The 95,888-nt window shown below is 66.3% G+C and carries 85 protein-coding genes and 2 pseudogenes (1 of these 87 running past the window's edge); 33 read left to right on the forward strand and 54 right to left on the reverse strand.

The genetic code is table 11. The features are described from left to right. A protein-coding gene (locus tag ACQR0U_RS28875) for an FMN-dependent NADH-azoreductase (RefSeq protein ID WP_434844111.1) crosses the window boundary here: on the forward strand, positions 1-186 show its end. The gene continues 426 nt to the left of window position 1, outside the view; the window shows 186 of its 612 coding nt (coding positions 427-612); the start codon falls outside the window, past its left edge; its stop codon occupies positions 184-186. Between the two features lie 126 nt (positions 187-312). After that, positions 313-585 (forward strand): annotated as a pseudogene (locus ACQR0U_RS28880) (hypothetical protein); the annotation flags it as partial. On the opposite strand, the gene ACQR0U_RS28885 reads toward ACQR0U_RS28880, so the two are convergent. Beyond that, entirely contained in the window at positions 520-729 is a 210-nt protein-coding gene (locus ACQR0U_RS28885) for a hypothetical protein (RefSeq protein ID WP_315712655.1), read from the reverse strand. The pseudogene ACQR0U_RS28880 and the gene ACQR0U_RS28885 overlap by 66 nt on opposite strands. Positions 730-954: 225 nt before the next feature. On the opposite strand from ACQR0U_RS28885, the gene topA reads away from it, so the two are divergent. From topA to ACQR0U_RS28905, 4 genes are read left to right on the forward strand one after another with little or no spacing between them, the layout of a single operon-like run. Continuing rightward, on the forward strand, positions 955-3,726 hold the full coding sequence (topA, locus tag ACQR0U_RS28890; RefSeq protein ID WP_434844112.1) for a type I DNA topoisomerase: 2,772 nt from the start codon (positions 955-957) through the stop codon (positions 3,724-3,726). Between the two features lie 4 nt (positions 3,727-3,730). Further along, a complete protein-coding gene (rnr, locus tag ACQR0U_RS28895; protein WP_434844113.1) occupies positions 3,731-6,112 on the forward strand; it encodes a ribonuclease R in 2,382 nt (793 codons plus the stop codon). Then, positions 6,109-6,555 (forward strand): DUF983 domain-containing protein, encoded by a 447-nt coding sequence (locus ACQR0U_RS28900; protein ID WP_315711344.1) that lies wholly within the window; start codon positions 6,109-6,111, stop codon positions 6,553-6,555. The genes rnr and ACQR0U_RS28900 overlap by 4 nt, the downstream gene beginning before the upstream one ends. Before the next feature lie 40 nt (positions 6,556-6,595). Continuing rightward, entirely contained in the window at positions 6,596-7,354 is a 759-nt protein-coding gene (locus ACQR0U_RS28905; protein WP_315711343.1) for an NUDIX hydrolase, read from the forward strand. Positions 7,355-7,388: 34 nt separating this feature from the next. Here the strand turns inward: ACQR0U_RS28905 and ACQR0U_RS28910 are convergent, their stop codons facing one another. Then, a complete protein-coding gene (locus ACQR0U_RS28910) occupies positions 7,389-7,769 on the reverse strand; it encodes a RidA family protein (protein ID WP_316188505.1) in 381 nt (126 codons plus the stop codon). A gap of 98 nt (positions 7,770-7,867) precedes the next feature. Between ACQR0U_RS28910 and ACQR0U_RS28915 the strand changes: the two genes are divergently transcribed. The 4 genes from ACQR0U_RS28915 to ACQR0U_RS28930 all read left to right on the forward strand — a co-directional run bounded on the left by ACQR0U_RS28915 (position 7,868) and on the right by ACQR0U_RS28930 (position 12,713). Further along, positions 7,868-9,199, forward strand: a complete 1,332-nt coding sequence (locus ACQR0U_RS28915; protein WP_316194858.1) for an amidohydrolase — start codon at positions 7,868-7,870, stop codon at positions 9,197-9,199. A gap of 324 nt (positions 9,200-9,523) precedes the next feature. Beyond that, positions 9,524-10,879 carry an LLM class flavin-dependent oxidoreductase gene (locus ACQR0U_RS28920; RefSeq protein WP_434844114.1) on the forward strand — a complete coding sequence of 452 codons (1,356 nt, stop codon included), beginning with the start codon at positions 9,524-9,526 and terminating at the stop codon, positions 10,877-10,879. 90 nt (positions 10,880-10,969) lie between these two features. Further along, positions 10,970-11,137, forward strand: a complete 168-nt coding sequence (rpmG, locus tag ACQR0U_RS28925; protein WP_015666342.1) for a 50S ribosomal protein L33 — start codon at positions 10,970-10,972, stop codon at positions 11,135-11,137. 223 nt (positions 11,138-11,360) lie between these two features. Beyond that, positions 11,361-12,713, forward strand: a complete 1,353-nt coding sequence (locus ACQR0U_RS28930) for a globin-coupled sensor protein (RefSeq protein WP_316171430.1) — start codon at positions 11,361-11,363, stop codon at positions 12,711-12,713. Positions 12,714-12,777: 64 nt separating this feature from the next. On the opposite strand, the gene ACQR0U_RS28935 is transcribed toward ACQR0U_RS28930, so the two are convergent. The 7 genes from ACQR0U_RS28935 to ACQR0U_RS28965 form a co-directional block, all read right to left on the reverse strand. Further along, entirely contained in the window at positions 12,778-13,008 is a 231-nt protein-coding gene (locus ACQR0U_RS28935) for a hypothetical protein (RefSeq protein WP_315752976.1), read from the reverse strand. 145 nt (positions 13,009-13,153) lie between these two features. Further along, positions 13,154-13,852, reverse strand: a complete 699-nt coding sequence (locus ACQR0U_RS28940) for an aspartate/glutamate racemase family protein (protein WP_434844115.1) — start codon at positions 13,850-13,852, stop codon at positions 13,154-13,156. A 255-nt stretch (positions 13,853-14,107) separates the two neighbouring features. Further along, entirely contained in the window at positions 14,108-14,551 is a 444-nt protein-coding gene (locus ACQR0U_RS28945; RefSeq protein ID WP_434872349.1) for a DUF1127 domain-containing protein, read from the reverse strand. Positions 14,552-14,977: 426 nt separating this feature from the next. Beyond that, complete coding sequence (locus tag ACQR0U_RS28950; protein WP_315752977.1) at positions 14,978-15,385, reverse strand: DUF1127 domain-containing protein; 408 nt, start codon at positions 15,383-15,385, stop codon at positions 14,978-14,980. Positions 15,386-15,850: 465 nt separating this feature from the next. Beyond that, positions 15,851-16,021, reverse strand: a complete 171-nt coding sequence (locus ACQR0U_RS28955; RefSeq protein ID WP_315740306.1) for a hypothetical protein — start codon at positions 16,019-16,021, stop codon at positions 15,851-15,853. Positions 16,022-16,899: 878 nt separating this feature from the next. Next, positions 16,900-18,321: a PleD family two-component system response regulator gene (locus tag ACQR0U_RS28960; protein WP_315718396.1), complete on the reverse strand. Its 1,422-nt coding sequence runs from the start codon at positions 18,319-18,321 to the stop codon at positions 16,900-16,902. 12 nt (positions 18,322-18,333) lie between these two features. Continuing rightward, entirely contained in the window at positions 18,334-18,699 is a 366-nt protein-coding gene (locus ACQR0U_RS28965; protein ID WP_008964019.1) for a response regulator, read from the reverse strand. A 217-nt stretch (positions 18,700-18,916) separates the two neighbouring features. Between ACQR0U_RS28965 and ACQR0U_RS28970 the strand changes: the two genes are divergently transcribed. Both ACQR0U_RS28970 and ACQR0U_RS28975 read left to right on the forward strand, forming a co-directional pair. Continuing rightward, entirely contained in the window at positions 18,917-19,216 is a 300-nt protein-coding gene (locus ACQR0U_RS28970) for a DUF3572 domain-containing protein (RefSeq protein WP_315718395.1), read from the forward strand. Further along, positions 19,213-20,520, forward strand: a complete 1,308-nt coding sequence (locus ACQR0U_RS28975; RefSeq protein WP_434844117.1) for a DNA polymerase IV — start codon at positions 19,213-19,215, stop codon at positions 20,518-20,520. The genes ACQR0U_RS28970 and ACQR0U_RS28975 overlap by 4 nt, the downstream gene beginning before the upstream one ends. Before the next feature lie 8 nt (positions 20,521-20,528). On the opposite strand, the gene ACQR0U_RS28980 is transcribed toward ACQR0U_RS28975, so the two are convergent. Continuing rightward, positions 20,529-21,386 (reverse strand): cell envelope integrity EipB family protein, encoded by an 858-nt coding sequence (locus ACQR0U_RS28980; protein ID WP_315718393.1) that lies wholly within the window; start codon positions 21,384-21,386, stop codon positions 20,529-20,531. 205 nt (positions 21,387-21,591) lie between these two features. Here ACQR0U_RS28980 and ACQR0U_RS28985 point away from each other — a divergent pair, with 205 nt between their 5' ends. From ACQR0U_RS28985 to ACQR0U_RS29000, 4 genes are all read left to right on the forward strand, one after another. Then, the gene (locus ACQR0U_RS28985) at positions 21,592-22,059 is read left to right on the forward strand and encodes a RidA family protein (protein WP_315752981.1); all 468 of its coding nucleotides are present in this window, start codon (positions 21,592-21,594) and stop codon (positions 22,057-22,059) included. Positions 22,060-22,134: 75 nt separating this feature from the next. Then, a complete protein-coding gene (locus ACQR0U_RS28990) occupies positions 22,135-22,887 on the forward strand; it encodes a glycerophosphodiester phosphodiesterase (RefSeq protein ID WP_316165117.1) in 753 nt (250 codons plus the stop codon). Positions 22,888-22,989: 102 nt separating this feature from the next. Then, entirely contained in the window at positions 22,990-24,198 is a 1,209-nt protein-coding gene (locus ACQR0U_RS28995) for a GNAT family N-acetyltransferase (protein WP_316165115.1), read from the forward strand. A gap of 60 nt (positions 24,199-24,258) precedes the next feature. Continuing rightward, positions 24,259-24,684, forward strand: coding sequence for an HIT family protein (locus tag ACQR0U_RS29000; protein WP_315752984.1), 426 nt, complete (start codon positions 24,259-24,261; stop codon positions 24,682-24,684). On the opposite strand, the gene nadC is transcribed toward ACQR0U_RS29000, so the two are convergent. The 8 genes from nadC to ACQR0U_RS29040 form a co-directional block, all read right to left on the reverse strand. Continuing rightward, the gene (nadC, locus tag ACQR0U_RS29005; RefSeq protein ID WP_315752985.1) at positions 24,685-25,533 is read right to left on the reverse strand and encodes a carboxylating nicotinate-nucleotide diphosphorylase; all 849 of its coding nucleotides are present in this window, start codon (positions 25,531-25,533) and stop codon (positions 24,685-24,687) included. Beyond that, entirely contained in the window at positions 25,530-27,083 is a 1,554-nt protein-coding gene (locus ACQR0U_RS29010; RefSeq protein WP_434844118.1) for an L-aspartate oxidase, read from the reverse strand. Before ACQR0U_RS29010 ends, nadC begins: the two co-directional genes overlap by 4 nt. Next, positions 27,080-28,066 (reverse strand): quinolinate synthase NadA, encoded by a 987-nt coding sequence (gene nadA / locus ACQR0U_RS29015; protein WP_315827266.1) that lies wholly within the window; start codon positions 28,064-28,066, stop codon positions 27,080-27,082. Before nadA ends, ACQR0U_RS29010 begins: the two co-directional genes overlap by 4 nt. A 68-nt stretch (positions 28,067-28,134) precedes the next feature. Then, the gene (locus ACQR0U_RS29020; protein ID WP_315718385.1) at positions 28,135-29,094 is read right to left on the reverse strand and encodes an NUDIX hydrolase; all 960 of its coding nucleotides are present in this window, start codon (positions 29,092-29,094) and stop codon (positions 28,135-28,137) included. A gap of 15 nt (positions 29,095-29,109) precedes the next feature. Then, positions 29,110-29,592 carry a tRNA (N6-threonylcarbamoyladenosine(37)-N6)-methyltransferase TrmO gene (gene tsaA / locus ACQR0U_RS29025; RefSeq protein ID WP_434844119.1) on the reverse strand — a complete coding sequence of 161 codons (483 nt, stop codon included), beginning with the start codon at positions 29,590-29,592 and terminating at the stop codon, positions 29,110-29,112. 78 nt (positions 29,593-29,670) lie between these two features. After that, positions 29,671-30,015 carry an AzlD domain-containing protein gene (locus tag ACQR0U_RS29030; protein ID WP_315718383.1) on the reverse strand — a complete coding sequence of 115 codons (345 nt, stop codon included), beginning with the start codon at positions 30,013-30,015 and terminating at the stop codon, positions 29,671-29,673. Next, complete coding sequence (locus ACQR0U_RS29035) at positions 30,012-30,758, reverse strand: AzlC family ABC transporter permease (RefSeq protein WP_434845190.1); 747 nt, start codon at positions 30,756-30,758, stop codon at positions 30,012-30,014. The genes ACQR0U_RS29030 and ACQR0U_RS29035 overlap by 4 nt, the downstream gene beginning before the upstream one ends. Before the next feature lie 121 nt (positions 30,759-30,879). Further along, the gene (locus ACQR0U_RS29040) at positions 30,880-31,854 is read right to left on the reverse strand and encodes a transglycosylase SLT domain-containing protein (protein WP_409998672.1); all 975 of its coding nucleotides are present in this window, start codon (positions 31,852-31,854) and stop codon (positions 30,880-30,882) included. Between the two features lie 183 nt (positions 31,855-32,037). Between ACQR0U_RS29040 and ACQR0U_RS29045 the strand changes: the two genes are divergently transcribed. Both ACQR0U_RS29045 and ACQR0U_RS29050 read left to right on the forward strand, forming a co-directional pair. Further along, on the forward strand, positions 32,038-32,973 hold the full coding sequence (locus ACQR0U_RS29045) for a glycine reductase (RefSeq protein ID WP_434872350.1): 936 nt from the start codon (positions 32,038-32,040) through the stop codon (positions 32,971-32,973). Positions 32,974-33,087: 114 nt separating this feature from the next. After that, the gene (locus ACQR0U_RS29050) at positions 33,088-33,549 is read left to right on the forward strand and encodes a PEGA domain-containing protein (RefSeq protein WP_315718380.1); all 462 of its coding nucleotides are present in this window, start codon (positions 33,088-33,090) and stop codon (positions 33,547-33,549) included. A 15-nt stretch (positions 33,550-33,564) separates the two neighbouring features. On the opposite strand, the gene ACQR0U_RS29055 is transcribed toward ACQR0U_RS29050, so the two are convergent. Then, the gene (locus ACQR0U_RS29055) at positions 33,565-34,581 is read right to left on the reverse strand and encodes a carbon-nitrogen hydrolase family protein (RefSeq protein WP_434872351.1); all 1,017 of its coding nucleotides are present in this window, start codon (positions 34,579-34,581) and stop codon (positions 33,565-33,567) included. A 191-nt stretch (positions 34,582-34,772) separates the two neighbouring features. On the opposite strand from ACQR0U_RS29055, the gene ACQR0U_RS29060 reads away from it, so the two are divergent. After that, positions 34,773-35,729, forward strand: a complete 957-nt coding sequence (locus ACQR0U_RS29060; protein ID WP_434872352.1) for a helix-turn-helix domain-containing protein — start codon at positions 34,773-34,775, stop codon at positions 35,727-35,729. 78 nt (positions 35,730-35,807) lie between these two features. On the opposite strand, the gene ACQR0U_RS29065 is transcribed toward ACQR0U_RS29060, so the two are convergent. Beyond that, on the reverse strand, positions 35,808-36,692 hold the full coding sequence (locus ACQR0U_RS29065; protein ID WP_315718404.1) for a LysR family transcriptional regulator: 885 nt from the start codon (positions 36,690-36,692) through the stop codon (positions 35,808-35,810). A gap of 94 nt (positions 36,693-36,786) precedes the next feature. Between ACQR0U_RS29065 and bla the strand changes: the two genes are divergently transcribed. From bla to ACQR0U_RS29090, 5 genes are all read left to right on the forward strand, one after another. Further along, the gene (gene bla / locus ACQR0U_RS29070; RefSeq protein ID WP_316165107.1) at positions 36,787-37,686 is read left to right on the forward strand and encodes a class A beta-lactamase; all 900 of its coding nucleotides are present in this window, start codon (positions 36,787-36,789) and stop codon (positions 37,684-37,686) included. 141 nt (positions 37,687-37,827) lie between these two features. Next, complete coding sequence (locus tag ACQR0U_RS29075) at positions 37,828-37,989, forward strand: hypothetical protein (RefSeq protein WP_315718376.1); 162 nt, start codon at positions 37,828-37,830, stop codon at positions 37,987-37,989. Between the two features lie 41 nt (positions 37,990-38,030). After that, the gene (locus ACQR0U_RS29080) at positions 38,031-38,357 is read left to right on the forward strand and encodes a c-type cytochrome (RefSeq protein ID WP_315718375.1); all 327 of its coding nucleotides are present in this window, start codon (positions 38,031-38,033) and stop codon (positions 38,355-38,357) included. 99 nt (positions 38,358-38,456) lie between these two features. Next, positions 38,457-39,884: an MFS transporter gene (locus ACQR0U_RS29085; RefSeq protein WP_315753020.1), complete on the forward strand. Its 1,428-nt coding sequence runs from the start codon at positions 38,457-38,459 to the stop codon at positions 39,882-39,884. Positions 39,885-39,889: 5 nt separating this feature from the next. Beyond that, positions 39,890-40,651 carry a sulfite exporter TauE/SafE family protein gene (locus tag ACQR0U_RS29090; protein ID WP_315753022.1) on the forward strand — a complete coding sequence of 254 codons (762 nt, stop codon included), beginning with the start codon at positions 39,890-39,892 and terminating at the stop codon, positions 40,649-40,651. Positions 40,652-40,738: 87 nt separating this feature from the next. Here the strand turns inward: ACQR0U_RS29090 and clpA are convergent, their stop codons facing one another. Both clpA and clpS read right to left on the reverse strand, forming a co-directional pair. After that, complete coding sequence (gene clpA, locus ACQR0U_RS29095; RefSeq protein WP_315718374.1) at positions 40,739-43,126, reverse strand: ATP-dependent Clp protease ATP-binding subunit ClpA; 2,388 nt, start codon at positions 43,124-43,126, stop codon at positions 40,739-40,741. 410 nt (positions 43,127-43,536) lie between these two features. Further along, positions 43,537-43,869: an ATP-dependent Clp protease adapter ClpS gene (clpS, locus tag ACQR0U_RS29100; protein WP_008960690.1), complete on the reverse strand. Its 333-nt coding sequence runs from the start codon at positions 43,867-43,869 to the stop codon at positions 43,537-43,539. A 490-nt stretch (positions 43,870-44,359) separates the two neighbouring features. Here clpS and ACQR0U_RS29105 point away from each other — a divergent pair, with 490 nt between their 5' ends. Then, positions 44,360-46,135: a TadE/TadG family type IV pilus assembly protein gene (locus ACQR0U_RS29105; RefSeq protein ID WP_315718373.1), complete on the forward strand. Its 1,776-nt coding sequence runs from the start codon at positions 44,360-44,362 to the stop codon at positions 46,133-46,135. A 91-nt stretch (positions 46,136-46,226) separates the two neighbouring features. Here ACQR0U_RS29105 and ACQR0U_RS29110 read toward each other — a convergent pair whose 3' ends face one another. Further along, positions 46,227-46,568: a phasin family protein gene (locus tag ACQR0U_RS29110; RefSeq protein WP_315718372.1), complete on the reverse strand. Its 342-nt coding sequence runs from the start codon at positions 46,566-46,568 to the stop codon at positions 46,227-46,229. A 429-nt stretch (positions 46,569-46,997) separates the two neighbouring features. On the opposite strand from ACQR0U_RS29110, the gene ACQR0U_RS29115 reads away from it, so the two are divergent. Next, a complete protein-coding gene (locus ACQR0U_RS29115; protein ID WP_315827276.1) occupies positions 46,998-48,746 on the forward strand; it encodes a D-alanyl-D-alanine carboxypeptidase in 1,749 nt (582 codons plus the stop codon). Between the two features lie 235 nt (positions 48,747-48,981). On the opposite strand, the gene ACQR0U_RS29120 is transcribed toward ACQR0U_RS29115, so the two are convergent. The 4 genes from ACQR0U_RS29120 to ACQR0U_RS29135 form a co-directional block, all read right to left on the reverse strand. Next, entirely contained in the window at positions 48,982-49,698 is a 717-nt protein-coding gene (locus ACQR0U_RS29120) for a DnaJ domain-containing protein (protein ID WP_315827300.1), read from the reverse strand. A 110-nt stretch (positions 49,699-49,808) separates the two neighbouring features. Next, entirely contained in the window at positions 49,809-50,567 is a 759-nt protein-coding gene (locus ACQR0U_RS29125) for a VWA domain-containing protein (protein ID WP_315718370.1), read from the reverse strand. Positions 50,568-50,699: 132 nt separating this feature from the next. Beyond that, positions 50,700-51,587 (reverse strand): alpha/beta fold hydrolase, encoded by an 888-nt coding sequence (locus tag ACQR0U_RS29130; protein ID WP_315718369.1) that lies wholly within the window; start codon positions 51,585-51,587, stop codon positions 50,700-50,702. 413 nt (positions 51,588-52,000) lie between these two features. Continuing rightward, on the reverse strand, positions 52,001-52,924 hold the full coding sequence (locus ACQR0U_RS29135; RefSeq protein WP_315718368.1) for a division plane positioning ATPase MipZ: 924 nt from the start codon (positions 52,922-52,924) through the stop codon (positions 52,001-52,003). A 262-nt stretch (positions 52,925-53,186) separates the two neighbouring features. Between ACQR0U_RS29135 and panC the strand changes: the two genes are divergently transcribed. Continuing rightward, a complete protein-coding gene (panC, locus tag ACQR0U_RS29140) occupies positions 53,187-54,038 on the forward strand; it encodes a pantoate--beta-alanine ligase (protein ID WP_434842103.1) in 852 nt (283 codons plus the stop codon). A gap of 146 nt (positions 54,039-54,184) precedes the next feature. Here panC and ACQR0U_RS29145 read toward each other — a convergent pair whose 3' ends face one another. From ACQR0U_RS29145 to mgtE, 8 genes are all read right to left on the reverse strand, one after another. Beyond that, on the reverse strand, positions 54,185-54,625 hold the full coding sequence (locus tag ACQR0U_RS29145; protein WP_316171451.1) for a DUF1489 family protein: 441 nt from the start codon (positions 54,623-54,625) through the stop codon (positions 54,185-54,187). Between the two features lie 23 nt (positions 54,626-54,648). Then, positions 54,649-55,641 (reverse strand): hypothetical protein, encoded by a 993-nt coding sequence (locus ACQR0U_RS29150; RefSeq protein WP_315827277.1) that lies wholly within the window; start codon positions 55,639-55,641, stop codon positions 54,649-54,651. Between the two features lie 298 nt (positions 55,642-55,939). Beyond that, on the reverse strand, positions 55,940-56,131 hold the full coding sequence (locus ACQR0U_RS29155; protein WP_315718364.1) for a hypothetical protein: 192 nt from the start codon (positions 56,129-56,131) through the stop codon (positions 55,940-55,942). A gap of 239 nt (positions 56,132-56,370) precedes the next feature. After that, positions 56,371-57,030 (reverse strand): glutathione S-transferase family protein, encoded by a 660-nt coding sequence (locus tag ACQR0U_RS29160; protein WP_316171452.1) that lies wholly within the window; start codon positions 57,028-57,030, stop codon positions 56,371-56,373. A gap of 162 nt (positions 57,031-57,192) precedes the next feature. Next, the gene (locus ACQR0U_RS29165) at positions 57,193-58,053 is read right to left on the reverse strand and encodes a hypothetical protein (RefSeq protein WP_434844124.1); all 861 of its coding nucleotides are present in this window, start codon (positions 58,051-58,053) and stop codon (positions 57,193-57,195) included. Between the two features lie 147 nt (positions 58,054-58,200). Beyond that, positions 58,201-59,019: an aldo/keto reductase gene (locus ACQR0U_RS29170; RefSeq protein WP_434844125.1), complete on the reverse strand. Its 819-nt coding sequence runs from the start codon at positions 59,017-59,019 to the stop codon at positions 58,201-58,203. Positions 59,020-59,095: 76 nt separating this feature from the next. Next, the gene (locus tag ACQR0U_RS29175; protein ID WP_434872353.1) at positions 59,096-59,371 is read right to left on the reverse strand and encodes a helix-turn-helix domain-containing protein; all 276 of its coding nucleotides are present in this window, start codon (positions 59,369-59,371) and stop codon (positions 59,096-59,098) included. Positions 59,372-59,452: 81 nt separating this feature from the next. After that, entirely contained in the window at positions 59,453-60,871 is a 1,419-nt protein-coding gene (mgtE, locus tag ACQR0U_RS29180; protein WP_316187315.1) for a magnesium transporter, read from the reverse strand. Between the two features lie 110 nt (positions 60,872-60,981). On the opposite strand from mgtE, the gene ACQR0U_RS29185 reads away from it, so the two are divergent. Further along, on the forward strand, positions 60,982-61,818 hold the full coding sequence (locus tag ACQR0U_RS29185) for a polysaccharide deacetylase family protein (RefSeq protein WP_315753006.1): 837 nt from the start codon (positions 60,982-60,984) through the stop codon (positions 61,816-61,818). Between the two features lie 240 nt (positions 61,819-62,058). Beyond that, positions 62,059-63,252: a polysaccharide deacetylase family protein gene (locus ACQR0U_RS29190; RefSeq protein WP_315753007.1), complete on the forward strand. Its 1,194-nt coding sequence runs from the start codon at positions 62,059-62,061 to the stop codon at positions 63,250-63,252. Between the two features lie 56 nt (positions 63,253-63,308). On the opposite strand, the gene ACQR0U_RS29195 is transcribed toward ACQR0U_RS29190, so the two are convergent. The 4 genes from ACQR0U_RS29195 to ACQR0U_RS29210 form a co-directional block, all read right to left on the reverse strand. Beyond that, positions 63,309-63,683, reverse strand: a complete 375-nt coding sequence (locus ACQR0U_RS29195) for a hypothetical protein (protein WP_315718356.1) — start codon at positions 63,681-63,683, stop codon at positions 63,309-63,311. 233 nt (positions 63,684-63,916) lie between these two features. Then, entirely contained in the window at positions 63,917-65,155 is a 1,239-nt protein-coding gene (locus ACQR0U_RS29200; protein ID WP_316171456.1) for an NAD(P)/FAD-dependent oxidoreductase, read from the reverse strand. Between the two features lie 15 nt (positions 65,156-65,170). Next, positions 65,171-65,521, reverse strand: coding sequence for a RidA family protein (locus ACQR0U_RS29205; RefSeq protein ID WP_316202710.1), 351 nt, complete (start codon positions 65,519-65,521; stop codon positions 65,171-65,173). A 39-nt stretch (positions 65,522-65,560) separates the two neighbouring features. After that, positions 65,561-67,057 carry an amidase gene (locus tag ACQR0U_RS29210; protein WP_434844127.1) on the reverse strand — a complete coding sequence of 499 codons (1,497 nt, stop codon included), beginning with the start codon at positions 67,055-67,057 and terminating at the stop codon, positions 65,561-65,563. Positions 67,058-67,263: 206 nt separating this feature from the next. Between ACQR0U_RS29210 and ACQR0U_RS29215 the strand changes: the two genes are divergently transcribed. Continuing rightward, positions 67,264-67,929 carry a helix-turn-helix domain-containing protein gene (locus tag ACQR0U_RS29215; protein WP_434844128.1) on the forward strand — a complete coding sequence of 222 codons (666 nt, stop codon included), beginning with the start codon at positions 67,264-67,266 and terminating at the stop codon, positions 67,927-67,929. Between the two features lie 1,088 nt (positions 67,930-69,017). Here the strand turns inward: ACQR0U_RS29215 and ACQR0U_RS29220 are convergent. The 11 genes from ACQR0U_RS29220 to ACQR0U_RS29270 all read right to left on the reverse strand — a co-directional run bounded on the left by ACQR0U_RS29220 (position 69,018) and on the right by ACQR0U_RS29270 (position 83,307). Beyond that, positions 69,018-71,606, reverse strand: coding sequence for an ATP-binding protein (locus ACQR0U_RS29220; protein WP_315753011.1), 2,589 nt, complete (start codon positions 71,604-71,606; stop codon positions 69,018-69,020). Between the two features lie 213 nt (positions 71,607-71,819). Continuing rightward, positions 71,820-73,328: a glycerol-3-phosphate dehydrogenase gene (locus ACQR0U_RS29225; protein ID WP_316187323.1), complete on the reverse strand. Its 1,509-nt coding sequence runs from the start codon at positions 73,326-73,328 to the stop codon at positions 71,820-71,822. Then, positions 73,325-74,071 (reverse strand): class II aldolase/adducin family protein, encoded by a 747-nt coding sequence (locus tag ACQR0U_RS29230; RefSeq protein ID WP_315827284.1) that lies wholly within the window; start codon positions 74,069-74,071, stop codon positions 73,325-73,327. The genes ACQR0U_RS29225 and ACQR0U_RS29230 overlap by 4 nt, the downstream gene beginning before the upstream one ends. Before the next feature lie 18 nt (positions 74,072-74,089). Further along, a complete protein-coding gene (locus tag ACQR0U_RS29235) occupies positions 74,090-75,130 on the reverse strand; it encodes a 2-hydroxyacid dehydrogenase (RefSeq protein ID WP_315718348.1) in 1,041 nt (346 codons plus the stop codon). After that, positions 75,123-76,703: an FGGY family carbohydrate kinase gene (locus tag ACQR0U_RS29240; protein WP_434872354.1), complete on the reverse strand. Its 1,581-nt coding sequence runs from the start codon at positions 76,701-76,703 to the stop codon at positions 75,123-75,125. The genes ACQR0U_RS29235 and ACQR0U_RS29240 overlap by 8 nt, the downstream gene beginning before the upstream one ends. A gap of 2 nt (positions 76,704-76,705) precedes the next feature. Further along, the gene (locus ACQR0U_RS29245; RefSeq protein ID WP_315718400.1) at positions 76,706-77,815 is read right to left on the reverse strand and encodes an ABC transporter ATP-binding protein; all 1,110 of its coding nucleotides are present in this window, start codon (positions 77,813-77,815) and stop codon (positions 76,706-76,708) included. A gap of 15 nt (positions 77,816-77,830) precedes the next feature. Further along, positions 77,831-78,934: an ABC transporter ATP-binding protein gene (locus ACQR0U_RS29250; RefSeq protein ID WP_315718346.1), complete on the reverse strand. Its 1,104-nt coding sequence runs from the start codon at positions 78,932-78,934 to the stop codon at positions 77,831-77,833. Positions 78,935-78,940: 6 nt separating this feature from the next. Then, positions 78,941-79,798, reverse strand: coding sequence for a carbohydrate ABC transporter permease (locus ACQR0U_RS29255; RefSeq protein ID WP_434872355.1), 858 nt, complete (start codon positions 79,796-79,798; stop codon positions 78,941-78,943). 12 nt (positions 79,799-79,810) lie between these two features. After that, on the reverse strand, positions 79,811-80,737 hold the full coding sequence (locus ACQR0U_RS29260; protein ID WP_315753025.1) for a carbohydrate ABC transporter permease: 927 nt from the start codon (positions 80,735-80,737) through the stop codon (positions 79,811-79,813). A 102-nt stretch (positions 80,738-80,839) separates the two neighbouring features. Next, the gene (locus ACQR0U_RS29265) at positions 80,840-82,279 is read right to left on the reverse strand and encodes an extracellular solute-binding protein (RefSeq protein ID WP_434872356.1); all 1,440 of its coding nucleotides are present in this window, start codon (positions 82,277-82,279) and stop codon (positions 80,840-80,842) included. A 38-nt stretch (positions 82,280-82,317) separates the two neighbouring features. Then, positions 82,318-83,307 carry a sugar-binding transcriptional regulator gene (locus ACQR0U_RS29270; RefSeq protein ID WP_315718398.1) on the reverse strand — a complete coding sequence of 330 codons (990 nt, stop codon included), beginning with the start codon at positions 83,305-83,307 and terminating at the stop codon, positions 82,318-82,320. 180 nt (positions 83,308-83,487) lie between these two features. Here ACQR0U_RS29270 and ACQR0U_RS29275 point away from each other — a divergent pair, with 180 nt between their 5' ends. Genes ACQR0U_RS29275 through ACQR0U_RS29285 form a run of 3 tightly spaced genes read left to right on the forward strand, consistent with a single transcriptional unit; the run spans position 83,488 to position 86,677 of the window. Further along, complete coding sequence (locus ACQR0U_RS29275; RefSeq protein ID WP_434844133.1) at positions 83,488-84,762, forward strand: FGGY-family carbohydrate kinase; 1,275 nt, start codon at positions 83,488-83,490, stop codon at positions 84,760-84,762. Next, a complete protein-coding gene (locus ACQR0U_RS29280; RefSeq protein ID WP_315718342.1) occupies positions 84,759-85,628 on the forward strand; it encodes a TIGR01459 family HAD-type hydrolase in 870 nt (289 codons plus the stop codon). Before ACQR0U_RS29275 ends, ACQR0U_RS29280 begins: the two co-directional genes overlap by 4 nt. Positions 85,629-85,642: 14 nt before the next feature. Beyond that, on the forward strand, positions 85,643-86,677 hold the full coding sequence (locus ACQR0U_RS29285; RefSeq protein WP_315827290.1) for a class II aldolase/adducin family protein: 1,035 nt from the start codon (positions 85,643-85,645) through the stop codon (positions 86,675-86,677). 12 nt (positions 86,678-86,689) lie between these two features. Here ACQR0U_RS29285 and ACQR0U_RS29290 read toward each other — a convergent pair whose 3' ends face one another. The 4 genes and pseudogenes from ACQR0U_RS29290 to ACQR0U_RS29305 form a co-directional block, all read right to left on the reverse strand. After that, a complete protein-coding gene (locus tag ACQR0U_RS29290; protein ID WP_315827291.1) occupies positions 86,690-88,546 on the reverse strand; it encodes a tetratricopeptide repeat-containing glycosyltransferase family protein in 1,857 nt (618 codons plus the stop codon). Between the two features lie 558 nt (positions 88,547-89,104). Continuing rightward, complete coding sequence (gene hemA, locus ACQR0U_RS29295; RefSeq protein ID WP_315827292.1) at positions 89,105-90,382, reverse strand: 5-aminolevulinate synthase; 1,278 nt, start codon at positions 90,380-90,382, stop codon at positions 89,105-89,107. 20 nt (positions 90,383-90,402) lie between these two features. Further along, entirely contained in the window at positions 90,403-93,669 is a 3,267-nt protein-coding gene (locus ACQR0U_RS29300) for a hypothetical protein (protein WP_434844137.1), read from the reverse strand. Beyond that, positions 93,669-95,888: pseudogene (locus ACQR0U_RS29305) on the reverse strand (hypothetical protein); the annotation flags it as partial. The gene ACQR0U_RS29300 and the pseudogene ACQR0U_RS29305, both read right to left, overlap by 1 nt.

The raw sequence follows: 95,888 nt of genomic DNA on the forward strand, positions 1-95,888 counted from the left end.
CATTACGGCGCGGACACGCCGATGGCGGCATTCGAACACCTGGAGACCTATTTGCGCAGTGTCTTCAGCTTCATCGGCGTCACGGATCTCGAATTCGTTGCGGCCGACGGTGTCCAGATCGGCCCGGAGCATCGCGAGCAGGCGCTGGCGAAGGCGATTCAGACGGCCGGCGGTCTCGCCGCTTGAGTCCCTCGGTGGCTGCCGCCGGCAGCCACCGCTTTCAATCCCGGGGGCAGGTCTCAAACCGCCACCGACCCGGCCGGTTAGCCCCGAAAGATCGGCGCTCCGGCCGGCGAGCTCGTGGCACCGCCATCGCCGAAGGGCCGCGGCCTGTTTCCCATCCTGGTCGCGCTGCGGCAGTGGAGCGAGGAATTCGACGAGCACCCCGACGAGATCGCCACCGCGCTCGTCGACCGCGCGAACCGCAGGCCGGTTCGCAAGCTGCTGCTGACTGCGGAGGACGGCCGGGTGCTGGCGCCGGAGAAACCGCCCTCGCCCCGCGGTGAGCGCGGGCGGCCGTCAGCAGAGCCTGCGGCGGCTGCGCAGCCTCAGATGCTCCTCGGCCTCAAGGTTCGCCATGCGTAGGAGGTAATCGAGCATGTCGAGACGATGGCGCTGCGCCAGATGCGACAGGCTGGCCGTCACCTCGGCGATCAGCGCCGCCGCGGCGTCGGGATCCTCCACCATCGCCTCGACGTCCGGGTCGCTTTTGTCCGCTGCCTTGGCCAACAACCGTCACCCAGCATAAGGAATTTGACGAAAAACAACCTCAAGAGCGCGCGGTTCTCATCGTGCTCCGTACAACCTGATAGGTACTTCGCCGGTCCAACGCAATCGCCTTTCAACATCCCTCGATTTGACAGGAACCCCCTCACCACCCATGTTCGGGTCAACGCAGCCGGCGCGAATCCCGCGAAGCCAGCTTCAATCCTTCCACTAAGCCATTGGAAATACATGAATATCGTCATCGTGGAGTCGCCTGCCAAGGCCAAGACGATCAATAAGTATCTGGGCTCCTCCTACGAGGTTCTGGCCTCTTTCGGTCATGTCCGCGACCTTCCGGCCAAGAACGGTTCCGTCGATCCGGACGAGAATTTCCGCATGATCTGGGAGGTCGATCCCAAGGCGGCGGGCCGACTCAACGATATCGCCAAATCGCTGAAGGGCGCTGACCGGCTGATTCTCGCCACCGACCCTGATCGCGAGGGCGAAGCGATTTCCTGGCATGTGCTGGAGGTGTTGAAGGAGAAGCGCGCGCTCAAGGATCAGAAGATCGAGCGCGTCGTCTTCAACGCCATTACCAAGCAGGCCGTCTCTGAGGCGATGAAGCACCCGCGCCAGATCGACGGTGCGCTGGTCGACGCCTACATGGCGCGCCGCGCACTCGATTACCTCGTGGGCTTCACTCTCTCTCCCGTGCTGTGGCGCAAGCTGCCGGGCGCCCGCTCGGCCGGACGCGTGCAGTCGGTCGCGCTGCGTCTCGTCTGCGATCGCGAGCTGGAGATCGAGAAGTTCGTGCCGCGCGAATACTGGTCGCTGATCGCAACCCTGGCGACGCCGCGCGGCGACACCTTCGAGGCGCGTCTCGTCGGCGCCGACGGCAAGAAGATCCAGCGGCTCGACATCGGCGCCGGCGCGGAGGCCGAGGATTTCAAGACCGCGCTCAACGCGGCGAGCTACACGGTCGCGACCGTCGACGCCAAGCCGGCGCGCCGCAACCCGCAGGCGCCCTTCACGACGTCGACCCTGCAGCAGGAAGCGAGCCGCAAGCTCGGCTTCGCGCCGGCGCACACGATGCGCATCGCGCAGCGTCTCTATGAAGGCATCGACATCGGCGGCGAGACCACCGGTCTCATCACCTATATGCGAACCGACGGCGTGCAGATCGACGGCTCGGCGATCACCCAGGCCCGCAAGGTGATCGGCGAGATCTACGGCAACAAATATGTGCCGGAGAGCCCGCGCCAGTACCAGGCCAAGGCCAAGAACGCCCAGGAAGCGCACGAAGCGATCCGCCCGACCGACCTGTCGCGCAAGCCGGCCGAGCTACGCAAGCGGCTCGATGACGACCAGGCCAAGCTCTACGAGCTGATCTGGACCCGCACGATCGCGAGCCAGATGGAATCCGCCGAGCTGGAGCGCACCACCGTCGACATCATCGCCAAGGCCGGCGCCCGTACCCTGGAGCTGCGCGCCACTGGCCAGGTCATCAAGTTCGACGGCTTCCTCGCCCTCTATCAGGAAGGCCGCGACGACGAGGAGGACGAGGACGGCCGCCGCCTGCCGCAGATGAGCCCGAACGAGCCGCTGAAGCGGCAGGATCTCGCGGTCACCCAGCATTTCACCGAGCCGCCGCCGCGCTTCTCGGAGGCCTCGCTGGTCAAGCGCATGGAGGAGCTCGGCATCGGCCGGCCCTCGACCTATGCCTCGATCCTGCAGGTGCTGAAGGACCGCGGCTATGTGAAGCTCGAAAAGAAGCGGCTGCACGGCGAGGACAAGGGCCGCGTCGTCATTGCCTTCCTGGAGAACTTCTTCCGCCGCTACGTCGAGTACGATTTCACCGCCGATCTGGAGGAGCAGCTCGACCGCATCTCCAACAACGAGATCGCCTGGCAGCAGGTGCTGAAGGATTTCTGGACCGGCTTCATCGGCGCCGTCGACGACATCAAGGATCTGCGCGTGGCGCAGGTGCTCGACGCGCTCGACGAGATGCTGGGGCCGCACATCTACCCGCCGCGCGACGATGGCGGCGATGTCCGGCAATGCCCGACCTGCGGCACCGGACGGCTCAACCTCAAGGCCGGCAAGTTCGGCGCCTTCGTCGGCTGCTCGAACTATCCGGAATGCCGCTACACCCGCCCGCTCGCCGCCGACAGCGAGGCCGCGGCCGACCGCGTGCTCGGCCAGGATCCGGACACCGGCCTCGACGTCGTCGTCAAAGCCGGCCGCTTCGGCCCCTACATCCAGCTCGGCGAGCAGAAGGATTACGCCGAGGGCGAGAAGCCGAAGCGCGCCGGCATCCCGAAAGGGACGTCGCCCGCGAGCCTCGAGCTCAACTACGCGCTGAAGCTGCTGTCGCTGCCGCGTGAGGTGGGCATCCATCCGGAGACGGGTCTGCCGATCATCGCCAATCTCGGCCGCTTCGGGCCGTTCGTGAAGCACGACAAGACGTATGCGAGCCTGGAGGCCGGCGACGAGGTGTTCGACATCGGCCTCAACCGCGCCGTCACCCTGATCGCCGAGAAGATCGCCAAGGGCCCGAGCAAGCGGTTCGGCGCCGATCCCGGCAAGGCGCTCGGCGACCATCCCTCGCTCGGCCCCGTCGCCGTCAAGGCCGGCCGCTACGGCGCCTATGTCACCGCCGGCGGCGTCAACGCCACCATTCCCGGCGACAAGGAAAAGGATACGATCACGCTCGCCGAGGCGATCGCCCTGCTCGACGAGCGCGCCGCCAAGGGCGGCGGCAAGAAGGCCAAGGGCAAGGCTGCGGCGAAACCGGCCAAGGCTGCCAGCAAAGCGGCTGCCAGCAAGGCCAAGCCGAAGACCGGCGGCGACGACGACACGCCGAAGCCGGCGAAAAAGGCCGCGGCGAAGAAGGCGGCCGCCAAACCGAAATCAGACTCCACCAGCAAGGCGCGTGCGCCGGTCGCCAAGGCCGCCAAGACCTCGGCCAAGCCTGCGACCAAGGCGACGCCGAAGAAAAGCGCCGGCAAGGCCCGCGGATGAGAAAATGACCCAAAAGCGCGACATCGGCTTCCCTTCGCGGGAGGCCATCGTCGCCTTCATCCGCGCCAATCCGGGCAAGGTTGGCACCAAGGACATCGCCCGCGCGTTCGGCCTGAAGAACGCCGATCGCGTCGCGCTCAAGCAGTTGCTGCGCGAACTCGTCGCCGACGGCACGGTGAAGAAGAGCGGCCGCAAGAAAGTCGTCGAGACCGCGTCCCTGCCGGCCACGCTGGTCGCCGACATCACCGGGCGCGACAGCGACGGCGAATTGATCGCCAAGCCGGCCGAGTGGGACGAGGCCGAGCAGTCCGAGCCGCCGCGCATCCGCATCCACACGCCGCGTCATGCGGGGCCGGGCTCGGTGGCCGGCGTCGGCGACCGCGCGCTGCTGCGGGTCGAGCCGATCAAGGATGATGGCGGCGTGTCCTATCGCGGCCGCGTCCTCAAGGTGCTGGATCAGGCGCGGCCGCGCGTGCTCGGCATTTTCCGCAGCAATCCCGGCGGCGGCGGCCGCCTGATTCCGGTCGACAAGAAGCAGGCCGGACGCGAGCTCTCCATCGCCCCCGCCGACACCAAGGACGCCAAGGACGGCGATCTCATCAGCGTCGACCTGCTGCGCGGCCGCGGCTACGGCCTGCCCTCGGGCCGGGTGAAGGAGCGTTACGGCTCGGTCGCGACCGAGAAGGCGATCAGCCTGATCGCGATCCATGCCCACGAGATCCCGATGGACTTCTCGGCCGCGGCGGTGGCGGAAGCCGAAGCCGCGCAGCCCGCGACCTTGAAGGGCCGCGAGGACTGGCGCGAGCTGCCGCTGGTCACGATCGATCCGCCCGATGCCAAGGACCACGACGACGCGGTTCATGCCGAGCCGGATCCCGATCCGAGCAATGTCGGCGGCTTCATTGTCCATGTCGCCATCGCCGACGTCGCCTACTATGTGCGGCCGGGCTCGGCGCTCGATCGCGACGCGCTGATCCGCGGCAACTCGGTCTACTTCCCCGACCGTGTCGTGCCGATGCTGCCGGAGCGCATCTCCAACAACCTGTGCTCGCTGGTGCCGGGCGAAGCGCGCGGCGCGCTCGCCGTGCGCATGGTGCTCGGGGCCGACGGCCGCAAGCGCTCGCACTCGTTCCACCGCGTGCTGATGCGCTCGGCCGCCAAACTGTCCTACGCACAGGCGCAGGCCGCCATCGATGGCAAGCCGGACGACGTCACCGGTCCCCTGCTCAAGCCGATCCTGAAGCCGCTCTATGCCGCCTATGAGGTCGCCAAGCGCGGCCGGGACGCGCGCGATCCGCTCGACCTCGACATTCCCGAACGCAAGATCCTGCTCAAGAAAGACGGCACGGTCGACCGCGTCGTCGTGCCGGAGCGCCTCGACGCCCACAGACTGATCGAGGAGTTCATGATCTCGGCCAACGTCGCCGCGGCCGAACTGCTGGAGAAGAAGGCACTGCCGCTGATCTACCGCGTGCATGACGAGCCGACGGTGGAGAAGATCCATGCGCTGCAGGAATTCCTGAAGACGCTCGACGTGCCCTTTGCGAAGAGCGGCGCGCTGAGGCCATCGCTGTTCAACCGCGTGCTGACGCTGGTGGCCGGCCAGGACTACGAGCATCTCGTCAACGAGGTCGTGCTGCGCTCGCAGGCGCAGGCGGAATATTCGACCGACAATTACGGACATTTCGGCCTGAACCTGCGCCGCTACGCGCATTTCACCTCGCCGATCCGCCGCTATGCCGACCTCGTCGTGCACCGCGGCCTGCTGCGCGCGCTGAGCCTCGGCGACGGCGCCCTGCCCGACAGCGAGACGCCGGATCATCTCGCCGAGGTCGCGGCGCAGATCTCGGTGACCGAGCGGCGCGCGATGAAGGCCGAGCGCGAGACCGCCGACCGGCTGATCGCCCATCATCTCGCCGACCGCGTCGGCGCCACCTTCCAGGGCCGCATTTCCGGCGTCACCCGCGCCGGCCTCTTCATCAAGCTCGACGAGACCGGCGCTGACGGCCTGGTTCCGATCCGGACCCTCGGCACGGAATATTTCGACTATGATGAGACGCGGCATGCGCTGATCGGCCAGCGCAGCGGTGCCATGCACCGGCTGGGTGACGTCGTCGACGTGCGTCTGGTAGAAGCTCAGCCGGTGGCCGGTGCGCTGCGCTTCGAACTCTTGACGCAGGCCGACGTGCTTGTCTCGCGCCACGGCCGCCGCGAGCGGCCGAAGGGCAAGGCCGGGATCAAGGCAAGGGCCAAGAGCAAGGCAACGAAGCGCGCCAAGGCCGAGGCGCGGCCGAAGCACAAAGAAAAAAACCGCAAGGAAAGTCAAACGGCAGGGGCAAAACGCAAGCCCGGCACATCGAAGAAAGGCAGATCGTGGACGCCATGACCTCAACGCCCAGCACATTGCCCCCGCAGACGTGGACGCGCGACACCGGCCTCGCCGAGAAGCGCGACGTCTGGACAGCGATGAAGCGCGGCCTGCGCGGCCGCTGCCCGCGCTGCGGCGAGGGCAAGCTGTTCCGCGCCTTCCTGAAGGTCGCGGACAACTGCGACCGCTGCGGCCAGGATTTCTCCGGGCATCGCGCCGACGATCTTCCAGCCTATCTCGTGATCGTCATCGTCGGCCACATCATCGTGCCGCTGGTGCTCTCGATCGAGACCAACTACGCGCCGCCGGTGGCGCTGCAACTCGCGATCTATCTGCCGGTGACCCTGGTCGCCGCGCTCGCCTTGATTCAGCCGGTCAAGGGCGCCGTCGTCGGGCTGCAATGGGCGTTCCGCATGCACGGCTTCGACGACAATCCGGTGGAAGGCATTCCGCCGGTCTGAGCGACCAGACAATCAACGAATAAGAAAAAGCGGGGAGGACATGAGCGAGACGGCACAGGCCACGGGCGCAGCGGCGGGCAAGCCGGCCGAGAAGGAAGCCGACCATCATCCCTACACCAAGCCGAAGGATGCTGCGACGTTGATCCTGGTGGATCGCAGCGGCACGGTGCCGAAGGTGCTGGTCGGCAAGCGCCACGACAAGGTCGTGTTCATGCCCGGCAAGTTCGTCTTCCCGGGCGGCCGCGTCGACAAGTCAGATCATCGCATCCCCGTCGCAGCGCCGATGCCGGCCGAGCTCGAAGCCAATCTGTTCAAGGGCAAGCCGCAGACGACGGCCTCGCGCGCGAAGTCGCTCGCCGTCGCCGCGATCCGCGAGGCCTGTGAGGAAACCGGTCTCTGTCTCGGACGCAAGGTCGGCGGCTCCGCGCCGAAACTGGACGGGCCATGGGCGCCGTTCGCTGACGCCGGCCTGCTGCCCGACCCCTCCGGCCTGTTCCTGATCGCCCGCGCCATCACCCCGCCCGGCCGCATCAAGCGCTTCGACACGCGCTTCTTCACCGCCGATGCCTCCGCCATCACCCATCGCGTCGACGGCGTGATCCACGCCGATGCGGAGCTGGTCGAGCTGGTCTGGGTCGAGCTCGGCTCCAAGCCGCTCGCCGATCTGCACCCGATGACCAAGAACGTGCTCCACGAGCTCGACCGCCGCCTCGCCACCGGCCCGCTGCGCCACGACGCCCCGGTGCCGTTCTTCCATTTCTACGGCGGCAAGATGCAGAAGGACGTGCTGGGCGGGTGATCGCACTGCTCACGGCGCCCCGCCGCGGCGATGCTCAGTCGTGAACGATGGCGGTGACCTCGATTTCGACCCGTGCCCTCTCAGGCGTGAGGCCCGCGACCTTCACCAGCGTGCTCGCGGGCCGCACTGCCCCGAAGGCCTCGCTATGCGCGCGGGCCACCGCGTCGGTGTCCGCCATGTCGGTCACGTAGACCACCGTCCGCACCACGTGCCGGAGATCCGCCCCGGCCTGCTGCAAGGCGCCGGCGATGATGGCCATCACGCTCGTTGCCTGGCCGAAGGCATCGCTGTCCAGATCGATACCGCGCGCAGTCGTTCCCGAGACGAAGACCTGGTTGCCGACCCTCACCGCCCGCGCATAGCCGTAGGTCTCCTCGAATGGATAGCCCGAGGAGATGTTGAGCCTCTCTGACAAGCCAGTGCTCCTTGCAAGCCGCGAAGATGCCGAAAGACGTGCTGGGCGGCAAAGCCGATGGGTCGTAGAGTAGGCCACACGTATCGTGGAGCCAATCCATGAAGCAGTCTCTCGGGCGTCTATTCGCGTCGGTCGCGCTGATCGCGCTGGCCTCGCCACCGGCCCATGCCGAGCTCGACGTCGCAGCCTTGACATCGACGATCGCGGCCTCGCTCGAGCGCGACGACCCGGCGCTCGACATGCTCTACAAGGACCTGCACGCCCATCCGGAGCTCGCCTTCCAGGAGGTCAAGACGGCGGCGAAGCTTGCGGAGGAGATGCGCAGCGTCGGCTTCGAGGTCACCGAGAAGGTCGGCAAGACCGGACTCGTCGCGCTCTATCGCAATGGCGAGGGCCCGACCATCATGGTGCGCACCGAGCTCGATGCGCTGCCGATGGAGGAGAAGACCGGCCTGCCCTATGCGAGCCGCGACACGGCCAATTGGAACGGGCGCGTGACCTTCGTCGCGCATAGTTGCGGCCACGACGTGCACATGGTGAGCTGGGTCGGCACGGCCAGGACGCTCATAGGCCTCAAGGACAAGTGGAAGGGCACGCTGATGTTCGTCGGCCAGCCCGCCGAGGAGGAGGTCGCGGGCGCGAAGGCGATGCTGGCCGACGGCCTGTTCACCCGCTTTCCGAAACCCGATGTCGGCTTTGCGCTGCATAGCGGCGGCTTCGCACATGGTGATGTAACGTATCGGGTCGGCGTCGGTTCATCGAGCATGGATGGCCTGTCGATCCGCTTCTATGGCCGCGGTGTCCATGACTCGGCGCCGCATACCACCATCAAGCCAATCATGATGGCGGCACGCTTCCTTGTCGATCTGCAGAGCGTGATCCGCCGCGAGAAGGACCCAACCGAGCCCGGCGTCCTCGTCGGAGTTATCCAAGGCGGCACCGCCAGCGAGATCATCCCGGACGACGCGGTCATGCCCGTGACCATCAGGAGCTTCAGGCCGGAGGCCCGCGCCAAGATGCTGGGAGAGATCGAGCGAACCGCCATGGCTGTGGCGGCCATGGCCGGCGCTCCGCGGCCCGGTATCGAGTTGGAGCAACGGACGGATGCCGTGATCAACGACGACGCGCTCGTCGCGGCGGCCGAGCCGGTGCTGAAGGCGGCGTTCGGCGACAGGTTGACGAGATCGCCGCCGAGCACCGCAAGTGACGACTATGCGGAGTACGTCAAGGCCGGCGTGCCATCGATGGTCTTCAACATCGGCGTTTATGATCCAGAGCGCGTCGCGGCTGCACGTCATGGTGGTCCGCGGCTGCCGCCGAACCGCTCGCAGCTGTTCGCGCCGGTGCCCAAGCCGACCATCGAGACCGGCGTCACCGCGATGACGCTCGCCGTGCTGTCGGCGTTCGATGCACGCGCACGGAGGCATTAGTTGTCCGGCCACGAATGACTCGCCATGAGACGGGCAGCCCTACGCCACCAAAAAGTGTCGTCCCGGCGAACGCCGGGACCCATACCGCGGAATCTGTCGTGGGCCCCGGTGGTCGAGACTGTGCTCACATGGCGTAGTTCACGGAGTATGGGTCCCGGCTCAAGGCCGGGACGACACCATTTGCTGCGTAACCTGTATTGCCTCACGACAGAATGAGCGTGCTGCGCACGACCGCAAAAACGAAATCGTGTTCTGCCGTGGGTTGCTGACGCGGATCGGGCGAGTTCCTATCTGCTCAAGAGATCAACCATCCACGGACACCCCATGGCTCCCCGTCAACTCAAGCTCGGCGCCTTCATGCGTCCGGTCTCCATCCACACCGGCGCGTGGCGCTATCCCGGCGCCTGGCCGGACGCCAATTTCAACTTCGCGCATCTCAAGCGGCTCATCCGGAAATTGGAGGCCGGCAAGTTCGACGCCTTCTTCATGGCCGATCATCTGGCCGTGCTGAACATGCCGATCAATGCGCTCAAGCGCAGCCACACCGTGACGTCGTTCGAACCGTTCACGCTGCTCTCGGCGCTGTCGGCGGTGACCGAGAATATCGGCCTGATCGCGACCGGATCGACCACCTTCGACGAGCCCTATCACCTCGCCCGCCGCTTCGCTTCCCTCGACCACATCTCCGGCGGCCGCGCCGGCTGGAACATCGTCACCACGTCGAATCCAGATGCCGCGCTGAATTTCGGGCTCGACGACCACATGGAGCATGCCGAGCGCTACAAGCGCGCCCGCGAGTTCTACGACGTCGTCACCGGATTGTGGGATTCGTTTGCCGACGATGCCTTCGTGCGCGACGTCGAGAGCGGGCTGTTCTTCGATCCCGACAAGATGCACGTGCTCGACCACAAGGGCAAATATCTGAAAGTCCGCGGCCCGCTCAACATCGCCCGCCCCGTGCAGGGCTGGCCGGTGATCGTGCAGGCCGGCGCCTCGGAGGACGGCAAGCAGCTCGCGGCGGAGACGGCGGAGGCCGTGTTCACCGGCGGCGGCAGCCTCGCCGATGGGCAGAAGCTCTATGCCGACATCAAGGGCCGCATGGACAAGATCGGCCGTGATCCTGAGCATCTGAAGATCCTGCCCGGCGCCTTCGTGGTGGTCGGCGACAGCGTCGACGAGGCGAAGGAGAAGCGCGCGCTGCTCGACAGCATGGTGCATTACGACAGCGCCATCGCCTCGCTCTCGGTCATCCTCGGCACCGACGCGTCCGGCTTCGATCCCGACGGTCCGCTGCCTGATATCCCCGAGACCAACGCCTCCAAGAGCGGCCGCCAGCGCCTGGTCGATGTCGCCGCGCGCGACAAGCTCACGGTGCGGCAACTGGCGCAGCGGGTCGGCGGCTACGGCGGTCTGTCCTTCGTCGGCACAGCCAAGACGATCGCCGACCAGATGCAGGAGTGGCTGGAAAGCCGTGGGTCGGACGGTTTCAACATCATGTTCCCGTTCCTCCCCGCAGGGCTCGACGACGTCGTCGACAAGGTGATTCCCGAGCTGCAGCGCCGCGGGATCTTCCGGACGGAGTATGAGGGGCCGACCCTGCGGGACAATCTCGGCCTGCCCCGACCGAAAAACCGCTTCTTCGCGGCCCAGGGACCCCAGAATCTGGCCCTCAAACCTTGACTTTGGGGGCTGGCTGGGTAGGTTGCCGGCCAACGGCGCCCCCTCTTTGGCCGGTGCCCACCCCCGATCCCGATTCCAGAGGTTCAAGACATGGCCAAAGCGGTCACCATCAAGGTCAAGCTCGTGTCGACCGCCGACACCGGCTTCTATTACGTTGCCAAGAAGAACTCGCGCACCATGACCGACAAGATGGTCAAGAAGAAGTATGACCCGGTCGCGCGCAAGCACGTCGAATTCCGCGAAGCCAAGATCAAGTAAGATCGCGGTCTGCTGCGACTTCAACGGGGCCGTTTCGGCCCCGTTTTTTATTGCGCCCGATGCTCCCACTGCTGCGGCACGGGCCGTCCGCTTCTGATCGGTCCATTGGCTGCGGCTGAATCTGGTTCCCGACTTAAGGAGCCATCAACCAAACCCGTGCGATTTGGGGTAGCGGCGCCCCCCCCCGCAGCGTCTCCCTCCTTATCTTACCGGCAGACCAGTGATGACCGATCTTCAGACTTTGCAGTCCCGTCTCGATTTCATCGGCATCGACAATGCGACCCGAGAGGCGCTGCGGGAGCTGCGGCCGCTGATCGGCAAGGTGCTGCCCGGCCTGCTGGAGCAGTTCTACGCCCATGTCGGCAAGGTCCCGCATCTCGCCAAGATGTTCTCCAGCCAGGCCGCGATGCGGCACGCCTCGAAGGCCCAGCTCGACCATTGGATGTCGCTGGCGACCGCGAAGTTCGACGATGCCTATGTGAAGTCCGTGACGAGGATCGGCCAGGCGCACAACCGGATGGGGCTGGAGCCGCGCTGGTACATCGCCGGCTATTCGCTGATCGTGACCGGGCTGCAGAAGGCGATCGAGACGGAGATCGCGGACGGCTGGTTCGGCGGCCAGGCGGCCCGCGAGAAGAAGGCCGCGCTGCAGGCTGCGATCACCAAGGCGGCAATGATCGACATGGATCTCGCCATCTCGGTCTATCTCGATGCGGCCAAGACCGAGCAGCACGTCGCCATGCAACGCATGGCCGACGAGTTCGAAGCCACCGTCGGCCAGATCATCAACAAGGTCCATGCGGACGCGCGCACGCTCGAGGTCTCGGCCAACACGCTGACCAAGACCGCCGAGCAGACCCAGCACCTGTCGGCCAGCGCGGCCTCGGCCTCGGGCCAAGTCTCGACCAACGTGCAGTCGGTCGCCTCGGCCGCCGAGGAGATGACCTCCTCGGTCCATGAGATCGGGCGGCAGGTCAGGGAATCGACCACCATTGCCAAGGAGGCCGTTCGCCAGATCGAGCAGACCGATGTCGGCATCAGCGAGCTGTCGCGCACCGCCGAGCGCATCGGCGACGTGCTCAAGCTGATCACCTCGATCGCCGCCCAGACCAACCTGCTGGCCCTGAACGCGACCATCGAGGCGGCGCGCGCCGGCGACGCAGGCCGCGGTTTCGCGGTGGTGGCTTCCGAGGTCAAGGCGCTGGCGTCGCAGACCGCCAAGGCCACCGAGGAGATCGGCCAGCAGATCGAAGGCATTCAGAGCGCGACGCAAACCTCGGTCGCCTCGATCAAGCAGATCGGCGGCACCATCCAGCAGATCTCGGAGATCGCCGCCGGCATCGCCGCCGCCGTCGAGCAGCAAGGCGCCGCGACGGGGCAGATCTCGCGCAACGTGCAGGAGGTCGCCGGCGGCACCGCGCGCGTCGTCGGCAACATCGGCGACGTCAGCAAGGGCGCCAGCGCCACCGGCACCGCCTCCGCGCAGGTGCTGTCATCCGCGCACTCGCTGTCGCGCGAGAGCGATCACCTCAAGGATGAGCTGGAGAAATTCTTGCGCAGGGTCCGTGCGGCCTGACTACAAAGAAGGGCGGATCGGCGTTGGCCGTCCGCCCTGCGACGTCGCGACGCTGCGCGCCGGCTTACATCCCGTGGCTCAGGAACACCGCCGAGCAGCGCTTGCTCAGCTTGGCCCGGTTCTGCGTCAGACAGTTCTGGACGCCGAAGTCGTCGCCGAGCTGAGCGCGGCAGAAGCGCTTGGCGTCGGGCGCGCAAGCCTTCTGCTCCTGCGGCGTCCCCATATGGCCCTGAGCCATGGCAAATGACGGCAGAACGGACAGCGACACGGCAACCGCAAATATCAGCTTCTTCATTGGGCGCTCCTCCTTGGGCTGAAACAAACGTTTCCCGCCCAAGGGGGTTCCGACGGAACTGTGCGTCCGAAGGCCGGATGGCGAGCGTCGCAGCCAATGCTGCCTGCACGTCCCACTCTGAACGGTCAGCGCCTTGCCGCAATTCTCAGCCGGCGCAGGACGTGGCCCGCGCCAGCGCAGCACGCGCGAGCAGACGCGTCGAATCCAACGTCGGCAGAGGCGAGTTGGCATCGTCGATGATCAGCGGAATCTCGGTGCAGCCGAGCGCGACGGCATCGCAACCTTCCTCCTTCAGTCGCGCGATGATCGCCTGAAACGCGGCGACGGAGGGCGGCTGAAACCGCCCGTAGACCAGCTCATCCATGATGATGCGGTTGGCTTCGACGCGATCGGCTTCTTCCGGACGCGCGAACGCCAGCCCGCGTGCGGTCAAGCTATCCGGATAGACATTGCTGTCGACCAGCCATTTGGTGCCGGTGATGCCGATACGCCTGTAGCCTCTCCTGACCGCCTCCTTGGCAACCTCGTCAGCGATGTGCAGCCAAGGCAGCGGTGAGCGTGGCAGCACGAGCGGCAACGCCTGGTGAATGGTGTTGTCGGGGCAGATCAGGAAATCCGCGCCGGCCGCGGCGAGCTTGCGCGCCGAGGTCAGCATCAGCTCGGCGACGCCATCGAGATCGCCGCGATCGAGGCAGGCCACGTAGTCGGCGAGCGACGGCGTGTGCATCGACACCTCGGGATGGGCATGCGGCCCGAGCAGGTCGGCCCCCTCCTTGCAGATCGTGCGATAGCAGAGCGCCGCGCCCTCGGCGGAGCAGCCGACGATGCCGATATGTTTTGCCATTCGTCGTTCCATTTCCATCAACGTTGACGACGATGATAGCGCGAAAAGCGGCCGAGGGTGAACATCACCCCACCGCGCACCATCCTCTGCCATTGCGCGCACAGCGAAGCAATCCAGAGTCCTTGCTGAGCCCTGGCTTGCTTCGCTGTGCTCGCAATGACGCGGTTGCAACAGATCGCGCGCACGACATCGCCAGGGCCGATCACACGCTGATCCGCCCTGCCGAGACATTTGTTCGCACTGGCCTGTTCGCAGCTACATCACACCGCGGGACATCATGGCGTTCGCTATGTCGAATCTCAGGCGCTCGAGCGCGCGGTGGGCTGCGATATGGTCGAGATCGCCTTGCGTCAGGCCGATATCCACCAGTTGCGCCTCGCTCAGGTCGCATAGATCGACTCTCATCCGCCTGAGCCGACGGCCTTCCTGAAACACCAGCCAATAGCGCGCGAGCAGGCCGAACAGCCCCGGAGCCGAGATGCCCGGCGGCCCGGCCGCATTCTTTTCCGACAACGCGTCACGCAGCACCGTGACGGATGCGTTGGGTCGCGGCGCGGCTGGCGCCTGGTGCGCCGCGTTCTTCACCAATGAGAGGGGGCGATCGCGCGTGGCGGAATTGCGGGCGATCTCGTCTGTGAGATGGGTCTGAGGTGGCATCGGTCGCTCCTGCTGCGTGATGCCGGCAGGGAGCGCGGCCAAACAAAAGGCCCCGTCCGATGCCGGCGGGGCCTGGTGGAATGATCGTGTCGTCGAAATCCTAGCGCACGACTCCTCCCACGGCCCAGCTGCGGCGGGCCGCATGTTTGCGGTTGGAGTTGCGCACGACGTTGATCATGGTTTGTCGGTACCACGATGATTGCGCCAGATCAAGGCATGTAGTTCCTGCGCTCGCACATGAGCACCTATGCGAGGCTTGTGTTCTGCCGAACTCCGCGCACGCGACGTCTCCGGCAGGATAGTGTCCATAGATAAGCGCGATCTCACCTCCGTCGTTGCGAGCGCAGCGAAGCAATCCAGAGTCGTGTGCGGGACCCTGGATTGCTTCGCTGACGCTCGCAACGACGTCGCGGCGACCATCTCGCGCTGTTGGTCGGTTATCCCTGCGTCGCCACTTTCAACGACCAACTACATTCCCCGACGCGAGACGCCGCCCGGATATGGATCATCCCTCAATCTGTCGAGCGTCCGCAGCGCGGCGATGTGCTCGATCTCGGCGCGCGTGATGCCGATATCTGTGAGCTCGCGTTCGCTCAGGTCATGCAGGCAGTCCCGCACGCTCTCGCGGCGTTGCCATTCTTGGATCGCGCGCCAGCACCAGCCGATCAAGCGGATGATCGGCCAGGTCGGCGTGGCCGGCGGACCGGCCGCGTCCTTTTCTGGCGACACGTCTCGCAACGCTGCGATCGACGCTTCGGACTGCATCGATGGCTGCACGCTGTCGATCGCGTCGGTGATTGACGCGATCGAGAGATCGACGTTGAGCGCCGACACGTGCGCAGCGTCGATCGTCGCGTTGGTCTGATGGGGTGGCATCCTCTGCTCCTGCTGTTATGCCGGCAGGGAGCGTGGCCAAACAAAAGGCCCCGTCCGATGCCGGCGGGGCCTGGTGAAACGATCGCAACGTCCAATTCCTAGCGCGCGACTCCTTCCACGGCCCAGCCGAAGCGGGTCATGTGATAGAAGTTGACGATGCGGACCGATTTGCTCATGTCACGTAAGGTATCATGGCACGCACGCAACATCAAGGGATATTTGGGCGCCCCACATCCTGGCGGCGAGTTGTTGTAGATCGACCGCGCGAGCACGGCGGGCGGATTGGCGTCAGCTCAATCTGCCGATTTGCGGCGAACGTGAAGCGGCGCGCTGATCCGCCCTACGGAGTGCGGACTACCAGCTGAAATGTCCACATCGGGCACACTCCACAAACATCAGACGCTCTCTCGTCCGAGATACATCGGAATGAGTCGACAACCATCCGGCCTTGCGCGCTGACCAGCGCTACGTACCGCGCCCCGCCATGAACCGATCCAAGATGTCAGCCAGCGAGCCCGAAACGCCTCCCAAGACCATGAAAACCAAAAGGTTGGTCTGCACACCGAGCGCTTCGAGGACCAAGACTCCACACAACATCAGCACGCCGGCCAAAACACCCATGCGAAGCGGCTTCATGCCTTTTCCCTAACAAGAGAGCAACGCCGCAACTAAGCTAACATGAGACGCCTGAAGTTCGTAGGGCCGATCAGCGTCGGCCTGATCATCAGGGGTCCATCCTGAAGCATTGAGATGAGGAAGCGATCTTCCCATCGAGCGCCCCCGAGACGGTCCTGCGCCGAAGACTAACTTTTCGAACGCTTTCAACGAGATCGCTCTCGCCGGCTATCCAGATCGCAATTTTTTACTTTCGCTTTTCCAGAATTCATGCTATCCCCCTGCACATCCCACCTCGCCAAGAGGGGCGCATCGCGATCGTCACGAGCGTGAGGTGGGCTGCGGTGGGCGTGTCGGGTTGCAGCGTGGCTTGTCCGCGCCGACGAACGATCCGGTGCGCACGGTCAAGCCGTGTGGTCCTGGCCTCCCGATGCTGAGGCCAAGCGGGCGCTGCGACGAAGCGCGCTCGCGACGGGGGCAAGAACGCCGGTCCCCGGGGAGAGCGCGGAGTAAGCCGTAAAGCCATCGCGCAGGGAGGGCCGGATGTCCGGCTCGTACCTGTGGTTCTGCCGCGTGCTTTCTTTCTGCACGCGGACCATGGGTGCGACCAGCACCCGGCCTTCCCTGCGCCCTCTGTTCTCGAAGAGGGTTTTCAATGGCACAGCTCGGGCGCGGAGGCGCGGCGAGGATGAAGAGTGATGTGTGGAAACAATCGGCTCCGCACTCGCCGTCATTCCGGGGCGCCCGTAGGGCGAGCCCGGAATCCATACTCCCGATCGTGGTTATGGATTCCGGGCTCGCGCTCCGCGCGCCCCGGAATGACGATGTGGAGAAAGATGACGCTATTCGCCAGCAACGGATGCTCAGCGGCGGTCACACGGCTCCACCGCCCTGCCCCTCTAGCGGCCGCGGCCGGCGGCTTGCGGCAGGAACGGCGCCGGCTGATGCACGGGGGCGATCGCCACCGCGCGGTTGCGGCCCTCGTTCTTGGCGCGGTAGAGCGCATTGTCGGCGCGCTTCATGACGTCGGCGATCGGCTCGCCCTTCTGCTCCAGGGTCGACAGCCCGATCGAGGTCGTGACCTCGATGCGCTTCTCGCCCTTGTGCACCGAGAACGGCTCGTTGGCGACCGAGCGCCGCAAGCGCTCGGCGACCATGCCGGCGACGTGCAGGTCGGTTTCGGGCATCACGATGACGAACTCCTCGCCGCCATAGCGGCAGGCGAGATCGATGCCGCGGATCGACTTGCGCACGCGCATGGCGAACTCGCGCAGCACGTCATCGCCGGCATCATGGCCGTAATTGTCGTTGATCGACTTGAAGTAGTCGATGTCGAGCATCATCAGCGCCAGCGGCTTGCCACGGCTCGCGGCCTGGTCGGCGAGCGTCGAAAGATGCGTCTCCATGTAGCGGCGATTGTGCAGGCCCGTCAGCGCGTCGGTGATCGCCATCTCGATCGAGTTCTGGACGTTGTCGCGCAGATGGTCGGTGTAGCGGCGCTTGCGGATCTGGGTGCGGGCGCGCGCCAGCAGCTCGTTCTTGTCGACGGGACGCAGCAGATAATCGTTGACGCCGATCTCCAGGCCGCGCAGCAGCCGCGAATTGTTCTCGGCTTCCGCAATCGCGAGGATCGGCACCTGCCGGGTGCGTTCCAGCGAGCGCAGCTGGCTGCACAGCCGCAGGCCGTCGTAATCGTTCAGGTCGAGCGAGACGATGACGAGGTCGTAATTGCCTTCGGCGGCGTTGAACACGGCCTCGGCGGGATTGGTCTCGACGTCGATGGCATGCTCGGTCGCCAGCATCGGCCCGAGCCGCTCGTAGGACGACGGCCGGTCGTCGACCAGCAGCACCCGCCCGCCCTTGCCGGCGTCGGCAACCGCGTTGCGCTCGGGCGCCTGCACGCCGATCTCGAGCGAGGTCAGCGCGCGCATGCGCAGCTCGTCCGTCATCATCTTCAGCCGCGTCAGCGAGCGCACGCGCGCGATCAGCACGACGTCGGAGACGGGCTTGGTCAGGAAGTCGTCGGCACCGGCCTCCAGGCCGCGCACGCGGTCGGACGGGCTGTCGAGCGCCGTCACCATGACAACCGGAATGAAATGCGTGGCCGGATTCGACTTCAGCCGGCGGCAGACCTCGAAGCCGTCCATGTCCGGCATCATGACGTCGAGCAGGATGATGTCGCATTCGGCGCGCTGGCAGATCTGCAGCGCCTCGGCGCCGTTCGCGGCGGTCAGCACGTCGAAATATTCGGCCGACAGCCGCGCCTCCAGCAGCTTGACGTTGGCCGGGACGTCGTCGACGACGAGGATACGCGCGGACACTGCAGAAACTCCTTAGCCGATAAAGCGGCGTACCGTTTCAATGAATTTTCCGACCGAGATCGGCTTGGAAAGATAGGCTTCGCAGCCACCCTCGCGGATGCGCTCCTCGTCGCCCTTCATGGCAAAGGCCGTCACTGCCACCACCGGGATGGCACGCAAATCCGGATCGTCCTTGATCCATTTCGTCACTTCCAGGCCCGAGACCTGCGGCAGCTGGATGTCCATCAGGATCAGATCGGGGCGGGTCCGGCGCACGATGTCGAGCGCCTCCACGCCGCTGGACGTACCGGACGTCTGGTACCCGTGGGCTTCCAACAGATCGCGGAAGAGCTTCATGTTGAGCTCATTGTCTTCCACGATCAGGACGGTCTTGCCCATCCGCCCCTCCGAATCACTGACACCGGCATGTCCTCTGGCGGACGCCTGTCCACCGCTACTCATCTAATTCAAACTAGCCCCAGATTCGTTCTAAGCCGTTAAGTCGGTATTCGATCTTTCCCCGAGATGGTTTCCACTTGCTTGAACCCATTCCGAAGACTCGGGCATGATGGGCGCAAAGTAGAGCCGACAAGTTAACGGAAAGGCAAATCCGCCGTTGAAAAAGCCCGTTCGAAATCCGCGCGAAGTCGCTGAAATCGTTGCAGTTCAGGCCCTCGGCTTCCTGGCCGGCGAACCGGAGCGGCTGGGCCGCTTCCTGGCCGAGACCGGGATTGGGCCGGAGACGCTGCGATCCTCGGCCGCCGACCCCAATTTCCTGGTCAGCGTGCTCGATTTCGTGCTGCGCGACGACGAGACGGTAAAGGCTTTTGCCGCCCACTCCAAGTTACATCCGACCAATATCATGGCAGCACGGCAGGTATTGGGCGACCGGCAGTGGGAGCGCGACGTGCCGTGACCGAGCGGGCGCCAGCGAGCGGGTCGCGCACGGTCGCCGGGCCGGCCTGCTTCTGCCGCGACTGCCTGACGGACCTCGATGATGGCGCGCGCCGCTGTACGGTCTGCGGCTCGCCGCGCCTCGTCCGCCATCGCGCCCTGCCCGCGCTGACGCTGGCCCATATCGACTGCGACGCGTTCTATGCGACCGTCGAGAAGCGCGACAATCCCGAGGTCGCCGACCGGCCCGTCATCATCGGCGGCGGCAAGCGCGGCGTGGTGTCGGCCGCCTGCTACATCGCCCGCACCTATGGCGTGCGCTCGGCGATGCCGATGTTCAAGGCACTGGAGCTGTGTCCCGCGGCGGTCGTGATTCCCCCGGACATGGCGAAATATGTCCGCGTCGGCCGCGAGGTCCGGCAGGCCATGCAGGCGCTGACGCCGCTGGTCGAGCCGCTGTCGATCGACGAGGCGTTCCTAGACCTGTCCGGGACCGAGCGCGTCCACGGCATGATCCCGGCAAAGGTGCTGGCGCGCTTCGCCCGCGAGATCGAGCAGCGCATCGGGATCACCGTCTCGGTCGGGCTGTCCTGCAACAAGTTCCTCGCCAAGATCGCCTCCGATCTCGACAAGCCCCGCGGCTTCGCCGCGCTCGGCCAGGACGAGGCGCCGGCGATGCTGGCCGACAAGCCCGTCGGCTTCATCTTCGGCGTCGGCCCCGCCACGCAGCAGCGGCTGGCGAACCAGGGCTTCCGCACCATCGCCGACCTGCAGCGTGCCGACGAGATCGAGCTGATGAAGCAGTTCGGCGGTGACGGCCGCAGACTGTGGCGGCTGGCGCGCGGCATCGACGACCGCAAGGTCGTCGCTGATCGCGGCGCCAAGACGATCTCCAGCGAGACCACCTTCGACACCGACATCCGCGACTACGCGACCCTGGAAAAGACCCTGTGGCGGCTGTCGGAGAAGGTGTCGGCGCGGCTGAAGGCGAGCCAGCTCGCCGGGTCGACCATAACGCTGAAGCTGAAGACCGCGGACTTCCGCCAACGAACGCGCTCGCAATCGATCGCGGCGCCGACGCAGCTCGCCGGCAAGATCTTCGCAATCTGCAAGGAGATGCTGGCGCGCGAGACCGACGGCACGGCGTTCCGGCTGATGGGCGCAGGCGTCAGCGCGCTGCGCCCGGGCTCGGAGGCCTCCGACACCGACATGCTCGACCGCCGCTCGGCCTCGGCCGAGCGCGCGATCGATGCGCTACGCAAGAAGTTCGGCCAGGCCGCGGTCATCCGCGGCATCGCCTATGACGGGCCGGAGCAGACGGAATGATGCCCCGGTCAATTGCTGCAGGGCTTGCCGTCCTTCACGTCCTTGACGTCGAACTTGCCGAGCGCGCCGGCGATGACGAAATCATTGTAGTCGAGCACGAGCGCGCGCGAGACGCCGTTCTCGTAGAGCTCGAACGACATCGCGTAGACCGGCGTCTGCTCGCCCTCGGCCCGCTTGGCGTCGCGGTCATAATAGCTGACCGTCACCGGCCAGCGCGTCATCTTCTTCATCTCGTCATTGTCGGTCGAGGCGTCGGGCTTGGCGGCCGCCTTGTCGGCCGGCACGGGCGCACCGATCACGGTCAGCGTGTTGTAGACCTTCTCGCCATTGTCCGAGCCGTCATAGACCGTCAGCTCGAGCAGCGACTTGCCCTCGCGCGCGGCGGCGATGATGCGATGAATCTGCTCGGTCGGAAACACGGTCGAGCCGTCGAGCGTGAAGGTCTTCGCCTCGGGCTGCTTGAGCTTGACGGTGATGTGATCGCCGGTGCGCTCGGCGATACCGTCGACCGGGCTGGAGGCCTGCTCGTTCATGCGCGAGTCGATCTTGAAGCGGTAGCTCTTGCCGGCGCCGTCCTCCCACGCGGTGGAGCGCAGGTCGCTCAGGGTCACCTTGCCCTCACCGAGATCGAGCTCCGAGACCTGGCGGAATTCCGAAGTGTAGCCGTTGCAGGCGTTGCCAGAGAAATTGTAGAGGATGCGACCGCGCGCGCTGTTGACGGGGCTCGAGCCGCGCGACTTGACCAGGCTCAGGTCATAGAGCGCCTGATGCGGCAGGAACGGCACAGCCGCCCCGGCCTGCGCCGGACCGAACGTGATCGCCGCGACGGCGAGCGCTCCCATCGACAGTCGGAACGAATGAGCCATGAGTTTTCCTCGGAGGACGTATCGCTGAACCGTCACATTAGAGATCGCTGCATTGCGTCGCAACTGCGGCTGTCTCACGGAAACGTGCGCTTAAAGCGCCGGAATCGCGTCGGTGCTGGCTGCTTGCATGTCACTGGCAACTGCGCCAAACAGGGCCGCGGTCCGGCACGGGACCGGCTTTCAGGCGACAGAACGGGGATTCGAGATGGCGGGTACGGTTGAACAGAATCTGGCGGCACAGGGCATCACACTGCCGGCACCAAAGGCGCCGGTGGCCAATTACGTCCCGTTCGTGCGCACCGGCAACCTGCTGTTCGTGTCGGGCCAGGTCTGCCTCGGCGCCGACGGCAAGATGATCGCCTCCGGCAAGCTCGGCGGCGGCGTGTCGATCGAGGACGGCTATGCGGCCGCGAAGGGCTGCGGGATCAACCTGCTCGCCCAGGTCAAGGCGGCGGTCGGCGATCTCGACAAGGTCGTGCGCGTGGTCCGGCTCGGCGGCTTCGTCAATTCGGCGCCCGATTTCCTCGACGGGCCCAAGGTGCTCAACGGCGCCTCCGACCTGATGGTCGCAGCGTTCGGCGACAAGGGCCGGCACGCCCGCACCACCGTCGGCGTGTCGGCGCTGCCGTCGGACGCGGCGGTGGAAGTCGAAGGTGTGTTCGAGGTTGAGTGAGAGAGAGCGCATGATCCGGAATAGTGCGCGGCGGTTTTCCGACGAGATCATGCGCCAGCAAAACGGACGGGGCGAATGCGCGCACCTGACTGGCTGACGGCCCGCCCCGTCGCCCATCGCGGCCTGCACGATGCTGATCGCGGCATCATCGAGAACATGCCGGCCGCCGCACGCGGCGCCGTGGCCGGCAACTTCGCCATCGAATGCGACATCCAGCTGTCGGCCGATGGCGAGGCCATGGTGCATCACGACTATGATCTCGGCCGCCTCACCGAGGGCACCGGCCCGCTGATCGAGAAGACCGCGGCAGAGCTGAAAGCGATCAAGTTCAAGCAGACCGACGAGCAGATGATGACGCTCGGCGACCTCTGCAACCTGATCGCCGGGCGCGTGCCGCTGGTCATCGAGGTCAAGAGCACGTTCCAGGGCGATCGCCGGCTGGTCCGGCGCATGGCCGAGGTGCTGGCGTCCTACTCCGGCCCGGTGGTCGGGATGTCGTTCGATCCGGACCAGGTCCGCGCCTTGCGCGAGACCATGCCGACGCTGACGCGCGGCATCGTCGCGCAGCGCAGCTACGAGGACGGCTACTGGGCCAAGCTGACCCAGGCGCAGCGCGACAGCATGCTGCATCTCAAGCATGGCTTCAGCAGCCAGCCGCATTTCGTCGCCTATTGGATCGAGCAGCTGCCTGCGCCTGCCCCCTGGATCGCGCGCAACGTGTTCGGCTGCCCGCTGCTGACTTGGACCGTCCGCACCCCTGAGCAGCGTGCCGCCGCAGCCCGCTATGCGGATCAGATGATCTTCGAGGGGTTTACGCCGGGGACGTGACGCCGGCCTTGAACTCGCTGCTGCGATGCACGATCTTCAGGGCGTGGCATCTGGGGCGTCCCGGCCGGGGCGTGCCGTGCCGGCCCGTTTGACAAGGATTCGATGGCATCGCCTGAGATCACGCTCGAAGCCGTTCCCGGGATCAACGAGGTCCCGGCCGCAGCATGGGACGCCTGTGCCAATCCCGAGGGCCGCGTCAGTCCCGGCTCATCTTCCGCCTGCGGCCGCGCCTACAATCCGTTCATCTCACACGCGTTTTTCTCGGCGCTCGAAGCCTCCGGCTCGGCCACCCTGCGCACCGGCTGGGCGCCGCGCCATCTGGTGGCGAAGATGGGTGACGAGGTCCTCGGCGTCGTGCCGTGCTACCTCAAGTCCCACTCGCAGGGCGAATATGTCTTCGACCGCGGCTGGGCCGATGCCTATGAGCGGGCCGGCGGGCGCTACTATCCGAAGCTGCAGGTCTCGGTGCCGTTCACGCCGGCCACAGGGCCGCGGCTGCTGATCCGCGCCGACCAGGACCGGGACATGATCGGCAATGCCCTCGCCCAGGGACTGAAGGCGCTGTGCGGGATCAGCGAGGCGTCCTCGGTCCACGTCACCTTCGCCCGGCAGGCCGAATGGGAGCGGCTCGCCGCGCAGGGCTTCCTGCAGCGCACCGATCAGCAGTTCCACTGGCACAATCAGGGTTTTTCCACCTTCGACGATTTCCTGGCGACGATGAATTCGCGCCACCGCAAGGCGATCAAGCGCGAGCGGCGCGACGCATTGGCCGCCGGCATCACCATCCATTGGCTGACCGGCAAGGACATCACCGAGGACGCCTGGGACGCATTCTTCGAATTCTACATGGAGACCGGCTCACGCAAGTGGGGCCGGCCGTATCTCAACCGCAAGTTCTTCTCGCTGATCGGCGAGAGCATGGCCGACGACGTGCTGCTGGTCATGGCCAAGCGCGAGGGCCGCTGGATCGCCGGCGCGATCAACTTCATCGGCTCGGACACACTGTTCGGGCGCAATTGGGGCGCCATCGAGCACCACCCGTTCCTGCATTTCGAGGTCTGCTACTACCAGGCGATCGACTTTGCGATCCAGCACAAGCTCCAAGTCGTCGAAGCTGGCGCTCAGGGCGAGCACAAGATCGCGCGCGGCTACCTGCCGCAGACCACCTACTCCGCGCACTACATCGCCGACCGCGGCCTGCGCCGGGCCATTGACGACTATCTCAAGCGCGAGCGCGCCTATGTCGAGGAAGCCGGCCGCGAGCTCGCCGAATCCGCCCCGTTCCGGAAAGGCATGGACGAGCCGTCTTGACCGGCGACACGCGCCGGTGAGAGTAAGGCGCACCAAGAGGAACCGCTTAAGGGACTGCCCATGACCGCCTACGATCCCAACAATCCGTTCGCGAAGATCCTGCGCGGCGAATTCCCCTGCACCAAGGTCTATGAGAACGACCACGTGCTGGCGTTCCTCGACATCATGCCGCGCGTGCCCGGCCACACCCTGGTGATCCCGAAGGCCGCCGCACGCAACATCCTCGACATCACCGAGGAGGACTATCTCCACGTCGGCCGTGCCGTGCGCACCATCGCCCGCGCCGCCAAGACCGCGTTCGCCGCCGACGGCATCACGGTGCAGCAGTTCAACGAGCATGCCGGCGGCCAGATGGTGTTCCACCTGCACGTCCACATCATGCCTCGCCGCAACGGCGATTCCCTGCTGCCGCCGGCGAGCCGCAAGGAAGATCCGAAGGTGCTGGAGGAGAACGCCGCCAAGCTGATTGCGGCGCTGAAGGGCTGATCAGGCCTCGTCGAGCCCGATGTCGAGCGCGGCCGACGAATGCGTGATCCAGCCGACCGAGATCAGGTCGACGCCGGCCGCGGCGATCGCGGGCGCGGTCTCCACGGTGATCCGGCCCGAGGCTTCGGAGATGGCCTTGCCGCTGATCATGCCGACCGCGGTTTCGAGCTCCGCCGGCGTCATGTTGTCGAGCAGCACCGCATCGACGCCCAGCGTCAGCGCCTGCTCGAGCTGAGCCAGAGTGTCGACCTCGACCTCGATCTTGACGAGATGGCCGGCATGGGCCTTTGCGCGCGTGATGGCAGCCTGGATGCCGCCGGCGATGGCGATGTGGTTGTCCTTGATCAGGACGGCGTCATCGAGCCCGAACCGGTGATTGCCGCCGCCTCCCGCGCGCACCGCATATTTCTCCAGCGCGCGCAGGCCCGGCGTGGTCTTGCGGGTGCAGACGATCTGCGCCTTCGTCCCCTTCACCGCCGATACCAGGGACGCCGTCGCGCTGGCGACCCCGCTCAAGCGGCAGAGGAAGTTGAGCGCGACGCGCTCGCCGGTCAGGAGCGCCCGTGCCGGGCCGCTGATGGTCGCGATCGCGTCTCCCGGCGTCACGACGCTGCCGTCCGGTCGCACGATCTCCATGCGCACGTCCGGCGAGACGGTCTGGAAGGCGCAGCGCGCCACATCGAGGCCTGCGATCACCCCGTGCTGGCGCGCCCGCAGCTTCAGCGAGGCGCGCTGCTCGGCGGGGACGATGGCATCGGTGGTGATGTCGCCGGCGCGGCCGAGATCCTCGAGCAGCGCCATGCGCACCAGCGGCTCGTAGAGCAAGGGCGAGAGAGGATTGAGAGTCATGGCACTGCGCTCCTGAACGGCGTCTGCTCGGCCTCGACAATGTCGCGGGCAACCGCGATCGCCTCGGGCAGAGTGAGGCTGGATGGCTGCGCGACGGGCAGCGTGCCCGGACGATCGCTGCGGAAATGCGCGCCGCGGCTCTCCTCCCGCGCATGGGCCGCGACCGCGAGCATCAGGCCGACCACCGCCGGGTCAGCCATGGACCCGGCCTGCTCTGCCAGTGGAAGCAGGCCGCTGACGGCAGCCGCGATCGTGCGATGCTCGCGCATCACGCCCAGCGCATGCGACAGCAGCGGCCGTACGGCCGACGGATCAGACGCCGGCGGAATTGCCGCCACCTCGCACAGCTTGCCCGCACGCTGCGGCGCGCCGGCCACGCTTTCGGCCACCCATTGCGCGCAGACGATCGCCTCCATCAGCGAGTTGCTGGCGAGCCTGTTGGCGCCGTGCAGGCCGGTGCGGCTGGCCTCGCCACAGGCCCACAAGCCCTCGACCGTGCTGCGTCCCATCGTGTCAACAGCGATGCCGCCCATATGATAGTGCACGGCCGGCCGCACCGGGATCGGATCGCACGCGGGATCGATGCCCGCCATGCGGCAGAACGCGCTGATCACGGGATAGCGCGCGGCGAAATCCTTGCCCGGCTTGTCGCGCGCATCGAGGAACACGCGGCGGCCTTGCGCACGGCGGCGCCATACCGCCCGCGCCACCACGTCGCGCGGCGCCAGCTCAGCGCCGGGCTCGTCGGCCATGAAGCGCGTACCGGTGTCGTCGATCAGGACGGCGCCATCGCCGCGGATCGCCTCGGTGAGCAGCGGCAGCGGCCGCGACGGTCCGTCGAACGCGGTGGGGTGAAACTGCACGAATTCGAGATCGGACAGCACGGCACCGGCCCGCGCCGCCAGCGCGAGGCCCTGGCCGAAACAACCGGCCGGATTGGTGCTGTCGAGGAACAGGCAGCCGATGCCGCCGGTTGCGATCACGACGCGTGTCGTGGCGAGGATCAGAGCCTCATCGCCGCGCGCCGCAGCCACGCCCTGGATCGCGTTGTCATTGACGATCAGCCGGCGCGCCTCGACGCCTTCGAGCAAGGTCACCGAAGCACAACGCCTGACAGCCGCGATCAGCGCGCGCATGATCTCGCGTCCCGTGCCGTCGCCCGTCGCATGCACGATCCGGTTGCGGCTGTGTGCGGCCTCCAGGCCCAGACGCCAACGTCCATCCGCACCTCGGTCGAACGCAACGCCAAGCTGCGCGAGGCGCTCGACCGCGGCCGGCGCCGCATCGATGATGCGGCGCGCGGCGGCCTCGCCGCACAATCCGGCTCCGGCGGCGAGCGTGTCCTTCAGATGCAGCCCCGGATCATCGTCATCGCCAACCGCCGCGGCGAGGCCACCCTGCGCCCACATGCTCGACGCCTCCGCGCCGAGCGGCGACTTCGACAACAGCACGACCGGCTCGGGCGCAAGCTGCAGCGCCGTCATCAGACCCGCGGCACCGCCGCCGATGATCACGGGACGGCCGATCAACTTCGAAACATCGATGCTCATGATGCCAGCATCCTTTCCACTGCGCGCCGCGCGCGCTCGGCCATCGCGGGATCGATCGTGACCTCGTGCGTGTTGGTCTCGAGCGCATGGCGGATGTTCTTCAGGGTGATCCGCTTCATGTGCGGGCACAGATTGCAGGGGCGGATGAACTCGATGTCGGGATGGAGCACGGCGACATTGTCGCTCATCGAACATTCCGTCAGCAGCACCACGCGGGCCGGCCTTCTTGCTCCGACGAAGTCCGACATCGCCGCGGTGGAGCCGGCGAAGTCCGCCTCCGCCACGACCTCTGGAGGACATTCCGGATGCGCGAGCACGGTGACACCAGGATGGTTGTCGCGCAGCGTGCGGACGTCCTCGGCGCTGAAGCGCTCATGCACCTCGCAATGCCCTTTCCAAGCCGTGATCCTGACCTTCGTCTGTGCGGCGACGTTCCGCGCGAGATATTCATCCGGCAGCATGATGACGTGATCGACACCGAGCGACTCGACCACCGCGCGCGCGTTGCCGGAGGTGCAGCAGACGTCGGACTCGGCCTTCACCGCCACCGACGTGTTGACATAGGCGACCACGGGCACGCCCGGGTGGCGCGCGCGCATCAGCCGCACGTCGTCGGCGGTGATCGACTCCGCCAATGAGCAGCCCGCCTCTACGTCGGGGATCAACACCGTCTTGTCGGGATTGAGCAGCTTGGCGGTCTCGGCCATGAAGTGGACGCCGGCGAGCACGATCACCTCGGCATCGACCTTGGTCGCTTCGCGCGCCAGCAGCAGGCTGTCGCCGACGATGTCGGCGACGCCGTGATAGATTTCGGGCGTCTGATAGTTGTGCGCCAGCACCACGGCATTGCGCCGGCGCTTCAGCGCCAGAATGGCTTCGACATCGTCCTCGAAGACAGCCCATTCCGGCGGCGGGATCACCCGGCTCAGACGCTCAGCAAGCGATGCATTCGGCGCGACGGCGGGCAGGACAAGATCGACCATTTATACTCTCCGTGAGCATAAGATGGCTTATACTTATCCTGAGCATAAGCTGTGTCAAGAGCGGGAGATCAAGATCGCGAGAGCGGCAGCTTGGTTCCGACCACCGCCCGCTCGGCCAGCACCCCCTGCCGGAAGCGAAACAGCTTGGCCGGCCGGCCAATCGTGTCGGCAGCAATTGCGCCTGTCTCTTCAACCAGTTCCTGCTGCTCGATGAGGCGGCGGAAGTTCTGCTTGTGCACGAGCCGGCCGGCGAGAGCCTCGACGCTGCGCTGCAATTGCAGCAGTGTAAATTCTTCCGGCATCAACTCGAACACGACCGGCCGGTATTTGATCTTGGCGCGCAGGCGGGCAATGCCGGTGGCGAGAATCCGACGGTGATCACCGATCATGGCGCGCCCGGGCAGCATCGGCTGGCTGGCCCCCTTCTCGCGCACGCTCTCGGGGATCAGCGCCGCCTCATACAGCAACTCATAGCGCTGCAGCGTCAGCTCCTCGTTCCACTCGCGGCCGTCGAGACCGAAGGTGATGGCGGCGCGCTGCCATCTCGTCTTTTGCAGCGCCGGCTGGTCGGCGGCTCGCGCCCAGGCCTTCAGCTTCGGCGCGATGATCTTGGCCAGGATCGTCGGCGGTCCGTCGCGATGATCCTCCCACGGGAAGTAGTCGTACCACGACGACCATTGCGCATCCGCGCCCTCACGCCCCTCCTCCTCGCGGGTCAGACCGAGATAGCTGATGGAGATGCGGTGCGGCGCGTCGGGATCGCCGCCGCGACCGCGGTCGGCGAAGGTGTAGAGCTGCTCGACATAGCCGAGCGGATGGCCGGTCTGCGCCTCGACCCAGGCGCGCAGCCCCATCTGCAGTGAGCGGTGCGCGAACTGAAACGGTCCGCTCGGCAGCGCCGCAGCATGCTCGATCGTCATGATCTTCGGGTGCCCGTCGGTCACCGCCACCAGCACGGCGACGAGGTCCGCCGTGATCGCATCCTGAGCCGTCACCGTTTTCTGCGGCCGCTTGTTCACCTTCGACATCCGGATCCGTCGGTCCTATTTGTCATCCTCACCCTTCGCCGCCGGCGTGAACGCGCAATGATCCGGCTTCAGGTCGATCAGCGGCGTCTCGTCGAGGCAGTCGAGACCGCGCACCAGCACGGTGTTGCCTTCCAACGCGACGAAGCGGACCGTCGACACGCCGATCGGATTGGGACGCACCGGCGAGCGCAGCGCGAAGGTGCCCCGGGTCTCGCCGTCATGATGGCGCGGGCTCTGCTTGACGAGATCACGGCGCGCCCGGTTGAGCCAGTACAGCACCTGGAGGTGGCTGAAGGCGTCGATGCCCTGCAGCGCCGGCACCCAGGGCTCGAAGATCTCGAGCCGGCACACCGGCCCCTCGAAGCTGCCCTGCCGCGGCGTCTCGAGCCGCGAGGTCCAGGGTGTGCGGATGCGGCCGATGAAATACAGCGTGGCGTCGCGCGGCTGTGGCGCGTCGATGGCAGCTTCTCCCGGACGGAGATCGGAATCAGTGGTCATTGCGGAGTCCTTGGATCCTCCCGGCAATCTATCCGAACCTCGGCTCACCGCAATTGCGGTCGCGCAAGATCGCGCAACTCAGCCGAGCCACCATTTGCCGGCCAGCATCGCGGCTTCGCCGCAGACGACACCGGCAAAGATCGAGCGGCGGCTCGCCATGAAGGCCGCAAGGCCGGCAACGACGGCTCCATAGCGCAGCCCCCAAGGCACGCTGGCGAGCGCGCCCGGCGGCTGCACCAGGATCTGGGCGATGACCCCCGCCAAGATGGCGGTCGCGACCGCCTTGACCCACATCAGCAGGTCCGAGCCCTCGTCGAGCCCGCTGCCGAACCAAAGTCCGAGCAGGCGCCAGATCTGGTTGGGGATCACGCCCGCCACCAGCAGCACCACGAGCGCATGCCAATCGCCGATGAAGTCGCTCATGCCGGCCCCCGCCGCTCGCGCCATTTGTGCGCGCCGAACGCGAGCGTTCCGGCGACGACGCCGCTGACCAGGATGTCGACGCCGCTGTCGAGCTGGGCGGCCAGAGGATACAGCACGAGGCCGAGACCGAGCGCGAGCACGTCGGCAAGCTCCCTGGCGTTGCGCAGGGTCGAGAACAGGAAGGCCAGCGGCGTCAGCAAGAGCACCGCGGCGCCGAAGGTCTGCGACAGATTGGCGGCGAGAAGATACCCGATGATGGTCGCGATCAGCGCAATCCCCATCAGGCCGCTGCCGAGCCCATGCACGAAGGCGATGCGGCGATCGCGCGGCACATGCGGCAGGAAGCGATAGCATTCGACCCACAGGGTCACGGCGGTGAAATGGGCGATCAGCACCAGGTGCCGCCGCTTGGTCTGCGGCGAGCGGATCAGGGGCAGCACCGCCACCACCATCGGAAACAGCCGGATCGCGCTCATCGTGACCGCGATCGCCGATTGCAGAATGGTCTGGCCGGAGCCGAGCGTGGAGACCAGGATGATCTGCGCTGGACCGGCCCATACCAGCACCGTGCTCAGGATCGCCCAGAGCATGCTGAAACGGGTATCGTGGGCGAGCGCGCCGATGCCGATGAAGGTGACGAACAGCACCAGTGACAGGATGGTCGCTGACGTCGCGCGCAGCCCCCAGCCGAAGGCGCGCAGTGAACCATGCCATTGCGGCGAATCGAGCGGAGGAAGTGTCACGGGCGGCCCAGCGGAACGAACCGCGATAAGGCTGGCGAAAGCCGCTCGCGTCAACCGCCATCAGGCGCGCGCGGGTCTGCGTCCGGCGCAGCCATCCCCCACACGCCGCGCTGCGGCAGCTCTATCCGGAGCGATTGCGCAGCACGAAGCAGGCACCGCCGGCCTCGCGGATCCGACTGCAGAGCGCGTCGGCCTCGGCCCGTGTCTCGGCGCCGATCCGCACCTGGTAGAAGGCGCGGTTGCCGCGCGAGCGCATCACCGACGACAGCAGGCTCGGGTCGCGGTCGCCAATGACCGGGCCAAGCCCCTTGATCGCCCGCGAATACATCGCGAGCGCCTTGTTGCGGTCGAAGCCTGCAGCCAGTTGGACGCCCCACGGTTTCGCGGCCGACAGCGCCACATGCTGCTCGAGCTCCGTGACGAACGGATTCGGCGCGCGCTTCAACATCGCCATCAGCTGACGACACGAGGTCGGTGGCGGACTCGGCGGCGTCTTGCCGCCGTTACCGGCGGCCGCCCACTCATCGATCGTGGCTCCCGTGATGGCGGAGACGTAGTTGCGGGTCTCCCAGGGCATCTGCCCCTTGCCGGCGAGCCAGTCCTGCACCCGGCGCGGCCCCGCATTGTAGGCCGCCGCCGCGAGCCCGAGATTGCCGAACTGGTCGCGCAGCTCGGCCAGGAACTGCGCCGACTTCGGCAGCGCCTGAACCGGATCGAACGGATCGAGCAACTGGCGCTCGTTCGCCGTGCCCGGCATGAACTGCGCGATTCCCTGCGCGCGCTGGCCATTGCGCGTGACCGGCCCGACTGCATCGCTCTGGAAGCGGCTCTCCTGCCAGATCACGCGAGCGAAGAATTCGAGCGGCAGATCATTCGCCTTGGCTGCGGATTCGATCATCAGGCAGATCGCCTCGCGCGTACCGCTCTCCTTGGCCTCCTCGGACTTGTTCTCCGAGCCCTCTGCCGCAGCGTCTGCCGGCTTGGCAGCCTCCTGCGGCGAATCCTGCCGGGCGCCGTCCTTCGGATCAGCCGGGGCGGCAGCGTCACGGTCGGAGGCCTGCTCCGCCGCCACGCCGGACAAGGGCATGGTCAGCATCAAGGCAAGGCCGAGACAGGCAATGCGAGCAACCGAAACCATGGAAAGCATCGTGAGCGCGGTGCAATGGTTGAATTCTGCCGACAGACAAAGCCGAAGACCATGCGGGGTTCCACCGCGCGGCGCCTTGACACAGCGAACGAGCCGGCTAGCAATCCCCGAGTGCCGCAGGGAGCGCGACGGATGACCGCACCGACCGACGACAGACTCGGCTTCGCGCCCGAAAGCGATGCGCCATTGTCCTACATGGCGCGCACGCGCGACTACTATCTCGCGATCGGCTATGACACGCCCTATCGCTGGGCTCACTACACGTCGGCGCCGTTCCATCCCTTGCGCAAGCCGCTCGCGCAGTCGCGCGTCACCGTTGTCACCACGGCCGCGCCTTTCGATCCCGCCAAAGGCGATCAAGGCCCCGGCGCGCCCTATAATGGCGGCGCCAAGTTCTACTCCGTCTATGACGGCGACACGTCGGCGCAGCACGACCTGCGCATTTCCCACATCGCCTATGATCGCGCGCACACCTCGGCCGAGGATTCCGGCACCTGGTTTCCGCTGCCACAGCTCCTAAGGCTGGCAGGTGAAGGCCGCATCGGCGCGGTCGGACCGCGCTTCTTCGGCGCGCCGACCAATCGCAGCCACCGCGTCACGATCGAGACCGATGGGCCGGAGATTCTCGCGCGCTGCCGCGCCGACGAGATCGATGCCGTCGTGCTGGTGCCGAACTGTCCGGTGTGCCACCAGACCGTGAGCCTGGTGGCACGGCATCTCGAAGCGAACGGCGTCGCGACCGTCGTCATGGGCTGCGCCAAGGATATCGTCGAGCACGCCGCCGCGCCGCGCTTCCTGTTCTCGGATTTTCCGCTGGGCAATTCCGCCGGCAAGCCGCACGACGCGGCCTCACAGGCCTTCACGCTCGAGTTGGCTTTGCGTGTCCTCGAGAGTTCACCAGCCGCACGCACGACCGTGCAATCGCCTTTGCACTGGAGCGACGATCACGGCTGGAAGCGCGACTACAGCAATCCGGCCATGCTCGCGCCGGACGAGCTGGCGCGGCGGCGCGCCGAGTTCGATGCGCAGAAGGCGATCGCGCGGCAGGTTCGTGGAAAGCAGGTGTGAAAGCCACACTCGCGCGAAACTCGCCCGGGAATTTCTTCGGATAATGCTGATTGCGCTTGCCGTCCCGCTCCAGTTGCGCTTGAGTTCCCCCGGGTTTGAAGGGGGCAGTACCAAATGAGAGTTGTAGCGTTGGTGGCGCTGTGCGCCGCGCTGGGAGGCTGCGCGTCCGTAACGCGGGGTACAACCGAGACGATCAGTGTCGCGTCGACGCCGTCCGGGGCCGAAGCCACGATCGCCGGTCTCGAAGCGCCGATGACCTGCACGACGCCCTGCTCGTTCGTCGCCAAACGCAATGCCGACATCTCCGTCACCATCGAAAAACCGGGCTACGAGACCCAGATCATCCCGTTGACCAAGGACATCCCGGCGACCGGCGCGGCCGGCTTCGCCGGCAACATCCTGGCGGGCGGCCTGATCGGCATGGGTGTGGACGCAGCGACCGGCGCGGCGACCGACCACAAGCCGAACCCGGTGATCGTCACCTTGCAGCCGCGCATGGCGGCGCCGGCAGGCCGTCCGCAGCGGCCGCCGCGGCGGTCGGCCCCGCCGCCGGCACAACCGGAGGCCGGGACCTAGCGCCCGCCAAGCCTGTCAGCCAGCCGCCGATGGCGCCTCGCCGGGAGTGACCGTGTCGACCGGCAACGCGAACTGCTCGACCCGGTTGAGCGGCTTCTTGTTGAGCAGCAGCCGGGTGACGTCGGGGCGCGAATAGTGTCCCGCCGGATCGGCGGCATTCTTGGCGATGCCGATCATGCCCAAATCGATCTCGGCGATCAGCAGGCCTTCCTGCTCCGGCGGCAGCTTCTCGGCGAGCGACGAGCCATCCGGACCAAAGATCGCGGCGTGGCCGCCGCCGACATGCAGCAGCGCGTGCTTGTCAGGCCGGTCGCACAGTTCGTCGATCATCGCCTGCGAGACGGTGGCGCACGGCGCCAGCACGAAGCACGAGCCCTCGACCGCATAGACGCGCGAGGCGGCGTTGTTGACCTCGGCGCCGAGCGCCGGCGCGAACGGATCGTACAGCGAGAAGCTCGGCCACGCGGCGACATGCACCTGCTCGTTCTGCGCGTACATCGCGTATTTCGACAGCGGCTGCAGGTGCTCCCAGCAGCACAGCGCACCGATCCGGCCGATATCGGGACGATCATGCACAGCAAGGTCGCTGCCGTCGCCCTCACCGTAGACGGTGCGCTCGGCATGGGTCGGCCGCAGCTTGCGGCGCCTGGCAATGGTCTCGCCGTCCGGGCCGATCAGCCATTGCGCGATGTAGAGGCTGCCGCCGTCGCGCTCGGAGAGTCCCAGTACGGCCGTCAGCCTGGCCTTGCGCACGGCAGCCCGCAGCGCTTCGGCCTGCGGGCTGTCATAGGCCAGCGAGTTGTCGAAATAGCGCTGCACGAAGCCGCGACCGATGCCCCAGGCCGGCGAGTCCATCCAGATGTGCCAGGGATAGCCGGGGATGAAGACCTCCGGAAACGCGATCAGCTTGGCGCCCTTGTCGGCCGCCTCCTCGATCAGGGCGATGGTCTTCTTGATCGAGGCGTCCAGGTCGAGCCAGGCCGGTGCCGCCTGCACCACCGCCACCTTGTATTTCGGATGTGCCAGTCCCATCGCTGCTGCTCCCTGATGCCGTGCGCGGCGGTGGCGCCGCGACCGGGCCAACTATTGACGCCAGCCGGCTTTCGCGCTCGTCTGCCAGGGAACGAAAATTCGACTGCGGCCGAGACGAAGACCCCAGCCGGCCCGGAATTTGCTGCATTGCCACAGTTCAAGCCGGCAGAGGTGCAGGGGGAGACGGAGCGATGCCGATCCTGTTCACCACCGACGGAAGCCCGGGCCACCGCCGGCTGGCGCGGTGGCAGGACATCGTCTGCGACGTCTATGTCGGGCTCGATTGCACGTCCGATCTCGGCAGCGCGTTTCGCGGCTCGGTGACCCATACCGCGTTGGGACGGGCTGTCTGCTCCGAGGTTGCCTCGGACCGGCAGCGCGTGCACCGGACCTCGCAGCGGATCTCCCGGGCGGATGCCGACTTCGTTCTCGTCGCATTCGGACGTGAGGGAATCGGCGGCGTCGTCCAGGATGGCCGCGACACCGTGATCCGGCCCGGCGAGTTCGCGATCTACGACACGACCCGCCCCTATGAGCTGCAGTTCGACGCCGCGTTCAAGCAGATCGTGTTCAAGCTCCCGCGCGAGATGCTGCAGCGCCGGATCGGCCCGACGGAGACCGTGACGGCGATCAGCTTCGGCCCCGACAGCCCGCTCCAGCCCCTCGCCCATGAGTTCATCGTCAGGCTCTGCGAACGCGCCGAGCATATCGGCCCCGATCATGCCGAACCTCTGGCCGATCAGGCCGCCGACCTGCTCGCCATGACCCTGGCCGAGCGGCTGCGCGCACAACCCCTGCCCGCCTCGAGCCATCGCGCAACGCTGCTCTATCGGATCAAGGCGCACATCCGCACCCGACTATCCGACGCCGGCCTCTCACTGCCGGGGATCGCACGCGAGCTCGGGCTATCGACGCGCTACGTCAATGATCTGTTCTCGGACGAGGAGACGTCGTTCCAACGCTTCGTGCTGGCCGAGCGGCTCAAGCAGTGCCGGCGCGATCTCGGCTCGCCGATGCTGGCGCATCGTCAGATCAGCGAGATCGCGTTTTGCTGGGGCTTCAATGACCTCTCGCATTTCGGCCGCGTGTTCCGCGAGCAGTTCGGCCTGTCGCCACGCGAGTGGCGGCGCAGCGCCGTAAAGCGCTGAGCTGGCGGCAACGCGCCCGCCTCACGCGCCTCGTGACGCTGTTCGCGCCCTCGGCTTGTGCGCGGTGGCGACCGGCCGTCAGCGCGGCGGATCGGCGCGCAAGGCATCGACCAGCCAGTCACGAAAGGCAAGCATGCCGGACGTCGGTTCTTTCGACTTCAACCAGGTCAACCAATAAGAACCGGCGGCGACCCCAGCCGCAAACGGCCGGACCAGCCGACCCGTCTCGAGCTCGCAGTTGAACATGGCGATCGGAACCAGGCCAACGCCGACGCCGCGCGCGGCCGCTTCGGCCATCGCGACGGAGCTGTCGAAGATCGGCCCCTGGATCATCGGGCATGGAGCGCCCGCGACTGCAAACCATAATGGCCATTCCTCGGCGCGATACGACCGCAGGAGATTTTCGCCCGCGAGGTCCGACGGCGCGCGCAGACGACTCGCGACATCGGGATGACAGACGGGCGACAGCGGGGCAGACATCAGATGGATGGCCTCAGTGCCGTGCCAGGATCCGTCGCCGAAGCGAAGCGCGATGTCGAGCCCGTCTCCGGCGATATCGATGCGGTTGTTGTTGGTGAGGAGGCGCAGGTCGATATGGGGGTGCGCATCTCGAAAACCGTCGAGGCGTTGCAACAGCCATCCCGTTGCAAAGGTGCCGACACAGCCGACGGTCACGACCTCGCGGGTTCCCTTCGCTTCGATGCGATCGATCGCGCCGCTGATGCGACTGAACGCATCGTTGAGGACGGGAAACAGAGCCAGGGCTTCGTCAGTCAACGTGAGGCCACGCGGCAGGCGCCGGAACAGGTGAGCGCCCAACATCTGCTCGAGCTGTTTCACCTGGTGACTGATCGCGGTCTGCGTGACCCTGAGCTCCAAGCCTGCCTTGGTGAAGCTCAGATGCCGGGCGGATGCTTCGAAGGCCCGCAAGGCGTTCAAAGGGAGATGGCTGCGGATGGGCATGATGACCAAGTTCTGCTCATGGCTCGACGAATAAATGATCGTTTGTCAGTCGTCACCTCGTTCGGCAGGTTCGCGCAGTCACTGGAGAATGAACATGCTGACGAGACGGCGTCTGGGTTTTGGAATCCTCGGGATGGCGGCTGCGGCGAGCGGGCTGCCATCACCTGCGGCGAAGGCGGCGGCCGACCGAAGGGCGCATCTGGAAGGGGAACTCGCCCGCATCGAGCGCGAGAGCCTCGGACGGCTCGGCATCGCCGTCCTCGACTCCGAAAGCGGGTTCGAGGCGGGCCTGCGCTCGGCCGAGCGCTTTCCGATGTGCAGCACGTTCAAGTGTCTGGCTTCCGCGGCTGTCCTGAAGCGCGTCGACGCCGGCGAACTGCATCTCGACACGCGCGTCCCGTTCGAGGCGAAGGATCTCGTAACATATTCGCCGGTGACCAAGGAGCACGTCGGCCGCGGCATGACACTCGCCGAGCTCTGCGAAGCTGCGCTCACCCAGAGCGACAACACCGCGGGAAATCTCCTGTTGCGGCAGATCGGCGGTCCTGCGGGTCTGACGCGTTTTGCCCGATCGATCGGCGACGAGATCAGCCGCCTGGACCGCTGGGAAATTGAGCTCAACGAGGCGCTGGCCGACGACCCTCGCGACACGACCAGTCCGGCCGCCATGCTACAGAACCTGCGCCGCGTGCTCCTTGGCGAGGTCTTGTCGACGAATATGCGCCAGCGATTGACGGACTGGATGATCGCCAACAAGACCGGCGACACTCGGCTTCGCGCCGGTGTGCCGCGTGACTGGCGCGTCGCCGACAAGACGGGCGCTGGGGACCGCGGCACGACCAACGACATCGGCATTCTCTGGCCCCCGGGCCGCAAACCGGTTCTGGTCACGGCCTATCTGACTGGTTCACAGGCGTCTCCCGAGGATCGCAACGCAACGATCGCGAAAGTCGCGCGGGCGGTTGCAGACGTCGTGATGGGACAGGCTGGGTAGTTCCAGCATCCGGCTTCCGAGCCCCTCCGGAAGCCGGACATCAGACCCAAGATGTTCGCCATGGCGGCGCAACGATTGGGCAGGCTAAGCTGCGGCCGGCCCACGTCATCGGAATGTGCGGCCGCTGCCGGGATTGATCCGATGCGCCGCTTTGCCATGAAGGCCCTGTTCTCCCTGCTGACCTTGCAGCGGGACGACGAGACACAGCTGCGCTGGGACCGGATCGTCCTGATCGGCTCGACCCTGGTGACGATCGGGCTGATCGCCCTATATGCCTATAGCAAGGCCGAGGGCCGCTGGTAGCCGGGCGCAAGACACGCGAGAACGAGTTCATGAGACGACGAATGGGGTCCGCCTGCCTGCTGCTGGCGTTCGCGTCGACCGCCAGCCATGCGCTGGACAGCGAGCAGAAGCGTGGAAAAGCGCTCTTGCAAAGCCTTTGCAGCCGATGCCATGCGGTAGGTCTCACAGGTGCCAGCCGGCACCCCGACGCGCCCCCGTTCAGGACCTTCGGTGACAGCAAGCTCTACGACGAGGATTTCGCCCAGCGGCTGCAGGCCGGCCTGTCGACCATTCACAAGGACATGCCGAGCTTCCAGTTCGATCGGCCCGAGGCAGAGGCCGCGGTCAATTACCTCAAGGCGATCCAGGTCCGCCCCAAACGGCGGTGACGCGCCGGCGCGCTCCGCTGGCGTGGAACGGGACTTGTACGGCCCGGTTGCCCGTTCCCGTTCATTGTCCGCGGCCCGGCTGCGACCGGAGCCCGCATGATGACGCCGACGACCACGGGTCTGCACGCCGACGGACTGCCGCTGCCACAGCGTACCTGGGCGATCGTGACGATCGCCCTGGGCATCGTGCTGGCCGTGATCGACGGCGCCATCGCCAATGTGGCGCTGCCGACGATCGCTCGCGACCTCCATGCGAGTCCTGCTTTTTCGATCTGGATCGTCAACGGCTATCAGCTCGCGGTGACGATCTCGCTGCTGCCGCTGGCCTCGCTCGGCGAGATCATCGGCTATCGGCGGGTCTATCTCGCCGGCCTCGTGCTGTTCACGGCTGCCTCCGCCTTCTGTGCGCTGGCCGACAGCCTGCTGCTGCTGACGCTCGCGCGCATCCTGCAGGGCTTCGGCGCCGCCGGCATCCTCAGCGTCAACTCGGCGCTGGTGCGTTTCACCTATCCGCACGCTCTGCTCGGCCGCGGCATCGGCATCAATGCGATGGTGGTCGCGGTCTCCGCCGCGCTCGGTCCGACCATCGCCGCCGGCATCCTCGCCGTCGGCAGCTGGCCGTGGCTGTTCGCGATCAACGTGCCGCTCGGCATCGTCACCTTCGTCTTCGGCTTCCGCTTCCTGCCGCATACGCCGCGCGCGCCGCACATGTTCGATTGGCAGAGCGCGGCGCTGAGCGCGGTCGCCTTCGGCTTCCTGATCGCCGCCGTGGACAGCCTCGGCCATGGCGAGGCGCTGGTGACCTGCGCGATCGAGTTCGTCGTCGCCGTCACGGCCGGCGTGTGGCTGGTCTGGCGCCAGACCCACATGGCCTCGCCGCTGCTGCCGGTCGACCTGCTGCGCATTCCGGTGTTCGCCCTGTCGATCGCGACCTCGATCTCGTCGTTCTGCGGCCAGATGCTCGCCTTCGTCGCGATCCCCTTCTATCTCGAAAGCCATTTCGGCTATTCGCCGGTGCAGATGGGCCTGCTGATCACGCCGTGGCCGATCGCGGTCGGCCTGACGGCGCCGATTGCGGGGCGGCTGGTCGAGCGCGTGCCGGCCGGGCTGCTCGGTGGCATCGGTCTCGTCATCTTCGCATGCGGGCTCGGTGCGCTCGGCCTGCTGCCGCGCGAGCCGTCGGCATGGGATGTCGTCTGGCGCATGGCGCTGGCCGGCTGCGGCTTCGGCCTGTTCCAGACGCCGAACAACCGCACCATGATCGCCGCTGCGCCACGCGAGCGCGCCGGCGGCGCCAGCGGCATGCTCGGCACGGCGCGCCTGCTCGGCCAGACCACGGGCGCGGCCCTGGTCGCGATGTTTCTCGCGATCGACGCGACCGACGGCACGCGGCTGTCGCTCTTGACCGGGGTCGGTTTCGCGCTGGTCGGCGCGTTCCTGAGCATGCTCAGGCTGTCGCCGGCCGGCGCGCGCGGCGCCGAGCGCGTCCGCGTCCAGGACGGCCAGCGGCTGAAGGGCGAGTCGTGACAGCGATGACGGACTGGACGATGCTGGCCCTGCTCGCCCTCGCCGCCTTCGGCTCGGGCATCGTCAATGCGCTGGCCGGCGGCGGCGCGTTCCTGACCTTCCCGACGCTGCTTGCCGCCGGCATTCCCGCGATTGACGCCAACGCCTCCAGCACCGTCGCGCTCTGCCCCGGCCAGTTCGTCAGCGCTTGGGCCTCCCGTGAGATCTTGAACGACGCAAAGGCGCCCTGGCGCCACGACCTCGTGCGGCTGTCGATCATCAGCCTGATCGGCGGCACGCTCGGGGCCGTGCTGCTCTTGGTCACACCGTCGGCCGCCTTCAGCCGGCTGGTGCCCTGGCTGTTGCTGTTCGCCACGATCGTGTTCGCATTCGGCATGCGTTTTACGCCGAAGGATGGCGCGCGCTGGTTCGGGCCGCGGACCATCCAGGCGGTGCAGTTCGTGATCGCGATCTATGGCGGCTACTTCGGCGGCGGCATCGGCATCCTGATGCTGGCGGCCCTGGTGTTCTACGGCATGCGCGACATTCGCGCCATGAACGGCATGAAGGTGCTGCTCGCTGCGCTCATGAATATGACGGCCTCCGCCGTCTTTGCGTTCTCAGGCCGCGTGCATTGGCTGGAGACACTGACGATGATGGGCGCTGCCATGGCCGGCGGCTTCGTCGGCGCGCGGCTCGGCCAGATCATCCCGCCAGCCCACGTGCGCCGCTTCATCATTGCCGTCGGCTGCGGCCTGACGGTGTATTTCTTCGTCAAGCCGGCCTGAGCCGGACGTCGCATCAAAGAACCTCGCGTCAAACGAAAAAGGCCGGCGCGATGGCCGGCCTTTCGTACTCATCTCGTCGCGTCAGGCTTACGCCTTGACCAGCGGTCCCTTCGGCGCCGGCCCCTTCGAGCCGCCGCCGGACTTCGGCTTGCGCTTGCGCGCGGCCGGAACTTCGGACTTCGGCGTGACCGGGCCCTCGACGAACTCGAAGCCGATCTTCTCCTCGACGCCGGATTCGTCCTTGACGAGGACGACACGGACGTGACCGCCGCCCTTCAGCTTGCCGAACAGCACCTCGTCGGCCAGCGGCTTCTTGATGTGCTCCTGGATCACACGGCCCATCGGCCGCGCGCCCATCTGCTCGTCATAGCCGTGCTGTATCAGCCAGGCCTTGGCCGGTTCCGACAGCTCGATCGTGACGTCGCGGTCGGCGAGCTGGGCCTCGAGCTGCAGCACGAACTTCTCGACGACCATTCCGATCACCTCGACGTTGAGGTGCGCGAACGAGACGATGGAGTCGAGCCGATTGCGGAATTCCGGCGCGAACTGCCTGTTGATCGCCTCGTGGTCGTCACCTTCCCGCTTCGAGCGATGGAAGCCGAACGCCTGCTTGGCCATGTCGGCCGCGCCCGCATTCGTGGTCATGATCAGGATCACGTTGCGGAAGTTGACCTGCTTGCCGTTGTGGTCGGTGAGCCGGCCGTGATCCATGATCTGCAACAGCACATTGTACAGGTCCGGATGCGCCTTCTCGATCTCGTCCAGCAGCACCACGCAGTGCGGATGCTGGTCGACGCCATCGGTCAGGAGGCCGCCCTGGTCGAAGCCGACATAGCCAGGAGGCGCGCCGATCAGGCGCGACACCGTGTGCCGCTCCATGTACTCCGACATGTCGAAGCGAAGCAGCTCGACGCCCAGGGTCGAGGCGAGCTGCTTGGCGACCTCGGTCTTGCCGACGCCGGTCGGACCCGAGAACAGGTAGCAGCCGATCGGCTTCTCCGGCTCGCGCAGGCCGGCGCGGGCCAGCTTGATCGAGGCCGACAGCGAATCGATCGCCTTGTCCTGGCCGAACACCACGCGCTTGAGGGTCTGCTCGAGATGCTTGAGCACCTCGGCATCGTCCTTCGACACGCTCTTCGGCGGAATCCGCGCCATCGTGGCGATCGTGGTCTCGATCTCCTTGATGCCGATCGTCTTCTTGCGCTTGTTCTCGGCCAGCAGCATCTGCGCCGCGCCGGATTCGTCGATCACGTCGATCGCCTTGTCCGGCAGCTTGCGGTCATGGATGTAGCGCGACGACAACTGCACCGCGGCCTCGATGGCCTCGTTGGTGTATTTCAGCCGGTGATAGTCCTCGAAGTACGGCTTCAGCCCCTTCAGGATCGCGATCGCATCCTCGACCGACGGCTCGTTGACGTCGATCTTCTGGAACCGGCGCACCAGCGCGCGGTCCTTCTCGAAATGCTGGCGATACTCCTTGTAGGTCGTCGAGCCCATGCAGCGGATCGAGCCCGAGGCCAGCGCCGGCTTGAGCAGGTTGGACGCATCCATCGCGCCGCCCGACGTCGCACCGGCACCGATCACGGTGTGGATCTCGTCGATGAACAGGATCGCGTTAGGATGCGCCTCGAGTTCCTTGAGCACCTGCTTCAGGCGCTCCTCGAAGTCGCCGCGATAGCGCGTGCCCGCGAGCAAGGTGCCCATGTCGAGCGAGAACACGGTCGCGGCCGACAGCACCTCCGGAACCTCGCTGTCGACGATGCGCTTGGCGAGGCCCTCGGCGATCGCCGTCTTGCCGACGCCGGCTTCGCCGACGAACAGCGGGTTGTTCTTCTGGCGCCGGCACAGCACCTGGATGGCGCGGTTGATCTCGGAGTTTCGGCCGATCACCGGATCGATCTTGCCGTCACGCGCCTTCTTGTTGAGATTGACGCAATAGGTTTCCAGCGCCTCGCCCTTTTTCTTGGAGTCCTCGTTGCCCTTGGCTTCGGTCTCCTCGTCGACGCCGCGAACCGGGCGCGCTTCGGAGACACCAGGGCGCTTGGCGATGCCGTGGCTGATGTAGTTCACGGCATCGTAACGCGTCATGTCCTGCTCCTGCAGGAAGTACGCGGCGTGGCTCTCACGCTCGGCGAAGATCGCGATCAGCACGTTGGCGCCGGTGACCTCTTCGCGGCCCGACGACTGAACGTGGATCACGGCGCGCTGGATCACGCGCTGGAAACCTGCGGTCGGCTTGGCGTCGTCGCTGCCGTCCGTGACCAGATTTTCGAACTCGGTTTCGAGGTAGTTCACGAGACTGCCGCGCAGCTTGTCGAGGTCGACGCTGCATGCGCGCATCACGGCCGCTGCATCGGAGTCATCGATCAAGGACAGAAGGAGGTGTTCCAGTGTCGCGTATTGATGATGACGCTCGTTGGCGATCGCCAGCGCACGATGCAGGGATTGTTCAAGGCTTTGAGAAAAAGTCGGCATGCGCGTCCTCTGTGGCCCCTTGCCATCATGATCGCCGCCGCCCGGTCAGGCAACAACAACCTTCGTCAAATATAGTTATAACCGAGTGCGACAAAAGACCGGCCGAGCCGCTCGATTACGGGTTCACCGGATCGTCAATGCAAAACCCGTTCCGATTGCGGCAAATCCGGCTGCGACAACCGAACGGCGCGCGCCGCCGAGCGGGGAGAGATAAGGACCAGAGCGGCCGTAATTCTTCGGACGAGAAGTGAAACCTGCCCGGATTGCGCTGACCTCGTCTGCGGCAATTTGCGGCTTTCGATGACCCTTCGTCCAATGCCGATTCGCGGTGATCAATCGGGCAGCGCCCCAGCCCCCGCCCCTGGCTCGCAGATGCGCGCGTCGGCGGCTCCCTTCGCGGAGGGAGCCGGCTATTTCTTCTCCATCACACACTGCAACGGGTGCTGGTGCTTGCGGGCGAAGTCCATCACCTGCGTCACCTTGGTCTCGGCGATCTCGTAGGTGAAGACGCCGCACTCCCCGATGCCGTGATGATGCACGTGGAGCATGATCTTGGTCGCGGCCTCGACGTCCTTGTTGAAGAACTTCTCCAGGACGTGAACGACGAATTCCATCGGCGTGTAATCGTCGTTCAGGATCAGGACGCGGTAGAGGTTGGGGCGCTTGGTCTTCGGCTTGACCTTGGTGATCACGGACGTGACCGGGCCACCGGTGCCACCGGACTTGTTGTCGTTATTGCTCATCCTGGGCGCGGATCGGTTCAATCTGGAAGTTGGCTGCGACATCTTGCACGCGTTAGATATGGCTGCGAGGCTCCCAATAAAGAGTTTCCCTCGGCGGGTTGCTCTCAATAAGGGGTGCCCCCCGACCTGTCCCCTGCCGGGCCGCTTTCCGCCACCCGGTCCTGCTTTCCAGATCGCCTGTCCCAGCCGACCGGTCCGGTCGGACCGACACCGGGAATATGGGTCAGCGCCCGGTTTGCCGCAAGCGCAGGCCCGGGACGGACCGACGCTCCGGCAGGACCGATTCCCTGCCCCGGCGATGAGGCGCAAGGTTAATCAAACCGGTCGCATTTTACAAAGCCCATTCAGCGGGCATTGACAGGGAACCAGCCCGGTTGCGGGCGCGGCGCCACGCTGCGGGCATTGGCCCGGTGTTTCGCGGTTTCGATTTACCCGTCCTTGACGAAGCCGAACCGAAAACACCTGCAGAAAACCATAATTGGTGAGCGACATGACCGATGTCTCCTTCATTCGACTCTGCCGCCGCGCCGTCCGACGGTTCGCCTGCGACCGCGGTGGCAATATCTCCATGCTGTTCGCCATCGCGCTCGTCCCCATCCTGGCCTTCGTCGGGGCAGGCGTCGACTACAGCCGGCTGAACGCCGCGCGGTCGTCGATGCAGGCGGCGCTCGACTCCACCTCGCTGATGCTGTCGCGCGACCTGGCGCAGGGCACGATCAGCGCAGCCGACATCGGAACCAAGGCAAGCGCCTATTTCAAGGCGCTCTACACCAGCACGGACGCACAGAACGTCACCGTGACGGCCAGCTATACCGCCTCGACCAGCTCGTCGGCCTCCAACATCCAATTGTCGGCCAACGGTCAGATCGTCACCCAGTTCATGAAGATTGCCGGCTTTCCGACCATGGACTTCGGCGCCAAAACGACATCGACCTGGGGCGACGTGAAGATGCGGGTGGCGCTCGCGCTCGACAATACCGGCTCGATGGCATCCAGCGGCAAGATGTCCGCGCTGCAGAACGCCGTGGCCGGCAGCGGCGGGCTGATCGACCAGCTCAGCGCGCTGGCCAAGACCCCGGGCGACGTCTACATCTCGGTCGTTCCATTCGCCAAGGTCGTGAACGTCGGCGCCAGCAACTACGCCAAGGACTGGATCGACTGGACCGACTGGCAGAATCCGCCCACGATCCAGCCTGCCAATGGCTCCTATCAGGCCGCAATCCCGAACGGCAGCTACACGCAATCGCAATGGGACATGGTGGGACCGGGATCCTCCTGTCCGTTCAAGTCCGGCAACGGCTTTCCCTACTTCTCCTGCACCAGCGACCCGGCGACCGGGAGTTCGAGCGCCTCGCGGATTCCGACGAGTGGGAGCTACACGGGCTACATCTGCCCGGGCTACGATTCCGCCTCGCACAGCTATTACAACGGCTGCTGGAACAGCGTTCAGACCAGCACGCGGGTGAACTGGTGCACCGGCAGCTATTGCAGTTGCCCGACCAGCGGCAGCAATCTTCCGAACAACACGTGTAGTTGCACGGGAAGCGGATCCAGCACGGTGTGCAAGGTCAACACCTTCACCCACACCTGGGTCGCCAACACCAAGAGCACCTGGACCGGATGCGTCGCCGACCGCACCCAGCCGAACGACGCAAATGCCGTGTCACCGGCGACCTCCGACGTGACGACGCTGTTCCCGGCCAACCAGCACATGGAGAACAACATCCAGTACTGCAGCAGCACGGCCTCCACGAAACTCGCGGAAATCGTGCCGCTCAGCTACAACTGGAGCTCGCTGAAGAGCGCCGTCAACGCCATGCAGCCGACCGGCGGCACCAACCAGGCGATCGGACTTGCCTGGGCCGTCCAGTCGCTGATTCCGAACGGCGTGCTGGGCGCGCCGGCGGAGGACGTCAACACCACCTATAATCGCGTCATCATCCTGCTATCGGACGGCCTGAACACCGAGGACCGCTGGCCCGAATACGGCAACGGCTCGTCGCAAGCCTCGGGCAACCCGATCGACGCGCGCCAGGCCCTGCTCTGCTCGAACCTGAAGAACACCAAGGATTCGAAGGGCAACGCGATGTACACGATCTACACGATCCAGGTGAACACGAGCTCGCCCGCCGATCCGACCTCGGCCGTGCTGCAGAACTGCGCCAGCAGTCCCGACAAGTTCTACATGCTGACGAGCTCGAGCCAGATCGTGACCACGTTCAACTCGATCGGCACCGCATTGTCGAAGCTGCGGGTCGCCAAATAACAGAAGCGCCGGGCACCGACAGCGCTCCACCTTCAGCCAACAAAAAAGCCCGGCGCAAGCCGGGCTTTGTGCTCGCTGCAGGCGCGAACGGTCAGTGCGCGGCCGGCGGGGTGAACTTCGCGGCGATGCCTTCCAGCGGCTTGAACGCCTGCTTGGCGAGATCCGAATACAGCCCGGCGATCTTCTGCGAATCGGCGACGAAGGTCTCGTAGGCCGACTTGGCGAACTCGGTCTGCACCTCGAGCACCTTGTCGAGCGACTTCACGCCCTGGAGCTTCTCGACGAACGACTTGGTGTCCTCGAACGACTTCTTGGTGTAGTCGCCATACGCGGTGGCGATGGCCTGAAGGCCGTTCTGCACGGTGGTCGCGGAGTTCACGACGGTCTCGAACTGCTCTTTGCCGTAGTTCTGAAAGTCTTCAACCTTAAACATGTGGCATTCCTTTCCCTGATTTTGAGCGCCCTCAGGGAAGCCCCGGCTCCCTGACGCATTCATAATATAGTGCAGCGCACAAAAAAATCAAGAATCTTGTGCAATGCACCATCCCGGGCATTGCGGTCTCGACGCACCGTCGGACGCCCCAAGCCGGGGCAGTTCGGCAGAAATACCAGCCATCGCCGCAAGGTTTCTTTAATCCTTTGGCAACTCGACCGTCCTAACCTCTCCGGTGGTCCCGGCCAGCGTCGGCCGAACCGTAAAGCTGTTCTAAAACAGCGTCTTAACAAAACCTCAGTTCGAGGCCTTCGATGCTTGGCAGCGTCACGGCGCGATCGGGAGGTCCGACAGGCACGGTTACGGGGGCGTTCGGCACAATTTCGCCTTACGAGCCGGTGATCACGTCAGAAATTGGACGGGGATTTCATGCTTCGCAAAAAAATGGCTTCCTCGCGCCTGTTGCGAGTTGGCGTCTACGGACTGATCACCCTCGCGACGGCAGCAGTGGTCACGGTCGACAGCGCGGAGGCGCGTCGGCGCCATCGGCAGCATCACGCGCGTCACTCCCCCCATAATGACGAGGGCAGCTACAGCCCGGCGTTCGCGTCGATCGTCGTCGACGGCAATTCCGGCGCGACGCTGACGGCGACCAATCCCGACGCCTTGCGGCACCCCGCCTCGCTCACCAAGATCATGACGCTCTATTTGCTGTTCGAGCGGCTCGATTCCGGCAAGATGAAGCTCGATACCGAGATGCCGGTGTCCGAGCACGCCTCCGAGCAGTCGCCGACCAAGCTCGGCTTGCGCCCCGGCCAGAGCATCCGCGTCGAGGACGCGATCAAGGGCCTCGTGACGCGCTCGGCCAACGACGCCGCCGTGGTCATCGCAGAAGCGATCGGCGGCGACGAGGACGAGTTCGCCAAGATGATGACGCGCAAGGCGCGCTCGCTCGGCATGAGCCGCACCACCTATGTGAACGCCTCCGGCCTCCCCGCCGACGCGCAGATCACGACGGCGCGTGACCAGTCGATCCTCGGCCGCGCGATCCAGGACCGCTTCCCGCGGTACTACCGCTACTTCTCGACGGTGGTGTTCAATTATCGCGGCCAGTCGATCCGCAACCACAATCATCTGCTCGGCAATGTCGAGGGCATCGACGGCATCAAGACCGGCTACACCCGCGCCTCCGGCTTCAACATCGTGACCTCGCTGCGCCGCGGCAACCGCCATCTGATCGGCGTCGTACTCGGCGGCCGCAGCGGCGGCTCGCGTGACGCCATCATGCGCAACCTGCTCGCCGAAAATCTCGACAAGGGCGCGACCCGGCGCACCGTGGCGGCGATCGGCGAGCGCGGCGGCTCCGACAGCGGCGATGCCGATCAGGGCACGATGCAGCTCGCCTCGGCGGCGCCGGAGACGCCGGCCCCGAGCCGCGCCTCCAAGATCATCTCAACCCTCTCGGAAGCCACCGCGGCCCTGCCGCCGGCGGCACCGAGAGAGGCCAAGGTCGAGCCGGCGCCGATGACCTCCGGCGTGATCCAGAGCCAGCCGATGTCGATCGTTCCCGGCTCGACCGAGCCGATGAAGCCGGTCAAGGTCAGGACGGTCCAGGTCAAGGCCGGCGCGGTCAAGCTCGCGACCGCCGCGCCGCAGCCGGCCGCCCCTGCTCCCGCACCCTTCGCTCAGCGTGTCGAGGCCATCGAGCCGGCGCCGCCGATCGCCCGTACCGAGGCCCCCCGTCCCGACATGCCGCCGCAGCCGCCGGGCCATGGCACCGGCAACGGCATTCTCGGCGTGCTGCCCGCCTCCAGCCTGCCGGCAGGCTCGTCGCAGGCCATGGCCTATGCGGCGCCTCCGGCCCAGCCGGCGCCGACGCAGATCGCCTCCGCGAGCGCTGCGCCGGAGCTTCCGAGCAAGCCTTCCGTCACGCGCAGCGGCTGGATCATCCAGGTGGGAGCGCTGGACAACGAGGCCGAGGCCCAGAAGCGGATCGAGGCGGCCCGCAGCTCGGCACAAGGTCTCCTCAGCAAGGCCGATCCCTTCACCGAGACGGTTGCGAAGGGCGACAAGACCCTCATCCGCGCCCGCTTCGCCGGGCTCGATCGTGATCAGGCCGAGGCCGTCTGCAAGAAGCTGAAGCGCGCCGACATCTCCTGCATGACCGTGCACAACTAACGCCGGCACTGATCCTGTTCCGATGAGGCCCGCGCGACACAGCGCGGGCCTTTTCGTTTGCGGACCACGCGATCGACGGCGGGACGCACGGGTGCAAACCACTCGTCAAGGATTTCCCGCTAGAACTTTTTCACCATGACGAACGATCGTGCCTGGCAAGGGCGAGAGCCGCCGGCGTCGACAAAGTTGCGTTGAAAGCGGGTTCGGTGTTGTGGCGTTGGTGGCGTTGCCGGAGTTAGCCGTGATGCGTACGAAGCAGAGTATCCTTGGCCTCGTTCACCCGGGCGGCGAGGTACGTCGACCCCCCTTGGTCGGGATGCAGTTTCTTCATGAGCGCGCGGTGGGCACGCCCGATCTCGTCTCGCCCCGCGCCCGGCTGCAGGCCAAGGATCTGATAGGCCTCCTCTTCCGTCATTTTGGAGCTCGACGCCGCGCGGCCCTGCCGCCCTGCCGCATCGCCCTGCGCGTGCTGACGCCAAGCGGGAAACCGGCGGTCCAGATAAGTTTCAAGTAGAGCGACGCTGTCGGCATCGAGGCTCGGCGTCATCGCGGCGAGCTGCGGCAGATCGAACTCGTCCAGCGACCGGCCGGCATGGGCGCCGGCGACAAAGCGGCCCTGCATCTGCCCGCTGTCATGATCGAGCACCATCTCGATGAAATGCGAGCGCACCCGCGAGCTCTGACCGGACGAGCGCTGCCCACCCAGCCCGAACATGCTGCCGACATTGCCGAGACCACCGGGTGACCAGCCGAGCAGCCCCGCCCCGAACAACCCGATCGGGATCGCCACCACAAGCTCGCCGCGGAGGCCGGTGAAGGCTGCCACCGCAAGGCAGCCGATACCGCCGGCAACCTTGATCGCGCGCGCCAGCGCCGCCGGATTCGCGTTCCGGAACATCTGCAGCAACAGATAAAGGGTGATGACGGCGACGGCGCCAGCGATCAGTGTCATGACCCGAATATAGGGCGTGCCGGGACAAAAAGCATGATCGGCTGCGTCCGCGACCGGCAGGCTCGAGCCGCTGCGCCGGGCTTGACGTTGGCGGCCGCCGAAATCGATCTCTACTTCATCTGCCCGATCAGGCGTGCCGCGCCCGCTTCGGAGCCGGCCAGCCGGAGCAGCGCCGCCCGGCCACCCGCCGCGTAGGCCGCGGCGGCGCGCAGAAGGTCGCGCAACTGCGCGGATGCGCCGGGATCGAAACGGCACCATGCTCCCCCCGACAGCCGCGCCATCTCGCGAAACGCCTGCTCGGCCGCGGGCTCATTGCCCTCCTGGAACATGAACAGCGGAACCTTCAGCAGGCCGAGCTCGCCGGCCTTTGCGCAGAGCACGTCGACATTCTCCTCCATCGCGTCGCCAACGAACACGACGGCGCGGATTCCGGATGCTGTCGCATGGCGCCGCGCCTCGGCAAGAACCTTGCCGATCTGGGTCTGGCCGCCGCGGCAATCGATCTTGCCCATCAGCCGGGCGAGCTCAGCGCTGTCGGAGATCCAGCCAGTGGCGCGGCATTCATCGAAGCCACGATAGTACACCAACCGGATATCGAGGCTGCCGAGTGCGGCGGCCTCGCGAAACATGTCGGCCTGCAGGGCACAGGCCATGTCCCAGGTTGGCTGGCGGCTCAGGGTCGCATCAAGCGCAAAGACGAGACGGCCTCTGGTTCCCTGAGCGGCAGGAGCCATGGCCTTGGCCTGCGCAACGAACGCCGCAACGGCGTCTGCCGTGGAACGCTCATTGTCGGGCAACCGCTGCTGGCGCGATCCCTCTTCGGCCGAGGTCAACGGGGCAGAACCGGGCTTCGAACGATCATCGACCATGCACGCACCTTGCTCGGACGCGCATCATGTGGGCAGGCGGACGGACGGCTTCAACAACGGCAACGCATCTGCCCGCCGACGTGGCAGGCAAGGATCAGGCGAGGCTGGCGCGCGCCCCGGCGGCTTGCGCGCTCAATGCGTCAGCGGCTTGGCCGGCGTCGCGGTCTTGCCAACCGGCGCATAAGGCGCGACGGGACCCGGATCGAGCAACGGGGTCTTGGTCTCGACCGGCCCGATGTCGCTGGTGCTGTCGCTATCGGCGAGGAACTTGTCCAGCATGGCCTGGATCGACGACTTGGCGTCGTCAGGTCCGGTGTCGCGCATGTCGTTGTGCTGGAAGTCCGTCTTGACGACGGTGATGCCTTCCTTCTCGCAGATGTCGTCGCTCGGGATCACGCCGGGATCGGTCTTGAATTGCGGGTCCTTCGAGCGGAACGACAGGATCTTGAACTTGCCGTCGGTGACGAACGGGACGCGGAGGTTGTCGAGCGTGACGACCTTCCGGACGTCTTCGGGATACTGCTTGGCGAAATACATCGAGATGTCGCCGCCCATCGAATGACCAACCATCGTCAGATGATCATAGTCGGCATTCGGCTGCACCTGGTGCATCTGCTCGACGGCGAACCGGATGTTGGCGACACCGCGCTGGATCTGCGGCAGCCGGCCGACATAGGGCTCGCCGACCTTCGTCACCATCGGCGCATCGGTCGGCAGGTCGTGCTGGATGCTGACCGCCATGTAGCCGCGCGCAGCAAATACGTTGGCCAGGAACGAGTACTCGGTGAACTTGACGGTGTTGCCGTGATTGAGGATCGCGACCGGCAGCTTGATCATGCCGGCTTCGGCCTGCATCTCCTTGTCGCGCCGGACGGCCACGGCGACCTCGACCAGCCGGTTGTCGCGCGAGGCGTCATAGAACCTGATGGTCTCGTGCCGGATAGCCCACTTGCTCGCGGTGAAGTAGCCGACCGCCGCCAGCACGCTGACAGACACAAGAACGGTTATTCCACGCTTCATGTTCGTCCCTCGGGAGCACAATCAAAGGTAGTTTTGAACCTGTAAGACTCTCGCGACCCGTTCTGTTTAATATATGTAACGGCGCTGTGACAGGAAGACCAAATGTTGTGTATCCGTCGCCCGTTCGTTGTGCGCCGCACCTAGTTGCTGTGCAGCATAGCTGGGTTCCGCCGCCCGTCTCTTGCGATTTGAGCCCTGAACGTCAGGTTCAAATCAGTCATGAATTTGACGGTAATCTAGCGAAATTGGCGGCTGCGGCGTTGACCTGAGACAAATCTTCCTCCGTCCGCCCCCAAAACAGGCCGGATGCGCCGTTACCCGCCACCGCTGTCCGCAGATTGTTTAACCAAGCCGGGCGCACGTTCAACGCGCACAATGTCTCAGGCGAGGTCTCACCCGAATGCGGACGGTATTCAGGCGCTGATGATGTCGTGCAGGTCGAGTGGCTTGTCGACCTGGGCGAACCATTCGGCGCGGTTCGCGGCGCGGCGGCGGCCGCGCTCGTCCAGCGGCAGCTTGAGCTGGCGCAGCAGGCTGGTGACCTCCTCCCGGGCCGTGACGTGGCCGAGATTGGGGCGGGTGCCCAGGGTCGCCTCGTCGATGTCGTCGAGCGCGGTCAGTCCGCGCGGGAAGAACTCACGGTAGACGACGCGTTCGGCAAAGCCGTCGATGGCGCGAAAGCCGAGCCGCAGCGACAGGTCCTTGAGGCCGTCGGCGACCAGTTGCTTATTGCGGGAGCCGAGCATCGACAGCCGGTTGCGGACCACGATCCAGTCGGTCATCGCACCGTCCACCTGGCGGCGCTTGCGCCGGACGTCACGCACCATCTCCGCATAGTGGCTCTCGCCGGTCACGGCATAGGTCGCGGGATCGACCGTTCCCAGCACGTCGAAGTCGAGGAAGCTGTCGTTGATCGGCGTGACCAGCGTATCCGCCATCGAATGCGCCAGGCGCATCAGGTAGCTGTCGTTGCCGGGCGTATCGATGACGATGAAATCGAACGAGCGTTCGACGGCGCTCACGGCCTCCATGAACTGCTGGAACTCGGTGTTCTCGTTCTCGTCGATCTGCAACGTCCGGCCGAGCTGGATGCAGTAGTGCGTCGGCAGTTCGAGGCGCAGGCCGGTGCGGCGCGCCCAGGCGCTCCGGTTGTTGATGTAATGGGTGAAGCTCTGCTGGCGGCAATCGAGATCGATCGTGGCGACACGCTGGCCGGCCTTCAGGAGTGCCACGGCAATGTGCAGGGCGGTGGTCGACTTGCCCGACCCGCCCTTCTCGTTTCCAAGCACAACCACGTGGGCCGAGCCCGATTGTCCTTGGCTAGTTTGCACCAGCATGTTGTCGACCTCTTACGATCATCTTCGAGTCACGGTCGTCTGCGGTCAAGTGAAATGCATCGTCATCGTGAATCCCACGGGGGACGCATCCTCCGCTACTACTTGACGCGCGCGTTTACCAACTCCGCATCGGACGCGGAGACGTGCTAACAGGCGTATTCAAGTATGCTGAGCGGCGTGTCGCGTTCTTGTTAAGGGCAGTCGCCCGAGCGTCAAGGCCGAACAGTGCAACCGCAATTTTTCGCTGTGAGATCGAGCAAAAATGTCACGAAGCCCGCGCGTCGCCCGCACCGTTTCCGCCCTCCGCCGCGAGCTCGACAGCTTGCGCGCGAGAAAAGCCAGCATCGCGCTCGTGCCGACCATGGGCGCCCTGCATGAAGGGCACATCTCGCTGGTCCGGCTGGCGAAGCGCCGCGCCCACAAGGTGGTCGTCTCGATCTTCGTCAACCCGACTCAGTTCGCGCCGACGGAGGATTTCGGGTCCTACCCCCGGACCTGGAAGGAGGATGTTGCGAAACTCGCGGCCGAGCGCGTCGATCTGATCTGGCATCCCGACGCGAAGGCGATGTATCCGGACGGCTTCGCGACGCGGATCGTGCCGGAGGGCGCGGCATTGGCCGGGCTGGAGGATCGCTTCCGTCCGCATTTCTTCGGCGGGGTCGCGACCGTGGTCGCCAAGCTGTTCACGCAATGCCGGCCGGACGTCGCGATCTTCGGCGAGAAGGACTATCAGCAGCTCCGCGTCGTCGCCCAGATGGCGCGCGACCTCGATCTCGGCGTCCGTGTCGTCGGATCCCGTACGGTGCGCGAACGCGACGGACTCGCGATGTCGTCGCGCAATGTCTACCTCACGGCAGACGAGCGGCGGGCGGCGCCGACGCTGCACCGTGTCCTGAAGGAGCTGGCGGCCCGGCTGCGCGCCGGCGACGACATGCAGGCGGCCATTGGGGATGGCGCCGCCGCGATCACCGAAGCCGGCTTTGCCTTGGACTATCTCGAGGTCCGCGACGCCGAGACGCTGGCGCCCATCGCCCCGAACGAGTCAGGACCGAAACGCATCCTGGTCGCGGCCAAGATCGGAACCACGCGACTGATCGACAATATCGCCGCGTGAGCCGCCGGGAGACCAGCCGTCCGCCAACACCGTGAGCGCGCCCTCGCCCGCAAGGCAGAGGCAAGGACAACTGACGCCGCGTCGAGCGTACGCCCGGCCCTTGCGAGCGAGGCTGACTTCCGCCTCGCGTGAGGCTCATCGAAGTCCTACAGCAGGCCGAGATCGCGCAGCTCGCGGCGCAGCGGCTCGGGCATGGCTTCGACGCCCGCCGCACTGGACTTGCCGAGATCGGCCGGCGCATCCTCGGCCGTCAGATAGCGCCAGCCCTGGAACGGACGCATCGGCCGCGGCGACACCGCGATCACCTTCGGCTGCATGATGATGCGGCACCGCCCGATGCCGTCGCCGTCGCGGAACGGCTCGATGCCGACGATCTTCTCGCGCGCGGCGACCTCACCGCGAATCACCCAATACAGCGAGCCGCCGGCGAGGATGTCCTCGACCCGTTTCGGCGTCATCCGCGTGACATGGACGTGCTGCTGCGGCAGGCCCTTCTTCTTGGCCGCGAGCATGCGCTCGGCGATCCACTCCTTCAGCTCTTTCACGGACTCGCAGCCGACGGCGAGCTTGATCAGGTGCAGAGGCATGATGGCGGTTCGACCAGCGGGATCTATTCGTTGTTGGCGGCCGGCTCGGCGGCCTCAGGCGCCGCTTGAGGCGCCGCAGCGGCCGGCTTCGGCTTCGGCGCGGCCTTCTTGGCCGCCGGCGGCGCCTGGGCGTGGCTGGCAGCCACGGTCGGTGGGGCTGCGGGCGGCGCAAGCTGCGTCGGCGGTTTCGGCGCGGCGGCTGCCGGGGCGACCGAGCGCGTCGAGGCCGTCGGCTCGGGATTCATGATGCTGACCGGCGGGGTGTTCGCCGAGCTGGGAAATTCGGCGGTCGTCGGCTTGCCGTTCGGCGCCGACGGCGCCAGCCCTGGAGGCGCCAATCCCGCAAAGGTTCCAGCGGCCGGTTGGCCCGGCGCCGCATTCCACTGCGAGGCGTAGCGCGTCACCAGCCCCTCATAGGTCCGCCCTTCCATGTTGTTCATCAGTTGCTGGCGATCACCCACGGCACGGAACATCACGCAATCGCTAGGCGTACAGCGGTCGCGTGTCAGCAGCACATAGGCCATCAGGCCATAACGATCGCGCTCGACGGCGCGGCGCAGCGCCAGCAGCTCCGCGGTCATCACCTTGTTCGCGCTGGCGACGTCGCCCACCTGGGACAGCCGGCTCAGCATGCCCGCCGCATAACTGACGGCCGCGGCGGTCATCTCGGCCGATCCGAACAGGCTCTTCTCGCAATTCGCGAGCACCAGATCGCCGGCGAGATCATCCACGCAGGCCAGCGCGGGTGCCGAGAGGCCGACGGAGGCGGTCACCGCAGGATCGCCATTGGCGCCACGCGGGGTCGCATCCTGGCTCCGCATCATCGACGCCACCGCAATCCCGACCGCCAGCAGCGTGATCACCGTCAGCGCGCCGTTGGCGACCGATTTCTCGGCCCTGAGCAGCGTCATCAGCACGACCAGTGCAAAGAAACCCGCCGCGGCAACGGTGAGCCACATCGGGAACGCCGGTGAGTTCAAGAGCTGATCCAACGAGGAAGGCCAGGTCGAGTTCATGCGCGCTTGTTCCTGACGCGGGCCAGCGAAAACGGCCCCGATGGCGTCCCTACATGGGACGGCCGTGAAACGATCATCAAATTCAAATGATCACCCGATCGATTGCGGCCCCACCAAGACAATAAGACGATTCCATACGCCTGCGGGCGCCGGATGGTGTGGAGCTACCCGCTATCCCCAAAGGGATCGCGCAGCAATCGTCATCGCCTCGCGCCACGGCTCCCGAACGCGTGGCAACTCCCCCTCTCGCTTCGGCCATGTCTCCGGCGGCCGCGTCCGCCGACGTGGCACGTCATCTTCAAGACAAGGCCAATTGGCTCTCTCTGGCAACCCGCTCAAAGGCTTCCGTCGAGCTTTTGATTCGATACTGGCAGTCGTCGTCTTCCGTCGGAAGCTGGCGGATGATCTCGTAGGTGCCTGTGGCGGCCGGACGCGAGACGTTGCTCGCGGTGAAATAGACGGTCGCCCCAATGGGGAACTTGTGTTTCAACGCCCTCTCCTGCTCGCATGCCGGCAAGAGCCCCTGGTCCCGCTGCCCGGGCCGGCGTGTCTTTATAAATATCGCCCTTATATCACGCCGCCGCCCGCCCTGACCAGCGACCTCACGACATGGCAAACGCGGAGATTGCGAGAGTCTTCAACGGGATGGGCCCGCAAACGGTATTCTTGGACGAGCGGGTCGGGGTTCGCTCGTCCACCACGGACCAAATCGCGAACGGACGAGACCGCTCAGATGTTCTCGACCCGCTCGATGACCCAGTCCTCCGCCAGGCCGTCCTTCACCCAGGCCGCGAAGGCCGGCATCGCCATCATCATGTCCATGTAGGCGCGGGTTTCGGCGGCGACCGGAATGGCGAAACTGTGGAAGCGCGTGACCACCGGCGCGAACATGGCGTCGGCGGCGCCGAAGCGGCCGAACAGGAACGGCCCGCCATGGCCGTAGCGGGCACGGCAGTCGCGCCAGATGTCCTCGATCCGGGCGATGTTGGCCTTGGCATCGGCAGACAGCTCCACCGGCCGCACCGGCCGGTGCAGGTTCATCGGGCATTCGTTGCGCAAGGCCGGAAAGCCGGAGTGCATCTCCGCGCAGACGGATCGGGCATGGGCGCGGGCAGCGGCATCGGCGGGCCACAGCCCCGCCTGCGGGAAGCGCTCGGCGAGATATTCGATGATCGCGAGCGAATCCCACACGCTGATCGCGCCATCGATCAGGATCGGCACCTTGCCGGCCGGGGAATGCTCAAGGATGCGCGCCTTGTCGGCGGGATCGGCGGTGTAGAGCGGGATCACGATCTCATCGAAGGCGATGTCGCAGCCGCGCAGCGCCAGCCACGGCCGCATCGACCATGAGGAATAGTTCTTGTTGCCGATCACCAGCTTCAGCGTCATGTCGCACCGTCTCCGTGTTGGGCGTGGACGGCCCGCGCAGCCGCGCCGTCGACGCTCATGCTATGGGCGACGCATACAGGATGATCGGCCGTTGCGTCGACACACAAGCGCTACGCCTAGACCACGCGCCCGCCCCCGTGCCGTCGCCGGCCGCAGGGTAGATCAGCGGGCGAAATCCTGCGGCGTGAACGACATCTCGATCACCTTCCACTCGTTGTAGCGATCGGGAGGCAACATCGCGTAGGGCTGGCAGGCATTCAACGCCTGGACCGCGCTCTCCTTGAGCTGGATCGCCTTGGAGGCTGCGACGACCTCTATCACCTCCGGCTCCGTCGCCAGCCGTCCATCCGGTGTCATGCCGAAGCGCAGCCTGATGAGCACGTTGTCCGACAGCGACAGCGACGCCGGCAGCCGCGCGCAGCTCCTGACCTTCTGCCGCAGGGCCGCTTCCAGATTGGCGGCGAGGTTCGTCGTCGCGGTCGGCCCGGCGTCCTTGCCGTCCTCCGGGCCGCCGGGACGCGGCAACGGTGACAGCGGCTCGGGGAGACCGAGCATGACCCCATACTTCACCGTGAGATCCGGTTCGGGAGGCACATAGGTCGGCACGGGCGGCGGCGCCGGCTTGACGGCGGATTTGCTCTCCGCCTTTGCGGCCGTCTTCACCGCCTTGGGCGATGCAGCCTGCGCCGGCTGTTTCGCCGCCGGCGTGGCCGGCATCGGAGGATTGGGGGTCTCCCTGGCGTCCTGCGGGGGACTGGGCGGTGGCGGTGCGGCGGCCGCGGGCAAGGCGCTCGGGTCCGGCTGCGGCAGCACCAGATCCGGCGTCGGGGATGGCGATGGCGTGGCGACCGGCTCGGGCGTCTTCTGCGGCTCGTCAGCGTCGACGATGTTGACCTCGATCTCGTCGCTCTTGGGCAGCTCGTAAGGCCGGACCGAGGTCGAGACCACGACCCCACCGGCGATCAGGAGATGCGCGAGCACGGACGCGGCGATGCCCCAACGGATGAACTGCCAACGTTCCATGCTGCTTCACTACGCCCGCGCATGAGCGAAGGCGCGCGGTGCGCCATCGCTCTGATCATCGGCAGGGAATGCGGCAGCCGCCGTCGTGCGGCCCGCCGGCCGCTCCCTGTCATGTCAGGCTGTAGCACAAATGCGCCGGCGCCGCCCTCAATCCCATTTCGGCGCAAAGGCGAAGTTGGTCATCCGTCCTTCGGGGCTGCCCATCGCGAAGATGTCGGCCATGTCCTGCTCCGAGAGCTCGAAATCGAACACGTCGAGGTTCTCGGACAGCCGTTCGACCTTGGAGGTCCGCGGGATCGCCACGACGTTCTGCTGCACCAGCCAGCGCAGGCAGATCTGCGCCGGGCTCTTGCCATGGGCGCGGCCGATCCGGGTCAGGGTTGGATCATTCCTGATCTTGCCCTTTGCGATCGGACTGTAGGCGACCATGGCGATGCCATGCCGCGCGCAGGCCTCGCGGACCTTGGTCTGATCGAGATAGGGATGATACTCGACCTGATTGCACACCAGCGGCTCCGGCGATGCCGCCACTGCCTCGTCGAGCAGACCGACCGTGAAATTGGACACGCCGATATGACGTGCGAGCCCGAGCGTCTTGGCATGGGCCAGCGCGCCGAGCGTCTCGGTCAGCGGCACGTGCGGATTGGGCCAGTGCAGCAGCAACAGGTCGACCTCGGAGACGCGCAGCCGGACCAGGCTCTCCTTGGCCGAGCGCTCGAGATCGTGCGGCGCAAAATGCGTGGTCCATACCTTGGTCGTCAGGAACACCTCGTTGCGCCGGACGCGGGACGCACGCAGGCCCTCGCCGACCTCGTGCTCGTTCTCATAGACCTGCGCGGTGTCGATGTGCCGGTAGCCGAGAGTGAGCGCCTGCTCGACGATGCGGCTGCAGGTGCGGCCACGCAGCTCCCAGGTTCCGAGACCCAAGGCGGGAATCCTGGCACCATTGGCCTCGATCATCAGCATGGCCGTGCACTCCAGCGCGCGTGCAACATTATGTAGGCACACGCTGGGCGTTGCCAACGCACGACCCGTGGTGGACTTAAGTCTTGGCTAAAGCCGCGAAGACCGTCTCGGGCGCGTGCGCGATGACGGTGAGCAGCGCGCGCGCCGGGCCGCGCGGCATGCGCTTGCCCTGCTCCCAATTGCGGATGGTCTCGACGGGCACACCGAGCTTGGCGGCGAATTCCTGTTGGGTCAGATGCACCCGCCGCCTGAGATCGCGCACTTCGAGCCGAGCCGCGGGCGCCAGCGGAATCTCCTCCCCGTCGCGCAGCTCCACGATCCGTCCATCTGCCTTCAGCCGCAAGCGTTGCATCGTCCGACTCCGTGTCGAGCAACAGTCTCGCCGAACCACGTTAAGGCCGGATTAACGATATAAGTCGTTCAGGCGCCGGGGTTATTTCAGGCCGAACCAGAGCGTGGCGATGCCGAGAAACGAGAAGAAACCGACCACATCGGTCACCGTCGTGACGAAGGTTCCGGAGGCGACGGCGGGGTCGGCGCGGACCCGTTCGAGCACCATCGGGATCAGAATGCCGCCCAGCGCACCCGCGACGAGATTCGAGATCATTGCAAGCCCGATGACGATGCCGAGCCCGGGCATCTTGAACCACGCCACGGCGGCGATGCCGGTGACGAGCGCAAAGGCCAGGCCATTGACGAGCCCGACCAGCCCCTCGCGCATCACCACCCGCATCGCATTGTTCGGCCCGAGCTCCCGCGTCGCCAGCGCGCGCACCGCCACCGTCATGGTCTGGGTCGCGGCATTGCCGCCCTGACTGGCGACGATCGGCGCGAGCACGGCGAGCGCCACCATCTGCTGCAACTGGTCCTCGAACAGGCCGAGCACCGATGACGCCAGGAACGCGGTGGCAAGATTGATCAGCAGCCAGTTGAAGCGGCCCTTGGCGATGGTCCAGACGCTGTCGGACAGTTCCTCGTCGCCCGACACGCCGCCGAGCGCCTTGAAATCCTCGTCGGCCTCCTCCTCGATGACATCGACCACGTCGTCGATGGTGATGACGCCGGCCAGCCGGTTCTCGGCATCGACCACGGGGGCCGCGACCAGATTGTACTTGCCGAACAGCCGCGCCACCTCGGCCAGATCGTCGGTGACGGTGACGCGACGGCGGTCCTCGTCGATCAGATCGGCCAGCGGAACCGGACGGCGGGCGCGCAGCAGCGTATCGAGCGACACCGCACCCTGCCAATGCCGTGCGTCGTCGACCGCATAGATCTCGTAGAACCGCTCGGGCAGATCCCGCGTCTCGCGCATGTAGTCGATGGCCTCGCCGACCGTCCAACCCAGCGGAACCGCGATGAACTCCCTCTGCATGCGGCGGCCGGCCGAGCCCTCGGGATAGTCGAGGCTGCGCGCGAGCGCGTCGCGCTCGGACGGCGGCAGGCGTTCGAGGATCTCCTCCTTGTCCTCCTCGTCGAGGCTTTCCAACAGCTCGACGGCGTCATCGGATTCGAGCTCCCGCACGCCCTCCGCGACGGTCGCGGGCTCGAGCTCCTCGAGGATCTCCTCGCGGACCGCGTCGTCGACCTCGTTCAGCGCGGAGAAGTCGAAATCGGTGCCGGTCAGCTCGACCAGCCGGACACGGTCGTCCGGTGCGAGCGCCGCGATCAGGTCGCCGAGATCGGCCTCGTGCAGCTCGGCGACCTCGGCGCGCAGGAACGCCTCGTCCTCGGCGGCGATGGCCGCCGTGATGGCCGCGATGAATTCGGCGCGAATCTCGCCGGATTCCGTGCGCATCGGCGCGCGATCGCGTAGAGTTGCATCAGCATGGGCAACGTCCGATGTCTCGTTCATGACGTGCCTCACGCGCTTGATTTCAGAGCAAATGGTCTGATTTGTGCTTTCACGCATTACATAATCGGCAACAGCGAGCGCAACGGGAAAAGATGCGGCCTTGGCGATCGATGACAGGATGGGTAAACGCGGCCGGCGTCGTGGCGGCGCTGCTCGCGGCTGACGTCACCGCGGCCGCGCCTGCCGCATGCCCGCGCGAAGGTACGCTCGGCACGTCGCGCATTCTCACCGTCGACGCCGCGACACATCCGCGCGTCGGACTGAAGAGCTTCCCGGACACGCTGCCGCTGCATGACGGCGAAGTGGTTCTGACCTTCGACGACGGCCCGTCGCCGCCGATGACCGACAAGGTGCTGGCCGCGCTCGCCAGGGAATGCGTGCGCGCGACCTTCTTCCTGGTCGGCGAGCCTGCGTCGCGCCGCGCCGCGTGGGTGCGGAAGATCGCGGCCGAAGGCCACACCATAGGCCATCACAGCTTCACGCATGCGAATCTCGCGCACATCACGCCGGAACAGGCCGTCGATGAGATCGATCGCGGCATCGCCGCCGACGAGAAGGCGCTCAACGGCGCGGAGACGACCACGCCGTCGACGCCATTCTTCCGCTTCCCCTATTTCGAATCGACACCGGCGACGCTCGACCTGCTGCAGTCGCGCGGCATCGTCGTGTTCGGGGCCGATCTCTGGGCCAGCGACTGGAACCCGATGTCACCGCAGCAGACGCTGAAGCTGCTGACCGCCCGGCTGAGCCAGGCGCGCAAGGGCATCATCCTGCTGCACGATCCTCAGCCGCGCACGGTCGCCATGTTGCCCGCGTTCCTGCGCTACCTGAAGAACCACGGCTATCGCGTGGTCCATGTGGTTCCGAAGCAGCCGGCGGATGTGCATCACGAGCAGCATAGCGAGCGCCCTTCACCTGCGCCGACGCCGCCGCACGAAGGTGGTTAATCCGTCGTTCAGGGCCGCTGTCTACGCTCGACGGCCGTGATCGCGGCGATTTCTGCCGCTTGCAATCCGGCAACAGCCGCGCGCAAACCGGACCCCGGAACGATGTCATCTCGCGACAGCCGAACATCCCTGCTATGTCTTGGCGGTCGCTTGCGCCTTCCGCGCGGCTGCGACACATCATCGAGCGTCGAAGACCCTGGCCGAAGGCGTCGGGACGGTGAAGGGAATGTGAGCAGCGTGATGCGTGATCGTCGGTGGGCTTGCGTCGGACGGCCAACATGGCTCGCAGTGCTGTTGGGCACCGTCGCCTGCTTCGCCTCCAGTGTCGGATCATCGGCGGCATCGGCAGCCGATTGCCCCGGACATCCCAACGCGCTCGGCACGTCGCGCGTCCTGGTGGTCGATCCGCGCGAGCATCCGCGCATCGGCGCGATGCAGTACAAGGAGACGCTGCCGCTGAAAGATCACGAGGTCGTCATCACCTTCGACGACGGCCCGCTGCCGAAATACAGCAATCAGGTGCTGCAGATCCTTGCCGATCAATGCGTCAAGGCGACGTTCTTCACCATCGGCCGCCAGGCCAAGGCCGATCCCGAGGGCGTGAGGAAGCTTGCGGCCGCCGGCCACACCATCGGCACCCACAGCCAGAACCATCCGCTGAGCTTCAACAAGATGACGCTCGACCAGGTCAAGCCCGAGGTCGACCAGGGGATCGCCTGGACGACAGCGGCGCTCACCGATCCGTCGGCGCTGTCGCCATTCTTCCGCGTGCCCGGCCTGCTGCGCGGCGACGCCGTGGAGAGCTACGCCGCCTCGCTCGGCCTGCAGGTCTGGAGCGCCGATTTCCTCGCCGACGACTGGCGCAGCATCTCCGGCGCCAAGGTCTATGAGCTCGCGATGAAGCGGCTGGAGGCGCGCGGCAAGGGCATCCTGCTGCTGCACGACATCCATGCGCGCACCGCCACGGCGCTGCCGAAGATCCTCGCCGAGCTCAAGGCCAAGAACTACCGCATCGTCCACGTCGTGGCGGCGACACCGGACCGGCCGGCGACGCCGACCGAGCCCGAGGACTGGCTGGTGCACCGCCCGTCGGACGAGACCCCGGTGGCGCATTGGCCCAAGATCGCGCCCGTCGATCTCGCTGGCGCCGATACGGGGGCCCGCGCCAGGCTGGACGATTTCGGGATTCTCAACGTGCCGGCGGCCGTCGCGCGTGTCGCGCAGAAGCCGGCATGGCCGCGTCCGCCGCTCGCGCGGGGGCTTGCGGCGCCGGCCTTGGCAGCGCCGGCGTCCGATCTGTTCGCATGGCCGCCTGTCGCGCCGCTGTCGGCGCAGCGGCGCCAGCTGGCCCGGCTCGAGAGCCCGGCCCCGAAGGCTGTGGCCGCCAAGCCGGCGCCGCGCCCGGTGCGCCTCGCCAGCCTCAGGCGGCGCTGAACATTCGCAGATGTTGCAGGTGAGGACGCGGGACAATTCGCCCGCGCCGCGCGCGATCAGCTCGAGACCAGCTTGCTGACGCAGAGGATGACGGTGGCCGCCAGGAAGAACAGGTCCATGTAGGACTTCTTCTCGCCGTCCTTGCGCAGCGATCCGACGTCGGACACCACCTGCCTAGAGACCACCTGCCCCACCGGCCCGTCGCCCAGCATGCCGGCCAGACGGCGAACGTCCGACTCCATCTTCTCGATCCGTCCGAAGAAGTGGAAGGTGCGCACCACCGTGACGGCGCGCATGCCGGCATAGATCAGCACCACCAGCGCCAGGACGGCGCGGTTCTGGTACTTCTCGACGTAGTTCAGGCTGAGATAGACGGCCGCGAGAAATACGAAATTCGAGATGAAGCGGTACATGAGGCCCGTGAAGTTCATCTGCTCCCCCACATGATGTTCGGATCACTGGCCGACGACAGAACTCACGAAACGCGTTTCGCCCCCGCGTCCTGGTCCAACCGGCGTCACCCTAGGAGAGCGGGCTTGCGAATTCGTGAAGTGGAAATTTTGCAGCGCCAGAACGGCCCAGAACAGCCACGCTTGGTAAACAAGGGACTGCCCGGCGGGCGCCGCTGCAGCCTGCAATTGCAGGGCGGCAGCAGCTCTCGCAGCTATGCGCCGAATCGCGCCGGTGCGCAGGCGGCGACGTCGACGCTCGGCGCTTCGCCGCTCATCAGCTCGGCGAGGATGCGTCCCGTCGCAGGCCCCAGCGTGAAGCCCTGGTGGCCGTGGCCGAAATGCAGCCACATGCCCTTGTGACGCGCCGCCTGGCCGACGACCGGCAGCATGTCGGGCATGCACGGCCGCGTGCCGATCCACGGCTCGGGCTCGACCGGCCTGCCGAGATCGATGAGCTGGCGCGCGGCAGCCTCGGCCTTGCCGAGCTGAACCGGGGTCGATTTCGCATTCGGGGATGACAGCTCGGCACCGGTCGTGATGCGCACGCCGAGCGCCATCGGGTTCATCAGATAGCCGCGCGCCGCATCGCGCAGCGGCAAATCGAGCGGCGCGCCGCCGGTGTAGTGACGGTGATAACCGCGCTTGCGCACCATCGGGATGTCGTAGCCGAACCGCGTCAGGAACTCCGGCGACCACGGCCCGAGCGCGACCACCACGGCCTCGGCCTCGATGCGTCCCTCCGCGGTGGTGACGGCCCAGCCGCTGCCCGCCTGCGCCAGCGTGGTCGCATCGCCGCGCAGCAGCTTGCCGCCGCGGCGCGTGAACAGCTCGGCATAGGAGGCGACCAGGCTGCCGGGATCCGACACGGTCCACGGCTCCTGCCAGTGCAGGCCGCCGATGCCGCTGTCGATCAGCGCGGGCTCGGCCTGCTTCAGCTGCTGGGCGCTGAGCAGCTTGAACTTGACGCCGAACGCCTTGCCGACGGCTTCGGCCTCCCTCGCCTCCTTGTCGAACTGCGCCTGCGTCCGGTGCAGCACGCGAAAGCCGTCGCGGCGCACGAGGTTGCCGGCCCCGGCCGCGAGGATCAGCGGCTCGTGCTCGGGCGCGGCGCGCGCGATCAGTTGCGCATAGGTGCGCGTCAGCACCTCGTGGCGCGCCGGGAACGAATTCCACCAGTATTGCAGCAGCGGCCGCACGTGATAGGGCAGCGCCGCGAGGCTGTAGTGCACGTCGTTGGTGCGCGCGAGCGCGATGTCGAGCACGCCGGCGATATCATAGGGCATCGCGTAGGGCCTGACGGCCTCGCTCTGGATGATGCCGGCATTGCCGTAGCTGGTCTCGCGTCCAGGCTCCCTGCGGTCGACCAGCGCCACTGACCAGCCACGGCTCTGCAGGTGCAGCGCCGTGCCGACGCCGACCATGCCGCCACCGAGAACGATCGCGCTTTGCATCGTCATCACTCCTGCTCAGGTCCGCGCCGCCGCGACGACGGTGACCTCGATCTTCACATCCGCGATCATCTGCGCCTGCACCGTGGTGCGGACCGGCATCGGGTCCTTGAAGTGCCTGCGATAGGCCTCGTTGTAGGCGGCGAAATCCGCCTTGTCGGCGAGGTGCACCATGCAGGACACGATGTCGTCGAACGTCAGCCCCTCGCCCGCCAGCGTTTCCGCGATGTGCTTGAAGACGAGGTCGGTCTGCGCCGCGATGCCCTCGGGGATGCTGCCGTCATCGGCGACCGGAATCTCGCCGGACAGGAACACCAGGCCGCCGGCGCGGCGCACCAGCGAGAACGGCCATGAGGGGGCGTCGGACATCGTTAGTCGCTCCATGATGTAGTGATCATGAGTGCCGCCTCAATCCCACGCCATGAAGCCGGGCGTCTGCGCCAGCGGCGGCAGCGACGCGAGCCTTTCGAGATCCGGCCGGGGACGGCGCAGCTCGGCATCATCGGCGAACGCGGCCTCCAGCGCCGCGGCAACGCCGAGCACCAGCGCGTCGCCGCCGCGGGGACCGACGATCTGCAGGCCGAACGGCAGGCCGTTGTCGTCGAGGCCGAGCGGCAGGCTCAGCGCAGGATGCCCGGCCAGGGTCACCGCGTAGGCGAGCGCCAGCCAGTGGAAGTACGACCGCGTCGGCACGCCGTCGATCTCCGCCGGATACAGCTCCGCCCACGGCCGCGGGCTCAAGGTGATGGTCGGGCTGATCAGCACGTCGTGGCGTGCGAAGAAGCCCTGATAGGCGCGATAGATGCGGGTCTGGTTGGCGCTCGCACGCGAAAAATCCTCGAGGCTGTAGCCGAGCCCCTCCTCGACATTGGCGCGTACGTTCGGCCCGAGCATGTCGGGCCGCTCGCGATAATTCTTGCCGTGCTGGGTGAGGAACAGCGAGGCACGCAGCACCGCAAAGGTCTCGTCGGCGCCGCTGCAATCCGGCGCGCCCTCCTGCGCGCCAGCAAACAGCGGCGCGATGCGCGACACCCGCGCGCGGAAGGCGCGGCGGATCAGTTGTTCGGTCGGCGCAAAGCCGAAATCCTCGGTGAAGGCGAGCCTGAGCTTGTTGAGTTCGACCGCCGGCGGCACGGCCCAGCGCGACGGCGCGCCGCGCACGGCCTCGCCCGGCAGGGTGTAGGCGAGCGGATCGCGCGCATCGTCGCTCGCCATCACCGACAGCATCAGCGCGGTGTCGGCGACATCGCGCGCCATCGGCCCGTCGGTCGACAGGCACGACCAGCCATGGGCGCGCTTCTCGCTGGCGACGAGGCCGTAGGAGGGGCGCATGCCGACGATGCCGGAGAAGCCGGCCGGATTGCGCAAGCTGCCGCCGGTGTCCGAGCCGGAGGCCAGCGGGGCCATGCCGCAGGCGAGCGCGACCGCCGAGCCGCCGGAGGAGCCGGCGGCCGAGCGCGCGGGATCGAACGGGTTGCCGGTGGCGCCGAACACGGGATTGCGGGTGTTGCCGCCCGCCGCCCATTCCGGCGTGTTGGTCTTGCCGAAGATGATTGCGCCGGCGGCGCGCAGCCGGCCCACCGAGGCCTGGTCGACGGCCGGCACGTTGTCGGCCAGGATCGGGCTGCCATAGGTGGAGCGCATCCCGGCGGTGTCCTGGGTATCCTTGATCAGCACCGGCAGGCCGTGCAGCGCCCCCCGGTCCTCGCCCCTCACGATCTCGGCCTCGGCGACCTCGGCCGCCGCGCGGGCGGCCGCCTCGTCCAGAGTCACCACCGCGTTGACGGCCGGGTTCACCGCCGCAATCCGCTCCAGGAACGAGTCGAGCAGCGCGACGGGCGAGATCGCCTTTGTTTTCAGCAGCTTGACCAGCTCGACGGCCGTCTTGTCGCAAATCGATTCCACGGGGCTTCTCTTTTCCGTTTCGGAAAACTATTTAGCATATAGGAAATCGAATGCACGACCCGAAAACGCATTGTTCCACCGCTGTCCACGCATGACCTTCGGACATTGGAGCACCCGATTGAATTTCCTGCTCTATGGGCCGAGATTGTCCGGGCTGCTCGGCTCTCGACACGCCTGATCCGCTAACGGATTTTCCGGAGATCGCTTTGACAGACACCGCCATCAGCGCGCCGACCGAAGGCCCCCACTCCCAGCTCGGCCAGTGCCTGAAGGCGGCCCGGCAGGCGCGCGGCCTGACCCTGAAGCAGGTCGCCGAAAAGACCGGCATGGCGCTGTCAACGCTGTCCAAGGTCGAGAACGGCCTGATGTCGCTGACCTACGACAAGCTGCTGCAGCTCACCTCGGGCCTGCAGATGGACATCGCCGAGCTATTCAGCCCGACGACGACGCGCCCCGAGGCGGGTCGCCCGGTGACCGCCCGCCGCAGCGTCAGCCGCGCCGGCCAGGGCCAGATTGTCAACACCAGGTTCTACACCTACACCTATCAATGCACCGACCTGATCGGAAAGCGCATGGTGCCGATGATCGCCGAGGTGCGCGCCCGCACGCTCGAGGAGTTCGGCCCCCTGCTCCGCCACAGCGGCGAGGAGTATTTCCTCGTCACCCGCGGCACCATCGCCGTGCACACCGAATTCTACGCCCCAGAGATCCTGCACGAGGGCGACGGCATGTATCTCGACAGCACCATGGGCCACGCCTACCTCAACGCCGGCGATGCCGACTCCGCGCAGGGCGTGTGTCTCTGCACCAGTGAGCAGGCCGATCTGTTCGAGCAGCTGCACCGGATTGCGAGGAAGGATGCGGTGGAGTGAGGTGAAGCCTCCGGCGTAACCCAGCGCACTCGCTGGGGCCCACAACTGAAAGTGCCCTCAGCAGCAGAGCGACTTCCGCAAGCTCACGACAGACGGCTGATGCTTCTCCACTCCCACCGAGCAGCGGAGGTGCGAAAGACCACAGCTACTAAGCCGGTCGGCACCGGCTCGTTCGCGGGACCTGTCATTGGGTCCAAACGATCGCTAGTGGCTCACGAGTCTGCCAGAAACCGTTCGGACCACAACCGGCGCGCCGATCTCTTTCAACAAGCGACTGATGCGCGCCTTGTCAGCGCCCGGCTCGACATCGACCCGCACGTAGAACGCGCTCGTCTCGTCTCGATATACCGATCTCGATATACTGACGGACCCGACCTCCGAAGCGCTGCAATCATCCGATGGACGACTGTCTCAAGCCCAAGTCCCGACCCGACGGGCGACTCGGCCCTTGCCTCCCCACGGCCTGGGCCCCCAATCATGGGCCAAGGTCGATGCGCGGAGATTCTCATTTCACGAGACGCCTCAAGCACATCACGCCTGTCCAGTCCGTCCGGCGAAAATATCCTGCTTTCTCATTTTCAGAAATCGTGATTGAGTGCAGCCGTCCCGCCTCGGCACGAGGGGCGTATCGCGATCGTCACGGCACGCGGGGTGGGATGCGGTGGGCGCAGCGGTTCGCAGCATGACGAAGGTCATGCGGACGAACGAAGCCGTTGCGCCGGCGAAATCGTAGGGTCCTGGCCTCCCGATGCTGAGGCCAAGCTCGCGACAACGCGTTCGCGTTGCGCGGGTGACGGGGGCAAGACAGCCGGTCCCCGGGGAGAGGACGTATAAGCCGGAAAACCATCGCGCGGGGAATGCCGGGATGTCTCGGCTGAACCTGTGGTTCCTGCCGCCTGCATTCTTGTTCGCAGGCGGGCCATGGGTGCGGCCAGCACCCGGCATTCCCCGCGCCCTCGTCGTCGAGAGGGCGAAACGACCGGCACAGCTCGGACGCCCTGCGCGCCGCGAGGCGGAAACGACTTGTCCGGACGGTGCTGTCGATCGGGGCGAACACGGGATCGCTCACCGCATGATCGCCCGCGGGCTCACGTCGCCTTCCTGCCGGCCAGGGCCGAGACGATCGCCTCCGACAATTGGCCGAGCCGGAACGGCTTGGCGAGCAGCCTGCTCGTCGCGCGGAAATCTTCCGGCACCAGCGAGGGGTCGGCGAAGCCGGACATGAAGACGATCGGCAGCTCAGGCCATCGGCGGCGCACCTCGCGCGCCAGGTCGATGCCGGTCATGGCATCCGGCAGCAGAATGTCGGTCAGCAGCAGCGCGAACGGGTCCGACCGCTCCAGCGCGGCGATCGCGGCTGCCGCATGGGTGACGACGACCGGGCTGTAGCCCATCGACGTCAGCATGGTCGATGCCATCGCGCCGACCAGCGGATTGTCCTCGACCACCAGGATCCGCTCGCCGGTCTGCGGCCGCGCCAGCCGCGCCGCACCGGCGCGCGCGCGGCCCGTGGCGCCCGGCCCCGCGCTCGGCAGATACAGCGTGACGCAGGTGCCTTCCGCCACCCGGCTGTCGATCAGCACCGTGCCGCCCGATTGCCGCGCAAAGCCATAGACCATGCTGAGGCCGAGGCCGCTGCCCTTGCCGAATTCCTTGGTGGTGAAGAACGGCTCGAAGGCGCGGCGCGCGATCTCGGGCGGCATGCCGGCCCCCAGGTCCGACACCGCGATGGTCACGTAGTCGCCGGGCATGATGCGCTCGTCGCCGTCGTCGAGCGGCTGGTCGAGCACGGCATTCGTCGTCGCGATCGTCAGGCGCCCGCCGCCGTCCATCGCGTCCCGCGCATTGAGCGCCAAATTGAGCAGCGCGTTCTGCAATTGCGTCGGATCGATCAGGCAGTGCCACAGCATCGGGTCCTGCGCCAATTCGATCTCGATGTTCTCGCCGAGCGTCCGCTGCAGGATGGTCGTCATGCCGTTGACGAGCTGGTTCACGTCGGTGACCTGCGGCTGCAGCGCCTGCTTGCGGGCGAAGGCGAGCAGCCGGCGGTTGAGATCGGCGACCCGCTCCGCCGCCTCGATCGCCCGCTCGACCATGCTGCGGCGGGAGCTTTCGCCGGGCGTGAGCGCGTCGAGCAGCAGATCGAGATTGCCGAGCGTCGCCGCCAGCATGTTGTTGGAGTCGTGCGCGATACCTCCCGCCAACTGGCCGATGGCCTCCATCTTCTGCGCCTGACGCAGTTCGTCCTCGATGCGCTTGCGCTCGGTGATGTCGACCGACAGCACGAAATAGCCGCGCACCGTGCCATCCTGGCTGCGATCCGGCACGCGAATGGTCTCGCACCAGCGTTCACGGCCGTCGGGAAACGCGATCTTCTCCTCACCGCCCGCGGTTCGGCCGGCCAGCGCGGCCTCGATCTTCGGCCTCACCTCGTCTCGCCGCGCGGGGTCGATGTAGTCGTCGATCCGCCGGCTGCGACCGACCCCGCTGGACGGCTGCGCATACCATTCGCGCGCGACGCGGTTGGCATAGCGGATGTCACCATCGGCGCCGACCTGGACGATCAGCGCGGGCACGTTCTCCGTGACCAGCAGATGCTGCTCGAAACTGTCGCGCAGCGCCTGCTCGGAGGCCGCGCGCAGCCGCCATTGCCGCGCCAGGACGAGGCCGAATCCGGCGATCAGCAGATTGAGGCCGGCGGCGATGGCGCTGTAGTACAGCGCATTGTTCTTCCAGCCGGCCAGATACTCGACCGGGTCGCGCGCCACGGTCACCACCAGCGGCAGGCCGGCGACGCGCCGATAGCTGATGCTCCGCGACGTCCCGTCCGTCATGCCGCTGCCCTCGAAGCTGCCGTGAGGCGCCTGCGGGAGATAGAGGCTGAACAGGCGATTGGACCCGACGTTGCGGCCGGCGAAATCGTCGGCATGCGGCGAGCGCAGCAGGATCGTGCCGTCGTCGCGATAGAGCGTCACCGTTCCGCGCTGCCCCACGTTCAGCGACAGGAAGAACTGCCGCAGATTCTCGTAGTCCACCGCCACGACGATCACGCCGGCAAATCGTCCGTCCGGCATCATCAAGGCGCGGCTGACCGCGATGAACCGACCCCTGTTCACGCGCGAGGCCACCGGCACGTCGATGAAGAGACCGCGGCCGGGGTCATCGCGCTGGACCTTGTAATAGGCCCGATCGGCGAAATTGTTCTCACGGCCGGGAACTCCGTTGCCGGCGCTGTCGCCGAGCAGATTGCCGTCCGCATCCAGCACGACGATGCCGCCCGCGGCGGGGTACGGCACCACCCTGCGCTTCAACTCGCCGATCAGGGCCGGGTTGCCGGCAGTGAGCAGCGATGGGTCCTGCTTGAGACTGTCGATCGTCGTGTTCAAGAGCACGTCGACGCCCTGGATGTTGCGCAACATGTATTCTTCGAGCGCGCGGGCGAGATCTCCGTTGGCCGCCTCGGTGGTCCGATAGGTCTCCCGATAGTTGACGGAAAGCATGTGGGCCACGAAGGCATCACACAGCAGCGCCAGCACGAGGCCACTCAGCACGATGATCCACGGAGTCCAGCGCCGGTCCATCCAGGAGCCGGACGCGAACCTCGTCCAGGCGTCGACGATGCCTTCCTGCCGCGGACCGCGCCGATGGTCGGCTCTCGCTTTGATCTGGTCCGGCATGGCGTCGAATTCAGGAGGTCGTCGGGCGGTTTGATTGTGAATCGATCGGCTTAGGGGGCATCGGCGAAGGTCCGGATTATGCCGAATTCCGCGTCTCCAGGCGCGTCGCGATCCATATCGCGGGCGCTCGATAGCACGGTTTGCCGGGGCGTGTCATCGGCACCCGCCAAGCGCTGCGGCGGTCGCGGAGGGGCTCGAGGCGTCAAGACGCGATCAGAGCTGGTGCTCGAACGCCTCGCGCTCGGCGCGGCTCAGATGCAGGCCATGCTTGGTGCGCCGGTCGAGGACGTCGGCGGCCGTGACGGCCCACTCCTGCTCGCGCAGGAAAACGAGCTCGCGCTCATAGAACGAGGCACCGAAATGGCGGCCGAGATCGCCGACGTTGCGGGACGCTCCGAGCAGGTCGCGCGCGCGGGTGCCGTAGAGCCGCGCATAGTGCGCCACTACATCGCGCGGCAATCCCGGATAGGCGCCTGCGAGATCAGCGAGGAACTGATCGAACGGCACGCCGAAATCGCCGCCCGGAAGACGCGCGTCCGCCGTCCATGCCGGCGCCATCTGCGGAAACCACGGCGCGAGACGTTCCATTGCCTGCTCGGCGAGCCGGCGAAACGTCGTGATCTTGCCGCCGAAGATCGACAGCAACGGCGGCTGTCCGGGCGCACCATGCATCTCGAACACGTAGTCGCGCGTCACCGCCGACGGATTGTCGGCGTTGTCATCGTAGAGCGGCCGCACCCCGGAGAAGGCGTGAATGATATCACCCTTGCCCGGCGCGGCCCGGAAATAGCGCTTGAGCACGGCGAGCAGATAGTCGATCTCGGCACCATCGACAGCGACGTCGTCTGCGCGGCCGTCATGCACGATGTCGGTGGTCCCGATCAGCGCCAGGTCGGTCTCATAGGGATTGACGAAGATCACGCGGCGGTCGGTGTTCTGCAGCAGATAGGCCTGCGATCCGCTCCAGAATTTTGGCACCACGAGATGGCTGCCTTTGACGAGCCGCACGTTGTGCGCGGAGTTGAGCCCGGCGACACCCTGTACCACGTCCTGCACCCAGGGACCTGCGGCATTCACCAGCGCCTTCGTTCGGACGATCTGAACCTCGCCGTCTTCGGAGCGCATCTCCAGCCGCCAGGCATCGCCCTCACGCCGTGCGCTCACAGCGCGGGTGCGCGGCAGGATGATGGCTCCCTTGTGCGCGGCATCGACGAGATTGAGGATCACCAGCCGGGCATCGTCGACCCAGCAGTCCGAATATTCGAAGCCGCGCCGGAACTCGGGGCGCAGCGGCGCGCCCTCCGGCTCGTGCGCGAGATCGACGTTGCGGCTCGCCGGCAGCTGCTTGCGGCCGCCGAGATGGTCGTAGAGGAACAGCCCGGTGCGCACCAGCCAGGCGGGACGCTGCTCCGGCGAGTGCGGCAGCACGAAGCGCATCGGCCAGATGATGTGCGGCGCCGAGGCCAACAGCACCTCGCGCTCGATCAGCGCTTCGCGCACCAGGCGGAATTCGTAGTACTCCAGATAGCGCAAGCCGCCATGGATCAGCTTGCCCGATCGCGACGAGGTGCCTTGCGCAAAATCGTCCTTCTCGCACAGCAGCACCTTCAGGCCGCGGCCGGCGGCATCTCGGGCGATACCAGCGCCATTGATGCCGCCGCCGATCACGGCGAGGTCCAACAGACCGTGATCGGTTCCGCTGCGTGAGACCGTCGCATTCATCGCTTGCTGCTGCGCTTCTTCTCTGGCTTGCTGCGCGCAGCGGCACGCGCCTTCGTCGCAGCCTTGGCCGGCTTTGCCGCTTTCGCCTTCGGCTCCTGCAGACCATAGGTCGAAAAGCCCTGCGCCGTCTCGGCGATCTCGGCGTCACCCAGAATGTGCGGCTGGCCGAGGGCGAGCGACAGGTAGTACTGCTTCGCGATGGTCTCGAGCTCGACCGCAAGCCACATCGCCTTGTCGAGGTTGGCGCCGACCGCGATCATGCCGTGATTGGCCAGCAGGCAGCCGTTGCGGCCTTCCAGCGCCTCCAGCGCAAGCTCGGACAATTCGGCCGTGCCGAACCGCGCATAGCCGGCGCAGCGGATGTCGGTGCCGCCGAACGCCGCCATCATGTAGTGGCAGGCCGGGATCGGCTTGCGCGCGATGGCGAGCACGGTGGCATAGGTGGAATGCGTGTGAACGACGCCGCCGACATCCGGACGGCCGCGCATGATGTCGAGATGAAAGCGCCATTCCGTCGAGGGCTTCAACGGCCCCTCCCAGGAACCGTATTCACCCTCGAGCGGCATCGAGGCGATCATCTCCGGCTTCATCGAGTCATAGGGCGTCGCCGAGGGCGTGATCAGCATGCGGTCCTTGTAGCGGGCGGAAATGTTGCCCGAAGTGCCCTGGTTCAGCCCCGACGCATTCATCCATCGGCATTTGGCGATGATGTTCTCGCGGATCAGCCGTTCCTCGCGATTCATGTCGAAAACCTTTCGTCGTCAGCAGGGATTGAGCGGCGGCTCGCCGGCCAGATAGCGGCGAACCTCTTCGGCCGCCTGGTCGGCGGCAAAGGTGACGGTGCGCACGGATGCGCCGGCGATGTGCGGCGTCAGCGTGACATTCGGGAGCTGCAACAGCGGCCAGTCCGGCGGCACCGGCTCGACCGCAAAGGTGTCGAGCATCGCGCCGGCCAACCGTCCCGAGCTGAGCACCTCGAACAGCGCCTTGTAGTCGACCAGCGGACCGCGCGCGGTGTTGATCAGGATCGCCCCCGGCTTGATCTTCGCCAGCGCCTCGCGATCGATGAAGCCGGTGGTCTCCGGCGTCACGCGGGCATGCAGGCTGATGACGTCGGCGCGCGCCAGAAGATCGGCAAGCGCGACGTGCTCGACACCGTCGTTGCGGTCCTGTGCGCTGAGCTGGACGTAAGGGTCGGTCACCAGGATCCTGCAGCCGAACGCCTTGAGCAGCTTCACGACGCGCGTGCCGATCGCGCCATAGCCGACGATGCCGACGGTCATCTCCCCGAGCTCGCGTCCGGTCCGGTCGGCGCGATAAAGATCGCCGCGCCACTCCCCGCCCCGCATCGACTCGTGACCGCTCCTGATCAGACGGGTCTCCGCGAGCATCGCGCCGATGGTGAACTCCGCCACCGCGCTGGCATTTCGTCCGGGCGTGTTGACGACCAGCACGCCATGATCGCGCGCCGCCTGCATGTCGACATTGACCGGACCGCCGCGCGACACCGCGATGAACTTGAGCCTTGGCAGCCGCTGCAGCATCGCGCGCGAGATCGGCGCGAGATGCGTCACCAGCAGCGGCGCTTCGCCGATGAATTCGGCGAGCTCATCCGGATCGCCCATGAACTCCTTGAGACCATCGAGCTTGGAGCCGGCATAGCCGTGCTCCATCGGCTCGTCCGGCCAGGGCTGTTCGAGCATGCGGATGTCGACGCCGTCGCCGCAGATGGCGGTGATGCGTTCGGCGAACACCGAGGGCAGCATGAAGCGGTCGCCGATGATGGCGATGGAGCTAGACATGATTGGCTCCTGCACGCTGGGCCGCAAGCTGCTTCCACACCGGCCGAGCCGCGAGGCGACCCTCGACATAGGCCGGGAACAGCTGCGCATAGCGCTCCGCCAGCGCCGCATCCGGCGCCTGCGGCTCATCCAGATACGGTCTCACCCATTCCTCCGCGCAGATCATCATGTCCGGGTAGAGCCCGGTCGCGACCGTGGCGATCATCGCCGCCCCCGACGCGCCGGCTTCCTCGCGACGGCAGACTCGAATCGTGCTGCCGAGTGCCGCGCCAAGAATCGCGCCGAGCGCGCGGCTGCGTGCCGCGCCTCCGGTCAGGCGAATTTCCGTCGGCAGCGGTCCCATCGCCGCGTAGCAGTCGCGTGCGGCGAAGGCCAGTCCCTCCATCACGGCGCGCATCAGATCCCAGTAGCCGTGACGGGTGCGCAGGCCGACCAGTTGCGCAGACGCCTCGTGGGACACGAATGGTCCGCGCTCGCCAGCATCCGAGATGAAGGGATGATAGAGCAGCTCGCCCGCCTTCGCCGCGAGCACGCGCTCGTCCAGCCGCCGGATCAGATCATTGCGCGACCGGGCGATGCCTTCCATGGCGAGCACGCCTCGCGCGACATCGAGCAACCAGTCGATGTTCAAGGTCGCAGCCATGGTCGACTGCATCTGGGCATAGTGGTCCGGCACCGGGAACGGCATCGTATAGCCGGTCGCCTCGGCATTCAGCTTGACCGCGTCGGCGCTGTTCGCCAGCCGCATGTGCATGCCGGTCGAGCCGATGATCGTGCAGCCGACGTCGGGTGTGGGATCATATAGCCCACCACCGAGCGCATTGCAGATCACGTCGACATAGCCGAGCGACACCGGCACGCCCTCGGGCAAGCCCGTCTCCGCCGCGGCCGCCGCGGTCAAGCCATGCGTCGTCGTGACACCATCGACGACATCTGGAAACAGGCGCGCGGAACCAGCGATGCCGATGAGACGCGCCGCCTCGCCGTCGAAACCGCGCTTGCGAAAGTCGCCGCAGGAGAACGTCGCCTCGGACGGGTCCGTGGCCCGCTCGCCGGTCAGCTTGAAGTAGAGCCAGTCCTTGCAGTGGAACGCCGTACCCGCGCGTCCCAGCATCTCTGCGTCATGCGCCTGCAGCCAGGCCAGTTGCGCCCCCTGCTGGCAAGCGTTGAGCCCCGATCCGGTGCGCTGATAGTGCGCGGCATTGCGCTCGCCGCCGCGGAAGGCTTCGACGAACCCTGCCGCGCGCGAGTCGAGCCACAGCAGCGCGGGCGCGACGGGATGGCCGTCCGCATCGATCAGCCAGGTGCCGTCGCCCTGCCCGGTCACGGCGATCGCGGCGACGCGACGGAACAGATCCGGCAGCGTGCCGCCCAGGCCGCGCAAGGCCGCGACGGTGTCGGTCCAGGTCCGCGCCATGTCCTGCTCGACGCGGCCGCCCGGCAACGTCGCGTAGCTGTTGGGAATCGCGAAATCCCCGAGCTGGCGTCCGTCCCGCGCAAACGCCACCGCCTTGATCACCGAGGTCCCGGCGTCGATGCCGATGATCACGTCGCGGATCGCAGCCGAGGTCATGTTCAGCGTGCCTCCGCGTGGCGGACGCAAACGCCGTCGGCGCCGAAAATATGGAGATGGCGTGACTCCAGCGCGCAGGGCACGACGTCGCCCGGTCGCGCCGCGACCTTGCTGGATGTCACGCCAACCAGCAGATGACCGGCGCACTCGCCCGCAATATGCGACTGATCGCCGAGCCACTGGTTGGAGACCACGCGCAGCCTCGCCTCGCCGCTGCCGATCGCGATCCGCTGCGGCCGGATGCCGACCTTGATCCGATCGGCCCGCACCAGCGTCTGCTGTCCCGCCGCGTCCAACGTCTGCCCGGGAATGTGAAAGGCAACATCGGAGCCCACAGACAGGCGGAACCCGCCTTCCTCCTGCGTCACCACAGCCTCCATCAGGTTCATCGGCGGCTCGCCAATGAAGCTCGCGACGAACAGATTGGCCGGGCGGTTCTTCAGCTCCCGCTCGCTGGCGAACTGCTGAAGCACGCCGTCTTCCATGACGGCGATGCGATCGGCAAGTGCGCTCGCCTCGGTCTGGTCATGGGTGACGAAGATCGCCGTCATGCCGCGCTCGGCGAGCAGACCCTTGATGCGGCCGCGCAGCACGGCACGCAGCTGCGGCTCCAGTTGACCCATCGGCTCGTCGAGCAGATAGAGGTCGGCATCACGCACCAGCGCTCGGGCCAGCGACACCCGCTGCTGCTGTCCGCCGGAAAGCGCGTGGGGATGATGATCGAGAATGTCCTCTATCTCCACCAGGCGGGCAATGCTGACAACGCGTTGCGCAATCTCGGCGCGCGACAATTGCCGCGCCTTCAGCGCGAACGCAATGTTCTCACGCACCGTGAGCGGCGGGTACAACGAATAGCCTTCGAACGCCATCGCCACCTTGCGCTTCGCCGGCGCCAGATCATGGATCGTCCGCTGCGCCAGCGCGATCGACCCCGAACTCACGCTCTCGAAGCCGGCGATCATGCGCAGCGTCGAGGTCTTGCCGCAGCCGGAAGAGCCGAGCAGCGCGACGATCTCGCCGGCCTTCACCTCCATATCGAGCGCGCGCACGGCATGAACCGGCGGCTTGCCCCGGCTGTGATAGACCTTGTCGACGTTGCGGATTTCGAGCATGCCCATCCCCGATCCTCACGCCGCCTGCCGCCGCGGCGCCAGGCCGATGCGCTCGCCCGTGGCGTGGTCGAACAGCAGCGCCGCTTCCGGCGCGAACCGTACGAACACGTCCTCGTCGGCATGCGCCTCCAGCGCCTCGGGCGCCTGCGCCGCCAGCCACTCCGATCCGTCGGCGAAGCGCAGCAGCACCACGGCGCGCTCGTGGATCGGCGTGACCGCGACGATCCGCGCCGGGATCACACCCTCGCCGCCATCACGCGTCACCACGACATCGTCGGGCCGGACGCCAAGCCAGCAACGCTCACGCATATTGGACGGCACGCCGTCCGCATCGAGCCGGATCAGCGTCCCGGCAACAGATGCGGTCAGCCGCCCCTGCTCCGCCACCGGCGTGACCTCGGCAAGATTGATGCTGGGATCGCCGAACAGCCGGGCCACGGCGACCGACGCCGGCCGCGCATAGATCTCCTCCGGACGCGCCACCTGCACCAGGCGGCCATTGATCAGCACGGCAATGCGATCGGCGATCGCCATCGCCTCACGATAATCCTGCGTCACGTAAAGCACCGCCGCAGAGCTCCTGCGCAGCAGGCTCGGCAGCTCCAACCGCATCTCATAGCGCAGCTTGGCATCGACGTTGCGCAAGGGATCGTCGAGCAACAGCACCCCGGGATTGCCGATCAGCGCGCGCGCCAGCGCGGTGCGCTGCTTCTGGCCGTTGGACAGTTCACGAGGCTTGTGGCCGAGCACGTGCTCAATCTTCAACAGCCGACTCATTGCCGCAACCTTCGCCGCAATGTCGGCCGCGCCCGTCGCGCGCAGCCCGCTGGCGATGTTGTCGCGCGCGCTCATGTGCGGAAACAGGGCAAAATTCTGGAACGCCATGCCGATGCCGCGCTGCTCCGGCGGCGCGTCGACGATCGAGCGGCCGCCGACCAGGATGTCGCCGCCGTCAGGCTCGAACATGCCGGCAATCATCCGCAGCAGCACGGTCTTGCCGCTGCCGGACGGGCCGAACACCGCGACGATCTCGCCGGGCTCGACCGTCAGCGACACGCCCTTGGCGCAGCTTGCGGCGCCGAAGCTCTTGTCGACCGATTGGAGTTCGAGACGCGCCATGTATCCTCAACCCTTCACTGCACCGAGCGAGAGACCTTCGACCAGATAGCGCTGCGCATAGAGCGCGAGCAGCAATGTCGGGGTGACCGACAGCACGATCGCGGCGGCGATCTGGCCGTATTGGATACCGGACGCCGTCACGAAGGCCAATGCGCCGACCGTTACCGGCTGCTTGTCGGCCGAGGCCAGGATCAGCGCAAAGACGAAGTTGTTCCAGCAGAAGATGAAGGACAGCAGGCCCGCTGCGGCGATGCCGGGCCCGGCCAGCGGCACGGCAATGCGGGTGAACGCCTCGCGCCAGGAATGCCCCGCGAGCCGGTAGGCGTGCTCGATGTCGGGACTGATGTCCTCGAAATAGCCGCGCACGATCCACAGGATCAGCGGCAGCGCGATCAGCTGGTAGACCCAGACGATGCCAAAATAGGTGTCGTTGAGGCCAAGCTGCTGGTAGTACAGCGACAGCGGAAGCAGCACCAGGAGCGGCGGCGCGAAGCGGAACGACAGCAGCGTGAAGGCGATGGTCTCGCCGAGCCGGAACTTGAAGCGCGCGAACGCATAGGCCGCGGGGACGCCGAGCAGCAGCGCCAGGATCACCGACGCGCTTGACAGCACGAAGCTGTTCATCAGATTGCGCATGAAGGTGAGCTGCAGATTGCCGGCGGCGGTCTTGAGCTGGCCCGAGATCAGCGCCTCATAATTGGCGAACGTCGGCTCGAACAGGATGCGCGGCGGGATGCGCAGGATCTGCTCATTGGTCTGGAACGACATCAGGAGGATCCAGACGATCGGGAACATGAAGAACACGAGCGCCAGCGTCAGCGCAATGCCGCGGAAGATGCGTCCGGTGAGACTGGAGTGATCCATCAGCGGGCTCCCTCAGGCGTGACCGTGGGCGCGTGCGCGCAGCCGCAGCCAGTTCTTGATGAAGATGTTGGACAGGATGTTGGTGATCAGCCACAGGATCATCAGCAGCGCCGCCGAACGTCCGACATTGGTGTACTGGAAGAACTCGAGATAGGCCTGGACCTGGAACACCATCAGCCGGTCCCCTGGCCCGCCTTGCGTCATCGCATAGACGATGTCGAACTGCTGGATCGAATCGAGCAGCCGGAACAGCGAGGCGGTGATGATGTAGGGCGCGAGCATCGGCAGGGTGATGCGGAAGAAGACGAAGCTCGCCGGCACGCCGTCGAGCGCCGCCGCCTCGAACGGCTGCCGCGGCAGCGAGCGCAGGCCAGCCAGGAGCAGGATCATGATGAAGGGCGTGTAGACCCAGACGTCGACCAGGACGACGGTGAACAGCGCGGTCGACGGATCGGATGCCCATTTGAAGTCGTGCACGCCGAGCAGCCCGACCAGATAGGACAGGATGCCGAAGCTCGGATTGGTCATCAGCTTCCACATCAGGGCGGCGATCGCCGGCGCCGTCATCAGCGGCAGCAGCAGCATGATCGAGACGGCATTGTGGAAGCGCGTGGGACGTCGCAGCAGCAGCGCGATGCCGAGGCCGAGCAGCAGCTCGGCGATGACGGTCACCGCGGTATAGACCAGCGAGATGCGCAGCGTGTTCCAGAACGCCGGATCGGACAGAAAGTCGATATAGTTGTCGATGCCGATGAAGCCGCGCAGATACGGCAGATTGAGCCGGTAGCGCTGCAATGAATAGACCGCAGCGGTCACGAACGGCACCAGGATGGCGATGCAGACCAGCAGCGCCGGCAGGCTCAGCAAATACGGCAGCAGCCGGCCGCGCCAGCGTTTCGTGCGGCGCGGCGTCGCCTTGGTCTCGACAAGTTGGGCCATGCTCATGACAGGCGTGATCACATCAGCGCGGGATGGGGCCGACCCGGACGCTTGTGGGGAGCATCCGGGCCGGCAGGCGGTCATGGGAGATGCGGCGCGGCCTCAGCCGAGGCCGGCCTGCTTCAGCTGACGGTTGATGCTCTCGGCAAGCTTGTCGAGGCCCTCATCGACGCTGATCTCCTTGGCCACCATCTTCTGCAGCGAGGCCGCCCACTCCGTCGTGAGGTCGAAGAACAGCGGCTGCGCCGTGAAGTAAATCTTCGCACCTGGTGCCGACAGGTCATGCTGCTCGAGATAGCCAGGATAGGACTTGGCGATGCGGTCGCGGAATTCGCCGTCCTTCCACACGGAAGCGCGGACCGGATTGACGAAATCCATCTTGCGGGCACCGAACAGATCGTGCTCGACGGAGGCCGCCCACTGCATGAAGGTCCAGGCCGCATCCTTCTGCTTGGAGAAGCTCGACATCGCCAGCGACCAGATCCAGACGTTCGGCGTCGGTGCCTTCGCGGCCGGATTGGCCGCGAACGGCGCGTAGCCGAGATTGCCGCGCTCCTTGTTCTCGCCGCCGTTCATGAAGTAGCCGAGAATGTCGGCGTCGAAGATCATGCCGGAGGCGCCAGCGCCGAGGTCCGTGCCGACCTGATACCAGGTGTAGGTCGACCAGTTCTTCGGACCCGAGCCTTGGATCATCTTGACCCATTTCTCGTGGAAGTCCTTGGAGGCCTTGGTGTTCATCGCGGCCTTCAGCTTGCCGCCTTCCATCACGAAATCCTTCTGGCCGAAATTGGCGTAGGCCGAGAGGAAGCCCGGATGGATGGTCGCCCACGAGCGCGAACCGCGCACGCCGACGCCATAGGGGCCGCCAGCGTCTTTGGTGATCTTGGCCGCGACCTCCAGCATGTCGTCGAGATTGGTGGGCGGCTTGACGCCGACCTTGTCGAAGATCTTGCGGTTATAGGTGATGTTGTTGAGCTCGTAGCCCCACGGGATGCACCACTGCTTGGCCTTGCCGGAGCCGAGCTCGGAGCCGGCGACGCCGTCCCAGGCGGTGGAGGAGCGCAGGCCCGGCAGCACATCGTCCCAGGCGAACGCCGGATTGGTCTTGGCCGGATCCTTGATGTAGGCGTTGAGGTCCTCGATCCAGCCGGCCGGACCGTAGGTCCAGGTCATGTAGGCGCCGGTCATGAAGGCGTCGTACTGATCGGACTTCGACGACAGCGCCGCCGTCACCTTGTCGAAATAGACGTCCTCCGGGAAGATGTCGTAGGTGACGTTCATGCCGGTGAGGCTCTTGAACGCCTCGATGTCGCCGATCATCGCATCGACGTAAGGATGCTTGTTCAAGAGCAGCTTGACGGTCTTGCCGCTATGGGCCTTCCAGTTGAAGTCAGCGGCCATCGCCTTCGACATCGCCGAGGCAAAGGCGGCATTGGCGGCGACACCGGCGATGCCGAGCTTGGCAGCGCCGTCGAGCAGATCACGCCGGCTGATGCGCTTGCCGGCATAGGCCGCAAAGAGATTCTTCTCACGATCGTACATTCAACCCTCCCTTTGTTTTTTGTAGAGACGTGTTCGCGTTACCTGCCCTTCCGACTCTTGTTCTTGGAGTTGCCGGATGTTTTCTCCGGCTTGTCGGTCGCCAATGCCTGAGCGGTTACCTCATCGATGATGAGACCGTTCAGGAAGCCGCTGCGCAGCACCGCGCGCAGGGCCGTGATCTTTGCCTCGCCGCCGCCGATGGCGACGATGCGGTGTTTCTTCAGATCGGCAGCGGCCATCGAGGTGGCGCGCGCCGAAAGATCGAGATCGAGCAGCTCGCCCTGGGCGTTGAAGAAATGCCCGAGCAGATCGGCGCAGGCGCCGGCGCGCTTCAGCTCGACGACCTCGTCCGGCTTGATCATGCCGCTCGACACCAGGAAGCCGTCGGCATGGATCTGGCCGATGCCGACGAACAGCAGCGACGCCCGCTGCGCCAGCGCGAACACGTCCGATATGCCGAATTGCTGCATCAGCACGCGGCGGTCGGCGACGGAGTTGGCGAACACCGGCACCGGCAGCAGATAGGCTTCGGCGCCGGTGCGCTCGGCCAGGCGATGGATCACATCGAACGGGTTGGCGGCGAATTTGCGCGTCAGGCCGCCGAGCAGCGACACGAACTGCACGTCGCGCGCCGGCGTCTGCGGCAGTTGCGCCACCACCGCCGCAAGCGTGCGACCGTGGCCGACGCCGATGATCTTGTCGTCGCCGCGCTCCAGCACCTGGCGCAGGAAGCTCGCACCCTCCAGCGCGAGCGCCTTCAGTGGCAGATCGCCCTCGCCGAGATCCGGCGCAACACGGCAGAAGTCGAGCCCGTAGCGTTCGGCCAGCGCGTTCTCGAGTGCGACGCATTCGGCGACGGGACCCTCGACGAAGACACGGATCATGCCCTCGCGGCTGGCCCGCGCGATCAGGCGATGCGCCTTGGTGCTCTGGATGTTGAGGCGGTCGGCGACCTCCGACTGCGTCAGCCCGGCCGCGAAATACAGCCAGGCGGCGCGCGTCGCGAGCGAGGCCTCGCCGTCCACCATGGGCGCCCTGTCGGAAGCTGTCGTCACGCCTGAATGCCTGCTTGCAAAATTCTTCACACCTTGCAAAAAATTGCAGACGCCGGTCCGGCCGTCAATCCCCCAAACGTGCTGCAGCGCGTCAGGGATGACGCGCCGGGCGAGCAGAGCCATGCTCGCCGGCTCACAACGGGATGAGGTCGCATGACGGAGTTGTTTGTCGGCATCGACGTGGGCACGAGCGGTGTGCGCGCCTGCGCCGTCGATATCAGCGGCGAGATCAAGGGCGCAGCCTCCGTTCCGCTGGTCGCGCCGCGTCAGGACGGCAACGCCATCGACCAGGATCCCGAGCTGTGGTGGCAGGCGACGGTCGCGGCGCTCGACAAGCTCGGCAGGATCGTCGATCTCGGCGCCGTCGTGCGCATCGCGGTCGACGGCACCTCCGGCACCTTGCTGCTGATCGACGCCGACGGGCGGCCCCGCTCGCTCGGCCTGATGTACAATGATGCCCGCGCCGTCGACGAGGCCAGGCGCATCGCCGCAATCGCGCCGCCCGAGAGCGGTGCGCATGGCACGAGCAGCCCGCTCGCCAAGCTGCTGCATCTGCTCGCCTCCACGAGCGGCGCGCGGCAAGCCGTGCACCAGGCCGACTGGATCGCCGGACGCCTCGCCGGCCATCACGGCGTCAGCGATGAGAACAACGCCCTGAAGCTTGGCTATGACCCCGTCAGGCGCGAATGGCCGCGCTGGATCGATCAGCTCGGCGTTCCCCGCGACGTCCTGCCGAGCGTTCTCGTGCCGGGCACGCCATTCGCCGATATCGATCAGTCGACCGCGCGCGCGCTCGGTCTGTCGCCGTCGGCGCGCATCGTCGCCGGCACCACCGACGGCGTCGCCGCCTTCATCGCCACCGGCGCCGATGCGCCGGGCGATGCGGTGACCTCGCTCGGCACCACGCTGGTGGTGAAGCTGATCGCGACGCAGCCGATCTTCGCCGCCGATCAGGGCGTGTACTCGCATCGCCTCGGCGACAAATGGCTCGCCGGCGGCGCATCGAACTCCGGTGGCGCCGCACTGCTTGCGCATTTCACCGCCGCCGACATGGACCGCATGGCACCGTTGCTCCGCCCCGACGAGCCGACCGGGCTCGACTACTATCCGCTGCCCAAACCCGGCGAACGTTTTCCGATCGCAGATCCCGCGCTGGCGCCGCGGATCGCGCCGCGGCCGGTCGAGGATCATCGCTTCTACCAGGCGCTGCTCGAAGGAATTGCCGGCGTGGAAGCGCTGGCCTATCAGCGTCTTCACGCGCTCGGCGCACCGGCGCTGCGGCGGGTGATCAGCATCGGCGGCGGCGCCCGAAATGATGCCTGGACCGATATCCGCCGGCGCATCGTCGGCGTGCCCGTCAGCGTCGCCGCGCAGACCGAAGCGAGCTACGGCACAGCGCTGCTGGCGCTGCAGGGACCGCCGCGATGACGGCGGCGGCGTGCGAGATCAGCGGCCTGTCCGCCATTGCCGACCGGTTCGATCACGTCCTGCTCGACCAATGGGGCACGTTGCATGACGGCAGAACGGTGCTTCCCGCCGCGCATGACTGCGTCCTCAGGCTGCGCGAGGCCGGCAAGCACATCCTGGTGCTGTCGAACTCCGGCAAGCGCGCGAGCGCCAATGCCGAGCGCCTCGCCCGGCTCGGCCTGCCGCGCTCGACCTATGACGGCATTCTCACCTCGGGCGAGGTGACTTGGACCGGCCTGCGCGACCGCACCCGCGAACCCTTCACCGATTGTGGCAATGCCTGCTTCCTGATCACCCGGGGCGGCGATTGCTCGCTGATCGACGGGCTCGACCTCGTCCTCGTGACGGATATGCGTGACGCCGACTTCATCCTGCTCGGCGGCCTCGATGACGACCTCGCCGAGCCCGACCTCTGGCGCGATCGATTCACCGGCGCGGCCGCGCGGGGCGTGCCGATGATCTGCGCCAATCCCGACCTGATGATGTTCGGTGCGGCCGGCCTCGTGCCGGCGCCCGGCACGCTGGCGCGCGCCTATGAGTGGCTCGGCGGCCCGGTGAGCTTCGTCGGCAAGCCGCATGCGCCGATCTTCGCGGCGGCGCTGGAGCAGCTCGGCGATCCGGACCCGCACCGCGTGCTGATGATCGGCGACTCGCTCGACCATGACGTCGCCGGCGCCCGCGCTGCAGGCCTGCAGAGCCTGCTGCTCGGCGATGGCGTGCATCGCACGACGCTGGCCGGTGCGCCCGACCTCGCTGCGGCAACGCGCAAGCTCGCAGCTTCGCCCGGCCGCATGCCGAATTGGACGATGCAGCACCTGGTGTGGTGAGAAGGAGACGCGAAATGCGCGAGCCTGCCGAGCTTGATGATTTGCGCCGGATGTCGGCGCGGGTCGGCCGCAACATCGAGCTGGTGCAAGGCGCCGGCGGCAACTCCTCGCTCAAGCAGGATGATGTGCTGTGGGTGAAGGCGTCCGGCACCTGGCTTGCCGACGCCGACGCGAAGGACATCTTCGTGCCTGTTCTCCTGCCTGCGGCGCGCGATGCGCTCGCCGCTGATGACGAGCGCATTCCGCTGGCCGCTCCCGGCCCCCTGCGCGCCTCGATCGAGACCGCGCTGCATGGGCTGCTGCCGCACCGGGTCGTGCTACACGTGCATGCCGTCAACACCATCGCCTGGGCGGCGCGGCGCGATGCGCGCGATGAATTTGCAGCGCGGCTGGATGGGCTCGCCTGGCGCCATCTCGACTACTTTCATCCCGGACTGCCGCTGGCGCGCGCAGTAAGCACCATCGTCGCGCGCGACCGCATCGACGTGCTGATCCTCGGCAATCACGGCCTCGTCGTCGGTGCCGAAAGCTGCGATCAGGCCGAGGCGCTGGTCCATGACGTCGAGCGCAGGCTGGCGCTGCCGGTGCGCCCGGCGCCCGCTGCCGACGCCGCGGCCTTGCGCCGTCTGTGCGCCGGCACCGCCTATCGCCTGCCGCACGATGCTGGTAGCCACGGCATCGCCACCGATCCTTTCAGCCGCGCCATCGCGACCGGCGGCTCGTTGTATCCGGACCACGTCGTGTTTCTCGGCCCGGGCCTGCCGACGATCGAGAGCGCCGGCGGCCTCGCCACGCTGCTCGCACGGGCGGACGCGAGCCGCCTGCCCGCGCCCGTCGCGGCCCTCGCGCCGGGTCTCGGCGCCCTCATCCGCAGCGACGCCAGCCCGGGCGCCGAGGCCATGCTGAGCTGCCTCGCGCTCGTGACCAGCCGCCTGCCGTTATCGGCCGATATCGGCTATCTCTCGTCTCAGCACGAGCAGTTGCTGCTCAACTGGGACGCCGAACGTTACCGGCAGCAGCTGACGGCAAGCCGCCAGCCGTCGAATTGAAGCGGCGACGGATCACGCGATCGCATCGCTCGAGACCGGCGGGGACGGCGCCCTCGCCCCAACCAGTTCGTGAAGCGCATCTCCGACCTGATCGATGACTTCGCCCCAATCGCGCCTTTCGCGCTGACGGAACAGGCGCATGCGCGGATACCAGACGCTGTCGTCACGATCGAGCAGCCAGCGATAGTCCGGCGTGTACGACAGAAGCGTCCAGGTCGGACAGCCAAGCGCGCCGGAGAGATGAGCGACACTGGTATCGACCGTGATCACGAGATCCAGACATGAGATCAGCGCGGCGGTATCGGCGAAATCGGCAAGTTGACCCGTCAGGTCCACGATCCCGCTCGTCTCCTGGAGCACGGCCTTGTCTTCGGCCTTCGGCTCCTTCTGCAGGCTGACAAACGCCGCATCCGCGCCGAGCAGGCGGGACAACGTGCGCAACGGGATGGAGCGATTGTGGTCGTCGAGATGATTGGGGTTGCCTGACCAGACCAGGCCGACGCGCAATTTCTCGGGCGTGCCAAGGCGCTCCTGCCAGAGTTGGATCCGATCCGGATCAGGCGCCGGCAAATAGGACACCGGCGCTGGAATCGTGGCCAGTGTCGTCCGAAAGGCAAACGGCAGGCTCATGATCGGACAATGGACATCCACCCCCGCAAGGTCGGCGGCCTCCGAGACCGGAATACATTGCGAAATGCCTGGCATGTTCGACAACAGTGGAAGCAACGGCTTTTGAACGGCAAGGATGACGCGCGCGCCCAACGCTGCGACCATCGGCACGTAGCGGACAAACTGGATCGTATCGCCCAGTCCTTCATCGGCGGCGATGACGATGGTTTGTCCCGCGATGCCATCCTGGCCGAGCCACATGGGTCGCCGGAAGCGCGGATAAGAGCTCGGCAGGCTCCAACGGGCCTCCCGGCCAGACCAGCCCGCGTCGAGATTTCCCAACAACAGGTTCAAATGAGCCGTTCCAAGATCGGCCAGCGCGTCTCTCGGATCGGCCCCCTTCAACTGCCTGTAGATCTCGAACGCCTCGTCGAACCGACGGAGCTTCGTCAGCACGGAGGCCTTGTCGTGCAGCGCATCCCTTGAACCCGGCTGCAGAGCCAGGGCTCGCTCGAACCATTCCAACGCGTCCTCGTCTCGGCACATCGTCCGCAACACGATGCCGGTCTTGACACAGATGTCGGAGTTTTCCGGTTCGATGGCGTGAGCTCGCTGGCAGATCGTCAGGGCCTCGTCGAAGCGCTTCAAGCCGTTCAGAAGCGCGCCACGCATCAAGAGTGTCGGGACATGGTTGGGCCGCAAGACGTCGCTCAGATCGAGATAGGTAAGCGCGTCGTCGATCCGCCCCAGCCGTTGAAGCGTGATGCCGCACTGGTTGGCGGCATCCCAATGCCTGGAATTCAGCTCCAGCACACGTTGGAAGCTCGACACGGCGTCGGCGAGCTGCTGCAGGTTGACGAGGGCATTCCCCCTCAGCATCCACAGATCGGCGCTTTCGAGACCGAGCGCCGTCGCCTTGTCGACGACCTTCAGCACCTCATCCGAGCGTCCCAAGACCTGCAGCACCGTGCCAAGACTCAGGAAGTACTGCGGCTGAACATCCTGCTGGAGCGCGCGGGATACCCACTGCAATGCAGCTTCATACTGCTGCCCCTGCAGGGCAAGGATGCCCAGCAAGTTGAGGGTCGGCGCATGCCCTCCGTCGATCGCAAGCGCCATATGGCAACACCGTTCGGCATCCGCATGTCGGCCATCGGCGACATCGCGCAAAGCAGCGTCATAGAAGAGCGCGGCACCATCGGGCTTGACAGGTTGGAGCTTCACTTTAGCGGGTGAAGCTCGGCGCTCGCGACGGTTCATTGCTGCATATGGTCCAGGTTGCGTCGTTAAAGTAGTTGATTCTCATTCAGGCTGACAGCCGCAATTCTATCTCCGGCTGTGGTGAGGGCCGCTCCGATTCTGGCTGCATTCCCTAGCATAATTGCGCGGAAGACAACGATCCGATGACCACTTCGTGGAAGTCAAATTCAGCGCAACCATCGCGGGCACGATCAAATCGGCGTGCAGGACAAGGGTGAGGACTTCTTCGGTGGTTACGCCTATATGAGGTCGGGCCATCCGCCCGACCCTCGAGATCATCATCAGCGAAACGCCGGCGCATCTGCGCAAGTTTCACGATCCGGACTCGGGCCTGGCGCTGATCCGGCCGGATGCCTGACATGGGCCGTCGGACAGCTCGGGCTCGTCGCTGGACACGGCCATCCGCACACAGATCGGAAACGGACTGGAAAGGAGGGAGAGGTTGGATGGTGCGCTCGGAGAGGGAGAACACGTGCGTTCGTTCAGTGGCTGAAGCACGACCGCCTTTCCGCACACCGGCCGGACGCCGATTTCTGATCCAATCTTTCGCCGGCAGCGCTATGGCGCTTCATGCCCACGCGTGAGACCGCTCTCCCGGCGGTAACAGAGATGGAGTCTGTCCCACACCTTCATCATCGCATGGACCAGTTGGTCCATGAGCGCGTCGTCGTGATAGGGCGTCGGGGTAAGACGCAGGCGTTCCAGTCCTCGCCGGACAGTGGGGTAATTGATCGGCTGGATGTAGATGCCATGCTCCGACATCAGCAGGTCCGAAGCCGCCCTGCACTTCTCGGGATCGCCGACATGCACCGGCACGATATGGCTCTCGCTCGGCATCACCGGCAGGTCTGCTGCCGTCAGGACCGACTTTAATCGCGCTGCGCGATCCTGATGCCGGACGCGCTCCGCTGTCGAGGCTTTCAGATGCCGGATTGCAGCGGTCGCGGCTGCGCAGACCGGAGGCGGCAATGCCGTCGTGAAGATGAAACCGGGGGCGTAGGAGCGCACCGCATCGATCAGGTTCGCCCCAGCCGCAAGATAGCCGCCGAGACAGCCATAGGCCTTTGCCAGCGTGCCCTCAACAATGTCGATCCTTTCCATGACCCCGTCGCGCTCAGCTATGCCGCCGCCGCGCGGGCCATACATCCCGACCGCGTGCACCTCGTCGACATAGGTCAGAGCGCCGTAGCGCTCGGCCAAGTCACAAATTCGATGCAGAGGCGCGACATCCCCGTCCATCGAGTACAGGCTCTCGCACACGATGAGCTTGGGCCTTTCGGGATCTGCCGCCCGCAGCAGCCGTTCGAGATGCTCAGGATCATTGTGCTGCCAGATCTGCTTCTCAGCACCGGCCTTGCGAACCCCCTCGATCATGGAGTTGTGGTTCAGCTCGTCGGAAAGCAGCAAACACCCAGGCAGCAGCTTGGCGATCGTCGATATCCCCGCCTCGTTGGAGACGTAGCCGGAGGTAAACACCAGCGCGGCTTCCTTGCCGTGGAGATCAGCCAGCTCCTGCTCGAGGGCGACGAGCGGATGGTTCGTTCCCGCGATGTTACGGGTGCCGCCCGCGCCTGTGCCCATGCGCGCTGCGGCATCGATCATGGCTCCTATGACATTCGGGTGCTGGCTCATGCCCAGATAGTCGTTGGAGCACCAGATCACGACCTCACGCTTGCCTTCCTCCGAATGCCAGATCGCATACGGATAGCGCCCCGCCAGGCGTTCGAGGTCCGCAAAGACACGGTAGCGCCGTTCCTGATGCAGTCGATCCAATGCACCGCGGAACATCGCGTCATATTCAGGGAGAAGGCCGAACGGCCGCATCTGGTAGTTCATGATTGGACGACTCCAGCAGACTATCTTGCCCGATTGAACTGGTAGGAGCCCTGGAGAAACACGCCATAACGCTCCGTCGTATATCGCAGCACCTGATTGAACGAATCGACCGCATTGGTGCTGAGATGCCACCAGCGCCCACCGATGCCGATGCGGAAATTGTCGGTCAACTGGTAGTTCAGCACGGTCTCGGCCTGGAATCCGGATCCTTGTCCCGAGGCGGGATCGCGCCCGAAGGTGAAATAGTGCGTGTCGATCGCATTCTGCGAAGTCCAGACATAGGCGGCCTCCGCCTGCCAGCTCAGCCGGTCCGACAGCCGCGTGTCGAGTGAGACACCGGCCCGTCCGCTATGCCAGCGATCCTGCTCGGTCACAACCTTCACGCCTGCCCCAAGCGCCGGACTGCAGATCGTCGGATTGCCACCCACCTGGGTGCAGCCCCGCGCGTCGACCGTTTCTGTCCAATATTGATAGCCGACGAAGGCGCCGAGCCGGAAGCGGTCCGTCTCCAGCAGGTTGAAACCGACATCGAGATTTGCGTATTGCAGCCGCCCGCCCACGCTGCTGACGGTCTTGGACGACGGATTGACGAAGGGCGCAAAGTCCTCGTCGACGAGCGTGCCCGAGCTGATCTTGCCCGCTCCGAAATAGCCCTTCAGAAACATGTTGGTGAACGGGCCGTCGAGCGCATCGACCCTGAAGAACATCTCGCCGCTGTGCCCGGTCATGCCGCCATAGGCGAGCCGGGAGACCTGAAGCGTCGCAGCCTGATCGGCGAAATAGCGGTATCGATTCTGCCCGGAGCTGAACCAGTAGCGCACTCCGGTCTCCAGCATGTAGGACGGCAGGATCGACGCGCGCGACCGCAGCGGCATATCGCCCGAGCCCGCCCCCTGGCCGCCCTGCAGCGCCGCAGGCCTGGCCCAGGCGCAACTGACAATCGAGGCGTTGCACTTCGTGACACCGTCGGCGTTGAAATCGCGCCGCAACGTGACCGTCGCGAACAAGTCCTTGGTCGTCGTCTTGACGTTGGCCAGCGTGCTGTCGACGAACCGGTAGCCGATCTCCGTTTCCAGGCTGATCTCCTTCGACCAGAGATAGCTGACCAGCAGCGACGGCAGAATCGTGTACTCCTTCAAGTCGGTCTTCGTCCCGGACCTGTACCCCGCCCGCAGCCGCGGGCTGATGGCGAGATCCGGCGTGATCGGATAGCGCGTGGCGAGATCGAGCACGTAGAACTTCGAATCCGCCAGGCTCGCGTACCGCAGCGCGCCCATGAACAGATCGCCCGGCTTGATGATGCCGTTCCCGGTCAGTTGAGCCGACAGATAATATTCGAGACCGCTCGCCGGCGTGCCGTCGACGCCTCCGGAGGGCAGCGTGCCGGTCAGATTGGTCACCGTGGCATCGGCCGCGACCTGCCAGGTCTCGTTCAGGGGCCGCGAATAGCTCACCATCGCCGACTGGAACGTCGGCGTGCGGTCGATCGCGAGTTGCCTGATCTCGCCGGCCGTATTGAACTTCATCATGTCGTAGAGCGTGAGGAACGGCTGCCCCTGCAGCGCATTCCACGTCGAGAGAAATGGCACCCTTCGATAATCGAACGAGGCGTTGACGACCGACTTGTCCTCGAACGTATAGGTTCCGGAGAATACGGCCGCATTGAGCGCACGGAAATGCGTGTCGTAGTCGATCAGGCCGAGCAGCGACTTGTTGGTGTCGAAATAGCGGAATTCGGCTCCGATGGCCTGGCGGTCGACGATGTTGCGGTCGTATTGCGTGATCAGATAGACCGTGGTCTCAAGGCCGCCCAGGATCTTGCCGAAGTCGATGCTCGCGCCATAGAGCGTCTTGCCATCCTTGAACGGTGCGTCGAAACGGCTCCAGTTCGGCGAGCCTGCGAGCACGTTCAGGCGCAGCCCGGGGCTCTTCTGCCAGCTCAGCACCGCGCCGTCGAAGCGGCCGATCACGCCGCCGGTGTTGCGGGACTGCCGTCCGACGCGCAGCGTCACGTCGGCCTCCTTCAGCGTGTAGTCAACCTGGGCGGTCGAGACGCCGTATTTGTCGTTTCCGGTATCGAACTGGCGCTCATGGGTGAACGCCAGCCTGAACTTGGTCCTGATGCGATCGTTGTCGGCGGTGCCGAGAAAGTCGAAATTGGTCAGCAGCGTGTTCTGATGCACCCGGTGCGCGTCGGGATCCGCATTCGGGTTCGGCGCAATCGCCCTGTCCTTGACGGCGCTGGTCGTGTCGTTCGTGATGAAGGTGGTCGAGAGGCTGCCCGACATCGACCAGCGGGTGTCGCCGTTCGGCCCTGCCGCCTTGGTCGGCATGCCTGTCCCCATGTCTCCGCCCTCGGGCGTGACAGAAGACATGTCGCGCGGCCGCGCCGGTGCGCTGCTGGTCGCGGTGAGAAGCGCAGCGAGCCGCTGCCTCACCCGCTCGGCACCCTCGCCGCTCGGATAGCGGCGCAGATAGTCTTCATACTCCGCCTGCGCGGCAGCCGTCTGGCCAGCCTTCTGCCGCGCCACGCCGAGCAGCTCCTGCGCCTCGGCGCTCGAGCCGTTCTCGGGGAGTTTCAGCACCTTTCGCAGGAGATCCATCGCGGCGCTGAAATTGCCTTTCTTGATCGACGCGCGAGCCTCGTCCATCGAGGCCTCCGCAAACCGGATGTCCGCCGCGGACGCCTGCTGCATCGTGCGATTGTCGTTGCGGACCGACGCCGCCGTGCCGGGGATCGCAACCGGTTTCGGCGCATCCGGAGCGGCTACGCTCGGCACCAGGGCTTTCACCTTGCACGCCGACACCGGACCCTTTCGGGCCACCACGATCGCCACCTGCTCGAAGCTGCCGGATTGGACGATCTGATAGCTGAACTCGCCGGCAAACTGGACGACGAGGATCGGTCCCCTGTTCTGATCGAGCGTCAGATAGACGTCCTGGATGCCGGAGCCCTGGGCGTTGTCGACACGCACGCCTTCGCGCCTGACCAGGCGGCGCGCCATGATTGCGTCCCGATCGACCAATTGCAGCGAGACGCTGAGCTGGCTGCCCTGGTCGAGCGGGAAATGCCCGGTGTAGCGGACACGAACGTGAAAGTTGACCCGCAGAAGGCTGCAGTTTCCGATCGTCGTGGCATTTGCATTGGCGACGAACTGATCGATGACCGGCTGGGCCGGTGCGACGCCAAAGGCTCCGTCGAGCAGGATTGCGAGCAAGCCGGCCAGCAGACTGATCAGGCATCCCGCCGACCTCGCCGCCGCTGCTTGTCCGAAGCAGCCGCGCATCACCAGCCGCCTCCATTGACCCGGTGCTGCCGCTGGCGGCGGGTGATGATGGTGGTCTGCGATTTGTCAGCATAGATATGGCATGCGCCGGTGCAGTCCTTGAGCTCGGCGACGGTGTAGTCCATCGGCGCCGGCTTCACGAGCTTGGCGTGCTGCTGCGGGCGGAAATCACTGGCGTGGCAGGCGGCGCAGTCGGGCTTGTAGGCCGCGAACTTGAACACGACGGCTTGCGAATTGCCGCTGTGGCAGGCGGTGCAGCCAATGGCGGCGCTATGGTTCGGATAGCTTGCCGACATATGCCGGTAATTGACCGAGCTCCAGCTCACCGTCCGGTGGCAGCTCTCGCAGGGGACGTTGGTCACGAAGTGCTTCGGCGACTTGCCGGTGGCATTGGAGCCGTTGTGGCAGCTGGCGCACGGCGCAGTCAGGCTGGTGTGATCCATCCGCGCGCCCGAGAACGACACGGTGTTCTTGTGGCAGCTCTCGCATGGCGCGCTGGTGACCACGTGCTTCTGCGGCTTGCCGGTCGCGGCCATGCCGTTGTGACAGCTCGCGCAGGCCGCCATCGTGCCGGTGTGGCTGAACCGGGCACCGCTGAACGTCGTCGTGCTCTTGTGGCAGGTCTCGCACGGCGCATTCGTCGTGACGTGCTTCTGCGGCTTGCCCGTCGCGGCCATGCCGTTGTGGCAGCTCGCGCAGGCCGCCGTCGTGCCGGTGTGGCTGAACCGGGCGCCGCTGAACGTCGTCGTGCTCTTGTGGCAGGTCTCGCACGGCGCATTCGTCGTGACGTGCTTCTGCGGCTTGCCCGTCGCGGCCATGCCGTTGTGGCAGCTCGCGCAGGCCGCCGTCGTGCCGGTGTGGCTGAACCGGGCGCCGCTGAACGTCGTCGTGCTCTTGTGGCAGGTCTCGCACGGCGCGGTGGTTGCGACGTGCTTCGGCGGCTTGCCGGTCGCGGCCATGCCGGTGTGACAGCTCGCGCAGGCCGCTGTCGTTCCAGTATGGCTGAACCGGGCGCCGCTGAACGTCGTCGTGCTCTTGTGACAGGTCTCACATGGCGCAGCGGTTGCGACGTGCTTCGGCGGCTTGCCAGGCGCGGTCATTCCGTTATGGCAGGATGCGCATGGCCCTTGCGCCGTCATGTGATTGAATCTGGAGCCGGCCTCCGTGGTGCTCGATCCGGCAAGCCCTGCCCTTGGATTGAACGTCGGCAGCAGCGACGGAAGCCGACCGGCATTCTTCGCTTCCGGCGAGTCGCTACCAGTATCGGTCGGGGGCAAGAGCCTGCCGCGGGGATCGTTCGGCGAGAGTGGTGATGTCGCGGATGTCATTCGGGACGGCGTGCTCAACGGTTGCGGCACGGACGTCGTCGCGCCGCCAGCTTTGACCGAACTGTCGGGCTTGGAGGAACCGGACGAACTGGCGGAGGCCCCTGCTTCGGACCCCGCTGTCGGAGCCGTCGACGTCGCAGCCGTGTTCGCCAGCGGCTTGCTGCTGAACAGGAGCGTCGAACTGGATGGCGCAGCGGGCTTGGCGGCAGCGCCGGCCGCAGCAGCGGCCTGAGATGCAGCCGGTGCGGCGCTGGTACCGGGTGCTGCATCGGGATTCGTTGCTGCCGTCATCGTGCGGTTGGCGGTCGAGGCCGGCGTCACCGCCTTGACGGCCGGGGCCTGAGCCGGAACCACCGACCGCGCCGTCGTGGAGCAGCCTGCTGCCGGCTTCTGCGGGTCGTCGTCCCAGGTGGAGAAGTTGGCGGCGGCGCGCACGTGGCAGCATCCGCAATCCTGCGTCTTGGCGCTGTGATCCGGCCCCTGCGCACCTCTGCGGCCCTGGCTGCGATACGAGCCGTTGTGACAGCTGTCGCAGCGCGTGGCATGCACGGCAGCATGGCTCATCGTGTAGGTCGCGAAGCTCGCCGCCGTGTTGCTGTGGCAGTTCGAGCACTGCACGCCCGTCACCGGAATATGCGGCGGGGTGGTCAGGCCTTTCGCGCTCGAACCATTGTGGCAGGCGGAGCAATTGGTGTTGGCCGCGGAGTGGGTGAACGCCGCGCCGCCCCAGCTCACATATCCGCCGCTGGCCGCCTTGGCGTGACAGCTGACGCAGTCGGCGCCACCGGTGGCGACGTGGTTCGGATACGACGCGGTGCCCATGGCGCCCTTGGTGCCCTGGCCGGTGAAGGAGCCGTTGTGACAGCTGTCGCAGCGCGCCGTCGCCACCGC

It is taken from the genome of Bradyrhizobium sp. HKCCYLRH3097 (genome assembly GCF_051167875.1).
In the GTDB taxonomy this organism is placed as follows: domain Bacteria; phylum Pseudomonadota; class Alphaproteobacteria; order Rhizobiales; family Xanthobacteraceae; genus Bradyrhizobium.

Coding starts and splice junctions, on each gene's coding strand:
- ACQR0U_RS29170 (WP_434844125.1), bottom strand. CDS start 59,019: ATGCTGATGATCGAGGCCAATGGTGCCAGGATTCCCGCCTTGGGTCTC.
- nadC (WP_315752985.1), bottom strand. CDS start 25,533: ATGACTCTCAATCCTCTCTCGCCCTTGCTCTACGAGCCGCTGGTGCGC.
- ACQR0U_RS29135 (WP_315718368.1), bottom strand. CDS start 52,924: ATGCTGGTGCAAACTAGCCAAGGACAATCGGGCTCGGCCCACGTGGTT.
- bla (WP_316165107.1), top strand. CDS start 36,787: ATGCTGACGAGACGGCGTCTGGGTTTTGGAATCCTCGGGATGGCGGCT.
- topA (WP_434844112.1), top strand. CDS start 955: ATGAATATCGTCATCGTGGAGTCGCCTGCCAAGGCCAAGACGATCAAT.
- ACQR0U_RS29265 (WP_434872356.1), bottom strand. CDS start 82,279: ATGTACGATCGTGAGAAGAATCTCTTTGCGGCCTATGCCGGCAAGCGC.
- ACQR0U_RS29230 (WP_315827284.1), bottom strand. CDS start 74,071: ATGAATCGCGAGGAACGGCTGATCCGCGAGAACATCATCGCCAAATGC.
- ACQR0U_RS29245 (WP_315718400.1), bottom strand. CDS start 77,815: ATGCTCGAAATCCGCAACGTCGACAAGGTCTATCACAGCCGGGGCAAG.
- ACQR0U_RS29030 (WP_315718383.1), bottom strand. CDS start 30,015: ATGAGCGACTTCATCGGCGATTGGCATGCGCTCGTGGTGCTGCTGGTG.
- ACQR0U_RS29290 (WP_315827291.1), bottom strand. CDS start 88,546: ATGAACCGTCGCGAGCGCCGAGCTTCACCCGCTAAAGTGAAGCTCCAA.
- hemA (WP_315827292.1), bottom strand. CDS start 90,382: ATGAACTACCAGATGCGGCCGTTCGGCCTTCTCCCTGAATATGACGCG.
- ACQR0U_RS28980 (WP_315718393.1), bottom strand. CDS start 21,386: ATGGCTCATTCGTTCCGACTGTCGATGGGAGCGCTCGCCGTCGCGGCG.
- tsaA (WP_434844119.1), bottom strand. CDS start 29,592: ATGACCACTGATTCCGATCTCCGTCCGGGAGAAGCTGCCATCGACGCG.
- ACQR0U_RS29085 (WP_315753020.1), top strand. CDS start 38,457: ATGACGCCGACGACCACGGGTCTGCACGCCGACGGACTGCCGCTGCCA.
- rpmG (WP_015666342.1), top strand. CDS start 10,970: ATGGCCAAAGCGGTCACCATCAAGGTCAAGCTCGTGTCGACCGCCGAC.
- ACQR0U_RS29225 (WP_316187323.1), bottom strand. CDS start 73,328: ATGAATGCGACGGTCTCACGCAGCGGAACCGATCACGGTCTGTTGGAC.
- ACQR0U_RS28935 (WP_315752976.1), bottom strand. CDS start 13,008: ATGAAGAAGCTGATATTTGCGGTTGCCGTGTCGCTGTCCGTTCTGCCG.
- clpS (WP_008960690.1), bottom strand. CDS start 43,869: ATGAGCAATAACGACAACAAGTCCGGTGGCACCGGTGGCCCGGTCACG.
- ACQR0U_RS29050 (WP_315718380.1), top strand. CDS start 33,088: ATGAGAGTTGTAGCGTTGGTGGCGCTGTGCGCCGCGCTGGGAGGCTGC.
- mgtE (WP_316187315.1), bottom strand. CDS start 60,871: ATGAACGAGACATCGGACGTTGCCCATGCTGATGCAACTCTACGCGAT.
- ACQR0U_RS29250 (WP_315718346.1), bottom strand. CDS start 78,934: ATGGCGCGTCTCGAACTCCAATCGGTCGACAAGAGCTTCGGCGCCGCA.
- ACQR0U_RS29205 (WP_316202710.1), bottom strand. CDS start 65,521: ATGTCCGACGCCCCCTCATGGCCGTTCTCGCTGGTGCGCCGCGCCGGC.
- ACQR0U_RS29175 (WP_434872353.1), bottom strand. CDS start 59,371: ATGCAACGCTTGCGGCTGAAGGCAGATGGACGGATCGTGGAGCTGCGC.
- ACQR0U_RS29200 (WP_316171456.1), bottom strand. CDS start 65,155: ATGCAAAGCGCGATCGTTCTCGGTGGCGGCATGGTCGGCGTCGGCACG.
- ACQR0U_RS29280 (WP_315718342.1), top strand. CDS start 84,759: ATGACGGCGGCGGCGTGCGAGATCAGCGGCCTGTCCGCCATTGCCGAC.
- ACQR0U_RS29065 (WP_315718404.1), bottom strand. CDS start 36,692: ATGCCCATCCGCAGCCATCTCCCTTTGAACGCCTTGCGGGCCTTCGAA.
- ACQR0U_RS29000 (WP_315752984.1), top strand. CDS start 24,259: ATGACCGCCTACGATCCCAACAATCCGTTCGCGAAGATCCTGCGCGGC.
- ACQR0U_RS29220 (WP_315753011.1), bottom strand. CDS start 71,606: ATGCCGGACCAGATCAAAGCGAGAGCCGACCATCGGCGCGGTCCGCGG.
- ACQR0U_RS29160 (WP_316171452.1), bottom strand. CDS start 57,030: ATGACGCTGAAGCTGGTGATCGGCAACAAGAACTATTCCTCATGGTCG.
- ACQR0U_RS29300 (WP_434844137.1), bottom strand. CDS start 93,669: ATGCGCGGCTGCTTCGGACAAGCAGCGGCGGCGAGGTCGGCGGGATGC.
- ACQR0U_RS29275 (WP_434844133.1), top strand. CDS start 83,488: ATGACGGAGTTGTTTGTCGGCATCGACGTGGGCACGAGCGGTGTGCGC.
- ACQR0U_RS28920 (WP_434844114.1), top strand. CDS start 9,524: ATGGCTCCCCGTCAACTCAAGCTCGGCGCCTTCATGCGTCCGGTCTCC.
- ACQR0U_RS29090 (WP_315753022.1), top strand. CDS start 39,890: ATGACGGACTGGACGATGCTGGCCCTGCTCGCCCTCGCCGCCTTCGGC.
- nadA (WP_315827266.1), bottom strand. CDS start 28,066: ATGGTCGATCTTGTCCTGCCCGCCGTCGCGCCGAATGCATCGCTTGCT.
- ACQR0U_RS29055 (WP_434872351.1), bottom strand. CDS start 34,581: ATGGGACTGGCACATCCGAAATACAAGGTGGCGGTGGTGCAGGCGGCA.
- ACQR0U_RS28985 (WP_315752981.1), top strand. CDS start 21,592: ATGGCGGGTACGGTTGAACAGAATCTGGCGGCACAGGGCATCACACTG.
- ACQR0U_RS29120 (WP_315827300.1), bottom strand. CDS start 49,698: ATGACACTGATCGCTGGCGCCGTCGCCGTCATCACCCTTTATCTGTTG.
- ACQR0U_RS28940 (WP_434844115.1), bottom strand. CDS start 13,852: ATGGCAAAACATATCGGCATCGTCGGCTGCTCCGCCGAGGGCGCGGCG.
- ACQR0U_RS29040 (WP_409998672.1), bottom strand. CDS start 31,854: ATGCTGACCATGCCCTTGTCCGGCGTGGCGGCGGAGCAGGCCTCCGAC.
- ACQR0U_RS29185 (WP_315753006.1), top strand. CDS start 60,982: ATGACAGGATGGGTAAACGCGGCCGGCGTCGTGGCGGCGCTGCTCGCG.
- ACQR0U_RS29080 (WP_315718375.1), top strand. CDS start 38,031: ATGGGGTCCGCCTGCCTGCTGCTGGCGTTCGCGTCGACCGCCAGCCAT.
- ACQR0U_RS29190 (WP_315753007.1), top strand. CDS start 62,059: ATGCGTGATCGTCGGTGGGCTTGCGTCGGACGGCCAACATGGCTCGCA.
- ACQR0U_RS29260 (WP_315753025.1), bottom strand. CDS start 80,737: ATGGCCCAACTTGTCGAGACCAAGGCGACGCCGCGCCGCACGAAACGC.
- clpA (WP_315718374.1), bottom strand. CDS start 43,126: ATGCCGACTTTTTCTCAAAGCCTTGAACAATCCCTGCATCGTGCGCTG.
- ACQR0U_RS29240 (WP_434872354.1), bottom strand. CDS start 76,703: ATGACCTCGGCTGCGATCCGCGACGTGATCATCGGCATCGACGCCGGG.
- ACQR0U_RS28995 (WP_316165115.1), top strand. CDS start 22,990: ATGGCATCGCCTGAGATCACGCTCGAAGCCGTTCCCGGGATCAACGAG.
- ACQR0U_RS29060 (WP_434872352.1), top strand. CDS start 34,773: ATGCCGATCCTGTTCACCACCGACGGAAGCCCGGGCCACCGCCGGCTG.
- ACQR0U_RS28965 (WP_008964019.1), bottom strand. CDS start 18,699: ATGGGCAAGACCGTCCTGATCGTGGAAGACAATGAGCTCAACATGAAG.
- ACQR0U_RS29255 (WP_434872355.1), bottom strand. CDS start 79,798: ATGGATCACTCCAGTCTCACCGGACGCATCTTCCGCGGCATTGCGCTG.
- ACQR0U_RS29270 (WP_315718398.1), bottom strand. CDS start 83,307: ATGGTGGACGGCGAGGCCTCGCTCGCGACGCGCGCCGCCTGGCTGTAT.
- ACQR0U_RS29195 (WP_315718356.1), bottom strand. CDS start 63,683: ATGAACTTCACGGGCCTCATGTACCGCTTCATCTCGAATTTCGTATTT.
- ACQR0U_RS28900 (WP_315711344.1), top strand. CDS start 6,109: ATGACCTCAACGCCCAGCACATTGCCCCCGCAGACGTGGACGCGCGAC.
- ACQR0U_RS29125 (WP_315718370.1), bottom strand. CDS start 50,567: ATGGTCGATGATCGTTCGAAGCCCGGTTCTGCCCCGTTGACCTCGGCC.
- rnr (WP_434844113.1), top strand. CDS start 3,731: ATGACCCAAAAGCGCGACATCGGCTTCCCTTCGCGGGAGGCCATCGTC.
- ACQR0U_RS29105 (WP_315718373.1), top strand. CDS start 44,360: ATGACCGATGTCTCCTTCATTCGACTCTGCCGCCGCGCCGTCCGACGG.
- panC (WP_434842103.1), top strand. CDS start 53,187: ATGTCACGAAGCCCGCGCGTCGCCCGCACCGTTTCCGCCCTCCGCCGC.
- ACQR0U_RS29020 (WP_315718385.1), bottom strand. CDS start 29,094: ATGTCGAAGGTGAACAAGCGGCCGCAGAAAACGGTGACGGCTCAGGAT.
- ACQR0U_RS29285 (WP_315827290.1), top strand. CDS start 85,643: ATGCGCGAGCCTGCCGAGCTTGATGATTTGCGCCGGATGTCGGCGCGG.
- ACQR0U_RS28915 (WP_316194858.1), top strand. CDS start 7,868: ATGAAGCAGTCTCTCGGGCGTCTATTCGCGTCGGTCGCGCTGATCGCG.
- ACQR0U_RS29130 (WP_315718369.1), bottom strand. CDS start 51,587: ATGAAGCGTGGAATAACCGTTCTTGTGTCTGTCAGCGTGCTGGCGGCG.
- ACQR0U_RS29045 (WP_434872350.1), top strand. CDS start 32,038: ATGACCGCACCGACCGACGACAGACTCGGCTTCGCGCCCGAAAGCGAT.
- ACQR0U_RS29115 (WP_315827276.1), top strand. CDS start 46,998: ATGCTTCGCAAAAAAATGGCTTCCTCGCGCCTGTTGCGAGTTGGCGTC.
- ACQR0U_RS29075 (WP_315718376.1), top strand. CDS start 37,828: ATGCGCCGCTTTGCCATGAAGGCCCTGTTCTCCCTGCTGACCTTGCAG.
- ACQR0U_RS28950 (WP_315752977.1), bottom strand. CDS start 15,385: ATGCCACCCCATCAGACCAACGCGACGATCGACGCTGCGCACGTGTCG.
- ACQR0U_RS29010 (WP_434844118.1), bottom strand. CDS start 27,083: ATGAGCATCGATGTTTCGAAGTTGATCGGCCGTCCCGTGATCATCGGC.
- ACQR0U_RS29150 (WP_315827277.1), bottom strand. CDS start 55,641: ATGAACTCGACCTGGCCTTCCTCGTTGGATCAGCTCTTGAACTCACCG.
- ACQR0U_RS28930 (WP_316171430.1), top strand. CDS start 11,361: ATGACCGATCTTCAGACTTTGCAGTCCCGTCTCGATTTCATCGGCATC.
- ACQR0U_RS29235 (WP_315718348.1), bottom strand. CDS start 75,130: ATGTCTAGCTCCATCGCCATCATCGGCGACCGCTTCATGCTGCCCTCG.
- ACQR0U_RS29110 (WP_315718372.1), bottom strand. CDS start 46,568: ATGTTTAAGGTTGAAGACTTTCAGAACTACGGCAAAGAGCAGTTCGAG.
- ACQR0U_RS29165 (WP_434844124.1), bottom strand. CDS start 58,053: ATGGAACGTTGGCAGTTCATCCGTTGGGGCATCGCCGCGTCCGTGCTC.
- ACQR0U_RS28955 (WP_315740306.1), bottom strand. CDS start 16,021: ATGAAGCCGCTTCGCATGGGTGTTTTGGCCGGCGTGCTGATGTTGTGT.
- ACQR0U_RS28990 (WP_316165117.1), top strand. CDS start 22,135: ATGCGCGCACCTGACTGGCTGACGGCCCGCCCCGTCGCCCATCGCGGC.
- ACQR0U_RS29145 (WP_316171451.1), bottom strand. CDS start 54,625: ATGCCTCTGCACCTGATCAAGCTCGCCGTCGGCTGCGAGTCCGTGAAA.
- ACQR0U_RS28905 (WP_315711343.1), top strand. CDS start 6,596: ATGAGCGAGACGGCACAGGCCACGGGCGCAGCGGCGGGCAAGCCGGCC.